The following is a 115,343-nucleotide window of genomic DNA, read 5'->3' as shown; positions in this document are numbered from 1 at the left end:
TCTGACTTGATCAGGCCGCCTTCGTGGTTATCAATCCTGTCGCCGCTGGCGATTGCCAGCACGTCAACCGCCCTGAGCGTGCCGCTGTTGGTGACGCTGCCGCCCGCGTTCAGCTCGACCTTATTCGCGACAATCGCGCTGCCCTGCAGGTTACTTTTATCCGCCTGCGCCAGATACAGCTTCGGTGCCAGTACGGTCTGCCCGTTGACCTCGATATTTTCCCACCAGACCAGGCTCTGGCTGAGGTTTGCGACCTGATCCGGCGTCAGACTGACGCCCAGTTGCAGGTTCATGCCTTTCTGCGCCGCCGCTGCGTTATCCAGCAACGTCTGCATTTGTTGCAGATCGGAGCCGGTGCCGTTCAGGTAACGCTGCCCGCTCTGTTTCAATACCGCCTGGCTGATATAGCGGGTATCAAACTCCGCATCGCCTAGGAAGCGGTAATCGTGGTCTGCATCCAGATTCAGCTTGTCCAGCAGATAGGACGAGCCCAGCACCCGGTCGGCCTGCGTCCACTGCGAGCGCGTTTCAACGGGTACCACCGTTGACGGCTGTTGCCCCAGCAGCGTTTGCAAATCGCTGAACAGTGCATTGTCGACCTGTCCCAGCTGTTCCAGTTTCGGGTTGGTGTGGATCAGGTAGCGGCTGTCGGCATTCGGGTCGACAACCAGCAGCCCGTTATTGCCGGTCGGCAGCGGGTACTCGGCAAGCGGGTTGGTGCTCAGGTTTTGCAGGCCGTTGCCGATGGCGCTCAGCAAGTCTGCGGCAGAGAGAGGTTGTGGCGCAGAAGGCGTCGCCCCGCCCGGCGGGGTATCTGCACTGACCGTCGGCTTCGGTGCATCAATCGCGGCCATGCCCGGTGTGGTCAATGTGGCGGGAGTACCTACCGTGCCTGCTATCGTGACGCCCGCCGCGGTGTTGTCCACGTTAACCGGCGTCAGGCTCTTGCCCGCATCGGGCCGTTGACCCGTCGACGACAGCGCGACCGCATCAGGGTTGCTGACATGGCCGGAGGTTGAAGGTTGTAACGCCACCGCACCGTCGGTGTTCAGCGTCAGCGGCCCTGTAGTATTCGGTGCCGTAATCGTCGCCGTGATGTTGTCCGCCTGCGCGCCGGTTTGCAGCGCAGTGCCAGACTGTGGCGTCAGCGTGACCGCATCAGGATTACTGACGTGGCCGGAAGCAGAAGGCGATAACACCACTGCGTCACCGGTGTTGAGCGTCAGCGGCCCGGCAGTATTCGGCACCGCGATGGCCGTGGTGATGTTGTCCGCCTGTGTGCCCGCTTGCAGCGCGGTGCCAGACTGCTGTGTCAGCGTCACGGTTTTGCCCGTCGCATTCACGTCTGCGGCATTGCCCGCCAGCGTCGCCGGTCCGTTCCCTGCTTTGGTGACGTCGACCGCACCCGCGTTAAACGACGAATCCTGACTGACCAGTTGGCGCGTGGTTTGTTTCTGCAATGGCGACAGCGTGGTGATGGCATCCAGCACCGGTTTGGTGGACGCTGGCATAAACCCGCCGCTGCCCGGCTGCAGCGTGGTATTACTGATATCCTGTTTGAAATCGGCGGTAATAGTACCGCCCGCCTGAATTAACGCGTTATAGCTTTCACCCTCAGTTTTTTCGGTTACTGGGGTGCCTGATAATATATAACGCATAAAACGCCATCTATTTGCGTTATTATAGTCTCTATCTTTAACAAAATAATTAGAATTAGCCAGCCTTCCATTAGAGTAATATTCATTCGGCCTAAGCGAGCTGTTCGTATAAGAATATCCACCTACTGATCTCTTATCATATATATAAGTCAAATACTCCGTTGAAAAACCTGAATGATAAGATTGATTATTTAACTCATATCCAGACAAGGATAAATTCTTTACAGAAAAAACAATCGAAGCCTGGTTATTAAAAACACTGGCATTAATATATAAATCATTACCTGAGCGAAGATTACCTTCAGCATTTTTTGCGACCACATCAATAGAGTTACTTTTAATAACAAATTTCTGAATATCAGCATGTTCAAACGGAACATATATAGCAGAATAAGAATTTCTATTTACCCCATGATCTTCTGAGTCATGGAATGTAACAATTCCATAATCTCCCGGCTTAAACCACTCAATCGGGATATCGACTTTAGTTTTCCCTGCCCACTCAGGAACAGACTCTCCAGCCAACGCCGTTTCCGTCACCACCAGTCCCTCACGCTGATTGGTCAGCGTGCCGGTGTTAATGGTGATATCACCGGATTGCGTTTCAATGGTGCCGGAGCTGTTGAGCAGCGAGGTGCTGGCATTGCCCTGCGCATCGCGCTGCACCCACAGATTATTGCCCGCCAGAATGGTGCCGAACACGTTGGTGAGAGAATCCGACAGCAGACGCATATTGCCGCCCGCGTAAAGCATGCTGCTGTTGTGTAACAGGCCACCGGCCTGCACCAGCAGGTCGCCCGTGGTGCCAATCAGTCCCTTGTTATTCAGCGTGTTCTCACTCACCAGCGTCAGGTTACCGCCCGCCTGAATGCTGCCCGCCTCTGCCTGTACAATGTCTTTGGCGCTGAGGCGTGATTCCCCGCCGCCCGCCAGAATATTGCCCTGGTTGGTCAGCGTGCCGGTGCTGGTCAGTTGGACGGATTGCCCCTGCAGGGTGCCGCGCTGGTCGAGGTCGCCCGCCACGTTCAGCGTCAGTTGTTTCCCGGCCGCCATGCTTTGCGTGAAGGTCAGCGGCCCGGTAATGTCGGCGCTCAGGTTGCCCAGCGCCACCAGTTGCCCGTCCTGCTGCAGTTCCTGTGTTTTCAGGCGCAGGTCCTGCGCGCTGTAGAGCTTCGCCCCTTGCCGGTTAATCAGCCGCTGCGTCTGCAGCGCCAGTTGCGTTAAGCCCAGCAGCGTGCCGTGGTTGTCCAGTTCATCGACGATAATCTCCAGTTCGCCCGCCTGTACCAGCCCGTTGTTCACCCACCGCGGGATTTTCAGCGTCAGTTTGTCCTGCACCATCAGGCTGCCCTGCTGGGTCAACTGCGCGGTGTTCAGCGCCAGCCCGCGCCCCTGCAGCCAGCCGAGGTTGTCCACCGCCGCCGCATTTAACGTCGTCGTCCCGTCGGATAACAGTTGTCCGCCCTGCTGGTTAACGATGCGGTCTGTCGCGTCCAGTTGCAATGCCGCGGTGCCCTGCACCGTGCCGCCGTTGGTTAGCGTATCGCCCGTCAGCGTGGTGGTGGCGGCCTTGATGTCGCCCTGATTGTCCAACGCCGCCGCCTGCACGTTCAGCGTGCCGTCGCTGCTCAGACGTGCCTGCGAGGCATGGGTAAACTGGCCGGTGACGGTGGCATTAAGCGCACGGTCGCCGCGCAGGGAGCCGTGATTATCGAGTGCCTCCGCACCCAGCGTCAGGGTGCGGCCCTGTATCTGCCCGCGGTTGGTGATGTCATGCGCTGTCAGACTGAGGTCGCCACCGCTGACCAGTTGGCTGCCCTGCGCGCCCTGATACGAGCCGCTCAGCTGCAGCGTCCCTCGCTGTACGCCCAGCAGGTTGCCCTGCTGTTCAAGGTCACGGGCGGTCAGGTGTAACGCGTCCGACTGCCACAGCCCCTGATTGTTCAGCACATCCGTCGTCAGTTCGCCCGTGCCGCCGCTCAGCAATCGCCCCGTTGCCAGGTTATCCACGCGGTCGGTGAACTGCAGCGTAAAGCCGCCAACGCCCGTCAGCGTGCCGCTGTTTTTCAGCGTCGTGCCGGTTAACGTCACCGTGCCCTGTGAGAACAGTTCGCCCTGATTGTTCAGTGCGTCGCCGCTGAGCGACAGGCGGTTCAGCCCCGCCACCGTGCCGCTATTGCGGAACGTGTCACCGTTCAGCGTCAGCGTGCCCGCCTGCCATAAACCGGCGTTGTCCGTCTGTTTGGCATTCAGTGTCGCGACGCCTTTGCTGAGCAGCTGGCTGCTTTTATCACCGACATAGCGCAGCACATCAAGCAGGCGCAGCGCATCGGTGCCCTGAATACGGCCCTGATTGTCGATTCCATTAGCGCGCAGTTGCAGGTCGTTTGCCTGCAGCGTACCGGCATTACTCAGCGTGCCGCTGTCGAGGCGGCCTGCGCCGTTGGTCAGCAGTTCCGCTCCGGCGCGGTTAATCAGCTCATCACGGTTGGTGACCGTCAGACCACTGCTGCCCAGTACGCGCCCGCTGTTATCCAGCGTGGTAGTGGTCAGGTGCAGCGTGCCCGCGGCTATCTCACCGCTCTGCGTCAGACGGCCGGCCGTGATAACGGCCTCACCGTCGCTCAGCAAACGAGATTGTGCATTCCCCTGATAGGTGCCCGGCAAATCAAGACGCAGCCCGTCCTGACCGAGCAGCGTGCCACCGTTTGTCAGGCCGTTTGCGGACAGCGCCAGCGTGTTGCCCTGCCAGAATCCGTCGTTCATGACCGTGCCCGCCTGCGCCTGCAGGGCCCCGTTGGTCAGCAGTTGACCGTCGCTGCCGACCGTCAGGCCGTCACGCAGTTCCAGCGTGATACCACGCTCACCGATAACCGTGCCAGCGTTACTGAAAGAACTCCCGTTCAGCGCCAGCGCCCGGCTTTCCCAGCGTCCGCTGTTGTTCAACTGATTGCCGCGCAGCGTCAGCGTGTCGGCGGTATGTAACAGGCCTGCGCCCTGATAGTCACCATTGAGCGTCAGCGCCCCGTCGGCAATCACGTTGCCCGCATTGTTTATCGCCCCGCTGTCGAGCGTCAGCATACCCACGCCGGACACGGTGCCCTGATTGTCGAGCTGGCTGGCGCTCAACCAGCCGTCACCGCCGGAGAGCAGCGTTCCCTGATTGGTTAACCGGCTGGCGGGGTTGGCGCGATCCAGCGTGATGGCTAACCCGTGGTCCCCCTGCATCCGCCCGCGGTTGGTCAGTTGCTGTGCCTCAAACGTCAGGCGGTCTGCCTGCACGTCGCCATCGTTTGTCACGCTCGCGGCACGCAGTACCGCGACGCCCTGTGACAGAAGTTTCGCGTTTTGCTGATTCGTCAGGCCGTTGGCGGCACTCAATGACAACGCAGCAATACCAAAAATCTGTCCGCTGTTAGTCAGCTCGCTGGCCTGCAGCGTGATGTCGCCCGCCTGCCACTGGCCGCCGTTATTGTCAACCCGATCCGCCGTCAGCGTGCTGCGGCCCTGGCTCAGCCATTTACCCTGATTGCGGGCCGTCCCCGCAATTGCCAGCGTCAGCGCATCCACGCCCAGCATTTTTCCGTGATTATCCAGCGTCTGCGCGTCCACCTTCAGCGCCCGCGCTTCCAGCGTCCCCTGCTGGTCGATATGGTTTGCAACGATACCCAGCGTGGTGCTGCCGCTGATTAAACCGCGGTTATCCAGTGTATTACGCAGATCGAGTTGCAGATCGGCCGAGCCCAGCACCTGCCCGTGGTTGAGCACGTCCTGCGCGGTAATATCGATGCGCTGGCTGGTGAGGTCACCGGTGTTGGTCAAGCCATCATCCAGCGTGAGCTGCAGACTGCGCGCGCCATTAAGCAGTCCGCCGTTGGTCACGTCGCGGGCGGCAATGGCAAGCGCCTGGCTGTTCAGCGCGCCCTGATTATCCAGCTGATTGCCGAGCTCCAGCGTCAGCCCGTTCACGCCCGTCAGGGTGCCGTGGTTGAATACGTCATTGGCCCTGAGGGTCAGCGCATTACTGCTGATGTCACGCGTGTTATTCAGCGTCCCGTTCAGGTTTAGATTCAGGCTGTCCACGCCGGTGATTGTGCCGCTGTTGGTCAGGTCATTCGCGTTCAGCGCCAGCGCCGCCCCGTACAGCGTGCCGGTATTGGTGAGGCTGTCACCGACTGTCAGTTCGAGCCGGTCAAGGCCGTTGATTTTCCCACGGTTGTCCAGTCTGTCGGCCTGCGCGGTCAGGTGATAGCTGCTCAGCGTACCCTGATTGGTTAAGGCGTCATCCAGCGCCAGTTGCAGACCGTTAACGCCGGTCATCTCACCCGCGTTGGTCAGCGTGCGGGCAGCAATATCGGCGTACTTGCTCCACAGCGTACCTTTATTATCTACATCACCGTTTGCCAGCGTCAGCGTCAGTGACTGGTCGCCCTGAATATGACCGGTGTTGGTCAGTTGCTGCGCGTCCAGCGTCAGGCTGTCCGCCTGCCATTCACCGTCATTGCTCGCCTCGGCCGCGTTCAGCACCGCCTGGCCCTGGGAGAGCAGTTGGCCGGTTTTCGCATTGTCCAGACGGTTTTTCGCCGTCAGCGACAGCGCCGACAGCCCCAGCAGCTGGCCGGCATTCCCGACGTCATCCGCCGTCAGCGTCAGCGTGTTGCCCTGCCAGCGCCCGTCGTTCATGACCGTGCCCGCCTGTGCCTGCAGGACCCCGTTGCTCAGCAGTTGGCCGGTGCTGCCGACCGTCAGGCCGTCACGCAGCGCCAGCGTGATACCGCGCTCACCGATAACCGTACCGGTGTTGCTGAACGAACCGCCGTTCAGCGCCAGCGCCCGGCTTTCCCAGCGTCCGCTATTGTTCAACTGATTGCCGCGCAGCGTCAGCGTGTCGGCGGTATGCAACAGGCCTGCGCCCTGATAGTCACCATTAAGCGACAGCGCCCCGTCGGCAATCACAGTGCCCGCGTTGTTTATCGCCCCGCTGTCGAGCGTCAGCGTACCCACGCCGGACACGCTGCCCTGATTGTCGAGCTGGCTGGCGCTCAGCCAGCCGTCACCGCCGGAGAGCAGCGTGCCCTGATTGGTTAACCGGCTGGCCGGATTGGTACGGTCCAGCGCGATGGCTAACCCGTGGTCACCCTGTATCCGCCCGCGGTTGGTCAGCTGCTGGGCGTCAAACGTCAGGCGGTCTGCCTGCACGTCGCCGTCGTTTGCCGCCGTAGCGGCACGCAGTACCGCGACGCCCTGCGACAGGAGTTTCGCGTTTTGCTGATTCGTCAGGCCGTTGGCGGCGCTCAGCGACAACGCATCAATACCAAAAATCTGTCCGTTGTTAGTCAGCTCGCTGGCCTGCAGCGTAATGTCGCCCGCCTGCCACTGGCCGTGATTGTCAACCCGATCTGCCGTCAGCGTGCTGCTGCCCTGACTCAGCCATTTGCCCTGATTGCGGGCCGTCCCCGCAATCGCCAGCGTCAGCGCATCGACGCCCAGCATTTTTCCGTGGTTATCCAGCGTCTGCGCGTCCACCGTCAGCGCGCGCGCTTCCAGCGTCCCCTGCTGGTCGATATCGTTCGCAACGATACCCAGCGTGGTGCTGCCGCTGATTAAACCGCGGTTATCCAGTTTATTACGCAGATCGACTTGCAGATCGTCCGAACCCAGCACCTGACCATGGTTGAGCACGTCAGCCGCGGTGATATCGATGCGCTGGCTGGTGAGGTCACCGGTGTTGCTCAGGGTGCCGTCCAGCATCAGTTGCAGGCTGCGCGTGCCATTAAGCAGTCCGCCGTTGGTCACGTCGCGGGCAGCAATGGCGAGCGCCTGGCTGTTCAGCGTTCCCTGATTATCCAGCTGATTGCCGAGCTCTAGCGTCAGCCCGTTCACGCCCGTCAGGGTACCGTGGTTGAATACGTCATTGGCTTTGAGCGTCAGCGCATTGCTGCTGATGTCACGCGTGTTATTCAGCGTTCCATTTAGGTTCAGAGACAGGCTGTCGACGCCGGTGAGCGTGCCACTGTTGGTCAGGTCGTTCGCGTTCAGCGTCAGCGCCGCCCCGTACAGCGTGCCGGTATTGGTGAGGCTGTCACCGACTGTCAGTTCGAGCCGGTCAAGGCCGTTAATTTTTCCTCGGTTGTCCAGCCTGTCGGCCTGCGCGGTCAGGTGATAGCTGCTCAGCGCCCCCTGATTGGTTAAGGCCTCATCCAGCGTCAGTTGCAGACCGTTCACGCCGGTCATCTCACCCGCGTTGGTCAGCGTACGGGCAGCAATATCGGTGTTCTTGCTCCACAACGTACCTTTATTGTCTACATCACCGTTTGCCAGCGTCAGCTTCAGTGACTGGTCGCCCTGAAGGTGCCCGCGGTTAATCAGGTTCTGCGCGTCGAGCGTCAGGCTGTCTGCCTGCCATTCACCGTCATTGCTCGCCTCGGCCGCGTTCAGCACTGCCAGCCCCTGAGTGAGCAGTTGGCCGGTTTTCGCATTGTCCAGACGGTTTTTCGCCGTCAGCGTCAGCGCCGACAGTCCCAACAGCTGGCCGGCATTCCCGACCTCATCGGCCGTCAGCGTCAGCGTCTTCGCCTGCCATTGCCCACGGTTTTCCAGTCGGCTGGCGGTCAGCGTACTGTCGCCCTGACTCAGCCATTTTCCGCTGTTGCGCGCCGTGGTGTTAATCGCCAGCGTCAGCGCATCGACACCCAGCATCGTGCCCTGATTGTCCAGTGCGTTCGCCTGCACCTGCAACTGGCGGCTTTCCAGTGAACCCAACTGGTCGACCTGACCTGCCTCAAGCTGTACCCGCTGGCTGCCGCTGATAAGACCGCTATTGCGAGCCGCATCCTGCAGCGTCAGGTGCAGCGCGTCACCGGAGAGTTCACCCTGATTGAACAGGTCGGTCGCCGACAGCCCTAACGTCGCCCCATACAGTTGCCCCTGATTGGTCAGGCTATCGGCAACAGTCAGTTGCAGTGCCTCAACCCCGGCGACTTCGCCGCTGTTAAACAGGCTATCGGCCGTGATGTCGGTGCGCTGCCCCAGCAGCGTGCCCTGATTATCCAGCGTTATTCCCTGCAACTGAATGGCATTCGCCTGCCAGCGCCCGCGGTTGGTGAGCGTCGCACCGGACCAGTCCAGCAGACCGTCAGTCTGCAGCGACCCGCTGCCCTGATAATGGCCCACCAGTGACAGCCCGGTGACGGCCACGATATCGCCGTCATTCGCCACCGTCTCACCGATAAGGGTTGCCGTGCCGTTGCTGGCGAGGGAGCCCTGATTGGCTAGCTGCGTGGCGCGCAGCTGGATGTCGCCCCCGGAGACCAGTGTGCCGCGGTTGTCCAGTTTGCCGTCGACAGGTAACCCAATCTGAGGGGAAGGCTGCGCATTGAGTTGCTGGATATCTGCCGCCAGCGACAGCGCCATTGGCAGGAGTGAACGTTGATGAAGGGCACCCGCGGATTCTATGGCGATGTCCATATTACCTTCGGTCTGAACCCGTCCTGCGTTGGTGAAGCGTGCAGCCCGCAGCGACAGGTTATCCGCCCGCCACTCGCCGTGGTTCGCCGCCTGCGCAGCCTGTAACACCGCCGCGCCCTGCGTCAGCAATGTGCCGGTTTGTTGATTGGTCAGCCCATGCTGTGCGGTGATGGACAGCGCGTCAATCCCCAGCAGCTGCCCGGCATTAGTAACCTCATCCGCATCAAGCAAGAGGGACGCTGCCTGCATCAGGCCGCTATTGTCCACCTGCTGAGCGGCAACCGAACCGGTGCCCTGCGTCAGCACATTCCCACTGTTCGTGACCGTGCCCACAATGGCGAGCGTCAGCGCATCCACACCCAGCATCTTGCCCTGATTGGTCAGCGAGGCAGCGTCCAGCGTGACGGTTTTTCCTTCCAGCGTGCCGCCCTGTTTGACGTCACCGGCTGTCACCGCCAGCGTATTGCTGCCGCTGATGACGCCCGCGTTATCCAGCAGACCGGTGGTGTTCAGTTGCAGAGTATTAATACCCTGCATGTCGCCGCGGTTGTTCACGTCCACCGCTGCAACCGACAGGCTGTCGCTGCGCAACGTGCCGATATTATTCAGGCTGTCGCCGAGCGACAGCGTTAGCGCATCGACACCGGTGATGTCACCGTGGTTAACCAGACGATCCAGAGACAGCGCGACCGTGTTCCCCAGCACCGTGCCCTGATTGGTCAAGTGCTTCCCTTGCAGGGACAGCGCCCGGCTTTCCCAGTGCCCGCCGTTAACCAGCGTGTCGCCATGCAGCGTCAGTGTACCTGCCGTGTTCAACAGGCCACGCCCCTGATAGTCGCCGCGCAGCGACAGCCCCGTCGCCGCAACCACTCGGCCGTCGTTCATCAGCGACGCCGCTGTCAGTTCAGTACGCCCCAGACTGGAGAGCGTGCCCTGATTCTCCATCAGGCGCGCGAACAGCGTGGCGTCCCCACCCGTGGTCAGCGTGCCGCGGTTGATTAACGTCCCTTTGCTGTCTGCCGTTGGCAGCGTCAGAGACAAGGCGTCATCGCCCTGGATCTGGCCGTCATTGGTGAGATTATTCGCCGTCAGCGTCAGCGCTTTCGCCTGCCACTCTCCGGTATTCACGCCCTCCGCCGCCGTCAGCACCGCCGCGCCCTGAGACAGCAGCTTGCCCGTCTGCCGGTTGGTCAGACCCTGAGTAGCCGTCAACGCCAGTGAGGAAATCCCGAAAATCGTTCCCGCGTTATCCAGTTCATCCACCTGCAGCACGACGTTTTTCGCCTGCAAGGTGCCCTGATTGATAAACCGCTGTGTCGTCGTGGTGCTGTCACCGTCGCTCAGCAGCTCGCCCTGATTCGACAGGTTGCCGGTTATCGCCAGCGTCAACGCGTCCGTGCCCCGCAGCGTGCCCTGATTATCGAGCTGTGCCGCATCCACACGAAGCCGATTGCCCCGCAGCGTACCGGTATTCGCCAGATTTCCAGTGATAGCCAGCGTCAACGCGTCGGTGCCCTGAAGCGTGCTCTGATTATCAAGCTGTGCCGCATCCACACGAAGCCGATTGCCCCGCAGCGTACCGGTATTCGCCAGATTGCCAGTGATAGCCAGCGTCAACGCGTCGGTGCCCTGAAGCGTGCTCTGATTATCAAGCTGTGCCGCTTCCGCACGAAGCTCATTACTCTGTAGCGTACCGGCGTTATCCAGATGGCCGGTTAAGAAAAGCGACAGATTATTGATACCGCTGACCGTGCCGTGGTTGTCGAAAGATGCGCCGTCTACTGTCAGGGTTAGCGCCTGCAGCGAGCCCCGGTTCTCGGTCTTCGCCGCCTGAAGACGCAGCGTCTCCCCGCTGAGCCAGTCGCCGCGATTGGTAAAGGTATCGGCGACGGTCAGGTTCACCGCCCCCTTCGCCTGTGCCTGCCAGCTATTCGTGAGAGTATTGGCCTGAATCGTCAGCACATTGCCCTGCAGCGTACCGTCATTACTGGCGACATCGCTGTGAATGGTCCAGTTGCCTGCCGTCAACAGGCTACCGCGGTTGTCCAGTTGCCCGGCGGTAATCTGTCCGTCGCGGGTAATACTGGTCTTGCCCGTATTGAGCCAGCGTTCGGCATTCAGCAGAAACTGCTGCGCCTGAATCGCACCGTCGGTCTCCGCCTGTCCCGCGTTTATCGTCAGGTCGGTGCCCGCCAGCAGCATGCCTTGGGCGGATTGCGTCAGTGAACGCGTGGCGTCCAGCTGCAGCGCGTTGTCGGCCTGCAGTGTCCCCTGATTGGCGAGCGAGCCGGTGTGCAGCTGTAAGTCAGGGGCGGTGAGCGTGCCGTCATTACTGAGACGGTCAGCGGTTATCTGCAGGGTGTTGCCCGCCTGCATCAGGCTGCGGTTATCCAGTGAATCACCCAGCGTCAGCGCCAGTTTCTCACCCGCGCTGAGCGTGCCGCGGTTCACCAGACTGCCGCCGTGCAGCGCCAGCATCTGCCGGGCGTTGATAGTGCCGTGGTTCTCTGTCGTCTGGCTGGTCAGGTCAAGTGCGTTCGCGGTCACCTCGCCCTGACTGGTGAACTGGTTAGCCTGTGCGGTCAGCGTGGCGGCCTGCAGCGTCCCACCGTTGCTGATGTTGCCGGCCAGCAAAAACAGCTGATTATCGGTCAGGATATTGCCCTGATTGTTCAGCGCCGTCTGCAGTTCAAGTTTCAGCTCGCTCCGGGCGCTGAGTAATCCGCGGTTGTCCAGGCGCTGTGCGTTAACCGTCAATCGCTCGGCCGCCGCTAATGTGCCGCTGTTCGTTATGTCACCGCCGCCGAACGTCAGTGCCTGCAACGCAGCGATATCGCCGCGGTTATCCAGCGCATCCAGCGTCAGCGTGAGGGTTTTCCCTGCCAGCGTACCGCGCTGTAACAACGGCCCACCCTCAACGGTCAGCACATTACCGGCCGTCAGATTCCCCTGCCAGTCGCCCTGCTGCGTAACGCGCACCGTGGTATTGTTCTTCGCCTGAAGCTGGGTGCTGCCGGCACCGTTAAGGGTCTTTGCTTCCAGTCGCACGTTTTCCGCGCCCGCGCTACCCGCCAGCGACATCGTGCCGCCGCGCATCTCAAGCGCCGATTCTGCCTTGATACCGCTTTTCGCATCCTGCTGCAGCGAGTGCCCCGCTCCGACCGTCACCTTGCCCGCGGCAAGCTGGGTTGCGTTAAGAGTGACATTGTCACCTTTGAGGATGAGTTGATTGGCGGCGTTGACCGTGCCCTGTGCATCGACGCCGGCACTGATGACGCTGTTGTGCGCGTTCAGCGCCCCGTCTGACCGGAGAGCGATATCCTTCCCGGCCCGCAGCGTGGCGTCCTGCAGCGTAATGTCCTGCTTCGCGTTCAGCGTCAGGGCTTCACCCGCCTGCTGCTTGCCCCGCAATGCCAGCGCGTCCGCATCCGCCTGAATAGTGCCTTTCGCTACCGCATCGCCGAGGCTGAGCTTGCCGTTGGCCGACAGCGTGATATCCCCGCTGCGCGCGCTCAGGTTGCCGACGTTGACGCCCACGCCCTTATCGCTGGAAACCAGTTTGATGCGGTTGGTGTACATGCCACCCAACGCGCCCGTATCCAGCGCGACTTTTACATTACTGCCAGCCACGCCGCTGTCCGCCGCCTGCGCGGTGACCGTACCATTGACATCGACCTGATTAGCCCCCAGCACAATCCGCGCATCGTTGGCATTCAGCCCGGCATCAATCTGCGCGGTGCGGGCAATCAGGCTGAGGTAGTCACTCTTGCTCGCATCCAGCCCCTGCCCGGTCAGCGTGATATCGCCGCGCTTCACGTCGATATGTTGCAGATTTCCCTGCGCGTCCAGCTGTGGTTTTCCGGTGGTCAGCGTCACCTGCGGGGCGTTGATAAAGCCGCAGCCGTCGCAGGTGATGCCGTTGGGGTTGGCCACGATGACGCTGGCCTGCTTGCCGCCGACTTCCAGGTAGCCAGCCAGCGTACTGCGGTTGGTGGACACCACTTCGTTGATGATGGCGTCGGCAGCCTTGCCTTTCAGGTTGGGGTTGTTCTGTATCAGCCCGCCGAGCTGCGTGGGATTGAGCTGTTCTGTGCCGTTATTCAGGATCAGACCGGGCTTGTCGACGTTAAAATCGTGGTACTGGTTGTGGGAGATCCCCGCGCTGTTTGGCGTGGCGATATTGATGACCGGGACGCCGTTGCCGGCCTGATCCAGCGCGGTATTGCCCGTCGCGACCTGCACGCCCGCCGCCATCGCCGGCAGCAGCGGCTGAAATGCAATCAGGTGGATCAGCGTATACGCCAGCAGGCGCTGTGTGGTTTTTATTGGTTTCATCCCTGAATCCCGGTCTCAACGATTAACAACGAAAAAGGAAAAATAGTTAAAAAGATAGCCCAACGCGGTAATACACCACGGCACTATCCGGTTTTAGCCAGTCAGGATGTGCCAATGGCCAGCCAACCGTGATTTGTTGTGATAGATATTGATTCGCGACACCTGCCCCTACCGCCGCGCCCCACAGCGTGCCCGCCGATTCGCTTTCGGCCTGATGTGAGAAAAGATGCCCGCCGTCCACCGCCGCCGTCAGGGTGACGCTGCCCAACAGCGGCAGCTGCGCCGCCCGCCAGTTGAGTTCGTTGCGCCAGTAACCACCGCGATTGCCTGAGAGATACTGCTCCTTGAAACCCCGTACGGAGGTTTCCCCGCCCAGCGTGACCTGTTCGCTGCCATACAGGCGCTGCGGTGAGTACTGGCCGTAGAGGTTGGTGAGGTAATGGAGGTTGTCTGCGATCGGGTAGTAATAACTGGCCGCCAGCGTTACCTTGTTGAACTCAGCGCGGAACGCATCGTCAGATTTCCCTTCATCGCTTTCTGCACCGAACCAGCGCGTTCCCCGGCTATAAGCCGGATTCAGCGTCGCCAGCCCGCCCCACAGTTTCTGGCTATGATTGATGCCAATAATCGCACTGCTGAGTTTACGGCTGCTGATTTGCAGTAATACATCGTTCAGGTAGTTCTTTCCGATACGGTGCGACAGGCCCGCCGAGAGGCTGGTTTTCATGTCGCCGTTGCGAAACACCACACGTGACAGCGTGGCGCGGTGCGTCTGACTGTCGCCGGTTGAATGCCAGAGAAAATCCCGGTTGATGAAGTCATTGCGATAGCGGCTTTGCGAGTAGTCGTAGCTGAGCGTCCAGTAACCATAGGGCAACGACATGCCCGCCTGTAAGCTCTCGACATTGCGGCTATCGCGAAACTCGCTGCTGTGCCCGCCGTTGACAAACCACTGGTCGGCCAACCCCAGCACGTTATCCGCCCACAGACCGCCGCTTAGCTGCCGCTCTCCGGTGCTTTTCTGCCCGCTATTATCAAAACCGATGTTTGCCGTCAGCGGAATCTGTTTCTTACTGGTCAGGTTGACGATGGAATAGCCGGGCTGGCTGCCAGGCTGAATTTCGATGCTCACCTGCTGCGTCGGCATGCGGTTGAGCTGTTCCATGCCCTGTTCGATATCCCGGAGATTGAGAATTTTGCCTTCCAGCCCTGGGAAAACCTGTTTTAATGCCCACGTTGATTGGTTATTAAGATTAATAGATTCGAGGCGACCTTCCAGAATATCAATCTGCAATACGCCGCCAGAAAGATCTTGCTCAGCAATAAAGGCTCGACTGGTGATATAACCCCGTTCGATATACCAATTACTGACGTCATGAATCAGCTGATTTATATCATTAACATTAAGACAACGATTAATATAATCTTTATTTAACCTATTTTTATCTTTTTCACGCAGCAGGGAGCTATTGTGATAAGTAATATCCTTAATGAAAAAGCAGTGCCCGGCATCGCTTCTGCCATTGGGATTTATCGTCGTTTGAGGTTGATTTAACTGTAATAAAGCATCGCGCTGCTGCCGAGACTGGTCGATCACCTCGGCCTGCCGCTGCTGAATGTCATTTCGGTCTGCCGGATTAAGCGACGCGGAAAATACGGTATAAGAAAATAGCGCAGGCATGATAAAAGTCAGCCTGAAAAAACCACGCATGGTTTCATCCCTGATAATAATTTTTTTGGCATAGTAGAACCGTTAATTACCAAGCTCAATATGTCAGGTAATATATAATTTTATGACAATGGGTTTGCGTTAAGTCGCGATAAAATACTTCCTTAACCAATAATTTTAGGTTGGTTACGCCTCGTCATACCCTACTGCGTATTTCATGACCTTTTCTTGTTGATTCCTCACCCATGCGATCTCTCACCCCATAGCCTCGTTGATGCATCATATTGTATATTAACGCCTCATCACCGCGGGTCGTTGCGGTGCGAACTCATGTTTATCTCATCACGTTGCGTGGCGCTTCTCTCTGGGGGAACAGTGAATTATCCAATTGGGCAGATCAATCACAGCTATCTGGGTTCCAGCGTTTATACCATGCTGCGTGAGGCATTAATTACCGGCCAACTCAAACCGGACGATCGTCTGAGAATACGGGAACTCGCCGCACAGGTTGGTACCAGCGTCACGCCGGTGCGAGATGCGATTCTGCAACTGGCGAAAGAACAGGCGCTGGTGCTCAAGACGCCGCGCGATATCCGCGTCCCTCAATTGACCGAAGCCCAGTTTATCGAGATCCGCACATTGCGGCTGGCGCTGGAAGGCACGGGAGCCGAGCAGGCTGCTGCGCACATTACGCCGAAGATGCTGGAGCAGATTGAAGAGAATATTCGCCAGAATCGTCTGGCGATTGACGAGAAAAATCTACGCGAAGCGCTGCGGTTAAATAGCGAATTTCACCTGTTTCTGGCGCAGGCGGCACGCATGCCGCTGCTGACGCAGTTTATCGGTAGCCTGTGGATGCGCACCGGCCCGCTAATTGCGCAGGCCTATGCGCATTTTTCCGTGCAAATGGCGATCGAACATCACGAAGAGGTCTTCGCGGCGCTACAGCAGCGCGATGCCAGCGCCGCTCGACAGGCCATCCAATCCGATATTCTGGACGGCAGTGAAACGATGCTGGCCTTTATTGCCATCGATCAATAGCATGACGTGGCTCAACCGCGCTACGCCGCCATGAGTCGTGGCAACAAGCCGCGAATCAGCAGTCGGGTTTCTTTTGCCTGACTGATAAACGCGGGCAGCAGCGCGGTAAAGCTGGGTTCATCCAGCGATTCTGCAGTGTGCTGAGTGCACAAACGCAGCGTCGTATTCTCATCCAGCGCCAGCCAGCAGCCTTTCATCGCCGCCATTTCAAAGTTAAGCATCAGCATGAGTTGGTACACCGCCGTGCTAACCTCCCCCTGAAATCGCATCACATCGCTGTGTAATAGCAGCACGCCGCTGCTGGCGGGGACTTCCAACACCACCGCCTCCTGACCGTCAGGTTCGCGTAGCGCACAGATGCCGTCCTGCAAGCCCAGTTGAGTACGGCTGAGCGCGCCGTAATGGCGTAATAACCGAGTAATATGCTGTTGTGTGGGTGTCATTCTGTTCTCCTGTAATCACCGCATGATATTTACGATTAGCTGTTTAGCTGCAAGCCTTCCTGCTGGAGCTGCTGCAACGCATTGGCGGTCGCGGGATTGGCTTTTGCAATCTCGCCGCTCAGTTTGTAACTTTGCGGTACGGTTTGATCCTGCCCGTAGCTAAAGCTGACGTTACCGAGCAGTTTATTCATGCTGACGCCCGCGCTGCTTGACGCGTTGATGATGACTGCTGGGGTATTGAACCCTTCGCTCTTCTTCACCGCCTTCGAGACTTCAATGCTGGCAAGACGCAAATTATTGCCGTCTTTAAATAGCGCGATGACGTCATCCTTGCCGTGCGTCTTGTTCTGAATGCCCTTCTCGATCTTTTCCCGCACATCGTCTTTCAGTTCCAACGAGACCGTCACCGACGCTCTGTCGTTATCCTGCAAGCGGCTCACGATATCCTTCAGCGCCGGATTGTCCGCGATCAGTTGATTGATGCGATCGGCATTACTTGGCGGCAGCGAAGAAAACAAATGATTACCGATCACCTGAAACAGCCCGTTTTCTGTCAATTTGCTGAGGTTGGTATAGGACGTCGTGTGCTTGACGCTATCCAGCGTTGCCCCGTCGCGCTGTGCAACATCCTGCTGCACGTTCAGCTTTTTCAAACTCATTAATCCCTGATGCTGATCGTCGGTTTTTGCCGGTTTATCCGCAAAATGCGCATTCAGGATGGCCAGCTGATCGCCCGGTTCCTCCATTCCTTTCACGCTGTCGATCAACAACTGACTGGCCGGATCGCTAAAGGCGGAAGCCAGCGTCTTGGTCACCGCTTCAATGTCTTTGTTCTCCAGCGGTTCAGCCTTTTTCATGCCCAGACTAATTGACTGGTTAGTACGCGAATCGGTCGCCACATTCACCCCAACGCTGGCCGCAGTGAAGAACGGGACAGTACCATCCGGTGTCGTTCTAGCCGCCCCGGCACTGATAGTGGCATTGAGCCCCGCAGTGGCCTGATTCATGAAGCGCAGACGGTTGTCGGATTCCGTATAGGTTGTGGATTTCTCCCCTTGTGAAACGCTGGATGAACTGGTGCCAGACAACACGTTAGCGCTCGCCGTCACGCCAACCGACCCGCGCAGCGTCGCGCTGGTTGGCGCCGCACCTTTTTCCGTCAGGTTGATTCCGCCGCGCAGCTCCAGCGCCGCATTGCCATCCAGATTGAAGCTGACCGTTTTTCCCGCCTTCACGCTGTGCTGTTCCCCTTTATCCAGCAGGGCAAGTGGGTTGATCGTGCCGCTCGACAGGCCGTCAATAAAGCCGGGCAGTTCTTCTTCGCTGAGCGTAAAGTTCAAGGCATTTTGCTGCGCCATTTGCAGGCTGGCGGATACGCCGAAGGAGGCTCGAACGTCCGGTGTGAAGCTGTGTTTGCTGTTGATGTTTTGCGTCATCTGCGCCGACGTTTTTCCTGTCAGATACTGGCTGACGTCATACCCGCCGGAGTAACTCACTTTCCCGGTAATCCCACCTGAACGCTCGAAGGCAACGTTGATGCCATTTTCACCGCGAGAAAAGCTCAGATTGTAATTGCGCTCGCCGCTGACGCCGCCGCCCGGCACCGGAGGGAAAGGCAATGGCGTGCCGCTGACCACAAACGACATAGATGCCCCGCCGCCATAGGTCCGGTTAAACGCGATGCTTTCGTTGCTGTCCAATGACAGGACGGTCGCCTTCATTTTATCGATCATGTCCGTCTGGCTGGCCGCCTGCATCACGGTTTTCGAGGTGACGCTGATGGCGTTGTCCTCTTTCCTGAACGCCTTCATAAAGGTTTTAACCGAATCGTAATCCGCCTCCAGCGACTTATGATTGGTGAACCCCATGTCGGTCATCTTCTTCACCGGGTTTTCGCCGTAATCTCCCTGTCGCAGCGCGTTAAGCTCCTTCATCATCGAGGCCAGTTCCGCCTCACCCGGCGACGTACCGGATAGCGTATCGATGCGATCGGTCAGCTTATGCAAGTCTCCCAGCACCAGGGTATCCAGCACCAGCCGCGTTTTCGCCAGTGACAGTGCATCGCTGGTATCCCGCTGCTGCCCAAATGATTCGCTATTCGGCTTTTGGGCTATCGGCGTTTTGCTGTCGACAAAGGCTTTGATCAACGTACTGGCTGTACTCGTTTTCGATGACGGATGACTTTCCATCGCAGCCAGCAGCACCGGGGCCAGATCTTTTTCTCTTCCATGCAGGCTGGCGGGCTTGCCTTCCGTGTTCATGACTCCATTATCGTTCACCACGCCCTGCTGTCTGCCGATCAGCAGCGCCGCTTTGGCCGAGCTGCTTTCCAGTTCGGTATGGAACTGTTTTAGCAGGTTCACCAGCGGTTTCCCTTTTTCCCCCAGATCCAGCTTGTCTAGCTTACTTGCCAGATCCATCACCGCCCCCTGCGGTTGACTCGTTGTGGCATCCAGCTTTTTCAGCAATTCGGTTTGCATGTCATAAACAGGCTTCAGGCCTTCACGTCCGCTGACCTGATGCTGCACATGGTCGGCAAAGGTTTTTAACGGCCGTGGCACGTCCAGGGTGAATGAGACCAGATGGGCTCGCAGCAGATCTGACAGTTTGCTTTTCACCTGCTGCGACTCTTCGCCCGTTTTACCGAGAACCTGAACATCGGCTTTAAATGTAACCCCGGTTAACGGTATTTTTCCTCCTTTGGTCGCCACATCCAGCCGACCAAACACCGTTTCTGCGGCACGTGGCTCGGCGGGTAACGGCGCTTCCCCTTTTGGCACCGTCGTTTTCCACGCGCTCCCTTGCAGGGTATGGAGTTCATGCTCGTCATGCGCCACCTGCACATGATGCTGCGCATTCGTGCCCAGTGAATTCACTTTGCCCTCTGCCGGCGTCTTCACCGGCTGCCATTGTGCGCTGTCGTGATTCGCCGCATTTTGCCAGTCGGCTTTCGGCAGTTGGAAAAGCTGCCCGTCTTTATTCAGGGCAAAGAGCGTCTGCTGGTGATCCAGCGCGATGTCCTGTATCTCACCGGACAAGCCATTTTTAGGTAGCGCCAGCGGCGGCGCAGCGAGCTTATCTGTTCCCGGCTTGATTTGGTGGAAATGCAGATCGCCCTGCTTATCGACGGCAATAAATTTATTACGGTTGATCACCGCCATCGCCGAAACGTCATCGTCCTTGGCAATACCCGGGAGTGCGGTGCCCGCAGACGGCGTCATACGCACCTGCGGCAGCGTAAACACGGTATTGTCACCGTGCGTAAACGAGTCTGATTTCTGGTTAATGGACAGCGGCTTGATTTCACCGTCTTTTAGCGTGTAAGCCTGATTGTCCAGCCCGCGCTTGAGCTGGCTGGCTTCAACGCTGGATGCCTCCCAGCTTTTGGTATTGCCGTTGTAAAAATGAACTTTGCCTTCCTGTAGACCGACTTGCCCCAATCGTCCCAGATCTAAGGTGTCTTTCGCCTCGGGTGCTGCCGTGGTCAGCCCCAGCTTATTATCCACCACCAGACTGTCGCTCAGGTTCCACCCCGGCGTGGGGGACAACCCATTCTGCCCCAGAGGCGTGACGTGCTTTTGTCCCTGGCGATCGGTGGCGAGAGCCTGCGTCTGGCCGTGTTCATCGTGGGCAAATCCGGTAATACGATGGTCGTCACCCAGCACCGCATTCAGTTCCGGCGTGCTGACCGGGGTTAATGTGGCATGCGACGCACCCGCCTCGGGCAGCGGTGCGTGGTAAAGTTTTCCGTCATTGTCGGCAATCAGCAGGTGTTCTGCGGTTAACCCCACTGCTTTCGCATACACCGGCTCGCCATTGTCCAGCTTGAGATCCACCGGCTGCGGCGCAGCATCCAACGTGCTCATCAGATGCAGTTGCGTAAGGTGATCCTGCTCGGTCAGCACGGCAGACTGCCCGTTTTGATTGGTAGAAAACGCCGTAATTTTATCGCTGAAGGCTGATGACTCCGTGCCTGACGACAAATTGCTCAGCGTGTGGTCGTCTTTGACCGCATACAGTTGACCATCGCCCTGCCGGGATAACTGGCTGTGGGCGACATCGCTGCTTTGCTGCCAGACGCCAAACTCGGTATTCAGTGCAAAGAGCTTACCGTCATGAAGACGCAGTTGCTCGCCCGCGCCTGAAGCTGAATCGGGCTGTCGGTGGACACCGGTTAACAGCTCGTGGTTCATGCGTCCAGAGAGCGGCACGCTGGTAGATTCGCCCGAGGTTGCTGTCAGAGAAATACGTTCCGGCGTGGAGTCCAGCTGTATGTTACTCGCGCTCAGCTTGCCCGCTGGCATCGCGCTGCGGCCGCTGCTGTGAAGCGCAATATGCTGATTGTCATCACTTTGAATCACGAACAGCCGCCCTGATTTGTCGGCTAGCGCGTGCTGCTGTGCATCCTGATTTTCATGATGAGCCACGAACGGCTGGCTATTCTTCCCAATGGTCTGTTGTAACAGCGTGCTCAGTGCCTCTGGCAAACCTTTCCCAAACTGAAGCTTACCGTGGCTGTCCAGCGCGATATCGGGTTTCGCGGCAGGTGTAGCGGTATGACTGCCATTTATTTTGATCTCAGCAGCTTCGGTGGAGGCAAAACGCGGCAGGCTCTGGATCAGCCCACCCGATGCCAGCGAATCACGCGGCGCGCGCGTTACGCTCTGACTCACGCCTTCCGCTGAAAATAGTTCGCGCAAGGTCGTCGAGCGCGAGTCCTGACTCTTCACTGAACTGCCGCTTCCCTGCTCCAGTTCGGGCGGTTTGTTTTTATCATGCAAACCTTGTTGAATCAGGGATTGCGCGCCTTTTTGGCTCGCGCTGGTGCTACTGCCCTGCGATAGCGATGTGTTAGCTAGCGTAGCGGGCGCAATTTCCGACACGGATAGACCGGGCTGAACATGCTGGATTTTCTGCATAACAGGTTCCAAGGGTGATGAAGTGATCGTGTCGGTTAAGTGGTCAGTTTCTCCTTCCGGTTCCCGACATCTTTCTCTTCCCTGAACGGGAACCGCATCACACCTTCCCTCACTTAATACGCAACAGACGTAAGCCTGTTAATGACCCACATTATTCACTTTCAAGGAGATGTTATGGCTGATATGACGATCACGCTCAGCATACAACCCGGCGCAGGCCTGTCATCAACAGGTCTGAATTCCCCGCTGTCAGGCAGTAACGGCGGGGCATCGCCACGCTCTGCACAGCAGGATAGCCAGCTCATGGAGGCGCTGGGCACCTTACTTAGCGCGCTCTTGCCTAATGCGCAGGGCAATACACCTTCATCAACCGATGGCAGTCCACTGGGCCAGACTGGCGCAGGCAACGGCGGTAGCTCGCCATTAGGACAAAATGGCAACCCTGCCGATATGCTGATGAAACTGTTGGAAACGCTGATTCCGGGCAAAAATGGGCAGGAAGCGGGTAACCCACTCTCTTCCGGTTCGTCAGGCGCGGCAGGCGGCAGTGGCGGTGCCTCACCGCTGGCGGGCTCATCCGGCACGGGTGGCGCAGGCGGTGCGCAAAACCCAGAAAATTTAAGCCGTTCTCTCCTGCAAGATTCGGCAGGCAGCGCATTAGATAACGCCATCAGCCCAACGGCAGACGGCGGTGGCCAACTGAGTGGTAACGCTCTGTTGAAAGCGCTGATGGAATTGATCGGCAATCTGATGGACTCACAGAAAGGTGAATTCGGCCAGCCGCAAGAAAAAGGACAGTCACAAGGTGGCGGATCGCCATCGGTGGGCGCGCCGCAGGCTTCCTCCGGCGGTGGCGGTGGATCGCCTGCCGCACTGTCTGCACCTTCTGCCGGTGGTGGGGGTTCACCTGCTGCACCATCAGCGCCGTCTTCACCCGTTGGTGGTAACGGCGGCGGCGCATCTGCTCCACTAACAGCCGCACCAACCGGTGTTGATGGCGGTTTGGCAGCCTCGCCGACGACGTCAACAGCAGGTGCTGGCCCAGTTGCCTTCCCTAAAGCCAGCGGTGATGCCACCGTGGTCAATGACACCATCAAAGTCGGCCCCGGTGAGGTCTTTGATGGCGGTGGTAAGACCTTTACTGCCGGTAGTAAGTTAGGCGACGGCGGCCAGGCTGAAGGCCAGAAGCCGGTCTTTGAACTGGCTCCTGGCGCAACGCTGAAAAACGTGGTGTTTGGTGATAATGCGGCAGATGGCGTACACGTTCGCGGCGATGCCAAAATTGATAACGTACACTGGACCAACGTGGGTGAAGATGCGCTGACGGTAAAATCCAATACCGGTAAGCCAGCCAACGTTGAAATCACCAACAGTAGCGCTCAGGGCGCTTCCGATAAGATTTTCCAGTTGAACGCGGATGCCAACCTGACTATCGATAATTTCAAAGCGAAAGACTTCGGTACGTTTGTCCGTACCAACGGTGGGCAACAGGGTAACTGGAACTTGAATCTGAGCAACATTGACGCAGAAAACGGCAAGTTCTCGTTCGTGAAAAGCGACAGTGAAGGGTTGAACGTCAAAGGCAGCAACATCAACCTGACGAACGTCAATAATCACTACAAAGTGCCAGATTCCGCCAACTTACAGGTGAAGTAAGATGCCAACCACGATGACACCTCCCGCACCGACACGCTGGGCGGATATCGCCAGACAAGGCGGATACATTACGCCGGCGCAACGTGAATCGTTCACGCAGGCTATCCATCTGGTGAGAACACAGTTGAACACGGTACTTAGCCAGTCAGGATCGCTGCGACGGGGTGAGTTCGAGTTCGATGCGTTTGTGGATTCGCTGGAGCAGGATTTTCTGCATCAGGCCGACATCCATACGAAGAACGGGCTACATAGCGACGTGGCGCAGACCTCGTTCTGGGTCGCCCGCCTGATCGCCGATCGTTTTATTGCGGTGCGTCAACTGTAATACGTGCGCCATTACCGCACCGGGGAAAAGCCAGCCAGGGAAACCTGTGCTGGCTTTTTTATCTCAGTTCGATAGATGTCAGGCGTGAAGTGAATAAGCCATCACCCAATGGTGACCGTTCCCCCACCAATCACCACGCCACCACAACTCACACCATCCCCCGTTCGTGCCGCGGGTTTACCGTCAATAAATACACTCGATGAACCACCGCTAATGCTCCGAGCATGACCGTGGGGAACCAAAGGATCGCCTTGTCGAGCCAACGGCATACCATCAACCTTAACCGTCGATGACCCCACCGCGACGGGCGTCGGCGGATGACTACCGTGACCGGTATCGCTATCGCCTAATTTAACTGCGTTACCCATTTTTATTCCTTGTTAATACATCCGTTACAATATCAGCGTCAGCAAGCTATTTGCTTCAACAACATTACCCCAAACGATCTCTCATAGAGTGTGCGAATCGTTCTCGAATAAGATCATTTCTAGCCGAAAATGTTGGAGTAAGCCGCTTTCTTAATCCAACATTTTTGGTATTAAATTTCACTAAAGACTAGATGACAGGAATAAACCCCCCATCAATGTAGGAAAAAACTGGTGAATATCCTCTAAGCCGCTTACTGCCATTTTCATTTACTATAAAATAACTTAGCGGAGAGAAACTTGGATCAGATTTATTTATAAAACGAACCATTCTATGATTATTCATCACCTCAACTTCATAATCATTCCAGTTGATATCAATCATTTTAAAATGATTATTTTTAATATCATCTACAAATATATTACTTTTGTAAACATCATCAATACTATCTCCATTAATCATTGCCCATGCTTTCAAAGACTCATTAAGATATCTCTTTATTTCTATATCATTCTTTTCTGCAAAAAGATGCCAGAGATCGAGATAGGCAATTTTTAACGCCTGAATCTGCTCAGTTTTTCCGGTAAAAGGTGTGGCTTTTGTCCATTTCCACTCAGGGATATTCTTAAGATGGACTTTTTTAGTAAACTGATAGAGTTCCATACCAGCAGGGAAATAGTTATCGATCAGATAATCCGAGGAGAGATGTCCCATTTCAACCTGCTGTGCTGTGATTTTCTTTACCATCACTTTTTCAGGTTTAGCACTATCCGCTTCCCCGCCTGATTGCGCATAAGGAATACCGTCTTTACCGATAGCGATAGTGAACTGGCTTAATACCGTCGACTGCTCGCCTTTAAACGCGGTTAAGGCCACTTTATACCCTGCATCCGACTTAAATGCCTTGCGTCCATTATCATCACTAATATTTTCCTGTGAGAACCAGCCCAGCGCTCCTATTTCAACCGTAATCTCATTTTCGCCATTTTCCAACGCAAGCAATGCGTTAGTGCTGGATGTACCAAACCCTCTCCCAGCCACCGCTGAATCTCGGTTATCCATACCAAGGACGCCGTTAGTCTTGATGGCGCAAAACGCCGAGTTAATATCGAATACGCTGCGGATCCTTAATGGTTCATTAGCGGCATTGGCGGTAGACATCATGATTAGCCCTACAAAAACTACGTGCATACATTTACGCCATTTTCCCCTCATGATTTCTCCCTGATTTTATCGATGACTAAAATAAAAATGGCAGCCTAAACTTACTCATTTTCAATTTAGTATTACACACTATTTTAACGAATTAAAACTTAATGCACACAATTCCGTTATCAGCCAAGGATACTCATCACTAAATTTGTTATTGCTCAAACTAATAACATGACTATTTTTAGGAGTTAAATTAAAATACTGGAGTAAGTGGTTCACTTACTCCAGACATCCGTATATTTTTAATCTTCACTAAAAATCAGATAACAGGAATAAACCTTCCGTCAATGAAGGAAAATATGGGGGAGAAGGATCCAATAAACCTCTCCCCCCCCTCATCAGTGAAATAAGAAATGGGAGAAAATGTAGGGTCTGACTTATTGATAAAACGAAGCATCCGTTGATCATTCATTACTTCAATTTCATAATCATTCCAATTGATAGGGATCATTTTGAATGAAGGATCTTTAAGATCAAAGAAAAGATCAGAATATATATCATCGACACTCTCCCCTGTAGTTATTGCCCATGCTTGCAACGATTCATTAAAAGTTTTTTTTATCGCTGCATTATCTTTTTCAGCTAAAATATACCAGAGGTCAAGGTATGCACGTTTAAGTGCCAAAGCTTGTTCTGGTTTGTTAGTAAATGGAGTCGCTTTCGTCCATTTCCATTCGGGGAGATTCTTAAGATGGACTTTCTGCGTAAACTGATAGAGCTCCATCCCAGCAGGAAAATCATTATCAGAGAAATATTTATCAGGAATATGTCCTTTTTCCACCTGCTGCGCGAAAATTTTCTTTACCACCACCTTTTCGGTTTTATCGCTGTTTGCCCCTCCTTCTCCACCTGATTGCGCATAAGGAACCCCGTCTTGACCGATAGCAATAGTGAGCTGACTCAATACCTTTGACTGTTCACCTTTAAACGCGGTTAAAGCGACTTTACATCTTGCATCCGGTTTAAATACCCCGCGGGCTTCATCACCGATGGTTTCTGGTGAGAACCAACCCAGCGCCCCGATTTCAACCGTAATCTCATTTTCGCCATTTTCCAAAAATAACAATGAATTAGTACTGGAGGTGCCAAATCCTCTTCCAGCGACCGCCGAATGACGGTTATCCATCCCAATAACACCGTTAGTTTTGATAGCACAAAACGCCGAGTTAATATCAAATACGCTGCGAATTCGTAACGGTTCCTCAGCGGCAGTAGCGGTAGACATCATCATCACTCCTGACAGTATTAGGTAATTCCATTGAAAAAACTTCCCCATCATGCGCTTTCCTTGTATTCCTAACGTTTCGGATTCGATCCCATGGTCCAGGGTTCCCGACTCGGTTTTTCCACTTTATTGTATTTAGGATTCGATCCCATTGCCCACGGCTGGGCGGGTATCACTTCTGGCTTCGTAATGATTCGCTCTTTACCAAACAGATTAATACGCATTGCCGACTCATCCGCTTTTAATGGCCCAGCCAGTTCCGTTGTTGATTTATATTTGTATTGCTGGTTTAAACCTTTACTCCCACCTTTTTTGCTATTCCATTGAGCATCAGCCAGTAATGCTACCTCAGCCTTAATCCCATCGTGATATCCCACCAAATCAATACCATCCTTATGTGGATCCAGCTTCATTCCGGCTTCTGTTTTAAGACGTCCCTCTGCCTTTAAGGCCACTTCGACAAACAGGACTTTTGTTTCAAAAGCCGTACTAACAACCCCTTCCAACGTAAAAGCCAGCTTATTGTCGTCGTCCTCTGGCGCGAAGGTCCATTGTGCTTGCTTATAGGCCGCGCCGACAGAAAAATGCAGCTCTGCTGTCAATTTTATATAACACTCTAGGGAACTGCCGCCCTTCGCGATATATTCCCGGCACTTCGCGGCAATACGTTCTACTTTACAGTAGGCCGCCAGAAGCTGTATCAGGTCTATTTTCATACTCATGCTAAGGAAGGGTGCCGCGTAAAGCCCCATAAAATGCGTGGCATCATCAACACGGTCTTTGCACTGATACGCGTAGGATACCCCCAGATTAATTGGCTCAACGGAGAAATCAAACAGGCGATACTCACGCGTTCCCTTTTTTTCGGGATCGGGATCAGGCAGAAGATATTTGTTGATGTTCGATAAAAAGCGCTCTACTTTGCCAATCTGTTCCAGTGTCTTGACCGTTTTGACTTTATTACGCGTCATCTCCGCAAACTTAGCCGAATATTCCGTACCACCGATTTTCAGCCCGTACTCAATATTCAGCTTCTGTTCCTGCGTAATTTGAAACTGATCGGTCTGCAATGTCCAGCCACTCCGCAGTTTATTGCCGTTTTTAGGCTGGGTATTCTCCATCTTTTTTCTGGCAGCGATCTGTTCATCCCGCCGCTCCTTCCAGGTGCGCTTTTTGCCTGTCAACTCGTAGCTGAAACCGATAACGGCCCGTAGCTCCACTTCAGGATAAACATCTATTTGTGCATAACTCGCTTTACCCGTACAGCCCTGCGTAATCAACTGATAACGATGGGGAGCGGCAATGGCATCAGAGGGCAAATGAATACGATTGAAATAGGACCATATCGGATCGACGGGCGGATCATCCTGCTCACTATCAGCAGGTTTCTTGTAATAGAGCGTGATGGGGTTTGGCGTTCCGTTCTTTAACGCAATTTTCTCATTTCCACTCTCCAACGTGGCCTGCGGACAGGTTGGCTTCTCGCACTTCCCTTCTATTTTTATCGTTCCCTGACTGCCGGTTCCATCATCCAGAACTTTGAGATGAATGTTCTGCTCAACAGGCCAGGCATGCGTTTTCTCATCGAATGCATCGAGCGTTATCTCATAAGTACAGGGATCGGGATGATTGCAATTTGCGCAGGCACTGCCCGCCGCAAGTGAGACTTTTCCTTCAGACATACGCTTTTCCTTTAGCGGGGAATATATCCCAATGTATCTTTAAGCAAACGTTCAACCCGGTAATGGCCGGGAAAGCTTTCATTACTTAATAAGTCCTGCCATACCGCAGGGAGTTTTTTTATTGAATACATCTCTTTTTCTATTAACAAATGCAGTAATCCGCGAATAGCGCGATCGTCTTCAATGCCTTTTGCCTTACAAAAATGATAACACTCGCTCACAGCCTCTTTGACTGTGAAGCGCTCTGGCTCATCTCGTGAGTCATGATAGCTCTCATCCGTCTGGCTCATTTTCCATTCGGGAGTATGCGGTACAACATATTGTATTTTTTCTGCGTATTGAGTAATCGTTTTAGTCGTTAACCCCCCGATGTATTTCATTTCCGCACAGTGATTCAGTAAATCAAGTTGTGGCTGGCTGATTCTGAGCAACTTCATTCGGCTTTTAGCCGTTGGCGGAAACTGGGCACGGACGGGCTGGAAATGCTCTTCCCGGATTATTTCATTATGGACAGTCATCATTTTTTCAATCGGGCCCATAAAACAATGCAATTCCCATTCACTCAGAACATGGCATAAATCCCAAATATTTCGTGGATCATAAAAGCGGAAAAACACGGGTTTATCTTCTGAGGGAAGAAGTACCTGTAAATATTTACGCAAATGTTGGCGTAAATCCTTCATACTCACCGACGTAAATAAATATATTCCCCACGGAGAAGTTTTATTCACCAACCAGGATGAAACCTCATGCGTGACTTCAACTAAATAGGGAGCCAACGGGACTAACTCCTGCTGTAATGGCTCTGCATATAAGCAACAATGCGGCGGATCGTGTTCAGCCAAAAAATCCAGTAGTCCCTCTTCAATGGAACCGTCGATAACGGCATATTGTACGATTTCACTCACTGTTTTCTTTCTCCTTTACCGGACAGTGCGCTACAAACATCGTCCCTGCGGCGGCGGCCGCTTTCAATATCGCCGGATCGGCAGGGAGTGCAACATCGCCCGGGCTGCCACCTGAATTCAGGTTAATCGCCGGTCCTTTGATGTCCACCCCACCAGCGTGGATGACCACAAAACTGCCCCCGACTCTGAGTGTCAGTTTGCTGCCGCTTTGCAGCGTCAGATCGCCATTGCTGTCCACGCTGAATACGCCGTTGATTTTCTGCGTCAGATCGCCCTTAACCTGTATACCCTGATCGCCTTCGGTCAGCGATAAATGATGGCCTGTAGTTTTGTGATCCTGACTGCCTTCCACCGTGACTTTACGATTGTTGGCGACCACCAGTTCTTCATCATGTCCGATACTCGTTGTGCGGTTATAGTCCACGCGCTCATCTTTAGCATTGAGCACCCGCACCGCCATATTCTTCTGGGCGTGAAGGAAGATCTCTTCGTTATCGGTCGCATCCTCAAAGCTGAGTTCGTTAAAACCTTTGCCTTTATGGGTTTTGGAGCGAAGCGTGGTACGCGTTTTATTGGCAGGCAGCGGATACGGCGAGGGATTGGTCGCGTGGAAAGTACGCCCGGTGACAATCGGCTGGTCCGGATCGCCTTCAAGGAAGCTGACGATCACTTCATGGCCGATACGCGGGATGGCAATCATGCCGTACTGGCCGCCCGCCCAGCCCTGGCTGACGCGCACCCAGCAGGAACTCTGGTCATTGCTCACGCCGTAGCGATCCCACGGGAATTGCAGTTTCACCCGACCATACTGGTCACAGTAAATCTCTTCACCCGCCGGGCCGACAACGGTGGCGATTTGCGGGCCGTCCACCATCGGTTTGTAGGGCATGGCAGCACGCCACGTCGTCGTGCCTTTCACCACCGCAAAGCTGTTGCTCATGGTCGTCGGTTCGCCGCCACTTTCCTCTTCCAGCGCCTGCGGCTGCTGCCCGACGTGCGTCACGCTCACCGTCTGCCAGACCGCATTCAGCGTCGCATTCGGGTGCTCCGTCAGGGTGAAGGTATTGCCCGGCATCAGCCCCGCGCAGTTGGATTCCCCTTCGCTCGTCACCGCCCCTGAGCGCAGCGCATCCAGCCGATAGCCGCTGAACACCTTGCCGCTCGGGTCTTGCTTATAGCGCCCCGGATAGTCGTAATGCTGATAACTTTCGCGCTGGTGCGCCAGTTCGCCGCTCATTTTCTTGTGCGACAGTCCATACGCCGGTGTCTTGAAGCTGTAGTCTTTCAGCTCAACTTCGGCCGTACTTACCCGCTCCGCGTAGTGGAAGCGCCGGACATATTCGCCCTCACTCAGCCCCTGCGTCGCCAGATTGAAGAACAGCTCGGGGCCTTTGGTCAGTGCACCCGCATCGTCAGCAAACACCACCCGGTGTTTACCCTCTTCGTATTCGTGGAAGAAATACATTCCCTCCTCGGCGGCCAGCCGGGTGATAAAGGCTAAGTCGCTTTCCCGATACTGCACACAATATTCCCGTACCGCATGCTCGTTACGCAGCGCAAAGGCGTAGTCAGTGATACCGGCTTCTTCCAGCAGCGCCCCGATAATCGCCTCCGGCTTCTGCGCCTGAAAGATGCGGGCGTTGGTGCGTAATCCCAGTCGCCACAGGGCAGGACGGACTTCTATCTGATAGCGCGTGCGCCGGAATCCGGTGTCACCCTGCGTGAAGCCACTGATAATTCCGCTGACCCGACGTTTCAGTTCGCCTTCATACCAAATCATCAGCTCGCACGGCTGGTCCAGCACCGCGCCGAAATCGACATCCGGCAACGCGCTTGCCAGACTCAGCGACAGGCTGAAAGGCCGGTTCAGCCCCTCATCCAGCCTGAAATCCACCACCGCGAAAGTGCCTGCTTCCAGAGCACCGACCTTTACGGTGAACTGTAATCCTGTACTGTTTGCCATCGGCTTTCTCCTTATTTTTATTCTTGCTCTGCCGCCACGGCTACCGCATGCGCCGATGCGTTCCGCCGCTCCCCTGATGAAAAGCAAAATGCTTAAACTGTGGTCTGAGTTTGCTCACACCACAGTTCACGTTGATAGAGCATCACATTGATAAAACAAGACGTTATAAAGACGCCATAGTGGCTAAAAACGCTGCGTGGGTGAAAAGCGCAAAACATTTAAGCCGAGCAGAGATTCGGTGTGTTCACGTCGTGGAAAACAAGAGGGTCGCAGGGTTGAAGCGGAGTGAAGAGTGATGAAAGTGTTCCATGTGGCATCCTTGACGCTATTCCTTTTAAGAAAATACGCGTACAAGGATAACAAGATGTTCATAGTGCTAATAGCGCAAAAAAAGGACTAAAACCGAGTAAACCAATTGATTTGAATTGAAATAATCACATTAAAACTAATAACTAGAGAGCAGTGCTTCCGCCCTGCTCCCTGTCGTTTCTTCGCTTTAGCTGGAGAGCTTTTGCAGCCCCATGTTGACGATGCGGTCACCAATCATCGCCGCATCAATGCCCAGAGACGAACCGCCATTGCCGCGCGCATGCAGGTTAGTATTGCCGGTGTCACCCGCCACCGCGCTCTTGATCATGCCGACCGCCTTCATGAATTTATCCATGCTGCCTTTGGTCATGCCGTCATCATCCGGCTTGCTCAGCGCTTTCGCCCAGGATTTGTCATCCTGCTTTGCCGTCTGCCAGTTATCTTTCTGGTATTCCGGTTTACCGAAGACTTCAGGATATTGATCCATAAACTGACCAATTTCTTTCGCCATCGCCCGATCTTCTTTATCCACGAAGTAACGCGTCGGGCTGTCGTTGTGCGTGCTGATGTTGTTCAGTTCCTGCAAACCGGCTTTTTGCCCAACGCTCATCCCCAGCGTGCTACCCAGTTGATTGAACGCACCCGCACCGCTCAGGCCTTGCAGACCGTTATTGCCCAGTTGCAGCGGTGGCGTTTGCCCTTTCGTCTGGCTCAGGCCGTTGCCCAGAATAGCGGATAGTGCGTCATTAACGCCTTGGGTATAGGCAGAAATTTCCGGCGACGACGGCTGTTTGTTGCCGAACAGCCCCCCCTGCTGCTGCGACATGCCGCCGCCCAGCAGATCTTCCAGCGCGCTAAACAGCAAGCTCCCCATCATGGCCGATGGATTCATGGCATTCATACCGGCACCCAGCGCCCCGCCTAATCCTCCGCCGAGCGCACTGCCCAGCCCACTACCAAGGCTACTGCCGAGACCGCCCCCAAGGCCACCACCCAGCAAACCGCCGCCGAGCCCGCCCAGGCTGCTGCCTAAACCACCGAGCCCACCGCCCATGCCGCCGCCCATCATGCTGCCCATGAACATCATGGTTGTCATGATATCGGACAGTTTTTCTGCGATGTTGCTACGCTGGCCACCAAACGCTGACTGCGATGGCGATCCGCCATTTTGTGAAGACTGAGATTGAAATAAACCGCCGTTACCGCCCGCCTTGATCGTGATTTGCAGAGAGGTTCCGCCACCAAGAGAATTAAGCATAATGTTTCCTCAATGAGTAAATGGGTTATGAAAGCGCCAATGATGTGCGGTCAACCCGCGTGATTGTGACACTCCCCCATTAAGTGATTTCCTTGCGTGCTCAGTTCCCGTCTTATGCACGAAAACGCATGACTTTTTCACGGTTCAGCGCGGCGGCAGACCGGCCAAACGCCACAGTTCGTCGATTGCCGCAACCGACTCAGCCAATGTGGATAACGCGCGACGTAACCGCAAATGTTGCTGTTCATCCAGGCTCAGGCCGCAGGCAAACAGCGCATCGGCCTCCAGAAAGCGGCGTTGTAACATTTGCCGCAGCATCCCGGGATAATGTCGGGCGGGAGCCAGCGTTAAGGTGAGCATGGCCTTCTGCGCAGACACCGCCGTAAACCACAGCGTGACGCCCGACTGTACCGGCCAGCAGGCCGTCGTCGCGGTTTCCAGCGCGGTGAGGAAGCCATGCTGATTATCGAATACCGCCACGGGTTCATTCATCCACGCTAACTCTGCTGTAATCCGCCGGGCTGCTGCGCAGATCGGGCTGCCACCAGATGATGAGCTGCTGCGTTTCCGGCTGCGGACGACAGGTCACCGAGGCGCAGTTGGCGACCTGTCGGGGGGTATTGCAGGCGCTCAGCAGGAGTGCGATCAGCGCGACGGACAGTGCTTTATGATTCATGACCATTTCCTGTTTTAATTGGAATCGCTACTGAGATGTCAGCAGGTTACGTCGGGCGGGCTGAGGCGTTAGCGCGGGCTGCAACGCAAGGAATACCTCGCTGGACTCCCCCGGAGCTAGCGTCGTTTTCGGCCACACCGCCACCGCTAACGTGCGGCTACTGGCACAGGCGGCTTCATCAAAACGCTGCGGCTGTGTGCCGCCGTTACGCACGACGCCGACGCTCAGGCGCACCTGACCATTGCTATACCACTGATAGCGCGAACTGTCGTAGATCAGGCCCGACTGCGAGCGGCATACCTCTCCCAATCGCGTACCTTTAGCGTCTGCCTGAAACCCGGCGGGAAGCTGGCGGCTGGCGAGATCGCGAAATGCACCTTCAATCAGGCTGTAGAGATCCGTTTTACCGTTGCGCTGCGCGACGCGGTTCATCGCACCGTTCAACTGCTGTCGATTGGCGGAGGAAACATAGCGCGTGGGATCGGTTTGATCGCCGACCAGATGCGGCGTCAGGATAAACAGGCGCTCACGGCGCGAGACTTCATGACGCGTCGAGGTAAACAGTTGCCCCAGCAGCGGAATATCCCCGAGGATCGGAATGCGGCGATCGCGGTCACCGCTCTCTTCAACGTGAAAACCGCCCAGTACCAGCGCACGGTTTTCACCAATCAGCGCCTGCGTGCTGACGGTACCGCGTTTCACGCCCGATGCTTCACCTTCGCGGCCTGTCTCCACCTGACCGTCTTCGATATCGATAACCAGTTGGATGCTGCGCTGCGCCCCTTCGCCGATCACACGCGGCGTCACCTGCAGGCTGGTGCCCGCCGTTACAGGTTGAATGTCCGCGACGCGTTCGCCCGTCGCCGTGATGAACGCCGTCCGGCTGAAATCAACAATCGCGGGCTGATTTTCCAGCGTCAGCACGGAAGGATTGGCGACGATGGAGGCCGTCCCTTCCCCCTCCAGCGCCTGAATATCGGCGAAAAAGCGTTTGAAATCGCTGACAAACAGGGTGCTCCGCCCCATCATCATGGTGCTGCCTGCACTCACATTGCCAAGCTGCGCCTGCCAGTTCGCTTCCAGCCGCGACAGTGCGGTTCGGTCCACATCCAGAATAATGGCATCAATGTTGACCAGATTTTGCGGTACGTCGATATGGTCGACGAGCTGCTGATACTCCGCACGGCGTTTTTCATCGTCCCGAATCAACAGCGCGTTATTACGCACATCGGCGGAAATCTTGCCACTTAGCGTCACACGGCCTGACGCCTCACCGTTGCGCCCTGGGTTGTTACGGGTTGCCAGCCGGGTCATCAGCGAACGCGTACTCTCCCGCATCGCTTCCATGCCGTTATCCGGCTGCACGGGCATCGGGCCGGATGCACCTGCCGGTGCCGCACGCTGACCATCCATCAACTCATTGAGAATGGTCGCGACGCCGGGAATGGTGACTTTTTGATCGCGATATTGCAGCGTCCGGTCGGATACCGAGGCATAGCGCAACGGAAAAATCATCACCTTGCGCCGTTCGTCCTGTTTTTCCCGCTGCTGGCTGAAATTACGAATCAGATCGATATACGCCTGCGGGCCGGTGACCAGCACCACGCCCTCTTCCGGCAGCTCCCCCCAGCCGAAGCGCGCATCAAGCAGCCCGATACCGCTGAGCGCCTGTTTGATATCGGGCGCGGCATCCGGGGAAATCTCCAGCCGCACCGACGCCTGTTCATCCTGCGGGCTGACATAGAGCGCATTGTTATACACGAACCACTGAAAGCGGTGCTCCAGCGCCAGCCTGTCGAGGAACAGCGTGGGGTTATCCGCGCGGATTTTCGCCGTAACCTCATTGTCCGCAATATTGCCCAGCACCAAATCCACGCCGTGGCTGTTGGCAAAATCCGTCAGAATCGCAGACAGCGGCGTTTGCTCGGCAGAATAGGCATACGCGCCCTTGTTCCAGTCAGCTGGCGTGGCGGCGTGCGCCAGCGAAATCATCCCATTCACCGGAATAATCCCCATCAGCACTACCGCCCAGCAAAACCAGCGATAGACCGCCAGAAAAATGCTATACGATCGATGACGTATCAGTCCCTTACGCATGTCGTTCTCCTTGCAAAAAAGCCAGCGTGTTCAGATTCAGTGGAGCGGAAACGGGCGTTTTCGCCCGCGGCGTGAGCAGGCTCAGCCAGACGTCCCGTTGGTTAAGTAAGGTTTCCAGGCTGCGGCACAGCTGCATGACGTCATCAGCATCGGGCCGCATCCATAGCCAGAGCTGTTCATCCTGCGGGGAAAGCGACAGTATGGCGGTGTCATCCTGAAACTGGGTGCGGGCGGCATCGGCCAGCTGTAAAGCGCGCTCCAGCATCGGCTCATCAGGCAACATGCGCAGCGGAATGGCCGCGCTGCACGCCACGACCGACGATTGCCGCACAAGCGCCACCGCCCCGCCATCAATGTCCAGCTTCAGCGTCGGCGTCCCGCCGTTTAGCCAACGCTCCAGCATCGCGGCCAACTCAGTTGAAGTCATTGATGATGGCCTTTGCCAGACCGTGTTTCACGCTCAGCAGCTGCCCGACCGCCCAACTGGCATTGGAATAGTCCATGCTGGCTTCAAAAAAGGCATAACTGTCTGCCTGGCTGGCTCCGCCTTCGGCAACGTTCAGCGCAATATCATCCAACTGTTGCTGCGAATCGACCAGGTGTGCGTCAAGGCGACGCTGAATGGGGTTAAGGGACATAGCACGCTCTCCTCATAGGGTATTTTCCTCACAACACGGTTTGGGTCGTTGACGAGAATGTTGGCCGTAAACCTGAGCGTTCTCGTCATTGACTCAATAGTGAGTGGTTAACCCCAGCGTGCAGTTCCCTTTCGCGGGCAGTGATTTCACATGGCTGCGGGATATTCAGGAGGAATCAGCTGTGCCGTCGCCTGCCGCCAGCTCAGCGACATCACGCCATGCGCCGTAATCAGCTTCATGGCATCGCTATCCAGCGCGTCATCGCTGGCGAGACGCCACTCAAGATGTGTATGTGCATCCAGCCAGTGCTGTACATCGGCAAGCTGGGCGGGATGGCAATACAGCGTTCCCCGACTTTCTCCCTGCTGTTGCTTCAGCAGTTGCCGCAGTAAAGCGTGATGGCGCGACGGCGCAGGCGTTTTATCCAGCAAATGCGCCAGCGCATCGCGCAGCAGCTGTCCGGCTTGCGTAATCATGATCTTTTCCAGATCCATTCGGTCTTGCCGAACACCCTGTAAGAGCGCGTTTGCCTGCTGCCAGAATTCCGCTTCTGCCTGTTCGACCGCCTGCTCACCAAGCATTCGGGCACGTTCGTGCGCCTGTGCCACAATGGTATCGGCCTGCGCATTGGCTTCTTCCCAGAGTGTCCGGCTGCGCCGATGCGCCGCGACGCGCTCCGCCGGAATAATCACCGTTTCATCCCGACTGCCGCCGGGTAATGTCGCAAACGTCTTTGTCGTCAGCATGCTTCGTCCTTAGCAAAATGAATAGAAATGAGGAGGGTTATGTGGGGGTCGATGCCTTCCAGATCAGGGCATCGCACAGCGCATTCAGCCGGGCGGCAGGCAATAACATCGACGGGGCATGGCAAGAGTTATCCCCACCACAGGACCAATCGCGTGGAAAAAGCAACCGCAGACGCGGCCAGCACGTTTCACCATAGCGGATGCGCAGCAGCGTCACCGCATCCTGATGTCTCGCAGCAGGTAGCGCCGACGATGAGGTAGAAAAGGTGACCGCTGACGGCAGCCATAAGCCCGGCCGCAGCGCCTTTGCCAGCCGCTCGCACCATATGTCCTCCGCGTCCGAGCGATTCGGATGGCGTACGGGCTGACACACCCGCGCCATCAGGCGCAATACCGTTTCTCGCTGTGCCGTATCCAGCGCCCCCATTTGCATCAGTGAGGCCAGCGGATCCGGCGGCAAAACCGACGGCAGAGAAAAATGGCGATGAAGCTGCACGGCATTCACATGCAGCCAATCGCGACGCAGCGGTGAATCAGGCAGCCTCACCTTCCCGTTCCACCAACTGGGATCGGCTTGTAACAGGCAATCCTCTGCCCACCAGATCAGCCAGGCAAGCGGGGTGATGTAACCCGACTCATGCCGTTGGCGTTGCGCTTGTGTGATCATGGTGACGACGACTCCCCCGCTTTTTTCTGCTGCCATTGTCGCAGGTAAGGGGTGCCAATGCGCCAGCCTAATAGCCCAGCCAGCATTAGGCCAAATAGCCCTGCGCCCCACTGCCAGCGGCGCATCTCATCCGGCGTAAGCGTAAACGGCCCCAGCGTGACCACAGGGATCGTGTCCTGATACGGTTCTGCCGGAACAAAGACGATCGCCAGTTCTTTATCATCCTTGCCAGACAGGCCGGGGATGCTGCTGGCGACCATACGACGGATGCGCTGCTCCATCCCATCTGGCTCCAGCTCGGCACGGTATTTGATAAACACGGCCGCCGAGGCTGGCTGAACTGGCTCACCGGGGGCGATACGCTCGGGCAGTACCACATGCACCCGCGCTACCAGCACGCCGTCGATCTGCGCCAGCGTCGCCTCCACTTCCTGCGACAGCGCGTAGATATAGCGGGCACGCTCCTCCAGCGGCGTCGAGATCACGCCACTTTTCTGAAACACTTCACCCAGATTGGTACGCGATTGCTTCGGTAAACCCGCCGCATTCAGAATATTGACGGCACGTTCCATGTTTTTTGCATCGATCACCAGCGTGACGCCGGTTTTGTCCACCCGTTTCTCCGCGCCGATCTGATAGCGGCCGAGCATCGAAATCGCTTCGTTGGCATCGTTCTCCGACAGCCCGCGATTCAGCTCAATCGGCTCGCCGCAGCCGGTCAATAGCCCGATCAGCAGAAGAAACACTCGCTTATCGATTTTCATAGGCCGCTACTGTAAGTTGGTGAGTTTTTCCAGACTTTGCACACTTTTCGCCACCAGTTTGGCGCTCAGCAGACTTTCCAGATAGAACGACGACAGCGTTCGGGTCGCATCCAGCACATCTTTTGGATTATTGGAGCGCATCGACTGGCTCACATCGCGTTCGGCGGATTTAAAAACGCCGTTCAGTCCCTGAGATTTTTCCGCCAGTGCGCCCAGCCACTGACTGTTGCCGCTTTCTGCCGTCATCGGTGCCGACGACATTGCTGCGCTAAACCAGGACACATCCTGATTGGTCGCAGAAGAGGAAAAAGACGTGCCGTTGTCCGCCAGCGGAGCATCCCCCGGCTGGGGCAGCGTAGTAGCGTGGTTGATTTTCATGGTGTGGATTCCATCGCGGACGGGGTAAAAATAAAGCCGGAGCAAGGCTCCGGCTCGTTGTATCACGATCAGAACTGGATAGCTTTCGCCGCTTTCTGCCCGGAGTTCAGTGATTTGGACGCGGAATCCATCTGACCATCCAGAATAGAGTTTTCCGTATCTATCGCCATTTTCTGTGCCTGGGCGCCTGCTGCACGTGTCAGAGAGCCAGCCATCGCGGTGTCCAGAGTCTGAGAAGCCGCCTGAGATGCAATCTGGGAAAGTCCAAAGCTCATGATATATCTCCAAATATAATGAATGTTTACGGTAGTGAACTGTCATGCTGTACATACAGTCATCTTGTTCATTCATTAAGTGGGAGAGCGGGTCAGTGAGTTCCAACGAAAAGGAAATTCTTTCAGTAATGACCATGCGAGGGGAAGAACTAGCCTAGTTTTCTCTGTGTTTCCGGCCGTTAGTTATCATAGATTTTCTTTTAGAATAATAAAAAGCGTTATTACCTGACCGAAAGGCCATACGTTGTTTCTGATTTGCAGGGACGTTTTTATGCTGTCCAACTGGCAAGGATGCGATATTTGAACCCATGCCGTACTATTCTCGTCACGCTGCCAAATGGTCGCTATGCTCACCTTAACTACCAATACCGGATTGTGGTTCAGACTTATTTTGATTTCGTTTGCCAGCGCATTGCTGGCGCTGTTTATTGGTCAGGGAATTTTAGCCAGGCTGGAACAAACGCAGTTGCAGCACTATAGCCAGGACGTACTCGAACAAGGCACCGCCGTCGCCCGTGAAAGCCGGGAAACCATAGACCGCGTGCTGACGCTCAATAACACGCCTTGCTCCAGCGCCGATCTGAAAGAATTACGCCTGCTCTCTTTTTACTCCGTCTATCTGCGTGATATTGGGCGAATCAAAAACAACTATCTCATCTGTTCCGCGGGCTGGGGCATCCTCAACCCACCGATTTATCTGCTGCCGCCAAACCTGACGACCGATGAGGGCGTGCAACTGTGGACCGCGATGAAAGATGTGGTGGATCCGCGTATTACCGCCGATATGGCGAGCCTCAACGATGTCGTCACTGTCACCGCCGCCGCCGCATTTCGTCATTTCACTCAGCCCCCCGCCGAATACAGCGCGATGCTGCTCACGCGTAATCTGGGGCATATCTATCAGACCTTTGGCGACATCGACCTCCCGATGTTCAAGGAGAAACGGCATGAGAGTAACGGGTGGCTGACCATGGGAAAACGCCAGACGTTTTTCTGCGCGACGACCCTGAATGTCTGCGTGCTGGCTCAGTTGGATTCTGCCGGCATCCTGTATCGCCCGTGGTATATCATCGCTGCGCTGTTTTCTGTCGGGGCGCTCCTCGGGACCAGTTTTGCCCTGTCCTACCAGCTCTATGACGATCGGCACCATGCTTTACCATCACAGCTAAAACGCGCGATTAAACACCAGCGGTTTCAGGTCTATTACCAGCCGCTGATCAGCCTGCCACAGCGCACCATTATTGGTGTAGAGGCGCTGGCGCGTTGGAAAAACGAGCGTGGCGACAACGTTTCGCCAGAGTTTTTTATCAGCGCGGCTGAAAAAATGGGCTACTCAGACGAGCTAACCCGCATCATTACACGCCAGGCACTGCATGACATGCAGCCGTACCTCACGCAGGACACGCCCTTTCTTCTGAGTATTAATCTGTCCGTCTCCGACATTATTTCGCCGGATTATCATCACTTCCTGCAGCAAATGTGTGATGAATTGGCGATCGATAAAACACGCGTCATGCTGGAACTCACCGAGCGGTCGAGCACGTCCCACAAGACGCTGGCTGATGGCCTTGAGAGCCTACGGCACTCGGGCTATAAGATCGCGCTTGATGATTTCGGCACGGGCTATTCCAACCTCGATTATCTGAGCCATTTACCGTTCGATATGATCAAGATCGACAAGATTTTTGTCGACGCTATCGGCACAGACACGGTTAATGCCGCCATGGCCGATCTGTTATTTACCCTTATCAAAAAGCTCGATGTCCCAGTGATCATCGAAGGGGTAGAAACGCGCGAGCAAGCCGCCTACATCCTGCAACAGTGCCCGTCGGCGATTATGCAAGGATGGTATTTCAGTAAGGCCGTGGCATTACACGATCTACCGGATATCCATCACTATCCCTGCCCGCCGATAGAAAAAATGCCGACAGAAACGATGTAAATAGAATCGGCATAACCTGAAAGCAGGCCTACTGGTAACAGTCGGCCTGCCATGATTGGCTACCGTATCCCGATCGGTAAACGGTGGAGAGTCTACCCTCATGCCTGACAGGCTTCCCCGCCCCCTGCGCACATCTCTCGCGCCGTCACGTTCAGTACTTTCAGGCGGTGATAAAGCGTCCGCTTGGGGATCCCCAGCTCCACAATCACATCGTCAATGCAGTGGTCGTGGCGGCGCAGCGCATCCTGAATCAGAAATTTTTCAATCCGCTTTAAGCGGTCTTTCAACTGCAAAGGACGCGGATGCAGCAGCGGCTGAATTTCAGCCAAAGGCGACAGTCCCAGCGCCCAGCGATCCGCCGCGGCTTTCAGCTCGCGGATATTACCCGGCCAGCTATGAGTCAGCAGCTGTTCGTGAATTTCCGCCGTCATCGGTGGCAGCGTCATTTTCAGGCGCACAGCGGCTTCCTGACTAAAACGTTGAAACAGCGGCAGAATGAGATCGCTACGGGAACGCAGCGTTGGCAGTTGAATCTTTACGGTATCCAGACGGAAATAGAGATCGCGGCGAAACAGCCCTTTTTCCACCAGTTGCAGCAGCGGCGTTTGCGTCGCCACAATCACACGCATATCCACGGGCGTGAACTGTGTGCTTCCCAGCCGCTTTACGCCACGGCTTTCCAGCACGCGCAGCATCTTGGCCTGCAACGTCATGGGCATACTGTCGATCTCATCCAGAAACAGAATGCCTTTATCTGCACTTTCCAGATAGCCGGCACGGGAGCGGTTCGCGCCAGTATAGGCACCCGAGACCACGCCAAACAATTCACTTTCGGCCAAATTTTCCGGCACGGCAGCGCAGTTCACCGCCACCAGCGGGCCGCTGCATCGGGAAAGTTGATGAATGCGGTTCGCCAGCGTGTCTTTCCCCGTACCGGTTTCACCTTCCAGCACGATGTCGACATTGAGAGGCGCAATAACATTGATGATGGGGGCGAGCGATGAATGAATATCATCAGCTGTGTGTGTGGAATGTCCCGACGATGGCGGGAAATAGTCTACTGACGAGCGAGCTTTTTCTAATGATGGCTTTTCTAATGACGAATGTTCCGATAACGAATGCGCTAATAACGAATCGTGCTGTCTATCCTGACGGTAATAATGATTCATTAACTACTCCTGAAGCCCAAACGGGCTAACTGACTGCCTTCCATAACGTGGTGCCCTACCGTGCATCTGCCGCATTTCTCCGCATAACGTCGACCCATACCTCGCCGGTAGAACGATGATAAGCATTACCGCCATTGAATAATGAAACCATCAGGCATCGCTGAACATCAGGTAGGAATTCCAGAGGAATTTGTAGGGAAATGACTACAAAAAACGGCCAACATCAGCAAAAACAGTCTGTTACTTTCCTGAACAATTAGCAGGAAAACGAAAGGATATCGTCAGGAAAGCGTAAAGCCCAGCAAAGGGATTCACCGACTGTTGAATCCCTTTTATCTGTTATTTCTCGCACAGCGGATTTCCGCTACTATTCCGCAACTAGGGAATGAGCTTCTTACTCACGACATACTTCACAATTTCCACATTGGTACTGAACTGCATTTTCTCCATCAGACGCGCTTTATGGGTGCTGACCGTTTTGTTGCTGATGGCCAGCTCATTGGCGATGGCGTTGATGCCCATCCCCTGCGCAAACATAATCATGATTTGGTGTTCTCTGGCCGTCAGCACATCGTGCGCGGCTCTGTCACCCTCCGTGTAATTGGAAAAAACCAGCTGCTCGGCAATCGTATGATCGATATAGCGAGCGCCCTGCGCCACGCGTCGAATCGCCGACAGCAACGCTTCCGGATCTTTATCTTTGGTGATGTAACCTCTGGCGCCACTCTTCAGCGCATGCTGCGCAATTTGCGCTTCGCTGTACATACTGAGCACCAGAATCGGCAGACGCGGATATTGCGCCACCACGCGTGAAATCAGCGCTTCACCGCTGATGCCAGGCATCGACATATCCAGCAGCAGCAAGTCAGGGGTCACGCTGCGCAACTGCGCCAGCACCTGTGCGCCATTTCCCGCTTCGGCGACGACACTCAGCGAGTCATCCAGCGCAAAGATCTGCTTGAGACCTTCACGCATGATGACGTGATCGTCGGCGATCATTAAACGTATTGGTTTGCCCATCGCTCATTTCTTCCTTTTGTTATTCTTATCCCGCGGTTAGCGGGTATGGCCATTTTTAGGAAACGTTAGCTGCACCAACGTGCCTTTGCCGGGTGCGCTGTCTATAACTACTTCGCCTCCCAGCATCCGTCCTCGTTCTTTCATGCTCATGAGTCCGAAAGCGTTTTTATTTTTAGCGCGGGAATCAAAACCTTTACCGTTGTCCTTGGTGCACAGCACCACGCAGTCCTGCTGGTTATCCAGCGTAATGATGACCTGCGTGGCAGCGGCGTAGCGCGCCACGTTAGTCAACGACTCCTGCACGACGCGGAAGGCTGCCGTGGTGCTCTCGTCATTGAGCGCCAGCGGTTCTCCCGACGTTCGCAGCAGACAGGTTGCGCTGTAGTGCCGGTTAAATTCGTCGCACAGCCACTCCAGCGCGGGCGTCAGCCCCATATTCAATACATTCGGCCGGAGCCGGGTCGACACGTTACGCACCACCTGGATCGTTTGGTCAGTCAGCTGCATCAGCTTTTGCAAATGCGCCTGCATGTCTGGATTTTCCTTGGCAAAGCACATGCGCATGAGCGACAGGCTCATGCGGATCGTGGTCAGGTGCTGCCCCAGCTCATCGTGGATTTCCTGAGCAATATGCTTACGCTCTTCTTCGCGTGAAATCTCACGCTGGCGCGCCAATAAACGCAGTTGCATGTGCGAATCGGCCAGTTTCTTCTCCGCATAGCGAATCGCCGTAATGTCCCGTCCGACGGTCAGAATAGACACCAACGCGCCATGCTGATCGAACTCAGGCACGCAGCGAATATGGTGAATATGATGATGGCGCTGCTCACCTCTCCCCAACTCTTCCATGACTTCACCCTCTGCACTGCTGCGGGTATCGACAACCAGCCGCACCAGCTGTTCTATGCGGATCGCACAGCCCACCCCGGGCATCAGCTCCGTAATCATACGGCCCCGAAGTTGCTCTACGGTGAAATCCAGATGTTTCAGACTGGCGGGGTTGGCGTACAGGCAGTTCAGGTTGGCATCGAAGCGGATAATCAAATCCGGCGTGTTCTCAACCAGCGCGCGAAATTCCTGTTCTCGCGCGTAAGCCAACTGCTCGATATGTTTACGTTCCCTGATATCTCTGACGACACACATGTTGTAGCTACGTCCTCTGTGTTGGAAATGCGTGAGATTGACCTCGACCGGAATCGTCATGCCATGACGGGTGAGGTGCTTGGTTTCAAACGTGGTACCGACGCCCAATGCGTATTCATGAAACCAGTCGGGCGAGCTATGCTCAGCGACCCAGTCGGGATCGATATCGGCAACGCTCAAATGCATGAATTCCGTAATGCTGTAGCCCAGCGTCTGGCTAGCCGCTTCATTGACGTAACAAAAACGCTGATCTTCGTTGACGATATAAATCGCGTCCTTGATGCGGCCAAAGGCAAAATCCACCAGTTCAAGCTCGGGGGCTTTGGTTTTCTCATCGGAACGAAAAGGTTGGGTGAACATCATTGCCATCTCCTTATTTGAATTAAGACTGTTGTGCAGCCACCCGCCGTGCAGGTAGCGCAATACGGCGTCTCAACATTCCAGAAGATGGACAGGGAACCCTGCAACGGCATCAATGCGACCTGATATCACGGCGTGCGACCACGAACTGAACGGCAACCGCCATCATTAAATAAAGCGGTCACCACCTCAGTCAGTGAAAAACGGCGGGTGCAGGCGCGTCCTTTCGTCCCGTGAAATGCCGTCAGGATTCAACAGCCTGACGAATCACACCTCGGGCACGAGACAGCCGCGACCGCACCGTACCGATCGGGATCTCCAACTGCAATGCGAGATCCTGATAGCTGGCATCGGTATCCAGCAATTGCATCAGCATCTGACGGGTATCTTCAGGCAGTGAGACGATGGCATCCATCGCGCGTTTCAAGGACCGCTGACTTTCGGTTATAGCACCGGGATCGAGTTCTATCGCGATATGTTCCAGCATCTCATCGCCCATTTCCTGAGCGCGCTGGCGTGCCTGCTTGAAATAATTGCGAACCAGGTTGAGGGCAATACCGAATACCCACGTCTCCGGCCGCGATGCTCCCGCAAATTTATCCTGATGTTTGAGCACTTCCAGATAGGTCATTTGCTGTAAATCCTCCACGTCGTCATGGTTGCTGACGCGCTTGCGGATAAAGTTATGCAATTTCTTTCCGTGTTGACGAAACACCTGTTCCCAATCGACAGATAACGCTGGGTAAAGCGAAGGGGTCTGTTCGATGTGTTTCAGGGTAGACATTTCCATTTGCTGACTCTCCGTTGTTGTGCCTCATTGGCAAAAACGGAAGAGCAAGCCTTGTGCCAGCCCGAAAATATTTTTATCACACTGATTTTTAATCAGTTATTTTTCACTTTGCTTTTTATCACGCCACTTATTGCCAACGTCAGCGGCGTGAAATTGCAAGTTATTGCAATCAGTAAAACGGCATTTAATCCAATCCGCCATCAAATTCAGCCTGCTCCGATGACTTCACGTCGGGGAACCCATCCTTTTCTGCATCCACATAGCAATACATTCATACCGCTGCACGTTCACACCACGACACGTAGCCGATTTATTCAGGATGACATCATGATCAAAATGCCGACGGTTCTTCCCTCCAGTAGCGCCCTGCCGCGCCCTGTCGTGGTGGATGACGATCCCACGCCGCAGGCTGCGGTGCAGCAGACGAGTTCTCACCACGCACCTCCCGGTTCACCGCTATCCACCTCGATGGAGGAAGTGGCGATGGCGTTTGGCGAGCAGGCCGAACGAAGAAGCAAATCGCTGAACCGACGCCACATCGCCCAGCAGCCGGACGCGCGTGCCACCGCCAATGTCGAGCGGATTGAGAAACTGACCGAACTGTTCAGGATGCTGGAAAACCCGTCGCAAAGTACGCTCGATCAGCAGTTAAGCCGGATGCGCGACCTGCTGATGCAGCAAGGCTCGCCGTCTCTTGAGGCGGTGCTGGAAGCCGCAGGCAACGATCCGGCGCGCGGCGATATCCTGCTGCGCCACATCCAGCAGCAGTCTCCCCAACAGCCTGAGCTGACCGCGGCGGCGGAAAGTGCGTTACAGCATCTGCATCAGGAGAAAGGGCCGGAAGTCCGGGCCGGTCTGAATACGGCAACGGCCATTGCGCTGTTCAGCACCCAGCCGGAACAAAAACAGGCGATGCGCGATCTGTACTACCAGAAAATCGTGCATCAGCAGTCGGCCAGCGCGCTACTAGACTCTCTTTTGGAACGCTTTGACGCCGCGACGTTTTCCATTGGGCTACGCACGTTGCAGCGGGCACTGGCGGCGGATATCGCCTCGCTGACGCCGTCGATTTCGAAAGCCGTTCTCAGCAAGATGCTGAGCAACCTCAATGATTCTCGCCACCTGAGCCATACGCTGTCATCCAGCCAGACGCTGCTTACTCGGTTAGCAAACAAAGTGCCCGCCTTTACGCTCGGTGCCGTGGAGCTAACCCGCCGCCTGATTGGTTTGAGCGCCAACGGTGCCTATGCCCGCGACCTGCATAATCTCGGACGAGAAGTCGCCGGTACGCAGGTACAGCATCAAGCGATGTTTTTCAGCGCCCTGCTGCCGCTCGTCAGCGACCTGCCGCATCCGCTGTGGCGTGACAGTAAAAACCGCCAAACGGCGCTCCAGCTGATACGTGGGATGATTGGCGATATCGCCCAATATGAGAAACAGCAGGCCAAAAACACTCAGCATGATGACCTGACGCAGCGTGATACGGCATCGCGGCAAAAACAGGATGCACGCGATTCGGATAAGGGGCAGCCATGAATCTGTTGATTATCTGGCTGAACCGCATTGCGCTGAGCGCGATGCAGCGCTCGGAGGTCGTTGGTGCCGTCATCGTGATGTCCATCGTCTTCATGATGATCATCCCGCTGCCTACCGGGCTGATCGATGTGCTGATCGCACTCAATATCTGCGTCTCTTCCCTGCTGATCGTGCTGGCAATGTACCTGCCCAAACCGCTGGCCTTTTCAACGTTTCCGGCGGTGCTGCTGCTGACCACCATGTTTCGGCTGGCCATCTCCATTTCCACCACGCGTCAGATTCTGCTCCAGCAGGACGGCGGCCATATCGTTGAGGCCTTCGGTAACTACGTGGTGGGCGGGAATCTGGCGGTCGGTCTGGTTATTTTCCTGATTCTGACGGTGGTGAACTTTCTGGTGATCACCAAAGGATCCGAACGCGTGGCCGAGGTGGCGGCACGCTTCACGCTCGATGCGATGCCAGGTAAACAGATGTCCATCGACAGCGATCTGCGTGCCGGATTAATCGAAGCCCATCAGGCACGGCAGCGGCGGGAAAATCTGGCGAAAGAAAGTCAGCTGTTCGGGGCGATGGACGGCGCGATGAAGTTCGTTAAGGGCGATGCCATTGCGTCGCTGGTGATTGTGTTCATCAACATGATCGGCGGTTTCGCCATCGGCGTGTTGCAGCACAACATGGCCGCGTCCGATGCGATGCACGTCTACTCGGTATTGACCATCGGCGACGGACTGATCGCCCAGATTCCCGCCCTGCTGATCTCGCTGACCGCCGGGATGATCATCACCCGCGTCTCAGCCGACGGACAAAAAGTGGATGCCAATATTGGCCGCGAGATTGCCGAACAGCTTACCAGCCAGCCCAAAGCGTGGATTATCTCCTCCATCGGCATGTTTGGTTTTGCGCTGCTGCCGGGGATGCCGACGCTGGTGTTTGTCACCATCAGTCTGGCGTCGCTCGGAAGCGGTCTGTTCCAGCTCTGGCGCATCAAGCAGCAGGGGCAGTTAGATGCCAGCCAGTCGGAGGCGGACAACATACCCGCAGAACAGAACGGCTATCAGGATCTGCGGCGCTTCAACCCCACACGCGCCTATTTGCTGCTGTTTCATCCGATCTGGCAAGAGCAGCCAACGGCAACGGCGCTGGTGCAGAATATTCGCCGCCTGCGTAACAAACTGGTCTACCGCTTCGGCTTTACGCTGCCGTCCTTTGATATCGAATTCAGCGATCGGCTAGCGGAAGATGAATTTCAGTTTTGCGTCTACGAAATCCCCTACGTGAAAGCCACGTTTGTCACCGATCGGCTGGCCGTTGCCAGCGGTGCCATCGAACCGACGGATGCCAACCTCGCCACGCCCGGTCCGACGCTGCGGGATGAAAGCCACTGGCTCTGGTTGCCGCTCGCACAGGTCGCGCAACAGCCGGACGACGTACCGCGCTGGAGCGCGGATGAGCTAATTCTGGCGCGCATGGAACAGGCCATCCACCGCACCGGTTCACAATTCATTGGTTTGCAGGAAACTAAATCCATTCTGGCCTGGCTGGAGAGTGAGCAGCCGGAATTGGCGCAGGAGCTTCAGCGCATCATGCCGCTTTCGCGTTTTGCCAGCGTGCTGCAACGGTTGGCTTCCGAACGCGTGCCGCTGCGATCGGTGCGCCCCATCGCCGAAGCGCTGATTGAAGTCGGCCAGCACGAGCGGGACACGCTGGCGCTGACCGACTACGTGCGTCTGGCGCTTAAATCACAAATCTGCCACCAGTACAGCGACGAAAACAACCTTGCCGTCTGGCTGCTGACGCCAGAAAGCGAAGAGCTGCTGCGCGATGCGCTGCGCCAGACCCAGAACGAAACCTTCTTCGCCCTGACGCAGGATTACGCCTCCACGCTGCTCGGTCAACTGCGGCAGGCATTTCCGCCGCTCTCGTCGCAGCGCAGTCTGGTGCTGGTGGCACAGGATTTACGCAGCCCGCTGCGCACGCTGTTGCAGGACGAATTTCACCACGTTCCGGTGCTGTCCTTCACCGAGCTGGAATCCACCCTGTCGATCAACGTCATTGGACGTCTCGATCTTTACGACTCCCCCGACCCCTTTAGCGCATAGGAACACACCATGTTTGAATTACGCGTGCTGACTGGTTTACATCGCGGTGCGGCGCTGCCGCTCTGCGGAAACGCCTGGCGTATCGGTGCGGCCGATGATGCCGATCTCGTGCTCTACGATCCCGGCATTGCGCCTTATCACGGCCAGTTGGAGAAGACCGCTGACGGCTGGGCGCTCAGCGCACAGGATGGCGCGTTGTGCAACGCGGAAGGCCATACCGTCGAGCAAATTGATGCCCTGCCGCCCGGTACACCGTTTGCGCTGGGGCAGATTTGGCTCTGCGTTGTGGCCGCCGATACCCCCTGGCCTGACGACAGCGAAACGCTTCCAACTGCGGAAGAGGACGTTCCCCCTGCGGAGATGCCCGTCGAGGAGCCGCCGCGCCATACCGCTACGCCGATTCCTGCGCCTGCCACTGCACCGCGCCTGCCGCTGTGGGCCAAAGCCAGCTATCTGCTGCTTGGCGCGTTGCTGCTGGTGATGGTGGGCAGTTGGCAGCTACAGGAGAGCGTCGCGATGCCTGCCGCCCCACCGCCGCAGGATACCCGCAAACCGCTCAGCACGCTGCCACAGCTAGAAAGCACGCTGCGCATCATGTTGCAGGAGCGGGAACTGAGCGCGGCAGTGAAAGTGGCGGCGTATCAGGATCGCGTCACGCTCACCGGACAATTAACGCCGGACGATCAAAAAAAGCTGGAACGGATGCTCGCCCAACTCCACCAACGTTATAGAACCGCGCTGTCCGTGGATAACCGCACGCAGCTGAAAACGGAGCAACTGCCGTTTCAGATCGTTCAGGTAACCAGCGGGTCGCGTGCCAACGTCGTCACGGCGGACGGTCAGCGCTTTTTCATCGGCGATGAGATCGACAACCTGCGTCTGGTGAGAATTGACGAGCACCAGATTGAATTCAGCGGCAGACAACAGATAACGGTGAACTGGTAATGCAGACACAACCTTCTTCTTTTCCGCTGCTCGACCAGTGGGTCACACAGCAGCGCCAGCATCTGGCAGCCTATGCGCCCGTAGAGAAAAAAGGCCGCGTCATGGCCGTCAGCGGCATCCTGCTGGAGTGCAGCCTGCCGCAGGCACGCATTGGCGATCTGTGCTGGGTGGCCCGTCAGGACGATAGCCAGATGATGGCCGAAGTCGTGGGATTTAGCCCAGACAACACCTTCCTCTCCGCACTCGGGGCACTGGATGGCATCGCACAGGGAGCCGCCGTAACGCCGCTGTATCAGCCGCACTGCATTCAGGTGTCGGAACGTTTGCTAGGCAGCGTACTGGACGGATTTGGCCGATCGCTGGAGGACGGCGGCGAGAGCGCGTTTGTCGAACCCGGTCATGCCACAGGCCGCACGCAGCCCGTGCTGGGCGATGCCCCACCGCCGACCTCCCGACCGCGCATCAGCCAGCCGCTCCCCACGGGATTACGCGCCGTCGATGGCCTGCTGACCATCGGTCAGGGGCAACGCGTCGGCATTTTCGCTGGTGCGGGCTGCGGTAAAACCACGCTGCTGGCCGAACTGGCACGTAATACGCCGTGCGACGCCATCGTTTTCGGGCTGATTGGCGAACGTGGGCGCGAGCTGCGCGAGTTTCTCGATCACGAACTGGACGATGAACTGCGCAGCCGCACCGTGCTGGTGTGTTCCACCTCCGACCGCAGCAGCATGGAACGCGCTCGTGCGGCATTCACCGCCACCGCCATCGCCGAGGCTTACCGCGCCGAAGGCCGTCAGGTGCTGTTGATTATTGATTCCCTGACGCGTTTCGCTCGCGCCCAGCGCGAAATCGGTCTGGCGCTCGGGGAACCACAGGGTCGCGGTGGGCTGCCGCCGTCGGTCTATACGCTGCTGCCGCGTCTGGTCGAACGCGCCGGGCAAACGGAAGACGGTGCCATTACCGCGCTCTATTCCGTGCTGATCGAGCAGGATTCCATGAACGATCCGGTTGCCGATGAAGTGCGTTCGCTGATTGACGGGCACATCGTGCTCGCTCGACGACTGGCGGAACAGGGTCATTATCCGGCTATCGACGTGCTGGCCAGCCTGAGCCGTACCATGAGCAACGTCGTGGACACCGATCACACCCGCAACGCGGGCGGTGTACGGCGTCTGATGGCGGCGTACAAGCAGGTCGAGATGCTGATTCGCCTGGGCGAATACCAGCCCGGCCATGACGTGCTGACCGATTCTGCGGTCAACGCCCAGGCAGAAATCACCCAGTTTCTGCGTCAGTCAATGCGTGAACCGATGCCGTATGGCGTGATTCAACAACAGCTCGCCGGAGTCAGCCGCTATGCCCCATAACACCGAACGCGATGCCGAATTACAGACCGTGTTGAACCTGCTGATGCCGATACGCCGTCAGCGCTTAAGCCGCAGCGAGCGCCAACAGCGGCAGGAAGAACAGCAGTTGATCCGCATTGCGGAACAGCAGCGGCGTCATCAGCAGCAGGTCGAGGCGCTGCGACAGGCCAGTCAGACCCAGCGCGACCAGTTTGCCCGGGACACTCAGGGGCAATGCCAAACGCTGGAAAACCTGAAAAAAAACCTTGCTGCCGAACAGCGTTTACTCGGCGAAATCGCGACAGAAACGCAGCAGGTACAGGCCACACAGCAGCAGCACCGCGATCAACAGCGTCAGGTTGATCACGCCCGAGATGCCACCCGCCAATGTCAGAAGGCGGTGGAGAAACTGGAATATCTGCTTACGTTACCTCAGGAGCACGTATGAATAACCGACAGATTGCGTCATCCGAATCCAAGGCGACGCAGAACGCACAGGCCGTGCTGCATGGCAAGTCCTCGCGCGCAGACCATTCGCAACCCGATCCACAACATAGGGATTTCTGGGAAGCCTTCACGTTTTCGGACGGCTTTGAAGACGCGTTCTATCAGGACGCGTCTGTCGCCTTAGCACCGGGCGGCTCCGTCAATGCCCCGCTGCCGTTGCAGGGTGAGGCGCCGGACAGCCCACAATATGTGACACCGTCACAGTGGCAGCCGCTGCAATGTGAGCTGATTGAAGCGATGGACAATATCTGCGCCCCGCCGTTTGCCTTCAGCCTGCAACTGCCGCAGTTGGGCGATATCGATGCGCGGTTAGCTGCGCTGGTGCCGCGCGGCTGGGATATTTCTCTGCGTTTCAGCCGGGAAAGCTACCACCAGTTAAAAGATCGGCGCGAAGCCTGCCGTCATTCGCTCTCCAGTGCGTTGGACTGCCCGATAAACCTGCGTTTTGACGCCAGAGAGTATGAGCGATGAGCCCGAATTCATCCGACGTCCATTCACCGCACGTCAGGCCACTGACGCTGCCGACCCTGCGCGCGCAGCACGCCCGTATCCGATCAACGCTGGCCACTGGGCTCGTGCTGCCGTTTATCCGCGACGGACTGGCTGGCCGCCTGCACCTCCAGCTGGCGAACGAATGCGAGTTGGCAGAGGCATCGTTCACCGCGCAGGCCAGCAGCTGGCGTAGCGACATCGGTGATATCTCACTGACCGATCCGTTTCCTGTGCTCAGCCTGCTGTCGGACTGCCCGCTGCTACCGCTCTCTGAAGACGATGACGCGGCACAGGAGTGGTACTGGACGCTCTACAACCAGTCGCTCAATCCCGTGCTGCGGGCACTGGTCGGGGAAATTTACCCGCTGGACCGTTCTCAGAAAGAGCAGGATTCAGCAGAGCAACATGGCGAGGGTACGCCACTCTGCGCCTGGCTCAGCGTGAGCTGGAACGGCATGAGCGTGCGCAGCCGGATGCAGGCCGCTGACGACGTCTGGCTGGCGCTGTTTTCCCGTGCTGACTGGCACCGCCAGCGTCGCACGCTACCCGCGGGAATGGCTATCGCTATTCCACTCACGCTGGCTGATGCCGTGCTGCCGCTGTCCGCGTTATGCCGTTTGCGTACGGGCGATCTTATTCTACCCAATCGTCCGTGGTTTACCCCCTCTGGCGAGGGAACGCTGTCAGTCGGCACGCTGCGCCTGCGCGGCACGCTACAGCTTACGGAACTCGCCCCCTACACCTTTACCGTTACCGACATGGAGACTGTCTCAATGCCCCCGTCTGCTACCGACACAATGCTCGCCGCTCCCCACTCAGAGGCCTCAGTCCTTGAACTCACACCAATAAGTGACAATGTCACCGAGAATTTACCACCGCTGCCGGTCACCTTACACCTTCGCTGCGGCAGCCTGACGATGACGCTAACGGAATTGCAGCACCTTGCCAGCGGGAGCGTGCTGACGCTGCGCGACGTAGTGCCGGGGCAAGCCTGGCTGTATTACGGCGATATCGCACTGGCGAGCGGCGATCTGGTCGATGTGGAAGGCCGACTGGGGCTACAGATTACCCAGCGTTTTTCCTCGCCGACGCCAATACTGCCGAGAGCGGATGAAGAACACGCCGCCGCGCCGGAGCTGGCACCATGACGTCCGGCGCGTTCGATCCCTTGATGTTTGCGCTCTTTCTGGGCGCACTCTCCCTGATTCCGCTGATGATGATTGTCTGCACCTGCTTTCTGAAGATTGCGATTGTGCTGCTGATCACCCGCAACGCCATCGGGGTACAACAGGTGCCGCCCAATATGGCGCTGTACGGCATCGCGCTTGCGGCGACGCTGTTTGTGATGGCACCGGTGTTTCAGGACATCAGCAAACGCGTGCAGGAAAAGCCGCTGGATATGACCGATATCACGTCGCTTCAGGCCAGCGTGACCTACGGGCTGGAACCGCTGCAAACCTTTATGTCACGCAACGTTGACCCCGATATCCTCACCCACCTGCATGAGAACAGCCTGCAAATGTGGCCTGCATCGCTATCCGAAAAGGTGAACACGCAAAATCTGCTGTTGGTGATTCCGGCTTTTGTACTGTCGGAGCTACAGGCCGGGTTCAAAATCGGCTTCCTGATCTATATCCCGTTTATCGTCATCGACCTCATCGTCTCAAACGTGTTGCTGGCGCTGGGGATGCAGATGGTCGCGCCGATGACGCTCTCGCTGCCGTTAAAGCTGCTGCTGTTCGTGCTGGTCAACGGCTGGACGCGGCTGCTGGACGGCCTGTTCTACAGCTACCTGTGAGGCCGCGATGGAAATAATCACGCTTTTCCGTCAGGCCATGGTGATGGTCGTGTTGCTCTCTGCGCCGCCGCTGCTGGTTGCGGTGATTGTCGGCGTGCTGATTTCGCTGCTACAGGCGGTGATGCAGTTGCAGGATCAGACGCTGCCTTTTGCCGTCAAACTGATTTCCGTCGGACTGGCGCTGGCGCTCTGCGGACGCTGGATTGGCGTAGAGCTGATGCAGTTGGCTATCACCGCATTCAACATGATTGCGCATACCGGGGTATAAATCCGCATGATCGCCACCATTCAGCACGTTTACGACTTTATCATTGCCATTACGCTCGGCATCGCCCGACTGTATCCCTGCTTTATCCTGGTGCCGGTTTTTTCACTCAACGTGCTGAAAGGCATGACGCGCAACGCTGTAGTGATTTCCCTGACGCTGCTGCCCGCCCCCATCGTGCAGCAGCAGCTTCTGCTGACGCCGCTGTCCTGGCCGATGCTGCCCGGCCTGTTGCTGAAAGAGGTTATTGTCGGGTTACTCATCGCGTTGATTTTGGCGATGCCGTTCTGGCTGTTTGAATCCGTCGGCGCCCTATTTGATAACCAGCGCGGTGCGCTCATGGGCGGCCAGCTCAACCCCGCGCTGGGTTCGGACGCCACGCCGCTCGGCCATCTGCTGAAACAGACGCTGATTCTGCTATTGATTATCGGTATCGGCCTGAAAGGGCTGACGCAGCTAATTTGGGACAGCTACCAAATCTGGCCGGTGCTGTCGTGGCTGCCCGCGCCGGGCGAACAAGGCTTTGAGGTGTATCTCAGCCTGCTGGCCGACACCTTCACCCATCTGGTGGTGTACGCGGGGCCGCTGGTCGCGCTGCTGCTGTTGTTGGAATTCAGCATTGCGCTACTCAGCCTGTATAGCCCGCAGCTTCAGGTGTTCGTTCTGTCCATCCCAGCCAAGTGTCTGGTGGGAATGGCATTTTTCATCATCTATCTGCCCGTGCTGCAATATTTAGGTGACCATAAACTTCAGGGGCTACCGGATCTCAAGCACCTGCTCCCGCTGCTTTTTGCGGCATCAAACAGCGAATAAGGCAGAAGCGATGAGCGAGAAAACGGAAGAACCCACAGAGAAAAAGCTCGAAGACGCGCGCCGTAAAGGGGAAGTCGGGCAAAGTCAGGATGTGCCCAAACTGCTGATCTGCGTCGGCCTGCTGGAGTGCGTACTGGCGCTGGCGGACAGCACGATGGGGAAACTGCAAACGCTGGTGCAACTGCCGCTGCAACGGCTGGATGCCCCGTTTGCACAGGTGGCGAAAGAGGTGTTCCACGATGCCGCCGTGCTGGCGGGCACGCTCTGCCTGTTAGCCGCCGCCATTGCCGTGCTGCTGCGCGTGGTCGGCGGCTGGCTCCAGTATGGTCCGCTGTTTGCCCCCGAAGCGCTGAACCTCGATCTCAACCGCCTGAATCCGATCAACCAGTTTAAGCAGATGTTTTCGATGCGCAAGCTGGTAGAAATGCTGACCAATATCCTGAAAGCCGTGGTGATCGGTACCGTCTTTTATAAAGTGGTGGTGCCGGAGCTGGAAGCGCTGGTCGAATTGGCCTATGGCGATCTACACGGCTTCTGGCAAGGGGTTAAAGCGCTGCTGATGCGCGTTGCCCGCACCACGTTGACGGCACTGCTGGTGCTGTCCGCACTGGATTTCGGTCTGCAAAAGTATTTCTTCCTCAAGCAGCAACGGATGAGCCACGAGGATTTACGCAACGAGCACAAGGATTCCGAAGGCGATCCGCACATGAAAGGTCACCGCAAATCGCTGGCGCACGAACTGATGAACGAACCTGCCGCGCCGCGCCCCAAAGCCAAGGTCGAAGACGCCGATATGCTGCTGGTTAACCCGACGCACTATGCGGTGGGGCTTTACTATCGCCCCGGTAAAACACCGCTGCCACGCATTTTATTCAAGGGGGAAGACCGCGCGGCGCAGGAACTTATTGCGCAGGCGCAAAAAGCAGACATTCCCGTGATTCGCTTTATCTGGCTGACCCGCACGCTGTATCGCACCACGCCGGAAGGCCACTACATTCCGCGCGAAACGCTTCAGGCCGTGGCGCAGGTGTATCGCGTCCTGCGCCAGCTCGAAGACGAACAAAAACGCGACATTATTGAGATGGAGTAACGGCGGATAGTTAGCTTTCCGCGATCTGACTCAGATAATACGCCTCTCCCTGACGCAGCTCCGCCATCATGAAATCAAGGAAAGCCTGTTGCTGCGGCGCGTGCGCTTTGCCTGCCAGCGTTTGGATTTGCAGCGAGCGCTGGTCAAGCTGCTTAATATTCAGCGGTTTAAGCCGCATCGGCTGCTGTAAGCACTTGTACATCACGGAGTAGAAACTACAGGCGGTGACCGCCCCCGGCGTGCTCATCGCATAGTAATAAAGCGTGGTGAAGTTGTTGCAGCACAGCGTCGGTTCCAGAAAGGTGCCGTTCATGCGGCATGAGAGGTCAAACAACTGCCGCAGCGTGGTCGAGGATTCCGGTAAGGCCAGTGGGAAAGGATGCAGATCCGCCAATTGAATAGACTGCTGCGCCAGCGGGTGATCGTCAGACATCAGCAGCATCAGCGGCGCAGGCAGCGCCAGTTCCACATTCACGCCCTGCTCAGGTGCCAGCGCAAACTGGAGCGCGATATCCACTTCACCATTGCGGATCATCTGGGACACCTGCATCGCCGAGTCCACTTTCAGCGCAAAGGTGGTATCCGGGTCATGCTGGCGAAAACGTGCAAATAACGTCGGCAGCAGATCAAATGCCATCCCCTCCGTGCAGCCGATCCGCAGTAGCGCCCGCCGGCTGGCTTTCAGCCCCTGAATCTCCGCCACGGCGGCATCCATGTCCATCATGCTCTTACGCACGTGATTTTCCAGAATGCGCCCCGCATCGTTTAACACCATACCGCGCGCATGACGCTCGAACAGCGGCACGCCGATGCGTTCTTCCAGCCGCTGGATTTGGCGGCTGATCGCAGAAACAGCAACAAACAGGTGCTGACTGGCGGCGCTGAGCGAACCGGTGGTGGCAACCACTAGAAAATAACGAATCTCGGAGCTGTGCATGGCGGCGTTCCTTTCAGACATCGCGGGGGATTCGCAGGTTTATATTAAAAGCAAAGCTTAATTGCAATTTTTATTATTGTTGCAAAGCTCGTTTTTTCTTTAAATATCGGTAACTTCGGCACATTATCCAGCAAGGAAAGGCATGACCAGCGCAGACCTTATTCGTATCGCCTGTGAACGTTTCGATCGCGGAGAATTTAAACAGACGCTGGCCCGGCGTATTGCCCACGCCAGTGAGAGCCAGAAAGCCGGTAACCATCCCGCGCTGAACCGCTATCTAACCGACGAAATCCAGCCCGCCTTGCAGGCGATGGGATTCAGCTTAAGGCTGATTGCCTCGCCAGATGAACGCCATCCCCCTTTTCTGCTGGCCGAACGCATTGAAGATCCCAGCCTGCCGACCGTGCTGTCTTACGGCCACGGCGACGTGGTTTTTGGTGATGAAGAAAACTGGCGCGATGGGCTCAAACCCTGGGAATTAGTGGAAGAAGGCGACCACTGGTACGGACGCGGCAGCGCCGATAACAAAGGCCAGCACAGTATTAACCTGATGGCGCTGGAGCAGGTGTTTCAGGCTCGTGGGCAGCGTTTAGGTTTCAACTGCAAACTACTGTTCGAGATGGGTGAAGAAATTGGCTCACCGGGGCTGGCCGAGCTGTGCCAACAGCACAAACAGGCGCTGGCGGCCGATATCTTTATCGCCTCCGACGGGCCGCGCCTCAGCGCAGCGCGCCCGACGCTGTTCCTCGGCTCTCGCGGCTGCATCAATTTCCGTTTGCGCATCAAAGCACGCGATCAGGCATACCATTCTGGCAACTGGGGTGGACTGCTGAGCAATCCGGGTACTCAGTTGGCTAACGCCGTAGCGAGTCTGGTTGATGGACAAGGACGGATGAATATCGACACCCTGCTGCCACCTCAGCTAACGCCGGCGCTGCGCGAAATCCTCAGCACGATCGACCCCGCCGGCAGTGAAGGCGATCCGGCGATTGATGAAAACTGGGGCGAAGACGGTCTCACACCAGCCGAACGGCTATTTGGCTGGAACACGTTGGAAGTACTGTCGTTTATTACCGGTAACCCGAACAAACCGGTGAACGCGATTCCCGCCGATGCCACGGCGATTTGCCAGCTGCGCTTTGTGGTCGGCACCGACTGGCAGCATCTGGCGCAACATGTGCGTCAACACCTCGACCAGCACGGCTTTACGCAGGTGGACGTTGAGGTACTTAACACGTCTCCGGCGACGCGCTTTAACCCCGAAGATCCGCTGGTGAACTGGACGCTGGCACTGATGCAGCACATCAGCGGCAAACAGCCTGCGTTGTTACCGAATTTGGGCGGATCGCTGCCTAATGACGTTTTCGCCGACATCCTCGGCCTGCCGACGCTGTGGATCCCCCACTCCTATCCGGCATGCGGTCAGCACGCGGTCAACGAGCACCTGCTGAAATCCGTCGCCCGCGAAGGGTTAGCAATCATGACCGGCCTGTTCTGGGAACTGGGGGAGCAAGGCCATACGCTATTAGAAGAACACAGAGTGTACGTGCGTCAGAAGTGATGTTTAAACCTGAACACAATGCTTATAAACGCGAACGTGGCCGTACTAGACGGCCACTGAGCGCAATGAAACAACCAGCTATCTTTCTTAACCGCATCATCAAAGAATAGCACTTAAGCCTTTTCTCTCGATGACCTCCAGTATTCGTAACGCCGCACCGGTTGGTGCGCTTACTCCACGTTCCCATTTCTGAACGCTGTTGGCCGACATATTAATGATGCCAGCCAGTTGGCTTTGACTAATTTTTTCACGCTCACGGATGGCCCGCACTCTGCTCGCGTCCATACTGGCGCGTGATTCCATTTTTTGACTTTCCGCTACCAGACGATTGATAGCGTCAAGATCGACGTCACTGGCCGTACCTGCGGCATGTTGACGCTGAATCATGTTCTGTATATTTAATAAGCGCTTATCAACCATTTATCACCTCAACAAGCTCTTTGTTTTTAAGGTCTGTTTCGAGATCGGCATCAGATTTATTTTTAAACACCGTTGACGCAATTTTAAAAGCCGCCAATACATCATCGGGAATTTCTTTCCCACGCGTTGATACCGTGTTTTTCTCCCATCCTTCAAAGAAAAACACCTTACCTTCTCGATGATAAGCCACTATTGTCCGGGCACCGCCACGTTTACCCAGACTGGTAGCAACGCGCTTTTTATAAACACCACCACCGAGACCTCCTTTATCGGGATGATCAATAATGTCTGCCGCAATATCACGTAACTGATGATCGGTTATGCCTGATTTTCTACGAGATTTATTGTAGTGACGCTCAACAAAAATCCTTTTTTGTCCCATAAAAGAATGCCCGATATTACTATGGTAATAACTACCATAGTAATATCGGGCAATAGCGTCAACCGGTTCGGGAGTCGTTTATTCGGATTGCGTACCTTTCTTCTTCATCCACTCCGGCTTCTGGAACGCGTGGAACATGGAGTTTTTGTCCTCAAAGAACGCGGCGAATTCCGGGGATTGAACGGCGGCTTTCAGATCCTGAGCAAACGGTTTGTCGGCATCTTCCGCACGCACAACGATCATGTTTTTCAGGTCTTCCGGCAGCACATCCAGTTGAATCGCGTCAGACAGGTTTAGGCCAGCAGAAATCGCGAAATTGGCGTTAATCAGCGAGCCAGTTACGCCGCCCAAAGCACGCGGCAGCTGTGCGGCTTCCAGCGGTTTAAAGACCAGCCCTTTCGGGTTTTCAGTGATATCACGCAGCGAGGCTTTGGTTGGCGTAATCTCTGGATTGATCTTGATCAGCCCGTATTTTTGCAGGAAATCCAGCGAACGAGCCAGATTGGACGGATCGTTTGGCAGCGTGACGATATCGCCCGCTTTCAGCTCATCCAGCGAGCGTACTTTGTTGGAGTAAAAGCCCATGCTGGCCGTCGGCACGGTGATCACTTCCGCCAGTTTCAACCCTTTATCCGCGCTGAAACGATCAAGATAGCGGCGGTTTTGGAACAGGTTGGCGTCGATACTTTTGTTCGACAGTGCCAGATTCGGCTGGATGTAGTCGCTGAATTCGCGCACTTTTACCTCGTAGCCTTTTTTCACCATTTCCGGCTTGATCGCTTTCGTGACCATATCGCCATACGGCCCCGGCGAGACGCCGATGGTGATTTCTTTACCTGAATCTGCTGCGTAAGCCTGAGAGATACCCAGCGCCAGCATGAGTGGAATGAGTTTTTTCAATCGCATCGTCGCGTTCCTGTCTGTCCGATTTAGTCAGTCTTCGCCGTTTTGCTAACGGCATTCTCGTTATGTTGGGCGTCTGTAGCCACGGTTAAGATCGAGATACCGGGAGCGACCACGGTGCGAGGCATCCCTGCGGGAACCTCATCACCGTGTTTCTCCCTAAATCTATCCCCTTACGCGCGATGCAACATCGCTCATTATTTTTCTCTATTTTTATAACGTTATTCCCTGGTGTTGGATAACGTTTTACTGCTCACATGTCTTACTAAAAAAGGCTTACTCAAGAATCAGTTAAAACAAAAAGGTTTCCTGTCCGTAGCAATATTTGTCGTACAGTTCAGGGTTAATCTCGAAGCCGATTCCCGGCTTATTTGGCACTGCGACGCAGCTGTCTTTGTCTAATTCGACAAACGGCAGCATGAAGTCTTCATGCCAATAGCGGGAAGATGGCGGAATATCGTGCGCGTAGATAAAGTTTGGCAGCGTAGATACCGCGATATTGTGTGCTTTACCGACCGCCGTATCCAGCATACCGCCGCACCACACCGGAATATTGTGGGCCTGACAGTAGTCATGAATCAGCTTGGTTTCAGTAATGCCGCCCACGCGCGCGACTTTAATATTGATGATTTTGGCGCTGCCCAGCTCGATCGCCTTACGTGCATCCTCTACCGACGCAATGCTTTCATCCAGACAGATAGGCGTATTTACCGCCGCCTGCAGTTTGCGGTGGTCGATAATATCGTCGTGCGCCAGCGGCTGTTCAATCATCAGCAGATTGAATGGATCAATGCGCTTAAAGAAATCGATATCGTCCAGCGTGTAGGCGGAATTGGCATCCACCATCAGCGTGATATCACCAAACGCCTGACGCAGCGCCAGAATATAGTCGTAATCTTTTCCCGGTTTGATCTTTATTTTGATGCGCTTGTAGCCTTCATTCAGGAAATTATCGACCACGCTGACTAATTTATCGGGCGTTTCCTGAATACCAATACTCACGCCCGCTTCGACTTTATCTCGTACGCCACCCAGTAATTGATGCAGCGGTACATCTTTTATCTTCGCGTAGGCATCCCAAATACCGCCTTCGATTGCCGCTTTGGCGCAATTATTACGCTTTACCGGAGCGAAAATATCGCGCACCTGCGAAGGATGTTCAATATCTCCAGCTTGCTTAATCATCGGGATCAGGAAGTCACGCATAATATGCCAGGCGGTGACGTTAGTTTCTTCGTTATAAAACGGCAGCGAAATTGCCGAGCAATCGCCGTAACCAATCTGTCCGCCAGCATGCACTTCCGCGATGGAAAAATGTTTCTCCGTCTGCGTCGCAAAGCTGGTCGTAAATGGCGTTTTCAGCGCCATTTTCATTTTTCTTAATACAATTTTGTCTATTTTCATGACATCTCTCTGCTGCCCTGAATACCCTATTCTGTCGTGGTTTAGCGGCGTTCGCGCTTATTCGCCCGACGCGATAATATATCGCCCAGCGTTTGCACGACCTGCACCAACACCACCAGCGCAATCACGGTCACCACCATCACTTCGGTTTCATAACGGTAATAGCCGAAGCGGATCGCCAGATCGCCGACACCACCGCCGCCAACAATCCCGGCCATTGCCGAATAACCAATCAGGCTGACCAACGTGATCGTCAGGCCGCGTAATAATCCAGCCAGCGCTTCCGGTAACAGCACGGTGGCGATGATACGCGTCGGGCTAGCACCAAAGGCTTCCGCCGCTTCCACAATACCCGGATCGACTTCACGCAGCGCGGAATCCACCAGGCGCGCATAAAAGGCAATCGCCGCGACTGACATCGGCACCGCCGCCGCAACCGGCCCAATCGTGTTACCCAGCAGCAGCTGTGTTAATGGCAACAGCAGCACCAGCAGGATCACAAACGGGATCGAGCGGATGATATTCACCAGAATGGTCGACACCAGATAGATAAAACGGTTCTGCCAGAATAAATGACGATCGGTCACATAAATCGCGATACCTAACGGCAGGCCGAATATCACCGCACAGAGCGTTGAAATACACACCATCGTGAAGGTTTCACCGAAGGCGAAGATTAATTCACCGAATAACTCAGTCATTGATGACCTCCACCCCAAAGGTATTCTGTCGAATATAAGCAATAGCAGCAGCTAAATTATCCGCCGCAGGATCGTCACGGTATGAAATCTGAGCGATAATATGCCCCAGTGCGCGATCGTTAATGTATTCAATATTGCCGTGCAGAATATTGACCGATACCTGAAATTGCTGTGCCACGTCGGATAATATCGGTTGTTCTACCGAATCATCGGCGAAGAGTATTTTCAGCAAGACGCCCTTATTATTCTGCTTAAAGCGTTCAGGTAATTCGACCGGGCTGGTATGGCTAACCAGCTGTTTGGTATAGGCGTGCTGCGGCGAGGAGAAGATCGTAAAGACGTCGCCCTCTTCCACAATATTTCCGCCCGTCATCACCGCCATGCGCTGACAAATACTTTTAATCACGCTCATCTCATGGGAAATAAGCACGATCGTGATACCTAACCGGACATTGATGCTTTTCAATAGCGCCAGAATAGACGCCGACGTTTCCAAATCCAGCGCCGAGGTAGGTTCGTCACACAACAGCACTTCGGGATGGTTCGCGATGGCGCGGGCAATGCCCACACGCTGCTTCTGCCCGCCGCTAAGCTGCGCCGGATAGGCTGTTCCTTTGTCCTGCAACCCGACTAGCGCCAGAATTTCCGGCACGCGTGAGGCAATCTCTTCTTTACTCTTCCCCGCAGCACGCAGGCTGAACGCCACGTTGTCATATACATTGCGGGTATGCATCAGATTAAAATGCTGGAATATCATCCCGATACGCTGCCGATGCTGGCGCAGTTCGCGGCCGGACGCATCGCTAATCAGCGTGTCGCCCAAAAACACGCGCCCTTCGGTTGGGCGCTGTAATAAATTGATCGTCCGCAGCAGCGTACTTTTTCCTGCGCCGCTGGTGCCGACAATCCCAAACACTTCACCCTGTTGAATGGTCAGGTTGACGTTGTTTACCGCCCTGGACTGTGCAGCTTTACCGGCGGGAAAATCAACGCTCACGTTTTCTAACCGAATCATTACCTGACTCACTCCTGCTGTTACTGACTATTTTATTGGCATACGCAAACGTATGCCTGTTTGATGTAGGGAAATCATTATTCGTGGGTAAAATCATTTCGCATTAGTTGACGTTGAACCTATCCCACAGGACTGTTTCACTTGCCATTTTTAACAGGGGTAGGCTCGCCATCGCCTTTTTGCGTTGAGGAATAACCGGGCTATTTATGTCTGCCATTTTTGTTATAATTAGATTAATTACTTATAAATCAATGAAATATTAAAAAATAATCGTCTGTTTAAAGTAGAGAGAAATGAGCTTTGCGTCAATGATAAAAAAAGCAAATCACCTTTCTGTTTTTTAGAAACTCTTTTATGTCTTTTTCTTCTATATAGGTAACTACCGTCCTCAGTCACCCTTGTGAGGTTCACGGCGTCACCAAACATAACAAATCATGATAATGCGTTGATAAGCATCTCAAAATATATCCTGAAACATTACCATCACAATCAGCGCCTAGCCTGATCCCGCACCGAAAAACGTTTATCCTCCCAATTAAGGATGCCACCATGCGTTATCGCTCTATGCTGCTGCCTGTTGTCAGTCTTTTCTTATTACCGCTTTCTGAGTTTGCAACGGCGTCTGAGCCGGACAGCGCGACGATCGGCACCATTGTCGATACCACCACGCAGGCCAGTAGCCGCCCTCAGGTTATTGAACTGGAGCAAGCCATTCAGTCCGCGCTGCGCAAAGCGATCCAGGGCGATGCACCGCAGCTTACCCGGGCTCAGTTGGAGCAAGCGAGAGAAACGCCACAAATGGCGGATATCGACTGGCTCAACAACAGCGGTTATGACTTCGCCGTGAAAGCCAACCAGCAGGCCGGCATTGCGCTACTGGAATCTTTCTCACACCTTTCCACCTATGTGTTACAGCAAAATACCGCTATTGTGACGCGCATTAATCGCGAAGCGACCACCGGGCAGCGCGAACAGGCGCTGATCGATGCCGAAGGCCAGGGGTATCTCTACTATCTGGCTGATGCATTGGGTCCGCGGTTGGGCAAGGTCTTTATTAACGCGTATAACCACGGTGAAATACGCAAGGCCGCCGTCTTACTCAAGTTATCCGCCGTCAGTACCTCCGCGGCTAAGCAACATTTCGACTACCCTCGCCCTTTCCTACAGCCCAATAACACTATTCATCTGGTGCCGGATACCGCCGTGATTGGTGATAACAAACCTTACACCGCTTCCGGTGGCGCATTTCCGAGCGGGCATACCAACACCGGCTACACCGACGCGCTGCTATTAGCGGAAATGATCCCTGAGCGTTTCGTCCCACTGATCGATCGCGGCGCGCGCTACGGCTATTCACGCATCGTGCTGGGCGTACATTATCCATTAGATGTGATCGGGTCGCGGATGCTTGCCGAGCGCAACGTGGCGCACTACCTCAACGACCCACAGTACCGTCGGCTGTTTGAACAGGCGAAGACGGAATTACGCAGCGCGTTAGAGAAAGCCTGTGGTACAACGCTGAGCGCCTGTGCCAAGAGTGATCCACAGGACGATCCTTACGCCGCACCGGAAATGAAGACGTTTTATCACTACACGATGACGTACGGCCTGCCGGCGCAACCCGGTAAAGCGCTCCCAGTTAGCGTTCCAGAAGGTGCGGAAGTCCTGCTTGACCCCGTACTTCCGCATCTCTCCGTTACCGAACGCAGAAACCTGATGGTGAAAACCGCGCTGGCTGACGGGTACCCGCTCTCCGGCGCACCGGGCGATAAAGGCCCGCAGAATTTCTGGCAGCGCCTCAATCTGCATGACGCCGTGCAATTAGCTCAGCATCGGTAACGGCTCTCCTCTTCCCCCGCATTTTCCTGCGCGGGGAAGAGGAACGTCACGCGGGGGGATAGTATTTAATAACGGAAGTTTAATAACGGAAAATTAATAACGGAAATTTATTATCCGAATGATTATCCTCACCGCAGTTTTGTTTCATTATTTTTAAAAATTCACGCTTCTAGTTTTTTAGAAATCGGCAATTATGGCGTTACCTTAACGATTATCTCCGTCAGTTAGCTGTAACGGTAACTTTCCGGTCAGGATAATATTTTAATGACTAATTTCCAGGCAGCATAGAATGCCACTTGGTTTGTAAACCAATGTAAATCGATGCTGTCACAAGTCCCCTGATGCCATTTTTTAATTTTAGTTAGTCTCAACATAAATATTCTCTTTCTTCCGTCGATATAGGAATACCGCTCCTTATCTGGGAGTAATTTAGAGGTACTTATGAGCATTAAACTTAAATTAATTTCGGTTATGTTGTTAATGGCATTATTGCTTTTGGTTGTCTCTCTTATCGGGCTGTTTGGCATGAACAACACCAACCAATCGATGAAAACCCTGTATCAGGATCGGCTGATAGCACTGGGTTATCTGGACAACATCACCAGGCAGGTGAACACCGTGATGTTTGAAGTCGCCAGCGTTGATCTCTCACAACCAGGCGATGTTAAGACCGGACTGGAGCACATTGCAGAAGCACAAAAAATTTATGATGCGCAATGGGATTTATACAGCAAGACGTATTTAACGGGCGACGAGAAAGTATTAGAAGAACAGTTTGCAATGTTATACAAGCAGTACAACGATAAAGTCGTTACTCCCGCCATTAATGCAATTAAGAAGAATGATAAAGACGCATTAGAATATATTATTAATCACACCTTAAAAAGCGAATATGCACCGCTGCAAAAGACTGCCGATCAGTTGATTAAATTACAATCTGATGTGGGCCAGGAACTCTATTCTGAATCACAAAATAGTTTCAGTAATATATTATTTTTCGTAGTGATTACCCTTCTGATCGGGATAGCTATCGTTGCCTTATCCGGTTGGCGATTGATTCTATCGATTGCCGTACCGATAAAAAATGCCGTGGATTTAGCCAGAAAAGTGGCAGATGGCGATCTGACACACCGCATCGCGATTACGTCGAACGATGAAATGGGACAGCTACAAACCGCACTGCGGGAAATGGTGCTGAACCTGACGGATATCGTTGAGCGCGTACACAGCAACGCCGACATTATTGCGACCGCATCCAGCCAGATTAACAGCGGCAATATCGATCTCTCCTCTCGAACCGAGCAGCAGGCCAGTTCACTGGAAGAAACGGCGGCATCAATGGAACAGATGACCTCCTCGGTCAAACAGAATGCCACCCATGCCGCTCACGCCAGCCAGTTGGCAACCACCGCCTCACAGCGCGCGGTTGACGGCGGCAAGATGATGGGCGATGTGACCAATGCCATGCAACAGATGGTGTCATCCGCAGAGAAAATCACCAATATTATCGGCGTGATCGACGGCATCGCCTTCCAGACCAACATCCTCGCGCTGAACGCCGCCGTGGAAGCCGCCCGAGCGGGCGAACAGGGCCGAGGCTTTGCGGTCGTCGCGGGCGAAGTGCGAACGCTGGCACAGCGCAGCGCCAACGCGGCGAAAGAGATCAAAGAACTGATCGGGACGTCCGTGGAACAGGCAAATCATGGACACCATGCCGTCATCGACGCGGGCAGCATGATTCAAAGCGTGGTGGAAGACATCAAACGCGTGGCCTCGATCGTGACCGAAATTTCTACCGCCAGCAATGAACAAAGCCTGGGCATTGGGCAGATTAATACCGCGATTTCACAGATGGAAACGGTCACGCAGCAAAACGCCGCGCTGGTAAACGAAGCCGCCGCAGCCGCTGGTTCACTGTCCGAACGTGCGGGTGAACTCAGCCATGCCGTTGCGGCGTTCCGTATCTAATCACCACACCGTTTTCACGTCACCCGCGCGATTGATTATTCCCACGTGCGGGTATCGACGACCTTTAACACGTCGCTCAACGTGGTTAAAAACACATCGGCGTGCTCTTCCTGAAACACCAGCGGCGGGCGAACTTTCAGCACGTTCGCCGCTGGCCCCGTCGCGCTGATCAGCACACCGCGCTGACGCATAGCATTCACGACCTGCAATGCGGATTCCGTTGCCGGCGCTTTGCTTTCGCGATCGCTAACCAGATCTACGCCGATAAACAGACCGTAAGCCCGAATATCGCCAATCAGCGGGAAATCCTGCGCTAACTGCTGTAAGCCTTGCCGCAGATAATCACCAACCCGCTGGGCATTCTGCTGTAACTGTTCTTCCCGAATCACCCGCAGCACCGCATGCGCCGCCTGACAGGACACCGGATTGCCGCCGAACGTATTGAAATAGCGAACATCTCGCCCGAATGCATCGAACAGCGCGGAACGCCCAACCAATCCAGCAATTGGATGTCCGTTGCCCATCGGTTTCCCTAAACTCACCAGATCGGGGACAACACCGTGACGCGCAAAGCCCCACATTGATTCCCCGGTGCGCCCAAAGCCCGGCTGCACTTCATCCGCGATAAACAGTCCACCCGCCTGACGAACCAGCGCGGCCGCCTGCGCCATCTCACCTTCCGGTGCGCAGAACACACCATCACTGGAAAAAATCGTATCGATCAGCAGCGCGGCAGGACGAATGCCTTCCTGCTGCATCTGCGCCAGCGCATCACGAATACTGCGAAGAAATGCACCGGGCTGGCGATAGGTATCCGGCGGCTCGATCAGTTTCACGTGACTGCCACGCGCCACACCATCCCCCAGCGATGGCGACAGTTCTGCCAGCGCGCTAGTCACGCCGTGATACGCCCAGCGCGTCACCAATACGCCCGTTCCCCCCGTCGCATGTCGGGCAATGCGTAATGCCAGATCGTTGGCTTCACTGCCGGTACAGGTCAGCATCACGTTGTTCAACTCGGCAGGAAATTCACTCAGCAGATCTTCCGCGAAATCAACAATTGCAGGGTGCAGGTATCGCGTGTGGGTATTGAGCTGTGCGCTCTGTCGCGCCATCGCCTCAACCACTGCCGGATGGCAATGTCCGACCGAGGCCACATTGTTATACACATCCAGATAGCGTTTCCCCTGATGATCGACCAGCCACACGCCCTCACCGCGAACAACATGCAAGGGGTCTTCATAAAACAGGCGGTAGCCGCTGCCCAATACTCGCTGACGGCGCGCCAGCAACGCCTCTGTCGTGGTCATTTCAGGCGTGATTTCTCTCTGATTCATCGCGCGTTCTCCGGGCAAACCTGCTGTAGGCGAGTCACAAACTGGGTATGGGAATAGGTTGCGATGCGCTGCAAACTGTGCCAGCAGCGTGGCACATTGCGCAGCAGATATTCCCGATTGTCGGGATAGCGTGATGCCCGCCACTGCGCAATCGTCAGGGTCAGCGCCATGCGGGTCGCAATCAAATCCGGTAACAGCGCGATCTCCGCCGATGTCAGCGGTCTGTGCTGATGATAGGCGGCAACAAACGGCACAACCTGTTCCAGCAGGTCCGCGCCATCGCCAATCTGGTACGCCAGCGCCGTCGCCACTTCGCAGATTAACGGGGCAAAGACGGCATCGCCAAAATCGATAATGCCGGTGACCCGCGTCGGCAACGAACCGTCTACCAGCACGTTATGCGGGTTCAGATCGTTATGAATGACCTGGCGGCGTAGCATCGTCAATTCAGGCGCGACATGGCTGTCATAACGGTCAAAAGTGCGCTGAAGATGCTGATACTGCTGTCGCTCAGGAACGAAATCGAGATAAGGACGCACCTGCTCTGCGCGGCTGATATCCCACAGTAGAGAACGGTTCGCTGCCGGATGCGTAAAGCCGTGAAGCGCGTTGTCTAACTGCGCCAGCGTGCCCCCCAGTTGCGGCATCAGTGCCGTTGAAGGCGAAGCCAGATAGTGCGGCATGCCTGCGAGATAGCTCACCAGCCGCACGCGCAGCGGTACGCCATCAATTTCAACGCACGTTTCTGGCAGACCCACTGTTGTCGGCCTGATGCGCGGGACGGGCAATTCGGGTGCCTGCTGAGCAAGATGCAGTAGCAACGCGGTCTGAAAATCACTGACGTCGGCGGGCTCCGCCGCATTGATGACTTTCAGCATGTAGCGTTCATCGGGCGTGACCGTCAGGCAGAAATTCATATCACGCTCGCCCTGAAGCAGCGCCATCTGCCCAGACAAGCCATATTCTTGCTGCGCGATAGCCAATGCCTGCTGACAGGAAACCTGCGGGACCGCCTGCGTCATCAGCTCATCGCCATGCGATGCAACGTCGGCAAAAATCGGCTGATTGGACGCCTCGGAGGGAAACGTGGGAAAAGGTGCAGTGCGTCGTCCGTCAGACATGCTGCCCTCCGTTAACGTGGATTTCCGCGCCGTTGACATAAGAGGCCCCGGAAGTGCAGAGAAAATAGATCAAACTTGCTACCTCTTCGGGTTTACCTAAACGCTGCATCGGCACCTGCCGCTCAATAATATCGTCCGTCCCCGGTGACAGAATCGATGTTTCAATTTCCCCCGGCGCAATCGCATTGACGCGAACGCCGTGTGGACCAAAATCAAAGGCCATTTCCCGCGTTAGCGCGGACAGCGCCGCTTTTGACGTGGCGTAAGCCACGCCGGCAAAGGGATGAACGCGCGATCCGGCAATCGAGGTCACATTAATCACGCAGCCCTGTGACGCTTTTAGCTCGTCGAACAAGCCGTTTGCCAGCAGCGCGCAGGAAAACAGATTGACGTTGAAGACCCGCAGCCAGGTCGCATAATCCGTGTCGCGCACGCCCAGACGCTGCCCGTCGACACCCTTTGGTGAAATTCCCGCGTTATCGACCAGCGCATCCAACCGCCCGCCCAGCTTTTCCTTAATCAGCGGCAGCGTCTGTTGCAGGCTGTCGATATCTTCCAGATCGAGATGAATGTGATTAAGCAATTTTTCCGCCCACGGGCACTCTTCCGCCCAGTTCTGGCGCGACGCGGTAAAGATTCGCCACCCCGCCGCATGAAAATGCTTAACGGTGGCATGCCCGATTCCCCGGCTAGCGCCGGTCAGCAAAAGTGTTTTTTGCACTGTCATACCGAATCTCCTGAGCCTTTGTACGCGATACATCAAAATGGTGTTTGATGCATCATAAATTGGGTTTTAAAAAAAGCTGAAGGGATTTTCAGCGAAATTTGGTCTTTTCACGACTACATACATCCTAATGTGAAAGTTTCGTGCGTATGAGTAGTGTTATTTCTCTGTGACTTCATCACACGCCCGACAAGGCGCGCTCAATCGCCGCAGCGCCTTGACCACTGGCTTTTCGGCGCTAATTATGCCGCTAAAGCGGTGCCTTCGTCGGTATCAGGCTTAGAGGACCGCTTGCGACACGTTCCCGACGTGGCGCAAGCTTGAGCCGCGTCCATGCGGCTCATCCTAAGCCTGCTATCTCCTCAGCATAATTTCTTACGCCGGATAGCAACTGCCCTCACTTACGCATTACATTAATGGCGATAAGAAACGGCATGCAAATATCAACGCGCACGAAATATTCTCACGCTGGACACTTTTCGATCCCCCCACCTTAGCCCCCGCTTCGTAAACGCTCCGAGCGGCGGCGTAAAATCTCCATCACGATGAGCAGGACGAGCGCAGCGCCCACCATCATGGTGGCTGCGGCGGCTATCGTCGGGTCGAGGTTTTCTCGGATACCAGCAAACATCTGTAGCGGCAGCGTTCGCTGGCGCGGGCTGGCGAGGAACAGCGTGACGATCACCTCATCAAACGAAGTTGCGAAAGCAAAGAGCGCACCGGAGAACACACCGGGCGCAATCAGCGGGAACGTTACCTTGCGAAAAGCCAGCAGCGGCGAAGCACCCAGGCTAGCGGCAGCACGCGTCAGGTTGTGATCGTAATTCTTCAATACCGCGGTGACCGTAATCACCACGAACGGCACACCCAGCATCGCATGTGCCAACACCAACCCCAGATAGCTGTTCAGCAGCGACAGCTTGGCGAAGAAGAAAAACATCCCTACCGCGACAATCACCACCGGCGCAATCATCGGCGAAATCAGCACGGCCATCACCAGCGACTTCCCGCGAAACTCACCGCGTACCAGCCCAACCGATGCCAGCACGCCGAGCACCGTCGCGAGCAGCGTGGCAAGCGGCGCAATCAGCAGGCTGTTGCCCAGCGCCCCCAGCCATTCGCTGGAGTTGAAAAACTCGCGATACCAGCGCAGGGAAAATCCCGTCAGCGGATAGCTCAGAAACGAACCGGCATTAAATGAGAGCGGAACAATCACCAGCACGGGCACGATTAAAAATAACAGCATCGCCGCCCCGTAAAAATTAAAGAATGTGTTCCACAGACGGATCACCACTTCACCCTGCTGTCTCATATGTTATCTCCCCAATATAAGGTGTGCTTAGTGCGCCGCGGCTTCTGCATTGGTGCGCGTGACACGGATGTACACGACGTACAGCAGCGTCACGATGATCAGCAACTGCGTCCCCAGCGCGGCCGCCATTCCCCAGTTCATGGTGGTATTGGTGAAGAACGCGACAAAATAGCTCAGCATCTGGTCACTCGGCCCACCCAGCAGCGCTGGCGTAATGTAGTAGCCAATCGCCATCATAAAGACCAGCAGCGCTCCCGCCGTCACGCCCGTGTACGTTTGCGGCACGTAAACCCGCCAGAAGGCGATAAACGGATGCGCCCCTAGCGAAATCGCTGCGCGTACATAGTTCGGGGAAATACCTTTCATCACCGCATACAGCGGCAAAATGAAGAACGGCAGCAGGATGTGGGTCATTGAGATGTAGACACCGATGCGGTTAAACACCAGCACCAGCGGCTCATCGATAATGCCGATGTGAATCAGCGAGCGGTTGATCAAGCCGCCCGACTGCAACAGCACAATCCAACTCGCGGTGCGCACGATCAGCGATGTCCAGAACGGCAGCAGCACCAGAATCAGCAGCAGATTGGCGCGGTTAGACGGCTGTTTTGCCAGCCAATAGGCCAGCGGATATCCCAGCCCCACGCACAGCAGCGTCACCACGCCCGCCATGAGCAGCGTACGCAGCAGCACGTCGACGTACAGCGCCTGATCGGCAGGCTGCGGGACAATCTGCTGCGTGGTGGCATCGATTTTGTGGTCAAACACCGCCAGCAGGTAATAGCTGGTGAAAGGCCGCGCCGCCCGGTCGAACGTTTGCCAGGTCGCCAATTCACCCCACATTGGCTGTTCACGTATCAGTTGAGCGCGTATGTCGCTGCTGCCCTCAGCGGGCAGCTTACGCAGTGTGCGAGTAATCAGCGTACGGTATTCCGATCCTTCATACCCTAACCGTTTGGTGATCGTGCTTAGCTTACCGCTGCTGCGGGCATCGCGCAGATCGCCAACCAGTGCCCGAAAGACGGCTTCATCCGGTACATCGTTGCCCGACCAAAGCCGCATCGCGGCAATGGTCTGTGGCATATTGTCACGCAATTCCGGGTTGGAGACGCTTTTCCCCAAAATCGAGGTGATCGGGAAGAGAAAACTCACCACGATAAACAGAAACAGCGGCGCAATCAGCAGCAGAGAGCGTTTCTTATAGGCTTTCTGCGCCAGCCACAGTTGCTGCTTCAAGGTTGAATTTTCTTCGTTTCCGCCAGACGGTACAGCGGCGACGACATCGCTCTGGGACATAGGCTCTTTCTCCATCATCACGTACGGTCACTCACTGCGGCTTTATTGCGCGGCCCAGGCATTAAAACGTTGCTCCAGCTCTTCGCCGTGATCGATCCAAAACTCCGTATCAACTTGCAACGCCTGTGCCAGATTATCTGGGGCCGTTGGCAAATTGGCAGCAACGGCCGGAGCCAGCAGGCTGGTGGTTTTGACGTGCGTCGGGCCGTACGGAATGTTTTCAGCGAATACTTTCTGGTTTTCCGGCTGGTTGGCAAACGCAATAAACTGCTCCGCCAATGCCTTGTGTTTGGAGCCTTTGACGATCGCCCAGCTATCCAGATCGTAAATGCTGTCGGCCCAGACAATCTTAAAGTCATGCCCTTCTTTCTGCGCCGCTGAGACGCGGCCGTTATACGCGGAGGTCATTACCACATCGCCCGACACCAGCCATTGCAGAGGCTGTGCGCCGGATTCCCACCACTGGATATTCGATTTGATCTGATTCAGTTTCTTGAAGGCGCGCTCGACACCTTCTGGCGTCGCCAACACCGTGTAGAGATCTTCGCGCTTCACGCCATCGGCCAGCAGAGCGATTTCCAGCGTAAATTTGGCGCTTTTACGCAGCGCACGCTTGCCGGGATAATCTTTCACATTCCAGAAATCAGCCCAGCTTTTCGGTGCCTGTTTCAGCTTCTGCGCGTTATAGGTCAGCACGGTAGACCACAGGAAGATCCCCGCACCGCACTCACTGACTGCGCCTTTAACAAACTGGGATTGATCGCCCAGTTTTGACCAGTCCAGCGGTTCAAACAGCCCTTCATTACAGCCGCGCATCAGTTCTGGACCTTCAACTTCCACGACGTCCCAGCCTACCTGTCCGGTTTCCACCATCGCCCGGATACGTGCCATTTCACCGTTGTACTCACCGGCTTCCACCGTGCCTTTGCCCGCTGCGGCGAACGGTTTGTAAAATGCCTTATCCTGCGCATCCTTGTTTAACCCGCCGAATGAGATCACCGTGACGGACTCCGCCTGCGCCTGACAGGCCATCGTCACCAGAAAAGCCGTGGCCGCTATTTTCTTCAGTACCGGACGGTTGAAGAGGCCTTTCGCTTTGGATGTGTTGTTGAGTTTGGACATCTTTTCGCTCCTGGAGTGTTAGCCAACGTAATAAGGTCAAATACGAACCACAATTTTTGTGCGCTATATTTTTGATGCATCATGTATCATGATAATCACGCAAAAAAATATGAGCATAAATTGTGCCAATTCGAAAATTTTATTGATGTTTTACTACAGCGGCGGCGGGAACGGTGAGGAGAAGCATCAGGGAGACACAACCGCTATCGATACCTGATGCCATTTCACCCTTTTTGCCATGTTGTGGTGCAATCCAGCATTGCCTTGCACCACCCAGACACATTGCGCGTCTGGTGTTCGCGTGCCGATACGGGCTATCGACACGCGTTTCTTACCGACGATCTACCGGGAAAGATCGACGCAGAGGTATTTCATCTCCAGATAGTCTTCGATCCCGAAACGTGACCCTTCACGGCCCAACCCCGACTGCTTCACCCCGCCAAACGGCGCGACTTCATTCGAAATCAGTCCGGTATTAATGCCAACCATGCCGTAGTCCAATGCTTCCGGTACCGTCCACTGACGCACGGCGTCACGCGTGTAGACATAGGCTGCCAGCCCAAACTCGGTATCGTTCGCCATCGCAATCGCCTCTGCTTCATCGCTGAAGCGGAACAGCGGTGCCACGGGCCCGAACGTCTCTTCGCGGGCAAAGCGCATCTCGCGCGTCACCCCGCCGACGATGGTTGGCGTGAAGAACGTGCCGCCCCGTTCGTGGCGTTTCCCGCCCAGCAGCAGCGTTGCCCCGTGCGATAGCGCGTCAGCAATGTGCTGCTCAACCTTGCTGACCGCATCAGCATCAATCAGCGGCCCCTGCGTCACGCCCGGCTGCGTACCGTCGCCGACGTTCAACTTGCGCACTTCCTCAACCAGTCGTTCGACCAGCGCTGGATAAATACCCTCTTGCACGTAGATTCGGTTGGCGCAGACGCAGGTCTGCCCGCTGTTGCGGAACTTGGAGGCCAGAATGCCTTTCACAGCCTGATCCACATCGGCATCATCGAATACAATAAACGGCGCGTTGCCGCCCAGCTCCAGCGACAGCTTTTTCACCGTCGGCGCACTCTGCGCCATCAGAATGCGGCCCACTTCCGTCGAACCCGTGAAGCTCAGCTTGCGCACCACCGGGCTATCGCACAGCACTTTACCGACCGACTGCGCATCACCGACGATAACCTGCAACACGCCGCGCGGAATCCCCGCCTGCTGCGCCAGTTCCGCTAACGCCAGTGCGGTAAACGGTGTCTGCTCGGCAGGTTTAACGATCATCGTGCAGCCGGCCGCCAGCGCAGGCCCGACCTTACGCGTGATCATCGCCGCGGGGAAATTCCACGGCGTAATCGCCGCACACACGCCAATCGGCTGCTTGATGACCAGCAGGCGCTGTTGCCCCTGTGGGGATTGCAGCACGCTGCCTTCAATGCGCTTGGCTTCTTCCGCAAACCAGTCGATAAAGCTGGTCGCGTAGGCGATTTCGCCCCGCGCTTCCGCCAGCGGTTTTCCCTGTTCCGCCGTCAGTAGCGCAGCCAGATCCTCCTGATTGTCCATAATCAGGCGCGCCCACGCCTGCAATAGCGCGGCACGTTCTTTTCCCGTCTTCTTACGCCACTCAACCAGCGCCTGTTCAGCGGCGGTAATCGCCTGCTGAGTTTGTGACACCGTCACTAGAGGTACGCTACCCAGTACCTCGTCCGTCGCCGGATTGGTGACGTCCAGACGCTCACCGTTTTGGCTGTCTTGCCACTCGCCGTCAATCAGGCAGTGTTGACGGAATAAGGCTTGTTGTTTCAGTAACTGTTCCAGTTGCATAGCTTCTCTTCTATCGTGTTAATACGCGCGTCAGGATGCTCATCGCCTTGCTGAACTGATCGTCAGGCACCGTTAACGGATACAGGAAACGAATCACGTTGCCATGCACGCCGCAGGTCAGGAGCAGCAGACCCGCTTCCAACGCGCTTTTCTGAAATTGACGGGTAATCTCTGCCGAGGGTTTACCAGTCTGCGGATCGTTAAATTCGGCCGCTACCATCGATCCCTGTGCACGAATCGCCACCAGTGCCGGACACTGCGCTTTGATCTTCTCCAGCGTTTCCACCAGCGCAGCACCCAGACGCTGTGCTCGTTGGCACAATTTCTCTTCTTCAATCACATCCAATACCGCCAGCGCCGAAGCAACCGACAGCGGGTTACCCGCATAGGTGCCGCCCAACCCGCCCGGCGAAGGGGCATCCATGACGTCAGCGCGACCGACGACGCCGGAGATCGGGAAGCCACCGCCCAGGCTTTTCGCCATGGTGATCAGGTCCGCTTTTTCCGCATAATATTCCATCGCAAACAGCTTACCGGTACGGGCAAAGCCGGTCTGCACTTCGTCGGCAATCAGCAGGATGCCATGCTCGTCGCACAATTTACGCAGCCCGCTGATAAAGGCTGGCGGCGCGACGTGGAAACCGCCTTCGCCCTGTACCGGTTCCAGAATAATCGCGGCAACCTGATCGGCGGCGATATCGGTATGCATCAGGCGTTCGACGCTTTCCAACGCCTGCTCAACGGTGATGCCTTGTTTCTCATTCGGATAAAGCGCGTGAAAAATGGAGCCGGGGAACGGCCCGAATCCTGTGGAGTATGGTGCCACTTTGCCCGTCAGCGTCATCGTCAGCAGCGTACGGCCGTGGAACGCCGCGTTGAAGGCGATCACGCCGGGGCGTTTGGTGTACGCGCGGGCAATTTTCACCGCGTTTTCTACTGCTTCGGCGCCGGTGGTAAAGAACGTGGTCTTTGCCGCGCCCTCAATCGGTGCCAGCGCGTTGATGCGCTCGGCCAACGTGACATAGCTGCCGTAAGGTACAATCTGGTAGGCCGTATGGGTAAAGCGATCCAACTGCTCGCGCACCGCCGCGACAATCTTCGGGTGGCGGTGTCCGGTGTTCAGTACCGCAATCCCGGCGGCGAAATCGATAAATTCTCGACCTTCCACATCCCACAGCGTGCTGTTTTCCGCACGCTCGGCATAGAAATCACACATGACGCCCACACCACGCGGTGTGGCGGCCAGACGGCGTTGATTCAGTTCGCTATTCTTCATGGTCTGCTCCGGTATCCCAAACACATCGGTTAGTCGTTGAACGATGATGAGTCGAACGGTAACGATTAGTGTAGTTGCAAGATGATGATGTCATTTAGACGCGAGATGGTTCTATAATCCAGTGCCAGTTTTGAATATTTGAAGGATCCACTTTTGCGCTCACTTCTGACCGACTTACTACTTCAGCGTTTAGCCAACCAGCAAGACGGCGCGCTGAACAAGCGTTTGTACGACAGCATTCGGCTGGCGATCCTTGATGGCGCGATTACCGCTGGCGAGCGTCTGCCATCGTCGCGCGATCTGGCGCAGCAGCTGTCGCTGTCGCGTAATACCGTACTGACGGCTTACGAACAGCTACTGGCGGAAGGCTATATTGAAGCGCGTAAAGGAAGCGGGACCTTCGTCACGGAACAGCTCCCCGATGGCAATATGCAGCCGGTGAGTAGCGACAATGCCGGGGAGATACGCGAGCCTAAGCATGAGCTGTCGCGGCGCGGTATGCATCTTCTGGGGTATGCCGGTGCCTCCGCCCGACAATGGGGCGCATTTATGCCGGGCATCCCGGATATCGCCAGTTTTCCCCACGATTTATGGCGACGGATTCAGACGCGCCTGACGCGACGCGTTCGCCCTGAGCAGCTTTCCTATTCGCCGATTGGCGGCTGCCCCGAGCTGCAATTGGCGCTGGTGGATTACCTGCGCGTCGCCCGTTCGGTGGAGTGTACGCCGGAGCAGATTCTGATTACCGAAGGCACCCATCAGGCGATGGATCTGCTGGCTAAAATGCTGTGCAACCCCGGAGATCTGGCCTGGATTGAAGATCCCTGCTATTGGGGCATTCGTAATGTCCTGACGATTAACGGCCTGCGCGTTGCCCCCGTCGATGTGGATGAACAGGGGCTGGTACCGCCGGAAACGCTCTCGCCCGACGCTACCCCACGCCTGATATGCGTGACGCCGTCACATCAGTATCCGTTGGGTGCGGTGATGAGCCTGGCGCGGCGTCAACGGCTGCTGGCACTGGCGCAGGAGCACGGATGCTGGGTCGTTGAGGATGATTATGACAGCGAGTTTCGCTTTTCCGGCAGCCCGATCCCTGCGCTGCAAGGATTACAGACGCAATCGCCGGTGATCTACATCGGCACATTCAGTAAAACGCTCTACCCCGGCCTGCGCGTCAGCTACATGGTGCTGCCACCGCTGCTGGCGCAGTCGCTGAAGACGGCACATTCCGAACTCTATCGCGGCGGTCACTGGCTCACGCAGGCGACGCTCGCGCAGTTTATCCGCGAAGGCCACTACGCCGCGCATATCCGCCGTATGCGCCTGCTGTATGCCAAACGCCGCGCGCTATTGACGTCACTGATCGAACAGCATCTGGGGGCAGATTACGTCGGAGACAACAGCAATGCCGGGCTGCATATGCTGCTCAGCCTGCCTTCCCACATCGATGATGTTGTATTGAGCGCCGCGATTTTGCGCCGCGGCGTGATGGTTAAACCGCTTTCCAGCTATTACCTGCAGCCGACACAGCAGCGCGGTTTATTACTGGGCTATGCCAGCGTGGAAGAGAGCCACATGACGCAGGCATTTTCCGTGATTGTGGCCTGTATTCAGGCGCTGAATCCCCCTCATTCTGACGCTTGACAGCTCCCGTTTTTATATGCGTCCCTTCGCACCGTTACGGTGCCACCCTCCATCGGTGCGCCCTATTACGGCGCATCCGTTATGATGAACGACGGTGTTATGATGCATTGCAGCACGGTATTTTCTGCTCACTACGCATCCGGCATGGTTTATGCATTCTTATGAATAACAGTGACTGCCGGAGAGTGAAAAATGAGAAATTACGTCAGCTTCAGGAATGTTCAGAAGACCTATGACGGAGACCGCCTGATCGTCAAAAACCTCAATCTGGATATCCGTGAAGGTGAATTTCTGACCCTGCTTGGGCCATCCGGCTCGGGAAAAACCACCAGTTTGATGATGCTCGCCGGGTTTGAAACTCCGACGCAGGGGGAAATTATGCTGCGCGACGCCCCGCTGCACCATCTCCCGCCGCACCAGCGCGACATCGGTATGGTGTTTCAGAACTACGCCCTGTTCCCACACATGACCGTGGCGGAGAATCTGGCGTTTCCACTTTCCATCCGCCGCCTGAACCGTGCCGATATCAAAGAGAAAGTGGATCGGGTACTGGATCGCGTGAAGCTCACCAGTCTGGCCGATCGCTACCCTGCACAGATGTCCGGCGGCCAACAGCAGCGTGTGGCGCTGGCTCGCGCATTGGTTTTCGAGCCAAAGCTGGTACTGATGGATGAACCGCTGGGCGCGCTGGACAAGCAACTGCGCGAGCATATGCAGCTAGAAATCAAGGAGCTGCATCAGTCGCTGGAATTAACCGTGGTGTATGTCACCCATGACCAGAGCGAAGCGATGACCATGTCCAACCGCGTCGCCGTGTTTAACGATGGCGTGATTCAGCAGATGGACAGCCCCAGCGACATCTACGAAAAACCGGAAAACGCTTTTGTGGCGCAGTTTATCGGCGAAAATAATACACTGCTCGCCACGCGTGCCGAGGCCGAAGGCGCATTCTATCGGGCAACGCTGGACGACGGCACTTCGCTACGCGCGCTGAAAGTCCGCCCCAGTTCACCGGGTCGAAAAATCACGCTCTGCATCCGTCCGGAACGTATTCACGTCAACGCGGCTCACGTCGATGACGGCATGCAGCACGTCAAAGCCCGAATTCAGCAGTTCATCTATCTGGGCGATCACGTCAGGATGATGACGGAAGTGGCAGGCCAGCCGCAGTTTATGGTGAAACTCCCCGCCAACGAGATTCAGCCGCACTGGAAAGCCGGCACCGAAGTCAACCTGTCCTGGCAGCCGGAACACCTGCGCGCGCTGGATAGCATCATCACGCATTAAGCGTGGCGCGTTAACCGTGTCAAAAGACGCAGAAAAACGAGTGACATAAAAATAGAATGTTGCCCCCGAAACAGGGGCAACAAATAAACCATTAACGCGACGGGAACAGATAAAGAAAAGAGGAAAATCATTAGCGCTATAGTGCATAATTTTTATTTAGGTAATTAATGCGTGACCACTCACAACTCAAAAATATCCTGTTTATTAATGACAGAATATCGCTGGAATTTTTTCCTGATATCTATTTAAACTCAATGCTGTTTCAAGTGCTATCCCTTCCTATTTCAAGTTTCAGATACGTTATTCAATAATAACGTTTTATTCTGCAACACGAATTATTTAGGGCACATTCTAATGGATAGAAATCTCAATTAAGGGAATCGGTATGGATACGCCGCACTTCTTTGACCTGTCTGGAAAAACCGCGCTCATCACCGGAGGATCGCGTGGATTAGGGCTACAAATTGCTGAAGCACTCGGGGCACAAGGTGCCCACATAATCCTCTCGGCGCGCCACGCCGATGAATTGCAGACCGCGCAGTCACACCTCTCCTCATTGGGTATTCGCGCCGACTGGATTGCCGCCGACAATGCGCAGGATCGCGATATTGAGCACCTCGCAGAGGAAGCTATCGCCAAGACGGGCCAGATAGATATTCTCGTCAATAATGCCGGTACGGCATTCGGTTCCCCAGCGGAAGACCATGCGATTGCTGACTGGGATCGCGTCATGAACCTGAATATCCGCAGCCTGTTTTTATTAACGCAGAAAATTGGCAAATGCAGCATGATTCCCCGCCGCTATGGAAAAATTATCAACGTAGCATCGCTTGCGGGCTTGCAGGGCAATCTGCCCGGCTGGCTGGAAGGCATCGCTTACAGTACCAGCAAGGGTGCCGTAGTGAATTTTACCCGGGCATTGGCGGGCGAATGGGGAGAATTTAATATCACCGTCAATGCGCTCGCCCCCGGTTTCTTTCCTTCCGCCATGACACAAAATTTGTTGAATCGACTTGGCGTTGATGCACTGGCGCAAAAATCCCCGCTGCAACGTATTGGGGACGATGAAGACTTAAAAGGTGCGGCGATCCTATTTGCCTCCGATGCCAGTAAATATATTACAGGTCAAATACTTTCCATTGACGGAGGCATGAGCGCCATATAAATACCGCCCACATCATTATTAGCTATTTAATCATTCCAAATTAACGAGGCTCATGGAGGAAGCGCGTAATCTAGCCAATAGGCATGCAACTTGAAGTATGACGGATATAAATTCATGTACGTTTTCAGTCGAGCTAATTACAGGAGTAATAGCGATGAAAAGTTGCTTTGATGGATGGTCACCACACGTCATTGATAGTGAAGATAAGGCGGCGGTCATTGCGCATATCGAAAAATATCGGTTTGCCATCGTTACCAGTGAATGGAAATACGAGGATTCTGACTTCCAAAAAATGTCGACGCTTTATTCGCTGGGTGATATTTATCAATCCGCCTTTAACCGTCAGGAGCACAAAGAGGGGGTATCCACATCCGGAGTGAATCAGATTGGCGGGCTCTCACACGGCACCCATAAGGTTTTCAATAGTACCTCACACCTTTCTCTTCATACCGATGGTTCGTATATCCCGATTGGGAGCATAAAAACGTCGATTCTGCTTTGTAAGCAGCATGCGACCCAAGGCGGCGGAACCGTTCTATTCGATAGCGTTTCTGCCTTTCAGCGACTTCAGGCCGAACACCCTGATTTAGCGAATATTCTGCTTGAAGACCAGATTTTCAGACGCCGCTCAACCGGAACACAGTCCGGAAAACAGTACGCCCATATTGGTCCGGTTTTTCGTCCCGATCGTGACGGCGGGTTTATTGGCGGGTTTACGCTGGATGTGACCGCCGACTGGGACTATTCACGCAATATCAATCCGCGCGTTGTCGAGGCCGTCGAATATATGTCGCAACTGGCTGCGGAAGGCAGCCGCTATCATCTGACATTCCCTCTTTATCGTGGTCAGGCCTTGATCATGCGTAACGATAAAATCTCTCACGGACGCCATGCCTATACGGACGATCCCGCCAGCCCAAGAACGCTGCTGCGAGGCATGTTCACCCGCGCACCAAGCCTGATCGCATAATCTAAGGAGAGATCATGACCGATCGTTCAATGACGGAATCCGCGATAGCGGCACGTTGGGATGGCTGGCTGACGTGCCCGCAAGCGCACCTTCACGCCCGAATGCGAGATGAATTAACTGGGACACCGATAAGCGAGGAAACGCTGGCGGCAATGCTGGCCTTCGTTCATGAATACCGGCTCAACGGCGTCAACTGGAGCGCTCAGGGCATACGCGGAGACGAAGTTCAGGAGCAACTACAAGGCCTCCAGCACGATGCACCGCCGTATTTTGCGCTGTTTTGCGAGAAAATTGCCCTGGCTGAAAAATACAAATGGGTCGGCGGCAGCGTCGATGCGGACATTCTGGCTGCACAAACCCGCTATCAGAAATTTGCTATCGTCTCCACGCCGAGAGCGGGCACCCACCTACTCCGCACGCTGCTAGGTTCCCACCCGAATATTGAAATGCACGGTGAAGCCTTCAACCGCTTTGGTCAACATTTGTTGCCCTATTCCGTTAAAGACACCGCTATTGAGACGATCCTACATCGACACCTGTTCAAACCCTATTTTGAATACGTCGAGGCGGTTGGTTTCGTGCTGTTTCGGGATCTTGATACTACCTGGGGTGATGCGCCGATCTGGCCCGCCTTGCAGGCGATCCCCGACCTGAAACTGATCCTGTTAGAGAGAAGAAGCCGGCTACAGCAATTTGTGTCGTTGAAGAAAAGCCTGCGCGATCGCATCTGGTACGTCGGCAAGCAGGATAGCCGCCCGATTTCGCACGAAAAAATGGCGGTGTCTGCCGATGAATTAACGACATTCATCGATAGCAATCTGGAAAATCAGGCTGCGTTTTATCAGGATTTTCAGCACCATGACATCCTCACCCTTGACTACGAAGAGGTCATGTCAGCGCCCGATAGTGTTGCCAGCACGGTGCTGTCTTTTCTGGGGATTTCCGATTTCAGGCTCTGCGCCGGCACAGGGAAAAAAGAGACCCGAACGATTGATTCGATCGTGAGTAACGTTGACGACCTCAGGACCACGCTGACAGGGACACAATATGAATCCTACCTCTAACTCATACTGGCCGCCTTACACCGCTCTCGCGGATCAAGACGAACGCCCGCTGATTCACCGTGGCGAAGGGGTTTATCTTTATGATGAGCGCGGCCAACGCTACTTTGACGGCATGTCCGGCTGCTATAACCACTGTCTGGGGCACTCTCACCCTGAATTCATTGCCGCCCTGCAACAGCAATTATCCACGCTGATTCATGCCTGCAATATCTATTCAAACACCCAACTCCCCGGCGAACTGGCCGAGAAACTTGCCGCGAAGCTCATCGGTACGGGCCTGAGCAAAACATTCATCGTCGGGAGCGGCAGCGAAGGCGTTGAAAGCGCACTAAAAATGGCCTGGCAATATCAGGTCAACCACTCCCGTCCGGCGCGAACGAAAATCGTGGCAATTAACGGTGCGTACCACGGCTGTACGCTCGGCGCGATGATGGCGACAAGACGCCCTTTTATCAACGAGGGCATTTTGCCGTCCCTGCTCGACAGCAATACGATTACGATGCCCCCACCTGAACATCTCAGCGATATCAGTGCCTGGGAAACGCTGCTGGCAGAACAGGAATCGACTATCGCCGCCGTTATTATTGAACCGATTATGGCAATGGAAGGCACTCGGCTGCTGCCTGATGGCTTCCTGCAACAGCTCTCGCTGCTGACAAAGAAGTTCGATATTCCACTGATTTGCGACGAGGTCTACTGCGGCGTTGGCCGCGCAGGGACGTTCTGTGAATCAGTCTCACAAGGCGCACAGCCTGACATTGTCATTTTCAGCAAGTGTCTCGGCGGTGGCGTTCCCATTACCGCCGTGCTTGCCACTGAGGCCATTACCGACAGCTTTAGAGGGCAAACGCCGCCGTTTTTCCGCCACGGCCACACGCAATCCGGCAACCTGCTGGGCTGCCGCGCGGCGCTGTTTGTCATGGATTATCTGGATGCACATCACCTCTACGATGCGGTCACGGCAAAAGGCAGGACGATCCTCCAGCTCGCCAAACAACATCTTCCGCCAACCGAGGGGCTGATCAGCGTCCAAGGCAAAGGGCTGATGCTATCGATGACGTTTTCGTCCCTTGAGCAGTGTGGCCGTGCGCAGGCGGCGATACGGCAGCATGGCATCATCGTTGGGGCAGCAGGCCCGTACTTAAAACTGGCACCGGCCTTCACGATTTCAGCCAACGAAACAGAGGAACTGATTCAACGCATGACTACGGCACTGGGAAGCCTCTGATGGGCGTTAACCGCCACTATCCGTCAGGTGTGATTAACCCCCATCAGATGTCATTAACAACAGGGAGTGAAAAGATGTCCGACTACTTTGATCTTGAACGCATCATCCACGGCAAGCGACATGAAACCCCTTTCCAGTGGGGAGAACTAACCCAGATATGGCGTAACAGCAGCATCGCCTCAACGCTTGCTCATGAGTTCCCGACCGACGGGTTTAACTATCGTGAACGTAACGGCGGTTACTTCTATCGCCGCACCCTTATTCCTTTAGCCACCGGCAAAGTCAGCGATACCACGACGCTGTCCGACGCCTGGCAGGGAATGTGCGACGAGCTGGTTTCTGACAACTTTACTGCCGCCCTGTCTGCCTTCTGCGGCACAGACCTTTCCGAATTCAAAATGGAAGCAGTAGCCTTTCGCGGCGGCCGGGACACGCACTACCTTCCCCATGTCGATGCGTCGCTGACACGTGGTTTCCGCCTGATTATTTATTTCAACGGCGAATGGGAAGAAAGCTGGGGCGGTGCCTTTCAGATTCTCAACCCTGAGAATCATGCTGACGTTTGCCATTCCGTCCTCCCGCTCATGGGCAACGCCAGCGTCATCATCCGCAACGGGTATTATGAAACCTGGCATGCGGTCGTGCCGTTAACTGGCGTCTCCGTCAAGACCCGTAATGCGCTGAATATCACCTATTACGAACCCGGCACGACGAGTACAGCGCAGTGAAGAAGCTTATTTTCCTCTATGGGCCACCGGCGGTGGGAAAACTCACGATCGGTCGCCTGCTGGCGGAGAAAACGGGGGCAACGCTATTTCATAACCATCTGACGTATGATTTAGCGATGGCGGTGCTCCCGCCTGACAGTGCATTTAGTACGCTCAGGCGCTTCGCCTGTGAGCTAAGGCTCTATGCCATTTCGCTGCTTTTCGCAGAGGATGAGCGCGATCTGATCACGACCTTCTGCTATGAGGGAAGCAAAGACGACGGGTACATTGAGGCGATAAAGACACGGTGCGCGGAACATGGCGTTACGCCATTTTTCGTCCAACTCCGTAGCGACGAAACGCACCTGTTAAATCGGGTGGAAAACGTGGATCGACACCAGTTCGGTAAGGTAAATACACAGGATAAGCTCAAAGCAATTCTGAGGAATTATGACTACGCCGACACGATCGATGCAGCCCATCATCGTTCACTGCACACCTCTGTGCTGGCACCTTACGAAGCCGCAGAACAGCTAATCGACTGGTTTTCTTCATATTGATGCAATAAAAAGCCCGTTGCCCCTGCACAGGGGCAACGGATATCACACTAATCTCGAATCTTGCGGTATACCCACAGCACGACAAGCGCGCCGACAACCGCCACCACAAAGCTGCCGAAGTTAAAGCCATCGACCCGGCCGAACCCAAAGAAAACGCTGATATAGCCGCCCACAACCGCACCGACAATCCCGAGCAACACCGTCAGGATAAAGCCGCCGCCGTCTTTACCGGGCATAATCCACTTAGCCAGAATCCCCGCAATCAAGCCAAAAATAATCCAGGACAGAATACCCATACCTACTCCTCGCGTTTTCGTTTTCACCACACCCGACGTTGCCGCTCGTTGGCAAATCGGGCAGTTAAGCAAGTATAGGTGAGGATTGAGGAAGTGGTGGGTGGAGCAATGGATGATCAAGAGTGCATGTCGTTTGTTTGTGAAACCCTGTTCAATCATTTAAATCCATGCATACAGGATATAGTTAGCAAAAATTATGGATAGCACGTGAATTATTTTAATAAAGTGGAATGAAACTCGTTTTTAACGAAAACAATACAAGTAATCATCAATTTATTAACTGAATTATTTTCATTACCGCTGGGAATCTAGATACGCCGTTACAAAAAAAGTTTTAACTGTTGAAATAATGACTCTCTATAAAAATAATTACCCCTACGTATTAATAGAATAAAAAACATACGACACGTACAAAACAATAATAATAAAAAACCGACTACACTGTTAGCTGCACTGACTGCCCCCCATGATAGAAAATTCGCTTATACATGACGAAATATAGTTAATTACTGTAACTATAAAACCAATAGAATATTAATCTAGAGGGAGTATTAGTATGAAAACTATTACCACTGGTCATACGGAAAACGAAAAAGCAGCGATGTATTTATTAGAGCAAGCGATGGGTTATACTTATCAAGCATCGCTACGCGCGGCGGCACTTCTTGGTGTTGCCGACCATCTCGAAGCGGGACCACAAACCATTGAGGCACTGAGTAAAAAATTAAACGTAGATGCTCAAAATTTGCATCGAATTATGCGTTTACTTGCTACGCGGGATATCTTCTCTGAATTAGAACCAGGTAAATTCGCGCTCACACCGCCAGCAGAATGCCTATGCGTTTCCGCAAAACATCCTCTGCGTGACGCCGTGCTTATGTTGACTGATGAAACTTTCTGGCGTCCTTTAGGTGAACTGGTAGAAAACGTACGTGGCCATTCCAGCTTTAAAAAAATTTACGATATGTCATTCTTTGAATATTGGTCGGAAGATCATTCCCAAGGTTATGATTTTCACTCCGGTATGTCATCAATGTCGGAAGTGGAAAATCTATTTCTAGTGCGTAGTTATGACTTCCCCGAAGGTGCCACAGTAGTTGATGTCGCAGGAGGAATGGGGGGATTGTTATTACAAGTTTTACAAGCCAACCCGACACTACACGGTATTCTATTCGATCAGCCGCATGTGTTATCCCGGCATCGTCTTAGTGAGCTAGCCGATGATTCTCGCTGGCGATTGCAGCCAGGTAGTTTCTTTGAATCCTGCCCAGCAGCAGATATTTATTTACTGAAATACATTATGCATGACTGGCCGGACGAAAAAGCCTCGATTATCCTGAACAATTGTCGTAAGGCCATGCGCCCAGGCGGCAAGATATTGGTGATGGATCCGGTTCCTCCAGAAGGAAATATCCAGCATTTCGGCAAAGAAATGGATATTTTATTGCTATCTAGCTTTGACGGTGGCAGAGAACGTACCGAACGCGAGCTAAAACAACTGTTTGCCAGCGCTGGTCTTAAAATTAATCGCATTATTGAAACTGGCAGCTTAATCTCGATTGTTGAAGCCGTTGCCGTTTAATTATCACTACATCACATCTGAAAGAAGCCCTCGTGGGCTTCTTTCATCAACGTACCAATAAACTTAGCGTATTAAAGTCATCACATTAAGCACAGCCCCTTATTCCTTCGCATACAAATACACCGACGCCCGTGATACGCCGAGGTGTTGTGCAATGGTTTCCATGGATTTTTTGACTTCCAGCAGGCCGCTGTCTTTCAGTTCCTGAAGCAGGATTTTTCTGTCCTGCGCTTTTAATGCCCGTGGCGTGGTGGCAAGCCGGGCGGCGAATTGATCGATGTGTTGTCTGATCGCTGCCGCGCCGTTTGGTTCTAAATGCTCCGTTACGGAGTCCGACGCAAGCTGGGTGAACTGCGCCAGCGCATTTTGCATGCCGCGAAAGAGCGTCATGTCGACGTTCAGGCACAGCGCCGCGACGTATTCGCCTTCCGCATTCTTGATGCCGACCGAGGTGCTTTTTACCGGGCGTCCGTCTGCAAACTGGTTGGCGTAGTTCGCCAGAATGTTAGGAAATTCGGGCGAGGCGATACGGGCAAGGCCCAGTTCCGTCGCGGGCGCCCCCACCTCCCTGCCGGAGAGGTTATTGTGAATGGAAAGTATCGCGTGTTCTGGGTTTTTCAGATCGTGCACAACAACTTCACAGAATGGCGCGAACGTTTCGCTCAGCCCTTTCGCTATCGCCTCTAACTGCGTTAGCAGCAGACCTTCTCCAGATGCAGACATATTTCTCTCCAATTCCTCTACCCATGCTTGCGCAAGCGCGTTTTCTGGCGCTGAGTGTACTGTAAGTACACCTGATTTAGTATCACACGCGATGTCGTCAGCGGTCGCTCCTGATTCCGTGACACGTACTCGTTCCGATTTTTTCAGCGGCACGCGATGCACCTCACGGTGGTCGAAAACCTAAAGATAAATCACATTAGACAATTTATCTAATTTTATATATTTTGTTTATCAGGTATTCGACAGTATCGGAACCAACGACTCCGGTATTCATAATCACTAACATCGGATTATCCAACTATGAGCGACTTACGCCTCCCCACTTACGACGATGTGGTAGCCGCAGCAGAACGCATTGATGGCTATACCAATAAAACGCCAGTGATGACATCGCGCACGGTCAATGACACATTCGGCGCAGAGGTTTTCTTCAAGTGTGAAAACCTCCAGCGCATGGGCGCATTCAAATTTCGCGGTGCCATGAACGCGCTGTTGCGGTTTTCCGACGAGCAGAAAGCCGCTGGCGTCGTCACCTTTTCTTCCGGTAACCATGCGCAGGCCATAGCGCTGGCTGCCAAATTACTCGGCATTCCCGCAACAATTGTCATGCCGCACGATGCACCAGCGGCAAAAGTTGCCGCAACGCGTGGCTATGGCGGAAACGTGGTGGAATACAACCGATATACTGAAGATCGTGAGCAGATCGGTAACGATCTGGCGAAAAAACATGGTCTGACGCTCATTCCCCCTTACGACCACCCGCACGTTATTGCCGGGCAAGGCACCGCAACGAAAGAGTTGCTGGAAGAAACCGGTGAGTTGGACGCCCTGTTCGTCTGTCTGGGCGGCGGCGGATTGTTGGCGGGCTCAGCACTTTCCGCCCGTAAGCTGTCTCCACATTGCAAAATTTATGGCGTCGAACCTATTGCAGGCAACGACGGGCAGCAATCTTTTCGCAGCGGCAACATCGTGCATATCGATACGCCCAACACCATCGCCGATGGCGCACAGACCCAGCACTTGGGCAACTATACCTTCCCTCTGATTCGTCAGAACGTCGACGATATTCTGACCGTGACGGATGACGACCTGATTGACACGATGCGGTTTTATGCCGAGCGCATGAAAATCGTCGTGGAGCCAACGGGGTGCCTTAGCTTTGCAGCGGCGCGTAACCTCAGGGAATCACTACGCGGTAAACGCATCGGCATTATTATCAGCGGCGGGAACGTCGATATCAGCCGCTACGGCGCATTTCTGACCGGCAATGCCTAAGGAAAAACGATGATCTTTATTTCTGAAGCAGAGTCAGCGGCGCTTATCAGCCATGAGCTAGCTTATGATGCCGTTCGTGAAGCCCTGCTCGCCGCCAGCGAGCCGGAAGCACGCAGTTTCCCCGTGGTGCACGGGCAAGGCTCCGATCCGGTCAACACCTTCAGCATCAAGGCCTCAGCAACCCATGAACTCGCAGGACTAAAAGTCGGTTCGTTCTGGCCGGGAAACCCCGCTAACGGGCTGCCCCGCCATAATTCCCTGATTTTGCTGTTCGATCAGCAAATCGGGAAAATAGCGGTCGCGATTGAAGCCGGAAAGGTGAACGCCTTTCGTACCGCCGCCGCCAACGCCGTTGCCGCCGATTTGCTGGCAAGACCCGATGCCTCGGTTCTCGCCGTGTTCGGAACCGGTCATCAGGCCCGCTATGAGTGCGCCGCGCTGGCAAGAATACGGCCAATCCGTACCCTGCTGATCGTCGGGCGCGATAGCAGCAAATCCGCAGAGATGGCGCAAGAATTCAAGGCAGTCGGACTGGATGCGCACGTCAGCGATGCCGAAAGCGCGTGTCGCGCGGCGGATATCATCGTGACCGCAACACCATCACGCACGCCGCTGTTTAACGCCGAGTGGGTTAACGCCGGAGCGCACGTTGTCAGTATGGGATCGGACGCCGTCGGAAAGCAGGAACTGCCGCCAGAGCTGTTTACTGCAGGCCGCCTGTTTTGCGATCTGCCTTCCCAATCCCGAATGATTGGTGACTTCCAACATGCGCCAGCCCATGTGACGCTGACCGCCATCGGCGACGTGATTAGCGCAAGCGCAGCAGGACGACAAACGCCGGACGATATTACCGTGTTTGACAGCTCCGGTTTGTCCATTCAGGACTTATATATCGGCCAACGCATTCTTGCCGCCTGGAAGCAGGCTAAACAAAATGAAGGTGCATAATGAACAATATTGAATGGCTTAACGCGCTGGAAACGCCCTTTTTGCTGATTGATGAGTTCCGCTTTCAACGCAACATCGACAGGCTTTATCAGCGTACGGAGAAATTAGGCAGCCAGATCCGGCCGCATCTCAAAACGCTACGCTCGATTGAAGCCGGTCGCTATCTGCTCAAAGACGCTGCGTCGCCCGCGACGGTTTCGACGCTGGCAGAAGCGGAAGCCTTTGCCGCCGCAGGTTATACCAATCTGCTCTACGCCGTAGGGATCGCCCCGCACAAGCTGCCGCGTATCGCCAGCTTAATCCGCAAAGGCGTGAATATTCATATTCTGCTGGATAGCCCAGAACAGGCGCGCGCGGTGACGGATTATGCCCGCGCCAATGGCGTGACGTTTTCGGTCTTTATTGAGATCGACTGTGACGGGCATCGCGGTGGCATCCCACCGGAAAGCGACGCATTACTTGAGCTGGCACAACAGATCGACGGCAACGGCGCGACGCTCACCGGCCTGCTGGCACACGCGGGAGAATCGTACGCCTGCCGCACAGACGAGGCGATCAGGGCGGCTGCACGCGCCGAGTGCAAAGCCATCAATACCGCCGGACAGCGAGTGCGCGCGCTGGGAATTGCCTGCCCCGTGCTCAGCGTCGGTGCCACGCCGACAGCGCACTTTGCCGAGGATTTAACTGGCATTACCGAAGTCAGAGCGGGCGTTTTCACCACGTTCGATCTGGTGATGAAAAATGTCGGGGTCTGTTCGCTGGATGATATCGCGCTGTCGGTCGTCAGCACTGTGATTGGACATAATCGCGAAAAAGGCTGGGTGTTTATCGATGCGGGCTGGATGGCACTTTCCCGCGATCGCGGTACGGCCTCTCAGGCAAAAGATTACGGTTACGGGCTGGTTTGCGATATCTATGGCAGCCCTTACCACGACCTCTGCGTGACGATCACCAATCAGGAGCACGGCATCATCGCGCTACCCGCCGACAGTGGACTTTCGGTCGATCATTTCCCCGTCGGCACGCGGTTGCGGATATTGCCTAACCACGCCTGCGCGACGGCTGCGATGCATCAGCACTATCAGGTGTTGACACGCACGCACGAGCAGGAAACCTGGCAGCGCATTACCGGCTGGTAATGCTCGGCTGACCGTAATCGGCCACGCCGCCCGATCTGAACGCGTCGGGCGGTGATTTCGCATTACGCATGTTTATCTCTGCGCGCCGTTAGCGCGTTCAGTTCAGTTGCTCGTCCCTAACGTCGGCTCGCAGTTCACCGGAAAATTCACCGAATGGGCGATGTAGCAGGCGTCATGCGCCAGTTCATGCAACTGGGCATATTGCTCAGCGGTAGGCCGCTTTTCGCCGCTGAATGTCACCTGCGGACGCAGCGTGACGTCCAGCATCGCCGTTTTTCCTGCCGCATTCACGCCCATCGTGCCCACCGCGTTATCCTGATAGTCATCGACACAGAAGCGCTTTTTAGCTGCAATGGAAAGAAACCACAGCATATGGCAACTGGACAACGAGGCCACCAGCGCCTCTTCAGGATCGACTGCGTCTTCCAGCGAAAAAGGCAGCGGGACGACATGCGGTGACGACGAGGCGCGCAGCGTAATACCACCGTCAAACTGCCACTGATGCAATCGGCTGTAGCGGTTATCAATAAAATTTTGCCCATCGCGCTGCCAGCAGATTGAAGCACGGTATTCAGACATGATTCAGTTCCCTTTGTTATGGTTTTCCAGCCCTCGCAGTAGCGCTGCAAGGTTAGCATCAAGAGAAGCCAACACATCGGCAGGCAGTACAGAGAGCACCTGACGCTCGTTCTCAATGTGTGCCTCAACGGCACGATTAATCAGTTCAAGCCCTGTGCCGGTGAGTTGCACAAGCGTACTGCGCGCATCCTGTGCGTTCTGCACACGTTCGATAAATCCCCGGGTTTCAAGGCGTTTGAGCCGATGAGTCATGGTGCCTGACGTCACCATCAGCGCGGAGAACAGTTCCGTCGGGCTAAGGCAATGTGGCGCACCGGCACGCCGCAGCGTCGCCAGCATATCAAACTCCCAACTGCTCAGTTCAAATCGAGAGAAACAGGCTTCCAGACGCAGTTCGAGGAACGCGGCACATCGTCTGAGGCGTCCAATCGGTCCCATGGGGCTGGCATCCAGATCGGGCCGTTCGCGCCGCCACTGTTCAAGGATGGCATCTACCGCGTCGTATTCGCGTTCGCTGGTTTGATTTTTCATTTATCTTGACTTCAAGGTAATTAATCAACACTATCATGATATCTTGAATTGAAGGTAAAGTCATGAACACTACACCCTCACCACACTATTGGCGTGACGTCCTACTCACAGCGCTGGCCCCCGCGATTTGGGGGTCGACCTACATCGTGACATCAGAAATCCTGCCGCCAGACCGCCCCTTTACGGCGGCGCTTATCCGCGTACTGCCTGCGGGTCTGCTGCTGCTCTTATTCACGCGCCGCTTCCCCGCCCGCCGAGACTGGTGGCGCGTGCTCGTGCTCAGCGCCCTGAATATCGGCGTCTTTCAAGCGCTGCTGTTTGTCGCGGCTTATCGTTTGCCTGGCGGACTGGCAGCAGTCCTTGGCGCGATCCAACCGCTGCTGGTGATGGTGTTGGTCTGGGCAGTGGATCATCGTGCGCCCAGACTGGCGACGCTGTGGTCGGCGATCGTCGGTGTGGCGGGCATGGCTATTTTGCTGCTGTCGCCGCAGACAACATTTGAGCCCGTAGGCATTGCCGCCGCGCTGCTGGGAGCGGTATGTATGGCGACCGGAGTCTGGTTAACACGTCGCTGGAAACTTGACTTGCCCGTACTGCCGCTTACCGGCTGGCAACTCTTCCTCGGCGGATTGATGCTGGCACCCGTTGCATGGCAGGCCGATGCGCCTCTGCCTACGTTGACTCTGCCGCAGTGGGCGGCCTATTCCTATCTCTGTCTTGCGGGTGCCGTGCTCGCTTATGGGCTCTGGTTTCGTGGCGTATCGCGCCTGCCAACGGTTGCCGTTGCCTCATTGGGGTTGCTGAGTCCGCTGACCGCCGTGGTGCTAGGCTGGGCGTTGCTTTCACAGTCGATGACCGGGACGGCATTTCTGGGTTTGGCCATCGTATTAGCCAGCGTCTTCGCCGTGCAATGGACGACGGCGCGGGGTAAATAATCGACGAAGAACTGCTGATGGCGAGCGTTGTTGGCGGGGAAAAATGAAAAGGAAGACGTTAAAACGGCGGCGTTATGATAACGCCGCCGTGTTTATCATACTTAGCGACGGTTACGTACTAACTGGTAGCGACGCGTCAGGTACTCGACCGGTGCGCTCCAGATGTGAACCAGACGGCAGAACGGGAAGAGAACAAACAGCGTCAGCCCCAGCACGATGTGCAGCTTGAAGATCAGCGCGACACCCGCCAAATGCTCAGACGCCCCGCCCTGGAAGAACGCCACGCTTTGCGCCCAACCGACCAGCTTCAGCATTTCACTGCCGTCCATATGCTGTGCAGAGAATGGGATAGTCAGCAGCCCTAAACCAGCCTGAATCACCAGCAGAGACAGAATGAGAATGTCGCCAACGCTGGACGTGGCACGAATGCGCGGGTTAGTCAGACGGCGTTTTAGCAACAGCACACCACCGACAAACGTCAGCAGGCCTGCCGCACCACCGCCGAACATCGCCATTTTCTGTTTTACATCCATTGGCAGAAAAGCTTCGTACATCCAGTGCGGCGTCAGCATACCGAGGAAGTGCCCGGCAAATACGCCCAGAATCCCCAAATGGAACAGGTTAGACGCCAGACGCATCCCTTTCTTATCCAGCATTTGGCTCGAACCGGCACGCCAGCTGTACTGACCGTAGTCATAACGCAGCCAGCTGCCAATCAGGAAAATAGCCATCGCCAGGTAAGGATAGATATCAAAAAAGAACACATTGAAATAGTTCGTGATTGCACTCATTAGCGTTGCCCTCCCGCCGATGTAGCGTCAAGATTCAGATATTGCGGCACCACCGCGCCAGCGAAGCGGCGTTGGTGTTGCGTTTGTTGGGCCGATGCGCAGCCTTCTTCGCCGAGGAACTTAACCTGTTCCTCTTCCCACACGGCATCCAGCGCCTGCGGCGTGTCGTCGCGTGCTTCGTCAGCGACCTGATGTGTGACATCGTCACTTTTCAGGTCACTGCCGGACAACGCCAACAGCAGATCGAACAGCACGGCATAGCTGCTGTCACGTTGCTGCAAACGCGCACCAATCAACGCCAGAATCGGCGCGATGTCGAGTAAACCCGCGCGCCCCTGCGCGGGTTCCAGACGAGAAAGGTACTCAAGATACAGCGGCAGGTAGTCCGGCAGCTCACGGCAGTCCAGTGCCAGACCGGCATCCTGATATTGCTGCATGAGATCGACCATCGCCTGACCACGATCGCGAGACTCACCGTGAACGTGTTCGAACAGCAGCAGCGAGGTCGCCCGACCGCGGTCAAACAGGCCGCTATATTCTGCCTGTTTGTCCAACAAATCCTGCGCGCACAACGTATTGATGAACTGCATGAGCTGATGACTCTCACGCAGCGGTAAAGCATCAACCTGCTCTACCGCTTCGATCAACTCAGCCCGGTTTTCCCACAGCTCGCTATCGGGATAGTCCAGCAGGCGGGCAATAATCCGCAGGCTAATCATGGTTCGTCTCCCGCATGATTTTGCTGTTCATGTCGCGCGTTTTGTTGCTGACATCAATGGCATCAATACGCTTGCTGTTGAACAGGTTGAATTTGGTATCGCTGCCGTGGCAACCATCGCCAAAGCTGAAACCACAGCCTTTACTTTCTGGGAAGGCTTCACGCGCCAGTTCACGATGGCTTGATGGAATCACGAAACGATCTTCGTAGTTCGCAATCGCCAGATAGCGGTACATTTCCTGCGCCTGCGCTTCGGTCAGCCCAACCTGTTCCAGCGCGCTGGTATCGATTTTGCCTTCTACGGTTTCTGCACGTTTGTAGTGACGCATCGCCAGCATACGTTTCAGCGCCAGCAATACGGGCTCGGTATCCCCTGCGGTCAGCAGGTTCGCCAGATATTGCACTGGAATACGCAGACTTTCGACGTCCGGCAGTACGCCGGTGTGCGCCAATTGACCTGCATCCGCGGCAGACTGAATCGGTGACAACGGCGGCACGTACCAAACCATCGGCAGCGTGCGATATTCTGGGTGCAGTGGCAGCGCCAACTTCCAGTCCATCGCCATTTTGTATACCGGCGACTGCTGTGCCGCTTCGATGACGCTGTTTGGAATGCCGTCTTTCAGCGCTTGTTCAATGACTTTCGGGTCGTGCGGGTCAAGGAACACATCCAGTTGGCTCTGGTACAGATCTTTCTCATTTTCCACCGACGCCGCTTGTTCGATGCGGTCGGCATCATAGAGCAGCACGCCCAGATAGCGGATACGTCCGACGCAGGTTTCTGAGCAGAGCGTCGGTTGACCACTTTCGATACGCGGGTAGCAGAAAATACATTTTTCTGATTTGCCGCTCTTCCAGTTGAAGTAGATTTTCTTGTACGGGCAACCGGTCAGGCACATACGCCAGCCGCGGCATTTATCCTGATCGATCAGGACGATACCGTCTTCGCCACGTTTGTAGATCGCGCCGCTCGGACAGGTCGCCACACACGCCGGGTTCAGGCAGTGTTCGCACAGACGCGGCAGATACATCATGAACGTGTTTTCGAACTGGCCGTACATCTCTTTCTGCATATGCTCAAAGTTCTTATCTTTGGAGCGCACGCTGAATTCACCACCCAGATCGTCTTCCCAGTTCGGGCCGTTCTCGATTTTCTTCATCCGCTGACCGGTAATCAGCGAGCGCGGACGCGCGACAGGCTGATGCTTGCCTTCCGGCGCTTTACGCAGGTTCTGATAGTCGTAGTCGAACGGCTCATAGTAGTCGTCGATTTCCGGCACATCCGGGTTAGCGAAGATTTTGGACAACACGCTGATGCGGTTACCCATACGCGGTTCGAGCTTACCGCTGATTTTACGGATCCAGCCGCCCTTCCATTTTTCCTGATCTTCCCAGGCATGGGGATAACCCACGCCCGGTTTGGTTTCGACGTTGTTGAACCAGGCGTATTCCATCCCTTCACGGCTGGTCCAGACGTTTTTACAGCTAACGGAGCAGGTGTGACAGCCGATGCATTTGTCCAGATTCAGCACCATGCCCACTTGTGAACGAATTTTCATCAGGCTTTCTCCTGCTGTACCGCTTTTTGTACATAGTCCTGACCTTCATCATCCAGCCAGTCGATGCGTTTCATTTTACGAACTACGACGAACTCATCGCGGTTTGACCCAACGGTGCCGTAGTAGTTAAAGCCATAAGCCAGTTGGGCATAACCGCCGATCATATGGGTCGGTTTCGGCGTGATACGGGTTACCGAGTTGTGAATACCGCCGCGCTGCTGGGTAATTTCCGACCCCGGCAGGTTAATAATGCGTTCCTGCGCGTGGTACATCATGGTCATTCCCGCCGGCACACGCTGGCTGACAACGGCACGCGCCGTCAGCGCACCGTTGGCGTTAAACGCTTCTACCCAGTCGTTATCCGCAATACCCAAATCGCGGGCATCGTCTTCGCTCAGCCAGATAATCGGGCCACCGCGACCCAGCGTCAGCATCAACAGGTTGTCGCTGTACGTGGAGTGAATACCCCATTTTTGGTGCGGCGTCAGGAAGTTCAGCGGTTTTTCCGGGTTGCCGTTAGGCTTCTTATTCATCACCGGCTCAGCCGCACGGGTATCGACTGGCGGACGGTATACCAGCAGGCTTTCACCGAAGGCACGCATCCACTCATGGTCTTGATACAGCTGTTGGCGACCAGACAGCGTACGCCACGGAATCAGCTCATGAACGTTGGTATAACAGGCGTTATAGGAAACGTGTTCATCTTCCAAACCAGACCAGGTCGGGCTGGAGATAATCTTGCGCGGCTGCGCCTGAATATCGCGGAAGCGAATTTTCTCGTCTTCTTTATTCAGTGCCAGATGCGTGTGGTCACGACCGGTGAATTTGCTCAGCGCTTCCCACGCCTTCACCGCTACCTGACCGTTGGTTTCTGGAGCCAGAGACAGAATCACTTCTGCCGCATCGATCGCCGTTTCAATCTTCGGACGACCCGCCGCCGCACCGTCAGCCTTGGTGTAGTTCAGTTTTTTCAGGAAATCGACTTCGGTCTGCGTGTTCCAGCCGATGCCTTTACCGCCGTTGCCCAGCTTGTCCATCAATGGACCGAGCGAGGTGAAACGTTCGTACAGGTTCGGGTAATCGCGCTCCACCATCATCAGGTGCGGTGCAGTTTTGCCCGGAATCAGATCGCATTCGCCTTTTTTCCAGTCATCCACGCCGAACGGCTGTGCCATTTCAGCTGGGGAGTCGTGTTGAATAGGCAAAGTAACCAGATCGGTTTCCTGGCCAAGGTGTCCCTGACAGACGCGAGAGAAGGCTTTCGCGATGCCTTTGTAGATTTCCCAGTCGCTTTTGGAATCCCACGCCGGATCGACAGCCGCAGACAGCGGGTGAATAAACGGATGCATATCCGAGGTATTCATGTCGTCTTTTTCATACCAGGTTGCCGTTGGCAGGACGATGTCGGAGTACAAGCAGGTGCTGGACATACGGAAATCAAGCGTCACCACCAGATCCAGTTTGCCTTCAACGCCTTGGTCGCGCCATTCCACTTCTTCCGGCTTCACGCTGCCCGCGGTACCCAGATCTTGCCCTTGAATGCCGTGCTCCGTACCCAGCAGGTACTTCAGCATGTATTCGTGGCCTTTACCGGAGGAACCCAGCAGGTTAGAACGCCAGATGAACAGGTTGCGCGGGTAGTTTTGCGGACTATCCGGCTGTTCAGCGGCAAATTTGATTTCGCCTGATTTCAACGCAGCAACGGTATAGTCCTGCGGCGTGACGCCGGCGGCACGCGCTTTCTCTGCGATATCCAGCGGGTTAACGTTCAACTGCGGTGCAGACGGCAACCAGCCCATACGCTCGGCGCGCACGTTGAAGTCAATCATGCTGCCAGTAAAGCGGGATTTATCTGCCAGCGGTGACAGCAGTTCCTGCGGCGCGACGGTTTCATAACGCCACTGGCTGGAATGGTTATAGAAGAACGACGTACTGTTCATGTGACGAGGCGGACGCTGCCAGTCCAGACCAAACGCCAGCGGCGTCCAACCGGTTTGCGGACGCAGTTTTTCTTGTCCGACGTAGTGCGCCCAACCGCCACCGCTCTGACCAACACAGCCGCAGAAAATCAGCATGTTGATGATGCCGCGGTAGTTCATGTCCATGTGGTACCAGTGGTTGATACCGGCACCGACGATGACCATCGAACGACCGTGCGTTTTATCGGCGTTATCCGCGAATTCGCGCGCAATACGGATGATGTTCTGACGAGAAACGCCAGTAATCTTCTCGGCCCAGGCTGGGCTGTACGCTTTCACATCGTCGTAATCACGCGCGCAGTTGTCGTCGCCCAGACCGCGATCCAGACCGTAGTTCGCCATCGTCAGGTCATACACGCAGGCAACCAGCGCTTCGCTACCGTCAGCCAGCGTCAGGCGCTTAACCGGCAGTTTGTGCAGCAGGATTTCTTCTAGCGCAACGTTGTTGAAATGTTCGCTGACCGCGCCGCCAAAATACGGGAAGCCGACATCGACGACATCGTCGTGCGAGCCCAGCAGGCTCAAGCGCAGCTTCACTTCTTCGCCGCTCACGCCGTCGCGCTGTTCCAGGTTCCATTTGCCCTGATCGCCCCAACGGTAGCCGATAGACCCTTGCGGAGCCGTCAGATTGCCGCTTTCATCGTCAATCGCGATGGTTTTCCACTGCGGGTTGTTGTCCTGGCCGAGATTGTCCACCAGATCGGAAGCGCGCAGCATACGACCCGCCGCATAGTAACCGTCTTCTCGCGGCTCCAGCAGCACCAGCATCGGTAAGTCCGTGTATTGACGAACGTACTCGCTGAAATACTGGCTCGGTTTGTCGAGGTGGAACTCTTTCAGAATCACGTGGCCCATTGCCAGCGCCATCGCGCTGTCGGTACCTTGTTTCGGGTTCAGCCAGTGGTCGCACAGCTTGGCGATTTCAGCGTAGTCCGGTGTGACCGCAACGGTTTTGGTGCCTTTGTAGCGAACTTCCGTAAAGAAGTGGGCATCCGGCGTACGGGTTTGCGGAACGTTAGAGCCCCAGGCAATGATGTAAGAGGAGTTATACCAGTCGGCAGACTCCGGTACGTCAGTCTGCTCACCCCAGGTCATAGGTGATGCCGGTGGCAAGTCACAGTACCAGTCGTAGAAGCTCAGGCACACGCCGCCGAGCAGAGACAGGTAACGGGCACCCGCTGCGTAGGACACCATCGACATCGCAGGAATCGGTGAGAAACCGATCACGCGGTCTGGGCCGAAGGTCTTGGTGGTGTAAACGTTAGAGGCAGCGATCAGTTCGTTGACTTCATTCCAGTCAGAACGAACGAAACCGCCACGGCCACGAATTTGTTTGTAGTATTTGGTTTTTTCGGGGTCATTGACGATAGACGCCCAGGCATCAACCGGATCGCTGTGCGTCAGTTTCGCTTCACGCCACAGCTTCAGCAGGCGCTTACGCATCATCGGGTATTTCAGGCGGTTGGCGCTGTAGAGATACCAGGAGTAGCTGGCACCGCGCGGGCAGCCGCGAGGTTCATGGTTAGGCAGGTCCGGGCGGGTGCGCGGGTAGTCAGTCTGCTGCGTTTCCCACGTCACCAGACCGTTTTTCACATAAATCTTCCAGCTACATGAACCGGTACAGTTTACCCCGTGGGTAGAACGCACGATTTTGTCATGCTGCCAGCGACTGCGATAGCCGTCTTCCCAGTCACGATTGGTATTGAGGGTCTGGCCATGCCCATCGGAAAACGGTTCGGCCAGTTGTTTGAAGTAACGTAACCGGTCAAGGAATTTGCTCATCCGGACTCTCCTGCTGCGAAGCCTGCTGGCCCCTGTCGTTATGAAATGCTCGTAGCAGACATCTGTTTTTGCTTACGACACATCGCTCAAGTTGGCGCTAGGGTATCCAGCAACCGCGTTGTCAAACTTGATAACGATCAAGAGTGTCACCCTGTGAAAAACGGAGTATATCGCTAACTACCACCAAAGAATTATTACAGAAAAAACAAATAATTAATTGATTTTAAAAGATAAAAATAAAACCATTCGTTTTGTGATTATACTGAATTCATACACACGACTATTTAGAGGTAGTAGTCGGAAAGCGACGAAAAATCGTACAAATTCAGTAAAGGGGGTAGCTGGATGCAGCGCGAAAAAAAACGCCTCTCCGAAAAGGAGGAGGCGTCGTAGTTATATTTCCATGCGAACTTGGAGAACATGTCTCTGTCCTTGTTTTTCTGGCGTAAAAAATTGTGCTGAGGTGGGCGTGACTGCCGGGTGAGCCGCACGGATGCGGCGAAAACCAGTGCCGCGTCGGGAACGCGTCACTGGAGGCCCGAGTAGCAGTCACGAACGCCGAAGGTATCGCGTAGCGACACAATTAGCGCCAACAAGCCTGAGGTCAAGGAGCGCGGCAATTGAGCGTTCCTTGTCGGGCGCGTGCTACGGAGTAGCATGAAAATAACAGCATTAACCGCGCACGAAACCACCTCTTAGTCGACATAAAATGTGGCTAAGAGGTGGTTGGGAGCCGGGTCAAGGCTCAGTTTTTCTTTCTGGCATAGAACAACCAGGTCACCAATACGCACACGACGTAGCACACCACAAACACCTTCATCGCTCCGGTAGGTGAACCGGTTAACTCAAGCGACATCCCGAAGGCTTGAGGAATGAAGAAGCCGCCGATAGCGCCAATGGCTGAGATAAAGCCCAGCGCTGCTGCGGTATCCGTGGCTGCTGTACGCTGCGCATCCGCATCGCTTCCACCTTGAGTTTTCACGCGATCTGCCGTTAATTTACGGAAAACCACGGCGATCATCTGGAAAGTTGATCCACTACCCAGACCGGCCGTCAGGAACAGCATCATGAAGATGCCAAAGAACATCCCGAATGAACCCGCAGAGTTCGCACTCGGCAGGGACAGGAACAGTAATACCGAGAGAATCACCATCAAGATGAAGTTAATCAACGTAACTTTCACACCGCCAAAACGGTCAGACAGCATTCCGCCCACCGGACGCGCCAACGCCCCCAGCAGTGGTCCAAAGAACGCGTAGTACAGAATCACGATATCTGGGAACTGTGTTCTGGACAGCATGCCGAAGCCCGCCGAAAAGCCGATAAATGAGCCAAACGTGGACAAGTACAGAAAGCTGAGCACCCATAGATGCATTTGCTTCAGAACCGGCAACTGCTTGCGTATAGACGCATTAGGCGCAGGAAGATCGTTCATGCCAAACCAGGCAGCAGTTGCGGCAATCACCAGCAACGGCACCCACATCCAGGCAGCATGATGCAGCCAGATCTGTGTGCCGTCAGGTTGCACCACGCCGTTGTCAGAAAATCCCAGCATCGGCAGGAAAATCACCACCGGCACCAGCAGTTGCATCACACTCACGCCGAGGTTGCCCAATCCACCGTTAATGCCGAGCGCACTGCCCTGACGTGATTTTGGGAAGAAGAAACTGATGTTCGCCATGCTGGACGCAAAGTTAGCACCGGCGAAGCCGCACAGCAGAGAAATCGTAACGAAGACACGGTACGGCGTCTGCGGATTCTGTACGGCAAACCCAAGCCAGATACACGGGATAACCAGAATAATGGTACTCAGCGTCGTCCAGCGGCGACCGCCAACCAGCGGGATGACGAAGGAGTAAGGGACGCGCAACAGCGCGCCGGAGACGGAAGGCAGCGCGGCAAGTAAAAATAACTGGTCTGTGCTAAAACTGAATCCAACCTTGTTTAGGTTAACGGCCACGGTGCTGAAAATCATCCAGACACAAAACGACAACAGCAGGCACGGTACAGAGATCCAAAGATTACGCTGTGCTATCCGTTGGCCGCCAGATTGCCAGAATTTTATATCTTCAGGATTCCATTCCCTTATCAGCGTGCTTTGCGATACTTTTTCGGGTGATGAAGGCTGCGTCATAAAAACCTCAATAAATAAAAACGCGGTAGAATTAAGGCGCAACATTAGGGATTACACCGCAGGTAAAGTTGATGCAAATCAACGCGCTGTCAGGTAAAAAAACCGTGTAAAAATAACCACACTCCTTAATGAGTAATAAAAATAGAAAAATAAGCAACGATAATTCAAGCTGTTATATCTCTATTTTTTCGCACTGCCATATCCCCTTTCAAGGTGCGGATATTCGGTGGTACTCACTAGTAGGTATAGGGTTATCATGTAGGATCGGGAAAAATGCCTAAAGGGTTATCCTTCTCGGTACTGGTTTTCTACTCCTCCAGCAGAGGTCGCTTTATTATGTTGAAACGTTTCCTGCTGCCGCTGTCGCTCGTCAATCAGGTTGCCTTATTGATGCTGCTACTCGGTTTGCTGGGTATTGCAGGTATGTCGGTTTCCAGTTGGATGTCTCAAAGCATCCAAGGGAACGCGCACGCCATCAATAAAGCCGGCTCGCTGCGTATGCAGAGTTACCGTCTGCTTTCGATGGTGCCGCTCTCTGCCGAAAATGAAATCTACCTGCAAGAACTGGAAGAAGACGAAATCAGCAGTGACCTACAGCAGGCAGTTCGTCGGGAAGGGCTTAGTGAACAATTCACTGCGCTGCGCGTTTTCTGGCTGGAAAACCTGCAACCGCATCTGCGGCAGGCAACGAATTCTGCTGATGCCTCGGCGGATGTTGCCCGCTTCGTGAAACAGCTCGACGATTTGGTTTCCGCCATCGATCATAAAACCGAACAACGGTTGAGGATGGTCACGCTGGTGCAGCGCATCTTCATCGGCATCATGTTTATTCTGCTGATCACCACCTTCTTTTACCTACGCCGTCGGCTGTTGACACCATGGCGACGTCTGGTTGCGATGGGACAAGCTATCGGGCAAGGTGACTTCACCCAGCGCGTCGCCATCAACGGTCATGACGAAATGAGCACGTTGGGACAGGTGCTGAACAGCATGTCGGATGAACTTTCCGCCATGTACCACAGTCTGGAACTGCGCGTCGCCGAGAAAACGGCCGACCTGCAACAAAAAAACGATCTGCTTTCTTTCCTCTATCGCGCCAGTCGACGCCTACATACCGGGGCCCCGCTGTGTAGCCGGCTGATGCCGATCCTGAACGAACTGCCGTCGCTGACTCCACTGCGCAATATCCAACTGCGATTGTATGAAGATAACAATCAGGAACAGTTTCACCAGTTTAGCGATTGCAGTCAGTCACAGCCGGATCACTGCCCGGATAACAGCTGTCAGAGCTGTGGGATGCAGGCAAAACGGGAAGAACTGCCGGGTGAGCCTCACTGCTGGGATCTGCACGACAAGCACGGACAATATGGCGTCGTGTTAGCCACGCTGCCGGGCAACACGGTACTGAGCCGCGATCAGAATCAGTTACTGAATACCTTACTGGAACAGTTGACCAGCACGCTGGCGCTGGAGCGCCAATCTAACCATCAACAGCAGTTGATGCTGATGGAAGAACGCGCCACGATTGCCCGCGAACTACACGACTCTATCGCCCAGTCCCTCTCCTGCCTGAAAATTCAGGTGAGCTGTCTGCAAATGCAGGGTGGCGATTTGCCGCCCGCGTCGCAGCAACTGCTGACGGAAATGCGGGAAGAACTGAACACAGCCTATCGCCAACTGCGTGAGCTGCTGACGACGTTCCGGCTGAAGCTGTCGGAATCTGGCTTACTGGCCGCACTGCGGGCGTCGGTCGATGAATTCGGCAAGCGACTAGGCTATCCCATCGAACTGCATTACCGCCTGCCGCCGCAGTCGGTTTCCGCTCACCAAGGTATTCACGTCCTGCAAATTGTGCGTGAAGCGCTGAGCAATATTTATAAACACGCGCAGGCCACACAGGTCGACATCACCCTGCAACTACGTCAGGGCTACATCGAACTCAGCGTAGCCGACAATGGCATCGGTATTCCGGATGATGCCAGCCGCGCCAACCACTACGGACTTATTATCATGCGCGACCGTGCACGGGGTTTGCACGGCGAATGCATTGTTCGACGCCGGCCGTCGGGGGGCACGGAAGTCAATGTCAACTTCCTCTCCGAATACCGTCACCGGCTGCCATTAACAGGAGAAACTCATGATTAACGAAGATGCCGCCACCCTACTGCTGATTGATGACCATCCCATGTTGCGGAATGGTGTTAAGCAACTCATCAGCATGGACCCAGAATTGCAGGTGGCAGGTGAAGCCAGTCACGGCGAACAGGGTGTCGAGCTAGCGGAACAGCTGGACCCGGATTTGATTCTGCTCGATTTGAATATGCCCGGCATGAATGGCCTGGAAACGTTGAATCGTCTGCGGGAAAAATCGCTGTCTGGTCGCATTGTCGTCTTTAGCGTATCCAACCATGAAGACGATGTTGTCAATGCCCTGAAAAATGGTGCTGACGGTTACCTGCTGAAAGATATGGAGCCGGAAGATTTACTGGCTGCACTGCATCAGGCGGCGTCAGGAAAAATGGTACTGAGTGAAACCTTGACCCCGATTCTGGCCGCCAGCCTGCGCGAAAGCCGCCACAGCAGCGACCGGGACATTCAGCAGCTCACGCCGCGCGAACGCGATATTCTGAAGCTGCTGGCTCAGGGATTATCCAATAAAGTGATTGCCCGCAAGCTCACGATTACCGAAAGTACCGTTAAGGTTCACGTCAAACACCTGTTGAAAAAAATGAAGCTAAAATCGCGGGTTGAAGCGGCTGTCTGGGTATTACAAGAAAAAGTGATTTAATCCAATCGTCACAAGATACCGCTATTATCAGCGGTACGGATAAGGCGCTCTGGCGCCCTTCCGTCTGAGATTATCCTCGCGTGAGCGAGGATGCCGCCGTAGCTAATGAAAACAAAGTTGATGAAAATAATTGTTGGAAATACCATCAACACCCCGCCCAATCTAAACGCTTGCTAAACGGCACCGGCATTTATAGCCATTATCCTAATTAATGTGACGTTGCTCTCGTCTAAACTAGTTAGTAATCGCATTTTTCGGCTTTTACACCGAGTTTAACGTTGAGGAACAACATGAAAAAGGTCAGTAAGGAGCGGTTTATCGGCCTGGAATGGTTACGGTTTTTGCTCGGCTGCTACGTGATGATTTATCACACGGTACACGTTTATCCCCAGCGAGAGCGCATTCCCTTCCTGAGCGAGCTCACCAGCATGGGATTCTTCGCGACCAGCACGTTCTTTGTCCTGTCTGGCTTCTTGCTAGCCCATGTCTACATTAAGGACGGACGTCTGCGTGAACCCGTTCGCCAGTTCTGGGCCAAACGCTTCTTTAATCTTTATCCCATCCATATCATTGCCCTGCTGTCTTCGATTGCCGTTGTCACGCTGATGCAGTGGCTGGCCGTGCCGCCGGAAGGACAAGTCGCCAGTGCGCGTTTCGTTATTTATGACACCAACGATCCCGCAGCCGACCCCGAAACGCTGCGCCATTACATGACGAATGCACAGCTGGCGTTCAACGGGTTATTGCAGGTACTGATGTTGCAGGCATGGAATCCTTACTTCCTGACCTTCAATGCCCCGTTATGGTCGCTTTCCACGCTGTTCTTTTTCTATCTGGCGTTTCCGCTGTTGGCTCCGCGTCTGTTGAACAGCCGCCATCCGTGGCTGTGGATGGGGATCGTCTGCCTGCTGTATCTGCTGCCGCCGATTTGGGTGATCTGGCAACAGCAGTTCGGTATGCCGTACACCGGGCTGTTGCAGCGTGGGCCGATCTTCCGTCTGCCAGAATTCTTGGCCGGGATATTGGGCTATGCGCTTTTCCGCCATTATCGCCAGAAAGATCGCTTACCGTTGACCAAAGGCCAGCGCTACGCACTCGCCCTCTTTATCGGTGTGAATTTCCTTGTCGCTACCTGGCTGTTCACAAAAGGCGAAGCCTATTGGTACTTCTTGCTGCACAACGGCTTGCTTCTGCCAGCTCAGGTCGGTCTGGTTTGTCTCAGCGCGCTGGCGCGTGAACCTAACAGTGAATGGCTGCGGCACTGGTCGCCACGCCTGGGTGCAGCTTCGCTGTCTATCTTTGCGCTACACGTTCCGCTCTTTAATCTGTTCCGTACGCTGGAACAGCTGGTGCGCGGCAACCCGATGGCCTGCTTCAGCGATTGGGAGCAGTGCATTTCCGCGGCGGGTCAGGTACAGCTGTCCATGACAGGCTATATCATTTTCCTGCTCAGCACCGTGACACTCTGTGTTCTCTTCCAGGAGCGGATCGTGTTCCGCGTAAGGACGTTCCTGACCGCACGTTTTCTGAGCAATAACAACACCTCCCGCACGCAGCGCACCGCATAGCGCCCTCGATCGCACACGCTCTCTGGCCTGAAACAAGCAGGGTCAGAGAGCATCATCCCCGCACGATTCCTCCCCTTTCCGTCTGCCCAAAATGTGACAGCTGTCGCGTTATAGCTGTTAATCATCAATAGCCACTTTTATAACTATTTACATTCTAATCAATTTTCGTTTTCGGGTAGAGCATCACTACGATTCCTGTTAATGTTTGCCGTTCCGGACTAAACCGGTTCGTTATCATCGGCTGTACGTCTTTGTCTTTGACGGACATCTCAATACCTGTCACCACTGTTTACTTGGCAATAATGACACTATCCAAACACGCACTCTCTTCCCTCAGCCTGGTTATCGCCCTCTCTGCTGGCATTACACAGAGCCGTGCTGACACCATTTGGCTGACCAATGGCGACCAGCTTACAGGGAAAATCACGCTGCTTGACGGCGGAAAACTCTTTATCAACACCGATTATGCCGGCTCTATTTCTGTTGCCTGGGATAAGGTGAAAACCTTTGAATCCGACCATGGTCTGGTGATTCAAGGTGAACGCTATGAGAAAGGCGTTCTGTATCCGGCTGTTAAAGCGGGCGAAAACCGCGCCGTCGTTGCAAGCCCATCGCTGGCTAACGAAGCGGCTGGCCCACAAACGTTGCCACTTTCTGAAATCACGTCCATCGTCGCGCAGAAGCCGCTGGTGACCGATTTCGCCTGGAAAGGCAACATTGACGCTGGCATGTCGCACAAGAAGAGTTCGACAGAAACCGACAACTACGATGTGACGCTGAACACCAAAGCGCGTCACGATACGTGGCGACACAACCTTGATGCCAGCTACCATTTGGCAAAAGAGGATAAAGTCGAGAGCACCAAGAATGCGGCTGGCGAATATGCACTGGATAAGTTCGTGGATGAGAACTGGTTCTGGCAGGGTCGTTATCAGTACAAACGCGACTGGATTGAAAGCATTAAAATCAACCGCTCTTTCGGTCTCGGTCCCGGTTATCAGTTCTGGGATAACGATTTAGGCGCGTTCTCACTGACGTCGCTGGTCAACTCCCAAACCTTCGTCTACCGCGATCAGGGCGATGATGACTTCTACTCCGGTGCGATTAAGTGGGCGTACAACCGTTACCTGTTCAGCAAATCGGTTGAAGCCTTCACCAACGGTGAATTGGGTCGTTCGTTTGATGGCACTGCGCCAATCTATCTGAAAGCGGATGCAGGTCTGCGCTTCAAGCTGACCGACTGGTCTTCTATGAGCATGAAAGTGTCACGTACCCGTATCGAAAGTAATCAGGGGAATGTTGACGACACGCTGTACACCATGGGTGTTGGCGTCGGCTGGTAAATCAGTGGCTTCACAGTGTCTCAAGGTGAACGGCGATCTCGTCGTTCACCTCAATGCTTCCACTCATCGCTGTTTCGTTATTAGCTGTTCCCTGCTGCCGCAGAACACGACTGTTGCAGGATTCTCACCCGCTGTGCCAGTTCGCTCACGCTTTCGTCTTCCGTTCCGTGATTCTTCAGCTCTTGCTCAAGTGCAAACAGATATTGCGCATTGGTGCCGAGCGGACCGCTCGCGCGCGCAATCAGCGGGGCAACGCTCTGAATGCAGGTATCATTTTCGTTGAGGGGATGCTCCGGCTCGGAGACAAACACCAGCGCCGTCAGCGGTGCACCGTTCTTGCGGTGCAGTTCGCACCAGAGCGGACGATAACAGCCCGTCAGCATTTCACGCTTCCATAGTAGCTCCAGATCTTCACGCAATGAGGTTTCCGGCAGTCGGAAAGCCAATCCCGTCGTTTGTCCACCGGGTTTCAGCGCCAGCATCCGCCCCGGCTGCGTTACCGTGCCGCGACCAATGGTGAGGCGCAGGCAAAAGGCACGCTGCCACCCTGCCAACGTGGCCAGACAGGTTTCTTCGGCGTCAAAAACCGGATTCCACATGAGCGAACCATAGCCAAATACCCAGACAGGACAGCTATTTGGCCGGAGCGCCAGCGTCCTGTCCAACGAGTCAGCCCGCTGCTGCGGGGTGAGCAGTAAGGTTTCTTCAATACAACCAAAAGACGTTCTACAATCTGCTTTCTGCAAAAAATCGCGTGTTAACACTACTTACTACCCCCAACCTTACTCTTTTGCTGCTCGTCAGATCGGCTCTCGCCCTGCGTGTAAAAATCTAACTGCTTCATCTGCTTAATTTTACAACACTATGGATCTTGAGGTTATTCATTTATGGCTTTGCAATCAAGTTTGATACTAGTCACAAAAACAGAAAAAGTTCGTGATAATGTTTCACTCACGCAAAATTCCGCTTTTGTATCAACTTAATCGGCAACACGCCGCTAGACTTGATGTTTTCCTGATACAAACCTCATTTTTGTGACGTCAGGAGCCTGTCGTACGCTTGACGTGAAAGCTCTCGGCTCCAATGAAACGTATCGGCGGCGACAAGAATAATAACGGGCAGACATCAAATGATAATAATTATCATCTCGTGTTATTATCATCCTTAATTTGGAATCGACTATCCACGGAGACACTAAATGGCAACGCCGCGTCAGCCTGTTTTAGTTCAGGTTAAACACATCCACGATATTTCCCCTCATTTACGCTGCATTACTTTCCATCATGACGCGCTACGCGATTATCCGACCGAGCGATACGGTGCACACATCAAGCTCTTTTTGCCTCAGGCTGGACAGCAAAAACCGGCTCTGCCCGTGATTGGCGAACGCGGCCCGATCTGGCCAGAGGGCGAAGCCCGCCCCATCGTTCGCACCTATAGCGTCCGCGCGGTGCGCCCGGAGGATGCGGAGCTGGATATGGTTTTCGCGCTGCATGAGCACGCCGGGCCTGCCGTCACCTTTGCCCGTCAGGCCAAGCCCGGCGACTGGGTCGGTATTTCACAACCCGGAGGCCCGCTACCGATGCTGCCACCAGCAGCCGCTTATTATCTGGCCGCTGACCCGTCATCGTTCCCCGCGCTCATGGCGCTGCTGGAGAATCTGCCTGATGACGCAATCGGGCATGCGGTCATCCGTGTCGACAGCGAGGCTGATAAACTTGATATCGCGAAACCAGCACAGCTTCAGCTGCACTGGATTATCGGCGGAACGGACGTGACCGATGCATTATTGCAGCAGTTTCAGGCACTTCCGTCGGCTGAAAATGCGTTTTACTGGTTAGCGGGTGAGGATCGCATCGTGGTTCAGCTTCGTCGCCACGTGCGTCGCGAACTCGGGTGTGAGCGAAATCAGATGTATGCCGTGCCTTATTGGCGAGAAGGACTAAATGAAGAGGATTATCATCATAAACGTCACGATATTATGGATAATCCTGACGAATAACCACAAAAAATACATTTGATATTATCATGATAGGGAGAAGACACGCAGATTCTCCCTTTTCACTTAAATTTAAGCGCAAAGCGTAAAAATCCGTAAAACTTCCCGCACTGACACGACAATCTGTTATCATATTGTTCGTTTTATTACGTTATAACTACTTTTTAGTAACCTTTTGCTGTTTATCGTTGTTCTACGTCCTTAATAAAGGGCTTACGAGCACAATAAATCGCTTTATGCCCTAAATAGTTCGAGCGGCCAGTATGCTGGTTTGAAATATGACGGGGATATTTTGCCGTATCATTCCTCTGGATAAGGAGAACTCCCGCAATGAAGTCTCATGCTGAGGTGGTCAAAACTCGCCATCATGAATACTCGCTCATTTTCCCTGTTATTGCGCTGGCCGTGCTCTACATGTGGGGCACTTCGCAAAATTTTGTCGCCATTCTCGGCATCAACGCCATCGCGCTAGCCGGGATACTGTTCAGCGCCTTTAGCGTAGTACGTCACGCTGACGTGCTCGCACACCGTCTGGGTGAACCCTACGGTTCATTGATCCTCAGCCTGTCCGTCGTCATTCTGGAAGTCAGCCTGATTTCGGCGCTAATGGCAACCGGTGACGCTGGCCCGGACCTGATGCGTGACACCCTCTATTCCATTATCGTGATTGTCACCGGTGGTCTGGTCGGTTTTGCCCTCTTACTCGGTGGCCGTAAATTCGCCACACAGTACGTCAACCTCAGCGGCATCAAGCAGTACCTGATGGCGATCTTCCCATTGGCTGTGATTGTGCTGGTTTTCCCCAGCGCCTTACCCGGTGGTAATTTTAGCGTAGCGCAATCGCTGATTATTGCCGCTATTTCTGCGGCGATGTACGGCGTTTTCCTGTTGATTCAAACACGTACGCACCAGAGTCTGTTTGTATATGAGCATGAAGACGAAGGCGACGGTGACGATCCGCACCATGGTAAACCGTCCGCGCACAGTTCCCTGTGGCACACTGCCTGGCTGCTGGTTCACCTGATTGCCGTTATCGCGGTAACGAAAACAAACTCCATGCCGCTGGAAACGCTGCTGACCGAAATGAACGCACCGACGCAGTTTACGGGCTTCCTGGTCGCGCTGTTAATCCTCTCTCCTGAAGGGCTGGGAGCGATCCGCGCGGTCTTGAAAAATCAGGTACAACGCGCCATGAACCTGTTTTTCGGTTCCGTGCTGGCAACCATTTCACTGACGGTTCCTACCGTCACGATTATCGCCATGCTGACCGGCCGCACGCTGAACTTCGGTCTGGATATGCCGCACATTGTCGTGATGCTGTCGGTACTGGTGCTGTGCCACATTACGTTCTCCACCGGTAGAACCAACGTATTGAGCGGCAGCGCACATCTGGCGCTCTTTGCCGCCTATCTGATCACCATCACGCTGTAACCCCTCTGCCGACGCGGTTTTCGCCGCGTCGGCCCCGCAAGACTGCACTTCTCTTGATGTATATCTGGATCTTCTGAGCGCGTCCGGCGTATCGTAAGGCTGTCGTCGACGGACCGGCAGGCCCGCCATATTGATTTACTTCCTTACTTTGGTTTCTGCTTAGATGAAAACGCACGGAATTAACGGTGTCAGGCCGTTCAGCGCGCTAATTGACTCGTGCTGGCGCGAAAAATATACGCTGCAACGTTTTACCCACGACATTATCGCTGGCGTGACCGTCGGCATCATCGCCATACCGCTGGCGATGGCACTGGCTATTGCCAGCGGCGTTCCTCCGCAATACGGACTGTATACGTCAGCCATTGCCGGGATTGTCATCGCCGTCAGCGGCGGCTCACGCTACAGTGTCTCAGGCCCGACGGCCGCCTTCGTCGTCATTTTGTATCCGGTGTCGCAACAGTTCGGGTTATCCGGTCTGCTGGTTGCCACCTTACTGTCCGGCGTATTTCTGCTGCTGATGGGGCTCTGCCGCTTCGGCCGTCTGATTGAATATATTCCGCTTTCCGTGACGCTGGGGTTCACCTCCGGGATCGCTATCACCATCGGTACCATGCAAATCAAGGATTTCTTCGGCTTGCAGATGGCGGTAGTCCCCGAGCATTACGTCGAAAAAGTGGCGGCGCTGGCGCAATCGCTGCCGACCCTGCATCTTGCTGATACGCTGATTGGCGCAACGACGCTTTTGGTTCTCATCGTCTGGCCCAGACTCGGTATTCGCCTGCCCGGTCACTTACCTGCGCTGCTGGCGGGTGTCGCGGTGATGGGGATCATGTCACTGCTCGGTGAAAACGTGGCCACCATCGGTTCCCGATTCAGCTATATGCTGGCAGACGGTTCGCAGGGGCAAGGGATTCCGCCTATCCTGCCACAGCTCGTTTTGCCGTGGGATATTCCGTCGCCCGATGGAAAGACAATGACGCTGGATTGGCAAAGTATTTCCGCCCTGCTGCCTGCGGCGTTCTCTATGGCGATGCTGGGGGCGATTGAGTCGCTGCTGTGCGCCGTCGTGCTGGACGGCATGACGGGCAAAAAACACAATTCTAATGCGGAGCTGATGGGTCAGGGCTTCGGTAACATCATCGCGCCCTTCTTTGGCGGCATTACCGCGACCGCCGCGATTGCCCGCTCCGCCGCTAACGTGCGCGCGGGGGCAAACTCGCCGATCTCCGCCGTGATCCATGCGCTTCTGGTGTTACTGGCGCTGCTGATCCTTGCGCCGTGGCTGTCTTATCTGCCGCTGGCAGCAATGGCATCGCTGCTGCTGATCGTCGCCTGGAACATGAGTGAAGCGCACAAGGTGGTGGATTTGCTGCGCCACGGACCGAAAGACGACATTATCGTGATGCTGCTCTGTATGTCGCTGACCGTGCTGTTCGATATGGTGATCGCGATTACTGTCGGTATCGTACTGGCATCCCTACTCTTCATGCGTCGCATCGCGCAGATGACCCGTCTGAGCGAACTGCCGGACACCAAAATCCCGGATCATCTGGTACTGCGCGTTAACGGGCCGCTGTTCTTCGCTGCGGCGGAACGCATCTTCAACGATCTGACCGTACGCAGCGAAGGCTATCAAAATATCATCTTACAGTGGGATGCGGTGCCAGTGCTGGATGCTGGCGGACTCAATGCGTTCCTGCGCTTTAGTGAAACGCTGCCTGAAGGTAAACAGCTCATCATCACCGATATTCCCTTCCAGCCGTTAAAAACGCTGGCGCGGGCGAAGGTTCATCCGATCGAAGGACGGCTCAGCTTCTACGGTTCACTCGCACAGGCGATTGAGGCGACGACGGTGCGCTCAGCGTAGCGGAAACAGAATAGAAATAGGATGTGGGCCACGCCGTGCTAATGCTGCACGGCTGGCATCTTAAATCGGACGGACAGGCGTTCGTCCCGCAGCGTTAAATCCAGCGAGTCGTCACATTCGCGGCTAATGGCGCTCAGTTGCTCGTTCGTCAGCGAATAAGGCAGTTGGATATCAAACGCGGTCAGACCTTGCTGGCGTGCCAGCGTAATCAGCCTGATGATGTTGGTTTCGTCACTCACCTGCGTAGAAAGCACCTGTAGCGCCAGTCCCTTCAGCCGCTCTTTCGGCGCACTCTGCCGAGCCGATGCCATCTTGGTTACCATGCCAAAAATCGGCATCACGCCATACATCGCATCCACGAAACGCCAACGCTTCTTGCACAATGCCGCTAAATAATCCGTGTAGTCCAGACAGAGTGGTTCACTGGAACTTGTAGACTCAGGGGACTTTTCCATATTCCCTTTTCTCCTCTTCGCCAGTGGTTTGCCGCACACTACCCTGACGGGTATAAAACCGTAAACAATATGATGGTTAATTCAGGTATATTGTCACGCTTCGCCCCCTTTTGACTAGCGTGTTGAGGAGACCTAATTGTGACAACTTTTTCTTCTGCTCCCGTGTTAATTACCGGCGGCGCACGGCGTATTGGGCTGGCGCTGGCGCGTTCGTTTCTGGCCCAGTCGACTCCGGTCATCATCAGCTATCGCACACCTTATCCTGAGCTAGAGACGCTACAGAAAGATGGCGCCGTTTGTCTGACCGCCGATTTTTCCACCACGGAAAACATCTATGCGTTTGCGGAGCAAATCCAGTCGCTCACACCGCGGCTGCGCGCCATTATTCACAATGCCAGCCGCTGGGAACCTGAAAGCCCCACCACACCACCAGAAAAAACGCTGGCCGATATGCTGCAAATCCATGTCTATACGCCCTATTTACTCAACCAACTGCTGGAACCCTGCCTGCGTGGGCAAGGCATCGCGGGGGCAGATATCATTCATATGACGGATTACGTGGTAGAAAAAGGCAGCGATAAACATATTGCCTATGCCGCCAGCAAAGCGGCACTGGATAATATGACGCGGTCGTTTGCCCGCAAGCTGGCACCAGAGGTGAAAGTCAACGCGATCGCCCCCGGCCTAATCCTGTTTAATGAAAAGGATGACGATTCCTATCGTCAGCAGGCGCTGGAAAAGTCATTGATGAAAATTGCCCCCGGTGAAGAAGAAATTGTCCGACTGGTGGATTACCTGCTCAGCAGCCGTTACGTCACCGGGAAAACGCTAGGCGTTGATGGTGGACGGGCTTTGCGTTAATTCCCTGAGTATCAATGTGAGGATAAACCCATCACTACCAGCGACGTTCGCCAGCAGCTTACTGCTCATTTGACGCGCCTGTGGCGCTATGGACTGGTGCTGTCGCGCAGCCACGAAGTTGCCGAGGAGTTAGTCCAGTCCACCTGTGTTCGCGCCCTTGAAAAAAGCGGGCAATTTACACCGGGCACTCGCTTCGACAAATGGCTGTTCTCCATTCTCCACTCGATATGGATTTCCGAACTGCGTGCACGCCGCGTGCGTCTGGGACAAGGTTTTGTCGAAAGCGAAGCCCTATTGGCCCCAGATACCCGAG

The 115,343-nt window shown here is 55.0% G+C and carries 91 protein-coding genes (2 of these 91 cut by a window edge); 40 read left to right on the top strand and 51 right to left on the bottom strand.

Features of this window, described 5'->3' with window-relative positions; genetic code table 11:
• Together MYB54_RS21980 and MYB54_RS10615 are read right to left on the bottom strand one after the other, a co-directional pair.
• Nucleotides 1-13,460, bottom strand: partial view of a hemagglutinin repeat-containing protein gene (locus MYB54_RS21980; protein ID WP_305883914.1) — the 5' portion only. Its footprint begins 4,216 nt before the window's first position; only the first 13,460 of its 17,676 coding nucleotides appear in the window; its start codon is at nucleotides 13,458-13,460; its stop codon lies beyond the left edge, outside the window.
• A gap of 46 nt (nucleotides 13,461-13,506) precedes the next feature.
• Entirely contained in the window at nucleotides 13,507-15,171 is a 1,665-nt protein-coding gene (locus tag MYB54_RS10615) for a ShlB/FhaC/HecB family hemolysin secretion/activation protein (protein WP_248721909.1), read from the bottom strand.
• Between the two features lie 333 nt (nucleotides 15,172-15,504).
• On the opposite strand from MYB54_RS10615, the gene MYB54_RS10610 reads away from it, so the two are divergent.
• Nucleotides 15,505-16,170: a GntR family transcriptional regulator gene (locus tag MYB54_RS10610; RefSeq protein ID WP_039286325.1), complete on the top strand. Its 666-nt coding sequence runs from the start codon at nucleotides 15,505-15,507 to the stop codon at nucleotides 16,168-16,170.
• Nucleotides 16,171-16,190: 20 nt separating this feature from the next.
• On the opposite strand, the gene MYB54_RS10605 is transcribed toward MYB54_RS10610, so the two are convergent.
• Nucleotides 16,191-16,613 (bottom strand): type III secretion system chaperone, encoded by a 423-nt coding sequence (locus MYB54_RS10605; protein WP_205537345.1) that lies wholly within the window; start codon nucleotides 16,611-16,613, stop codon nucleotides 16,191-16,193.
• Between the two features lie 35 nt (nucleotides 16,614-16,648).
• Nucleotides 16,649-21,532, bottom strand: coding sequence for an AvrE-family type 3 secretion system effector (locus MYB54_RS10600; protein WP_248721908.1), 4,884 nt, complete (start codon nucleotides 21,530-21,532; stop codon nucleotides 16,649-16,651).
• Nucleotides 21,533-21,706: 174 nt separating this feature from the next.
• Here MYB54_RS10600 and MYB54_RS10595 point away from each other — a divergent pair, with 174 nt between their 5' ends.
• Both MYB54_RS10595 and MYB54_RS10590 read left to right on the top strand, forming a co-directional pair.
• Nucleotides 21,707-23,188, top strand: coding sequence for a pectate lyase (locus MYB54_RS10595; RefSeq protein ID WP_039501121.1), 1,482 nt, complete (start codon nucleotides 21,707-21,709; stop codon nucleotides 23,186-23,188).
• Nucleotide 23,189: 1 nt separating this feature from the next.
• A complete protein-coding gene (locus tag MYB54_RS10590; RefSeq protein ID WP_039280521.1) occupies nucleotides 23,190-23,513 on the top strand; it encodes a hypothetical protein in 324 nt (107 codons plus the stop codon).
• A gap of 101 nt (nucleotides 23,514-23,614) precedes the next feature.
• Here MYB54_RS10590 and MYB54_RS10585 read toward each other — a convergent pair whose 3' ends face one another.
• The 17 genes from MYB54_RS10585 to MYB54_RS10505 all read right to left on the bottom strand — a co-directional run bounded on the left by MYB54_RS10585 (nucleotide 23,615) and on the right by MYB54_RS10505 (nucleotide 38,677).
• Nucleotides 23,615-23,881 (bottom strand): type VI secretion system PAAR protein, encoded by a 267-nt coding sequence (locus MYB54_RS10585; RefSeq protein ID WP_039280524.1) that lies wholly within the window; start codon nucleotides 23,879-23,881, stop codon nucleotides 23,615-23,617.
• A gap of 187 nt (nucleotides 23,882-24,068) precedes the next feature.
• The gene (locus tag MYB54_RS10580; protein ID WP_248721907.1) at nucleotides 24,069-25,094 is read right to left on the bottom strand and encodes a hypothetical protein; all 1,026 of its coding nucleotides are present in this window, start codon (nucleotides 25,092-25,094) and stop codon (nucleotides 24,069-24,071) included.
• Between the two features lie 256 nt (nucleotides 25,095-25,350).
• Nucleotides 25,351-26,370 (bottom strand): hypothetical protein, encoded by a 1,020-nt coding sequence (locus MYB54_RS10575; RefSeq protein ID WP_039509549.1) that lies wholly within the window; start codon nucleotides 26,368-26,370, stop codon nucleotides 25,351-25,353.
• 17 nt (nucleotides 26,371-26,387) lie between these two features.
• Nucleotides 26,388-27,998, bottom strand: a complete 1,611-nt coding sequence (locus MYB54_RS10570) for a hypothetical protein (RefSeq protein ID WP_248721906.1) — start codon at nucleotides 27,996-27,998, stop codon at nucleotides 26,388-26,390.
• An 11-nt stretch (nucleotides 27,999-28,009) separates the two neighbouring features.
• Nucleotides 28,010-28,906 carry a DUF4123 domain-containing protein gene (locus MYB54_RS10565; protein WP_080163656.1) on the bottom strand — a complete coding sequence of 299 codons (897 nt, stop codon included), beginning with the start codon at nucleotides 28,904-28,906 and terminating at the stop codon, nucleotides 28,010-28,012.
• Complete coding sequence (locus MYB54_RS10560; RefSeq protein WP_248721905.1) at nucleotides 28,899-30,869, bottom strand: type VI secretion system Vgr family protein; 1,971 nt, start codon at nucleotides 30,867-30,869, stop codon at nucleotides 28,899-28,901. The genes MYB54_RS10565 and MYB54_RS10560 overlap by 8 nt, the downstream gene beginning before the upstream one ends.
• Nucleotides 30,870-31,365: 496 nt before the next feature.
• Nucleotides 31,366-32,436 (bottom strand): harpin HrpZ family protein, encoded by a 1,071-nt coding sequence (locus MYB54_RS10555; protein WP_039550561.1) that lies wholly within the window; start codon nucleotides 32,434-32,436, stop codon nucleotides 31,366-31,368.
• Nucleotides 32,437-32,580: 144 nt separating this feature from the next.
• Nucleotides 32,581-32,928, bottom strand: coding sequence for a type III secretion protein (locus tag MYB54_RS10550; protein ID WP_248721904.1), 348 nt, complete (start codon nucleotides 32,926-32,928; stop codon nucleotides 32,581-32,583).
• Nucleotides 32,921-33,112: an HrpT family type III secretion system protein gene (gene hrpT / locus MYB54_RS10545; RefSeq protein WP_180791382.1), complete on the bottom strand. Its 192-nt coding sequence runs from the start codon at nucleotides 33,110-33,112 to the stop codon at nucleotides 32,921-32,923. The genes MYB54_RS10550 and hrpT overlap by 8 nt, the downstream gene beginning before the upstream one ends.
• A 27-nt stretch (nucleotides 33,113-33,139) precedes the next feature.
• Complete coding sequence (sctC, locus tag MYB54_RS10540; protein WP_100016794.1) at nucleotides 33,140-35,209, bottom strand: type III secretion system outer membrane ring subunit SctC; 2,070 nt, start codon at nucleotides 35,207-35,209, stop codon at nucleotides 33,140-33,142.
• Nucleotides 35,202-35,636 carry a type III secretion system chaperone gene (locus MYB54_RS10535; protein WP_248721903.1) on the bottom strand — a complete coding sequence of 145 codons (435 nt, stop codon included), beginning with the start codon at nucleotides 35,634-35,636 and terminating at the stop codon, nucleotides 35,202-35,204. Before MYB54_RS10535 ends, sctC begins: the two co-directional genes overlap by 8 nt.
• Entirely contained in the window at nucleotides 35,623-35,847 is a 225-nt protein-coding gene (locus tag MYB54_RS10530; protein ID WP_009112566.1) for a type III secretion protein HrpF, read from the bottom strand. Before MYB54_RS10530 ends, MYB54_RS10535 begins: the two co-directional genes overlap by 14 nt.
• Before the next feature lie 146 nt (nucleotides 35,848-35,993).
• On the bottom strand, nucleotides 35,994-36,593 hold the full coding sequence (sctL, locus tag MYB54_RS10525) for a type III secretion system stator protein SctL (protein ID WP_104209302.1): 600 nt from the start codon (nucleotides 36,591-36,593) through the stop codon (nucleotides 35,994-35,996).
• 37 nt (nucleotides 36,594-36,630) lie between these two features.
• Nucleotides 36,631-37,260, bottom strand: a complete 630-nt coding sequence (locus MYB54_RS10520; RefSeq protein ID WP_205592891.1) for a type III secretion protein — start codon at nucleotides 37,258-37,260, stop codon at nucleotides 36,631-36,633.
• Nucleotides 37,257-38,024, bottom strand: coding sequence for a type III secretion system inner membrane ring lipoprotein SctJ (gene sctJ / locus MYB54_RS10515; protein ID WP_039288739.1), 768 nt, complete (start codon nucleotides 38,022-38,024; stop codon nucleotides 37,257-37,259). Before sctJ ends, MYB54_RS10520 begins: the two co-directional genes overlap by 4 nt.
• Nucleotides 38,025-38,030: 6 nt before the next feature.
• On the bottom strand, nucleotides 38,031-38,402 hold the full coding sequence (locus tag MYB54_RS10510; RefSeq protein WP_039288741.1) for an EscI/YscI/HrpB family type III secretion system inner rod protein: 372 nt from the start codon (nucleotides 38,400-38,402) through the stop codon (nucleotides 38,031-38,033).
• Nucleotides 38,403-38,470: 68 nt separating this feature from the next.
• Nucleotides 38,471-38,677 carry a type III secretion system major pilin HrpA gene (locus MYB54_RS10505; RefSeq protein WP_014915546.1) on the bottom strand — a complete coding sequence of 69 codons (207 nt, stop codon included), beginning with the start codon at nucleotides 38,675-38,677 and terminating at the stop codon, nucleotides 38,471-38,473.
• 346 nt (nucleotides 38,678-39,023) lie between these two features.
• Between MYB54_RS10505 and MYB54_RS10500 the strand changes: the two genes are divergently transcribed.
• Nucleotides 39,024-40,619, top strand: coding sequence for an EAL domain-containing protein (locus MYB54_RS10500; RefSeq protein ID WP_039509559.1), 1,596 nt, complete (start codon nucleotides 39,024-39,026; stop codon nucleotides 40,617-40,619).
• Between the two features lie 98 nt (nucleotides 40,620-40,717).
• Here MYB54_RS10500 and MYB54_RS10495 read toward each other — a convergent pair whose 3' ends face one another.
• From MYB54_RS10495 to MYB54_RS10480, 4 genes are all read right to left on the bottom strand, one after another.
• Complete coding sequence (locus tag MYB54_RS10495; protein WP_014915548.1) at nucleotides 40,718-41,788, bottom strand: sigma 54-interacting transcriptional regulator; 1,071 nt, start codon at nucleotides 41,786-41,788, stop codon at nucleotides 40,718-40,720.
• 378 nt (nucleotides 41,789-42,166) lie between these two features.
• Nucleotides 42,167-42,808 carry a response regulator transcription factor gene (locus MYB54_RS10490; protein ID WP_014915549.1) on the bottom strand — a complete coding sequence of 214 codons (642 nt, stop codon included), beginning with the start codon at nucleotides 42,806-42,808 and terminating at the stop codon, nucleotides 42,167-42,169.
• A gap of 36 nt (nucleotides 42,809-42,844) precedes the next feature.
• Nucleotides 42,845-44,314, bottom strand: a complete 1,470-nt coding sequence (locus MYB54_RS10485) for a PAS domain-containing sensor histidine kinase (protein ID WP_248721902.1) — start codon at nucleotides 44,312-44,314, stop codon at nucleotides 42,845-42,847.
• 241 nt (nucleotides 44,315-44,555) lie between these two features.
• On the bottom strand, nucleotides 44,556-45,101 hold the full coding sequence (locus tag MYB54_RS10480; RefSeq protein WP_014915551.1) for an RNA polymerase sigma factor: 546 nt from the start codon (nucleotides 45,099-45,101) through the stop codon (nucleotides 44,556-44,558).
• Between the two features lie 327 nt (nucleotides 45,102-45,428).
• Here MYB54_RS10480 and sctW point away from each other — a divergent pair, with 327 nt between their 5' ends.
• From sctW to sctU, 11 genes are read left to right on the top strand one after another with little or no spacing between them, the layout of a single operon-like run.
• Nucleotides 45,429-46,637, top strand: a complete 1,209-nt coding sequence (gene sctW, locus MYB54_RS10475; protein ID WP_248721964.1) for a type III secretion system gatekeeper subunit SctW — start codon at nucleotides 45,429-45,431, stop codon at nucleotides 46,635-46,637.
• The gene (gene sctV, locus MYB54_RS10470; RefSeq protein WP_040043275.1) at nucleotides 46,634-48,736 is read left to right on the top strand and encodes a type III secretion system export apparatus subunit SctV; all 2,103 of its coding nucleotides are present in this window, start codon (nucleotides 46,634-46,636) and stop codon (nucleotides 48,734-48,736) included. Before sctW ends, sctV begins: the two co-directional genes overlap by 4 nt.
• 9 nt (nucleotides 48,737-48,745) lie before the next feature.
• The gene (locus MYB54_RS10465; protein ID WP_248721901.1) at nucleotides 48,746-49,681 is read left to right on the top strand and encodes an FHA domain-containing protein; all 936 of its coding nucleotides are present in this window, start codon (nucleotides 48,746-48,748) and stop codon (nucleotides 49,679-49,681) included.
• The gene (sctN, locus tag MYB54_RS10460) at nucleotides 49,681-51,048 is read left to right on the top strand and encodes a type III secretion system ATPase SctN (RefSeq protein WP_248721900.1); all 1,368 of its coding nucleotides are present in this window, start codon (nucleotides 49,681-49,683) and stop codon (nucleotides 51,046-51,048) included. The genes MYB54_RS10465 and sctN overlap by 1 nt, the downstream gene beginning before the upstream one ends.
• On the top strand, nucleotides 51,038-51,475 hold the full coding sequence (locus MYB54_RS10455; protein ID WP_039288766.1) for a hypothetical protein: 438 nt from the start codon (nucleotides 51,038-51,040) through the stop codon (nucleotides 51,473-51,475). The genes sctN and MYB54_RS10455 overlap by 11 nt, the downstream gene beginning before the upstream one ends.
• Nucleotides 51,472-52,005 (top strand): type III secretion system HrpP C-terminal domain-containing protein, encoded by a 534-nt coding sequence (locus MYB54_RS10450; protein WP_248721899.1) that lies wholly within the window; start codon nucleotides 51,472-51,474, stop codon nucleotides 52,003-52,005. Before MYB54_RS10455 ends, MYB54_RS10450 begins: the two co-directional genes overlap by 4 nt.
• Entirely contained in the window at nucleotides 52,002-53,174 is a 1,173-nt protein-coding gene (sctQ, locus tag MYB54_RS10445) for a type III secretion system cytoplasmic ring protein SctQ (protein WP_119872265.1), read from the top strand. The genes MYB54_RS10450 and sctQ overlap by 4 nt, the downstream gene beginning before the upstream one ends.
• Nucleotides 53,171-53,824 carry a type III secretion system export apparatus subunit SctR gene (sctR, locus tag MYB54_RS10440; protein WP_010681683.1) on the top strand — a complete coding sequence of 218 codons (654 nt, stop codon included), beginning with the start codon at nucleotides 53,171-53,173 and terminating at the stop codon, nucleotides 53,822-53,824. Before sctQ ends, sctR begins: the two co-directional genes overlap by 4 nt.
• Before the next feature lie 7 nt (nucleotides 53,825-53,831).
• Nucleotides 53,832-54,092 carry a type III secretion system export apparatus subunit SctS gene (gene sctS, locus MYB54_RS10435; RefSeq protein WP_010302163.1) on the top strand — a complete coding sequence of 87 codons (261 nt, stop codon included), beginning with the start codon at nucleotides 53,832-53,834 and terminating at the stop codon, nucleotides 54,090-54,092.
• Nucleotides 54,093-54,098: 6 nt separating this feature from the next.
• Nucleotides 54,099-54,902 (top strand): type III secretion system export apparatus subunit SctT, encoded by an 804-nt coding sequence (gene sctT, locus MYB54_RS10430; protein WP_014915560.1) that lies wholly within the window; start codon nucleotides 54,099-54,101, stop codon nucleotides 54,900-54,902.
• A gap of 10 nt (nucleotides 54,903-54,912) precedes the next feature.
• The gene (sctU, locus tag MYB54_RS10425; RefSeq protein WP_014915561.1) at nucleotides 54,913-55,992 is read left to right on the top strand and encodes a type III secretion system export apparatus subunit SctU; all 1,080 of its coding nucleotides are present in this window, start codon (nucleotides 54,913-54,915) and stop codon (nucleotides 55,990-55,992) included.
• A 10-nt stretch (nucleotides 55,993-56,002) separates the two neighbouring features.
• Here the strand turns inward: sctU and MYB54_RS10420 are convergent, their stop codons facing one another.
• Nucleotides 56,003-56,929, bottom strand: a complete 927-nt coding sequence (locus tag MYB54_RS10420) for a LysR family transcriptional regulator (protein ID WP_014915562.1) — start codon at nucleotides 56,927-56,929, stop codon at nucleotides 56,003-56,005.
• 142 nt (nucleotides 56,930-57,071) lie between these two features.
• Here MYB54_RS10420 and MYB54_RS10415 point away from each other — a divergent pair, with 142 nt between their 5' ends.
• Nucleotides 57,072-58,490, top strand: coding sequence for a M20 family metallopeptidase (locus tag MYB54_RS10415; RefSeq protein ID WP_248721898.1), 1,419 nt, complete (start codon nucleotides 57,072-57,074; stop codon nucleotides 58,488-58,490).
• A gap of 99 nt (nucleotides 58,491-58,589) precedes the next feature.
• Here the strand turns inward: MYB54_RS10415 and MYB54_RS10410 are convergent, their stop codons facing one another.
• The 6 genes from MYB54_RS10410 to MYB54_RS10385 all read right to left on the bottom strand — a co-directional run bounded on the left by MYB54_RS10410 (nucleotide 58,590) and on the right by MYB54_RS10385 (nucleotide 63,315).
• Nucleotides 58,590-58,910, bottom strand: a complete 321-nt coding sequence (locus MYB54_RS10410; protein WP_206556171.1) for a helix-turn-helix domain-containing protein — start codon at nucleotides 58,908-58,910, stop codon at nucleotides 58,590-58,592.
• Complete coding sequence (locus MYB54_RS10405) at nucleotides 58,903-59,292, bottom strand: type II toxin-antitoxin system RelE/ParE family toxin (protein ID WP_206556172.1); 390 nt, start codon at nucleotides 59,290-59,292, stop codon at nucleotides 58,903-58,905. The genes MYB54_RS10410 and MYB54_RS10405 overlap by 8 nt, the downstream gene beginning before the upstream one ends.
• 78 nt (nucleotides 59,293-59,370) lie before the next feature.
• Complete coding sequence (locus tag MYB54_RS10400; RefSeq protein WP_039288787.1) at nucleotides 59,371-60,198, bottom strand: MetQ/NlpA family ABC transporter substrate-binding protein; 828 nt, start codon at nucleotides 60,196-60,198, stop codon at nucleotides 59,371-59,373.
• 288 nt (nucleotides 60,199-60,486) lie between these two features.
• Entirely contained in the window at nucleotides 60,487-61,599 is a 1,113-nt protein-coding gene (gene menC, locus MYB54_RS10395; RefSeq protein WP_206556173.1) for an o-succinylbenzoate synthase, read from the bottom strand.
• Nucleotides 61,600-61,640: 41 nt separating this feature from the next.
• A complete protein-coding gene (locus MYB54_RS10390; RefSeq protein WP_039558475.1) occupies nucleotides 61,641-62,300 on the bottom strand; it encodes a methionine ABC transporter permease in 660 nt (219 codons plus the stop codon).
• Nucleotides 62,293-63,315: a methionine ABC transporter ATP-binding protein gene (locus MYB54_RS10385; protein WP_039288795.1), complete on the bottom strand. Its 1,023-nt coding sequence runs from the start codon at nucleotides 63,313-63,315 to the stop codon at nucleotides 62,293-62,295. The genes MYB54_RS10390 and MYB54_RS10385 overlap by 8 nt, the downstream gene beginning before the upstream one ends.
• A gap of 549 nt (nucleotides 63,316-63,864) precedes the next feature.
• On the opposite strand from MYB54_RS10385, the gene MYB54_RS10380 reads away from it, so the two are divergent.
• On the top strand, nucleotides 63,865-65,154 hold the full coding sequence (locus MYB54_RS10380; protein WP_205563721.1) for an acid phosphatase: 1,290 nt from the start codon (nucleotides 63,865-63,867) through the stop codon (nucleotides 65,152-65,154).
• A gap of 441 nt (nucleotides 65,155-65,595) precedes the next feature.
• A complete protein-coding gene (locus MYB54_RS22140) occupies nucleotides 65,596-67,122 on the top strand; it encodes a methyl-accepting chemotaxis protein (RefSeq protein WP_014915570.1) in 1,527 nt (508 codons plus the stop codon).
• Nucleotides 67,123-67,157: 35 nt separating this feature from the next.
• On the opposite strand, the gene MYB54_RS10370 is transcribed toward MYB54_RS22140, so the two are convergent.
• The 8 genes from MYB54_RS10370 to MYB54_RS10335 form a co-directional block, all read right to left on the bottom strand.
• Nucleotides 67,158-68,459 carry an aspartate aminotransferase family protein gene (locus MYB54_RS10370; RefSeq protein WP_014915571.1) on the bottom strand — a complete coding sequence of 434 codons (1,302 nt, stop codon included), beginning with the start codon at nucleotides 68,457-68,459 and terminating at the stop codon, nucleotides 67,158-67,160.
• A complete protein-coding gene (locus MYB54_RS10365; RefSeq protein WP_014915572.1) occupies nucleotides 68,456-69,580 on the bottom strand; it encodes a phosphotransferase in 1,125 nt (374 codons plus the stop codon). The genes MYB54_RS10370 and MYB54_RS10365 overlap by 4 nt, the downstream gene beginning before the upstream one ends.
• A complete protein-coding gene (locus tag MYB54_RS10360; protein WP_014915573.1) occupies nucleotides 69,573-70,307 on the bottom strand; it encodes an SDR family NAD(P)-dependent oxidoreductase in 735 nt (244 codons plus the stop codon). Before MYB54_RS10360 ends, MYB54_RS10365 begins: the two co-directional genes overlap by 8 nt.
• 490 nt (nucleotides 70,308-70,797) lie before the next feature.
• Nucleotides 70,798-71,616 (bottom strand): ABC transporter permease, encoded by an 819-nt coding sequence (locus MYB54_RS10355; RefSeq protein ID WP_039509570.1) that lies wholly within the window; start codon nucleotides 71,614-71,616, stop codon nucleotides 70,798-70,800.
• Between the two features lie 27 nt (nucleotides 71,617-71,643).
• A complete protein-coding gene (locus MYB54_RS10350; protein WP_248721896.1) occupies nucleotides 71,644-72,912 on the bottom strand; it encodes an ABC transporter permease in 1,269 nt (422 codons plus the stop codon).
• A 42-nt stretch (nucleotides 72,913-72,954) separates the two neighbouring features.
• Nucleotides 72,955-74,034: an ABC transporter substrate-binding protein gene (locus MYB54_RS10345; protein WP_014915575.1), complete on the bottom strand. Its 1,080-nt coding sequence runs from the start codon at nucleotides 74,032-74,034 to the stop codon at nucleotides 72,955-72,957.
• 342 nt (nucleotides 74,035-74,376) lie between these two features.
• Nucleotides 74,377-75,843: an NAD-dependent succinate-semialdehyde dehydrogenase gene (locus tag MYB54_RS10340; protein WP_248721895.1), complete on the bottom strand. Its 1,467-nt coding sequence runs from the start codon at nucleotides 75,841-75,843 to the stop codon at nucleotides 74,377-74,379.
• A 10-nt stretch (nucleotides 75,844-75,853) separates the two neighbouring features.
• Nucleotides 75,854-77,119, bottom strand: a complete 1,266-nt coding sequence (locus MYB54_RS10335; protein ID WP_039467567.1) for a 4-aminobutyrate--2-oxoglutarate transaminase — start codon at nucleotides 77,117-77,119, stop codon at nucleotides 75,854-75,856.
• A 153-nt stretch (nucleotides 77,120-77,272) separates the two neighbouring features.
• Between MYB54_RS10335 and pdxR the strand changes: the two genes are divergently transcribed.
• The 8 genes from pdxR (at nucleotide 77,273) to MYB54_RS10295 (ending at nucleotide 85,747) form a co-directional block, all read left to right on the top strand.
• Entirely contained in the window at nucleotides 77,273-78,766 is a 1,494-nt protein-coding gene (gene pdxR, locus MYB54_RS10330; RefSeq protein ID WP_205604782.1) for a MocR-like pyridoxine biosynthesis transcription factor PdxR, read from the top strand.
• A gap of 192 nt (nucleotides 78,767-78,958) precedes the next feature.
• The gene (locus tag MYB54_RS10325) at nucleotides 78,959-80,053 is read left to right on the top strand and encodes an ABC transporter ATP-binding protein (protein WP_094370273.1); all 1,095 of its coding nucleotides are present in this window, start codon (nucleotides 78,959-78,961) and stop codon (nucleotides 80,051-80,053) included.
• 385 nt (nucleotides 80,054-80,438) lie between these two features.
• Entirely contained in the window at nucleotides 80,439-81,218 is a 780-nt protein-coding gene (locus MYB54_RS10320) for an SDR family oxidoreductase (protein ID WP_248721894.1), read from the top strand.
• A 154-nt stretch (nucleotides 81,219-81,372) separates the two neighbouring features.
• Nucleotides 81,373-82,188 carry a TauD/TfdA family dioxygenase gene (locus MYB54_RS10315; protein WP_248721893.1) on the top strand — a complete coding sequence of 272 codons (816 nt, stop codon included), beginning with the start codon at nucleotides 81,373-81,375 and terminating at the stop codon, nucleotides 82,186-82,188.
• Nucleotides 82,189-82,202: 14 nt separating this feature from the next.
• Nucleotides 82,203-83,252 (top strand): sulfotransferase family protein, encoded by a 1,050-nt coding sequence (locus MYB54_RS10310; RefSeq protein WP_248721892.1) that lies wholly within the window; start codon nucleotides 82,203-82,205, stop codon nucleotides 83,250-83,252.
• Nucleotides 83,236-84,480, top strand: coding sequence for an aminotransferase class III-fold pyridoxal phosphate-dependent enzyme (locus MYB54_RS10305; RefSeq protein ID WP_248721891.1), 1,245 nt, complete (start codon nucleotides 83,236-83,238; stop codon nucleotides 84,478-84,480). The genes MYB54_RS10310 and MYB54_RS10305 overlap by 17 nt, the downstream gene beginning before the upstream one ends.
• 74 nt (nucleotides 84,481-84,554) lie before the next feature.
• Nucleotides 84,555-85,208, top strand: a complete 654-nt coding sequence (locus tag MYB54_RS10300; protein WP_205592910.1) for a 2OG-Fe(II) oxygenase — start codon at nucleotides 84,555-84,557, stop codon at nucleotides 85,206-85,208.
• Nucleotides 85,205-85,747 (top strand): DEAD/DEAH box helicase family protein, encoded by a 543-nt coding sequence (locus tag MYB54_RS10295; RefSeq protein ID WP_248721890.1) that lies wholly within the window; start codon nucleotides 85,205-85,207, stop codon nucleotides 85,745-85,747. The genes MYB54_RS10300 and MYB54_RS10295 overlap by 4 nt, the downstream gene beginning before the upstream one ends.
• Nucleotides 85,748-85,794: 47 nt before the next feature.
• Here the strand turns inward: MYB54_RS10295 and MYB54_RS10290 are convergent, their stop codons facing one another.
• Nucleotides 85,795-86,043 (bottom strand): GlsB/YeaQ/YmgE family stress response membrane protein, encoded by a 249-nt coding sequence (locus MYB54_RS10290; protein ID WP_014915585.1) that lies wholly within the window; start codon nucleotides 86,041-86,043, stop codon nucleotides 85,795-85,797.
• A gap of 556 nt (nucleotides 86,044-86,599) precedes the next feature.
• Between MYB54_RS10290 and MYB54_RS10285 the strand changes: the two genes are divergently transcribed.
• Nucleotides 86,600-87,625 (top strand): methyltransferase, encoded by a 1,026-nt coding sequence (locus MYB54_RS10285; protein ID WP_248721889.1) that lies wholly within the window; start codon nucleotides 86,600-86,602, stop codon nucleotides 87,623-87,625.
• Between the two features lie 99 nt (nucleotides 87,626-87,724).
• On the opposite strand, the gene MYB54_RS10280 is transcribed toward MYB54_RS10285, so the two are convergent.
• Complete coding sequence (locus MYB54_RS10280) at nucleotides 87,725-88,348, bottom strand: helix-turn-helix transcriptional regulator (protein ID WP_248721888.1); 624 nt, start codon at nucleotides 88,346-88,348, stop codon at nucleotides 87,725-87,727.
• A 300-nt stretch (nucleotides 88,349-88,648) separates the two neighbouring features.
• Between MYB54_RS10280 and MYB54_RS10275 the strand changes: the two genes are divergently transcribed.
• Genes MYB54_RS10275 through MYB54_RS10265 form a run of 3 tightly spaced genes read left to right on the top strand, consistent with a single transcriptional unit; the run spans nucleotide 88,649 to nucleotide 91,710 of the window.
• Nucleotides 88,649-89,623, top strand: a complete 975-nt coding sequence (locus tag MYB54_RS10275; RefSeq protein WP_206555976.1) for a threo-3-hydroxy-L-aspartate ammonia-lyase — start codon at nucleotides 88,649-88,651, stop codon at nucleotides 89,621-89,623.
• Between the two features lie 9 nt (nucleotides 89,624-89,632).
• Nucleotides 89,633-90,571 (top strand): ornithine cyclodeaminase family protein, encoded by a 939-nt coding sequence (locus tag MYB54_RS10270; protein WP_248721887.1) that lies wholly within the window; start codon nucleotides 89,633-89,635, stop codon nucleotides 90,569-90,571.
• The gene (locus MYB54_RS10265; protein WP_205568379.1) at nucleotides 90,571-91,710 is read left to right on the top strand and encodes a DSD1 family PLP-dependent enzyme; all 1,140 of its coding nucleotides are present in this window, start codon (nucleotides 90,571-90,573) and stop codon (nucleotides 91,708-91,710) included. Before MYB54_RS10270 ends, MYB54_RS10265 begins: the two co-directional genes overlap by 1 nt.
• A 102-nt stretch (nucleotides 91,711-91,812) precedes the next feature.
• On the opposite strand, the gene MYB54_RS10260 is transcribed toward MYB54_RS10265, so the two are convergent.
• Nucleotides 91,813-92,289, bottom strand: coding sequence for an OsmC family protein (locus MYB54_RS10260; protein WP_039525493.1), 477 nt, complete (start codon nucleotides 92,287-92,289; stop codon nucleotides 91,813-91,815).
• A 3-nt stretch (nucleotides 92,290-92,292) separates the two neighbouring features.
• On the bottom strand, nucleotides 92,293-92,820 hold the full coding sequence (locus MYB54_RS10255) for a MarR family winged helix-turn-helix transcriptional regulator (protein WP_039288856.1): 528 nt from the start codon (nucleotides 92,818-92,820) through the stop codon (nucleotides 92,293-92,295).
• A gap of 62 nt (nucleotides 92,821-92,882) precedes the next feature.
• On the opposite strand from MYB54_RS10255, the gene MYB54_RS10250 reads away from it, so the two are divergent.
• A complete protein-coding gene (locus tag MYB54_RS10250) occupies nucleotides 92,883-93,755 on the top strand; it encodes an EamA family transporter (protein WP_248721886.1) in 873 nt (290 codons plus the stop codon).
• A 101-nt stretch (nucleotides 93,756-93,856) separates the two neighbouring features.
• Here the strand turns inward: MYB54_RS10250 and narI are convergent, their stop codons facing one another.
• The 5 genes from narI to MYB54_RS10225 all read right to left on the bottom strand — a co-directional run bounded on the left by narI (nucleotide 93,857) and on the right by MYB54_RS10225 (nucleotide 102,718).
• Nucleotides 93,857-94,546, bottom strand: a complete 690-nt coding sequence (narI, locus tag MYB54_RS10245) for a respiratory nitrate reductase subunit gamma (protein ID WP_010276906.1) — start codon at nucleotides 94,544-94,546, stop codon at nucleotides 93,857-93,859.
• Complete coding sequence (gene narJ, locus MYB54_RS10240; RefSeq protein ID WP_248721885.1) at nucleotides 94,546-95,265, bottom strand: nitrate reductase molybdenum cofactor assembly chaperone; 720 nt, start codon at nucleotides 95,263-95,265, stop codon at nucleotides 94,546-94,548. Before narJ ends, narI begins: the two co-directional genes overlap by 1 nt.
• Nucleotides 95,258-96,823 (bottom strand): nitrate reductase subunit beta, encoded by a 1,566-nt coding sequence (narH, locus tag MYB54_RS10235; RefSeq protein WP_010276902.1) that lies wholly within the window; start codon nucleotides 96,821-96,823, stop codon nucleotides 95,258-95,260. Before narH ends, narJ begins: the two co-directional genes overlap by 8 nt.
• Nucleotides 96,823-100,584: a nitrate reductase subunit alpha gene (locus tag MYB54_RS10230; RefSeq protein ID WP_010276900.1), complete on the bottom strand. Its 3,762-nt coding sequence runs from the start codon at nucleotides 100,582-100,584 to the stop codon at nucleotides 96,823-96,825. The genes narH and MYB54_RS10230 overlap by 1 nt, the downstream gene beginning before the upstream one ends.
• A gap of 745 nt (nucleotides 100,585-101,329) precedes the next feature.
• Nucleotides 101,330-102,718, bottom strand: a complete 1,389-nt coding sequence (locus tag MYB54_RS10225) for a NarK family nitrate/nitrite MFS transporter (protein ID WP_248721884.1) — start codon at nucleotides 102,716-102,718, stop codon at nucleotides 101,330-101,332.
• 336 nt (nucleotides 102,719-103,054) lie between these two features.
• On the opposite strand from MYB54_RS10225, the gene narX reads away from it, so the two are divergent.
• The 4 genes from narX to MYB54_RS10205 all read left to right on the top strand — a co-directional run bounded on the left by narX (nucleotide 103,055) and on the right by MYB54_RS10205 (nucleotide 108,417).
• Complete coding sequence (narX, locus tag MYB54_RS10220; protein WP_248721963.1) at nucleotides 103,055-104,863, top strand: nitrate/nitrite two-component system sensor histidine kinase NarX; 1,809 nt, start codon at nucleotides 103,055-103,057, stop codon at nucleotides 104,861-104,863.
• Nucleotides 104,856-105,506, top strand: coding sequence for a two-component system response regulator NarL (gene narL / locus MYB54_RS10215; RefSeq protein WP_010276892.1), 651 nt, complete (start codon nucleotides 104,856-104,858; stop codon nucleotides 105,504-105,506). Before narX ends, narL begins: the two co-directional genes overlap by 8 nt.
• Before the next feature lie 290 nt (nucleotides 105,507-105,796).
• The gene (locus tag MYB54_RS10210) at nucleotides 105,797-107,074 is read left to right on the top strand and encodes an acyltransferase family protein (protein WP_248721883.1); all 1,278 of its coding nucleotides are present in this window, start codon (nucleotides 105,797-105,799) and stop codon (nucleotides 107,072-107,074) included.
• A 302-nt stretch (nucleotides 107,075-107,376) separates the two neighbouring features.
• Complete coding sequence (locus MYB54_RS10205; RefSeq protein WP_039288867.1) at nucleotides 107,377-108,417, top strand: DUF481 domain-containing protein; 1,041 nt, start codon at nucleotides 107,377-107,379, stop codon at nucleotides 108,415-108,417.
• 80 nt (nucleotides 108,418-108,497) lie between these two features.
• Here the strand turns inward: MYB54_RS10205 and MYB54_RS10200 are convergent, their stop codons facing one another.
• Nucleotides 108,498-109,181, bottom strand: coding sequence for a gamma-glutamylcyclotransferase (locus MYB54_RS10200; protein WP_014915602.1), 684 nt, complete (start codon nucleotides 109,179-109,181; stop codon nucleotides 108,498-108,500).
• 434 nt (nucleotides 109,182-109,615) lie between these two features.
• On the opposite strand from MYB54_RS10200, the gene MYB54_RS10195 reads away from it, so the two are divergent.
• The 3 genes from MYB54_RS10195 to dauA all read left to right on the top strand — a co-directional run bounded on the left by MYB54_RS10195 (nucleotide 109,616) and on the right by dauA (nucleotide 113,714).
• The gene (locus MYB54_RS10195; protein WP_248721882.1) at nucleotides 109,616-110,419 is read left to right on the top strand and encodes a siderophore-interacting protein; all 804 of its coding nucleotides are present in this window, start codon (nucleotides 109,616-109,618) and stop codon (nucleotides 110,417-110,419) included.
• A 327-nt stretch (nucleotides 110,420-110,746) separates the two neighbouring features.
• On the top strand, nucleotides 110,747-111,847 hold the full coding sequence (chaA, locus tag MYB54_RS10190) for a sodium-potassium/proton antiporter ChaA (protein ID WP_014915604.1): 1,101 nt from the start codon (nucleotides 110,747-110,749) through the stop codon (nucleotides 111,845-111,847).
• 163 nt (nucleotides 111,848-112,010) lie between these two features.
• Nucleotides 112,011-113,714: a C4-dicarboxylic acid transporter DauA gene (gene dauA, locus MYB54_RS10185; protein WP_248721881.1), complete on the top strand. Its 1,704-nt coding sequence runs from the start codon at nucleotides 112,011-112,013 to the stop codon at nucleotides 113,712-113,714.
• Between the two features lie 38 nt (nucleotides 113,715-113,752).
• On the opposite strand, the gene MYB54_RS10180 is transcribed toward dauA, so the two are convergent.
• Entirely contained in the window at nucleotides 113,753-114,169 is a 417-nt protein-coding gene (locus tag MYB54_RS10180) for a hypothetical protein (protein ID WP_248721880.1), read from the bottom strand.
• 138 nt (nucleotides 114,170-114,307) lie between these two features.
• Between MYB54_RS10180 and folM the strand changes: the two genes are divergently transcribed.
• Together folM and MYB54_RS10170 are read left to right on the top strand one after the other, a co-directional pair.
• Complete coding sequence (gene folM / locus MYB54_RS10175) at nucleotides 114,308-115,030, top strand: dihydromonapterin reductase (protein WP_248721879.1); 723 nt, start codon at nucleotides 114,308-114,310, stop codon at nucleotides 115,028-115,030.
• Nucleotides 115,031-115,099: 69 nt separating this feature from the next.
• A protein-coding gene (locus MYB54_RS10170; protein WP_248721878.1) for a sigma-70 family RNA polymerase sigma factor crosses the window boundary here: on the top strand, nucleotides 115,100-115,343 show its 5' portion. It continues 233 nt past the right edge of the window; the window shows 244 of its 477 coding nt (coding positions 1-244); the start codon lies at nucleotides 115,100-115,102; its stop codon lies beyond the right edge, outside the window.

The organism is Pectobacterium nicotianae, assembly GCF_023272715.1.
Lineage (GTDB): Bacteria > Pseudomonadota > Gammaproteobacteria > Enterobacterales > Enterobacteriaceae > Pectobacterium > Pectobacterium brasiliense.
This window is presented reverse-complemented; position numbering and strand designations above follow the sequence as displayed.

Coding starts and splice junctions, on each gene's coding strand:
- MYB54_RS10270 (WP_248721887.1), top strand. CDS start 89,633: ATGATCTTTATTTCTGAAGCAGAGTCAGCGGCGCTTATCAGCCATGAG.
- MYB54_RS10355 (WP_039509570.1), bottom strand. CDS start 71,616: ATGAGACAGCAGGGTGAAGTGGTGATCCGTCTGTGGAACACATTCTTT.
- sctN (WP_248721900.1), top strand. CDS start 49,681: ATGCAGACACAACCTTCTTCTTTTCCGCTGCTCGACCAGTGGGTCACA.
- MYB54_RS10600 (WP_248721908.1), bottom strand. CDS start 21,532: ATGCAGAAAATCCAGCATGTTCAGCCCGGTCTATCCGTGTCGGAAATT.
- MYB54_RS10230 (WP_010276900.1), bottom strand. CDS start 100,584: ATGAGCAAATTCCTTGACCGGTTACGTTACTTCAAACAACTGGCCGAA.
- MYB54_RS10495 (WP_014915548.1), bottom strand. CDS start 41,788: ATGAATCATTATTACCGTCAGGATAGACAGCACGATTCGTTATTAGCG.
- dauA (WP_248721881.1), top strand. CDS start 112,011: ATGAAAACGCACGGAATTAACGGTGTCAGGCCGTTCAGCGCGCTAATT.
- MYB54_RS10310 (WP_248721892.1), top strand. CDS start 82,203: ATGACCGATCGTTCAATGACGGAATCCGCGATAGCGGCACGTTGGGAT.
- menC (WP_206556173.1), bottom strand. CDS start 61,599: ATGAAAATAGACAAAATTGTATTAAGAAAAATGAAAATGGCGCTGAAA.
- MYB54_RS10480 (WP_014915551.1), bottom strand. CDS start 45,101: ATGGAAATGTCTACCCTGAAACACATCGAACAGACCCCTTCGCTTTAC.
- narI (WP_010276906.1), bottom strand. CDS start 94,546: ATGAGTGCAATCACGAACTATTTCAATGTGTTCTTTTTTGATATCTAT.
- MYB54_RS10595 (WP_039501121.1), top strand. CDS start 21,707: ATGGCTGATATGACGATCACGCTCAGCATACAACCCGGCGCAGGCCTG.
- chaA (WP_014915604.1), top strand. CDS start 110,747: ATGAAGTCTCATGCTGAGGTGGTCAAAACTCGCCATCATGAATACTCG.
- narX (WP_248721963.1), top strand. CDS start 103,055: ATGTTGAAACGTTTCCTGCTGCCGCTGTCGCTCGTCAATCAGGTTGCC.
- MYB54_RS10500 (WP_039509559.1), top strand. CDS start 39,024: ATGCTCACCTTAACTACCAATACCGGATTGTGGTTCAGACTTATTTTG.
- MYB54_RS10250 (WP_248721886.1), top strand. CDS start 92,883: ATGAACACTACACCCTCACCACACTATTGGCGTGACGTCCTACTCACA.
- narJ (WP_248721885.1), bottom strand. CDS start 95,265: ATGATTAGCCTGCGGATTATTGCCCGCCTGCTGGACTATCCCGATAGC.
- MYB54_RS10400 (WP_039288787.1), bottom strand. CDS start 60,198: ATGCGATTGAAAAAACTCATTCCACTCATGCTGGCGCTGGGTATCTCT.
- MYB54_RS10385 (WP_039288795.1), bottom strand. CDS start 63,315: ATGATTCGGTTAGAAAACGTGAGCGTTGATTTTCCCGCCGGTAAAGCT.
- MYB54_RS10280 (WP_248721888.1), bottom strand. CDS start 88,348: ATGTCTGCATCTGGAGAAGGTCTGCTGCTAACGCAGTTAGAGGCGATA.
- sctL (WP_104209302.1), bottom strand. CDS start 36,593: ATGCTGACGACAAAGACGTTTGCGACATTACCCGGCGGCAGTCGGGAT.
- MYB54_RS10550 (WP_248721904.1), bottom strand. CDS start 32,928: ATGAATGAACCCGTGGCGGTATTCGATAATCAGCATGGCTTCCTCACC.
- MYB54_RS10490 (WP_014915549.1), bottom strand. CDS start 42,808: ATGGGCAAACCAATACGTTTAATGATCGCCGACGATCACGTCATCATG.
- MYB54_RS10510 (WP_039288741.1), bottom strand. CDS start 38,402: ATGAAAATCAACCACGCTACTACGCTGCCCCAGCCGGGGGATGCTCCG.
- MYB54_RS10265 (WP_205568379.1), top strand. CDS start 90,571: ATGAACAATATTGAATGGCTTAACGCGCTGGAAACGCCCTTTTTGCTG.
- MYB54_RS10560 (WP_248721905.1), bottom strand. CDS start 30,869: ATGGCAAACAGTACAGGATTACAGTTCACCGTAAAGGTCGGTGCTCTG.
- MYB54_RS10305 (WP_248721891.1), top strand. CDS start 83,236: ATGAATCCTACCTCTAACTCATACTGGCCGCCTTACACCGCTCTCGCG.
- hrpT (WP_180791382.1), bottom strand. CDS start 33,112: ATGAATCATAAAGCACTGTCCGTCGCGCTGATCGCACTCCTGCTGAGC.
- sctQ (WP_119872265.1), top strand. CDS start 52,002: ATGAGCCCGAATTCATCCGACGTCCATTCACCGCACGTCAGGCCACTG.
- MYB54_RS10335 (WP_039467567.1), bottom strand. CDS start 77,119: ATGAAGAATAGCGAACTGAATCAACGCCGTCTGGCCGCCACACCGCGT.
- MYB54_RS10205 (WP_039288867.1), top strand. CDS start 107,377: ATGACACTATCCAAACACGCACTCTCTTCCCTCAGCCTGGTTATCGCC.
- MYB54_RS10290 (WP_014915585.1), bottom strand. CDS start 86,043: ATGGGTATTCTGTCCTGGATTATTTTTGGCTTGATTGCGGGGATTCTG.
- MYB54_RS10530 (WP_009112566.1), bottom strand. CDS start 35,847: ATGTCCCTTAACCCCATTCAGCGTCGCCTTGACGCACACCTGGTCGAT.
- MYB54_RS10345 (WP_014915575.1), bottom strand. CDS start 74,034: ATGTCCAAACTCAACAACACATCCAAAGCGAAAGGCCTCTTCAACCGT.
- sctU (WP_014915561.1), top strand. CDS start 54,913: ATGAGCGAGAAAACGGAAGAACCCACAGAGAAAAAGCTCGAAGACGCG.
- sctT (WP_014915560.1), top strand. CDS start 54,099: ATGATCGCCACCATTCAGCACGTTTACGACTTTATCATTGCCATTACG.
- narH (WP_010276902.1), bottom strand. CDS start 96,823: ATGAAAATTCGTTCACAAGTGGGCATGGTGCTGAATCTGGACAAATGC.
- sctS (WP_010302163.1), top strand. CDS start 53,832: ATGGAAATAATCACGCTTTTCCGTCAGGCCATGGTGATGGTCGTGTTG.
- MYB54_RS10315 (WP_248721893.1), top strand. CDS start 81,373: ATGAAAAGTTGCTTTGATGGATGGTCACCACACGTCATTGATAGTGAA.
- MYB54_RS10260 (WP_039525493.1), bottom strand. CDS start 92,289: ATGTCTGAATACCGTGCTTCAATCTGCTGGCAGCGCGATGGGCAAAAT.
- MYB54_RS10575 (WP_039509549.1), bottom strand. CDS start 26,370: ATGATGGGGAAGTTTTTTCAATGGAATTACCTAATACTGTCAGGAGTG.
- MYB54_RS10380 (WP_205563721.1), top strand. CDS start 63,865: ATGCGTTATCGCTCTATGCTGCTGCCTGTTGTCAGTCTTTTCTTATTA.
- MYB54_RS10615 (WP_248721909.1), bottom strand. CDS start 15,171: ATGCGTGGTTTTTTCAGGCTGACTTTTATCATGCCTGCGCTATTTTCT.
- MYB54_RS10225 (WP_248721884.1), bottom strand. CDS start 102,718: ATGACGCAGCCTTCATCACCCGAAAAAGTATCGCAAAGCACGCTGATA.
- MYB54_RS10535 (WP_248721903.1), bottom strand. CDS start 35,636: ATGACTTCAACTGAGTTGGCCGCGATGCTGGAGCGTTGGCTAAACGGC.
- sctW (WP_248721964.1), top strand. CDS start 45,429: ATGATCAAAATGCCGACGGTTCTTCCCTCCAGTAGCGCCCTGCCGCGC.
- MYB54_RS10505 (WP_014915546.1), bottom strand. CDS start 38,677: ATGAGCTTTGGACTTTCCCAGATTGCATCTCAGGCGGCTTCTCAGACT.
- MYB54_RS10370 (WP_014915571.1), bottom strand. CDS start 68,459: ATGAATCAGAGAGAAATCACGCCTGAAATGACCACGACAGAGGCGTTG.
- MYB54_RS10455 (WP_039288766.1), top strand. CDS start 51,038: ATGCCCCATAACACCGAACGCGATGCCGAATTACAGACCGTGTTGAAC.
- MYB54_RS10340 (WP_248721895.1), bottom strand. CDS start 75,843: ATGCAACTGGAACAGTTACTGAAACAACAAGCCTTATTCCGTCAACAC.
- MYB54_RS10180 (WP_248721880.1), bottom strand. CDS start 114,169: ATGGAAAAGTCCCCTGAGTCTACAAGTTCCAGTGAACCACTCTGTCTG.
- MYB54_RS10285 (WP_248721889.1), top strand. CDS start 86,600: ATGAAAACTATTACCACTGGTCATACGGAAAACGAAAAAGCAGCGATG.
- MYB54_RS10410 (WP_206556171.1), bottom strand. CDS start 58,910: ATGGTTGATAAGCGCTTATTAAATATACAGAACATGATTCAGCGTCAA.
- sctJ (WP_039288739.1), bottom strand. CDS start 38,024: ATGAAAATCGATAAGCGAGTGTTTCTTCTGCTGATCGGGCTATTGACC.
- MYB54_RS10255 (WP_039288856.1), bottom strand. CDS start 92,820: ATGAAAAATCAAACCAGCGAACGCGAATACGACGCGGTAGATGCCATC.
- MYB54_RS10390 (WP_039558475.1), bottom strand. CDS start 62,300: ATGACTGAGTTATTCGGTGAATTAATCTTCGCCTTCGGTGAAACCTTC.
- MYB54_RS10605 (WP_205537345.1), bottom strand. CDS start 16,613: ATGACACCCACACAACAGCATATTACTCGGTTATTACGCCATTACGGC.
- MYB54_RS10300 (WP_205592910.1), top strand. CDS start 84,555: ATGTCCGACTACTTTGATCTTGAACGCATCATCCACGGCAAGCGACAT.
- MYB54_RS10365 (WP_014915572.1), bottom strand. CDS start 69,580: ATGTCTGACGGACGACGCACTGCACCTTTTCCCACGTTTCCCTCCGAG.
- MYB54_RS10570 (WP_248721906.1), bottom strand. CDS start 27,998: ATGTCTGAAGGAAAAGTCTCACTTGCGGCGGGCAGTGCCTGCGCAAAT.
- sctC (WP_100016794.1), bottom strand. CDS start 35,209: ATGCGTAAGGGACTGATACGTCATCGATCGTATAGCATTTTTCTGGCG.
- MYB54_RS10420 (WP_014915562.1), bottom strand. CDS start 56,929: ATGCACAGCTCCGAGATTCGTTATTTTCTAGTGGTTGCCACCACCGGT.
- MYB54_RS10555 (WP_039550561.1), bottom strand. CDS start 32,436: ATGCTTAATTCTCTTGGTGGCGGAACCTCTCTGCAAATCACGATCAAG.
- MYB54_RS22140 (WP_014915570.1), top strand. CDS start 65,596: ATGAGCATTAAACTTAAATTAATTTCGGTTATGTTGTTAATGGCATTA.
- MYB54_RS10320 (WP_248721894.1), top strand. CDS start 80,439: ATGGATACGCCGCACTTCTTTGACCTGTCTGGAAAAACCGCGCTCATC.
- MYB54_RS10210 (WP_248721883.1), top strand. CDS start 105,797: ATGAAAAAGGTCAGTAAGGAGCGGTTTATCGGCCTGGAATGGTTACGG.
- MYB54_RS10350 (WP_248721896.1), bottom strand. CDS start 72,912: ATGTCCCAGAGCGATGTCGTCGCCGCTGTACCGTCTGGCGGAAACGAA.
- sctV (WP_040043275.1), top strand. CDS start 46,634: ATGAATCTGTTGATTATCTGGCTGAACCGCATTGCGCTGAGCGCGATG.
- MYB54_RS10360 (WP_014915573.1), bottom strand. CDS start 70,307: ATGACAGTGCAAAAAACACTTTTGCTGACCGGCGCTAGCCGGGGAATC.
- MYB54_RS10275 (WP_206555976.1), top strand. CDS start 88,649: ATGAGCGACTTACGCCTCCCCACTTACGACGATGTGGTAGCCGCAGCA.
- MYB54_RS10405 (WP_206556172.1), bottom strand. CDS start 59,292: ATGGGACAAAAAAGGATTTTTGTTGAGCGTCACTACAATAAATCTCGT.
- sctR (WP_010681683.1), top strand. CDS start 53,171: ATGACGTCCGGCGCGTTCGATCCCTTGATGTTTGCGCTCTTTCTGGGC.
- MYB54_RS10585 (WP_039280524.1), bottom strand. CDS start 23,881: ATGGGTAACGCAGTTAAATTAGGCGATAGCGATACCGGTCACGGTAGT.
- narL (WP_010276892.1), top strand. CDS start 104,856: ATGATTAACGAAGATGCCGCCACCCTACTGCTGATTGATGACCATCCC.
- MYB54_RS10590 (WP_039280521.1), top strand. CDS start 23,190: ATGCCAACCACGATGACACCTCCCGCACCGACACGCTGGGCGGATATC.
- MYB54_RS10485 (WP_248721902.1), bottom strand. CDS start 44,314: ATGATGTTCACCCAACCTTTTCGTTCCGATGAGAAAACCAAAGCCCCC.
- MYB54_RS10325 (WP_094370273.1), top strand. CDS start 78,959: ATGAGAAATTACGTCAGCTTCAGGAATGTTCAGAAGACCTATGACGGA.
- MYB54_RS10520 (WP_205592891.1), bottom strand. CDS start 37,260: ATGATCACACAAGCGCAACGCCAACGGCATGAGTCGGGTTACATCACC.
- MYB54_RS10580 (WP_248721907.1), bottom strand. CDS start 25,094: ATGAGGGGAAAATGGCGTAAATGTATGCACGTAGTTTTTGTAGGGCTA.
- MYB54_RS10465 (WP_248721901.1), top strand. CDS start 48,746: ATGTTTGAATTACGCGTGCTGACTGGTTTACATCGCGGTGCGGCGCTG.
- MYB54_RS10195 (WP_248721882.1), top strand. CDS start 109,616: ATGGCAACGCCGCGTCAGCCTGTTTTAGTTCAGGTTAAACACATCCAC.
- MYB54_RS10415 (WP_248721898.1), top strand. CDS start 57,072: ATGACCAGCGCAGACCTTATTCGTATCGCCTGTGAACGTTTCGATCGC.
- MYB54_RS10450 (WP_248721899.1), top strand. CDS start 51,472: ATGAATAACCGACAGATTGCGTCATCCGAATCCAAGGCGACGCAGAAC.